Source organism: Enterobacter sp. CRENT-193 (assembly GCF_002787395.1).
GTDB lineage: Bacteria > Pseudomonadota > Gammaproteobacteria > Enterobacterales > Enterobacteriaceae > Enterobacter > Enterobacter hormaechei_C.
In genome coordinates this window covers 515,111-629,688 of the sequence record NZ_CP024812.1, presented here as the reverse complement: position 1 = coordinate 629,688, position 114,578 = coordinate 515,111, and the positions used below count along the sequence as shown (strand labels likewise).

Genomic DNA, 114,578 nt, shown 5'->3' with positions numbered 1-114,578 from the left:
ATCAGTGATGGAAACTGGCTTATTCAACCGGGCCTGAACGTGACGTATCCGGTTCAGGTGTTCGACGTGGAGCAGCAGGGCAATGACCTGGTGGTGTATGTGGCGCCGCGTGACGTGCGCGAACGCACCTGGCAGCTCGACACGTTGATGTTCACGGTGCGCCTGTTTGCCCCGCAGGAAGGGATTGTCGGGGTGCGCATTGAGCACTTCCAGGGCGCGCTGAATAAAGGCCCGCACTATCCGCTGAACGTTCTGAAAGACGTGAAGGTAGAGATTGAAAACAACGCCGAGTTTGCCGAGCTGAAAAGCGGCAGCGTAAGCGTGCGCGTCACCAAAGGCGAGTTCTGGGCGCTGGATTTCCTGCGCAACGGCCAGCGCATTACCGGCAGCCAGCTGAAAAACAACGGCTACGTACAGGACAGCAATACCGATCGCAACTATGTGTTTGAACGTCTGGATCTGGGCGTGGGGGAAACGGTCTACGGCCTGGGCGAGCGCTTCACCGCCCTGGTGCGCAACGGTCAGACGGTCGAAACCTGGAACCGCGACGGGGGCACCAGCACCGAGCAGTCCTACAAAAACATCCCGTTCTACCTGACCAACCGCGGCTACGGCGTGCTGGTGAATCACCCGGAAAACGTCTCGTTTGAAGTCGGCTCCGAGAAAGTGTCCAAAGTGCAGTTCAGCGTGGAAGGGGAATATCTCGAGTACTTTGTGATCGACGGCCCGACGCCGAAAGAAGTGCTGAACCGCTATACCCGCTTCACTGGCCGTCCGGCGCTGCCGCCTGCGTGGTCGTTCGGCCTGTGGCTCACCACCTCGTTCACCACCAACTACGACGAAGCCACGGTGAACAGCTTTATCGACGGCATGGCCGAGCGCGACCTGCCGCTGCACGTCTTCCACTTCGACTGCTTCTGGATGAAGGCCTTCCAGTGGTGCGACTTCGAGTGGGACCCGGTGACCTTCCCGGATCCGGAAGGGATGATCCGCCGCCTGAAAGAGAAAGGGCTGAAGGTCTGCGTGTGGATCAACCCGTACATCGGCCAGAAATCGCCGATCTTCCGCGAGTTGAAAGAGAAGGGCTACCTGCTGAAGCGCCCGGACGGCTCCCTGTGGCAGTGGGACAAATGGCAGCCGGGGCTGGCGATCTACGACTTCACCAACCCGGACGCGTGCAGGTGGTATGCGGACAAACTGAAAGGCCTGGTGGAGATCGGCGTCGACTGCTTCAAGACCGATTTCGGCGAGCGTATCCCGACGGACGTGCAGTGGTTCGACGGATCCGATCCGCAGAAGATGCACAACCATTACGCCTACATCTATAACGAGCTGGTGTGGAACGTGCTGAAAGAGACGGTGGGAGAAGAAGAGGCGGTGCTGTTTGCCCGCTCCGCGTCCGTGGGTGCGCAACAGTTCCCGGTACACTGGGGCGGCGACTGCTACGCCAACTATGAATCGATGGCCGAAAGCCTGCGCGGCGGGCTGTCGATTGGCCTGTCCGGCTTCGGGTTCTGGAGCCACGATATCGGCGGGTTCGAAAACACCGCTCCGGCGCACGTCTACAAACGCTGGTGCGCGTTCGGGCTGTTCTCCAGCCACAGCCGCCTGCACGGCAGCAAATCCTACCGCGTGCCGTGGGCGTACGATGACGAGTCCTGCGACGTGGTGCGCCACTTCACGCAGCTGAAATGCCAGCTGATGCCGTACCTGTATCGTCAGGCGGCTCTGGCGCGTGAGTTCGGCACGCCGATGCTGCGGGCGATGATGCTGGAGTTCCCGGACGATCCGGCGTGTGACTATCTTGACCGTCAGTACATGCTGGGGGATTCAATGATGGTGGCCCCGGTGTTCTCCGAGGCGGGCGACGTGCAGTTCTGGCTGCCGGAAGGGCGCTGGACGCACCTGTGGCACAACGATGAAATCGAGGGTAGCCGCTGGCATAAGCAGCAGCACGATTTCATGAGCCTGCCGGTCTATGTGCGCGACAACACGCTGCTGGCGCTCGGCAATAATAACCAGAAGCCGGACTATGCGTGGCACGAGGGGACGGCCTTCCAGCTCTTCAACCTGAGCGATGGCGCAACGGCGGTGAGTGAAGTGCCTGCGGCGGACGGTTCCGTGTTGTTTACGCTGAAGGCGTCACGTCAGGGCGACGTCGTGACCTTTACCGGCACGGGAGATGCGCAAAACTGGTCGGTGTGCTTGCGCAACGTGCAGAAGGTCGGCGGCGTAAAAGGCGGTTCACATGCGGGCAGCGAGTGGGGTGTGGTGGTGAAAGCCGAGGGGGATGAGGTGGTGGTTCACCTCTGAGCTGGAAAAATGCCCGGTGGCGCTTCGCTTACCGGGCCTACATGAGATCGTAGGCCGGGTAAGGCGAAGCCGCCACCCGGCTATTTACTGTGCCGGAGCCACCGCCGACACCATCCCGCGGGTCATGGTCTGTTGCACCTGCTGTTTATCCATATTCACCGCGCTCAGCTTCCCGTTCACCGTCGGCTTCAGCGGCGCATTCGCCTGCACGCTTCCGCTGGCGGTGAGCTGAATATTGCCGTCGCCCGCAATCGGCAGCGCTGGCCAGCCCCACTGCTGCAAGACGTTGAGTGGTACACCGCGCCCGTTCAGGCTCACGGTGGTCTGCCGCTGCGGCAGCTGTGAAACCGTGGCGGTCGCCTCCAGGATCCCTTTCTCGGTAAAGGCGCTCAGGTCGGTAATATTTACCGTTGCGGCGTTGGCATTCAGCGCCAGCGACGGGCGACGCACGTCGACGCGGTTAAAGGTCGCTGCCGCCCCGTTGAGGGTTGCGTTACCGCCCCACACGCCCCACTTGTGATCCTGCGCCAGCCGCAAATTAGCGCCATAACCGTCGAGGGAGGTGATCTGCCACGGGAACGCCGGATCGATGTCGATCACCAGGTTGCGGCTCAGGCCGAATTTTTTCAGCGTCACGCTGTTCAGCCATGCCGGGAGCGGGTCCATCCACAGCGTTTTCCAGTTTTCCGGAAGCGTATATTCCAGCCCGGCAATCGCAACGTCGTCCAGCACCAGCGCCTGACCCTCGCGCAGCCAGTTGCCGGAGGTGCGCACCATGCCCCCTTCCCAGCGGGAGGTGAACTGACGCAGCGCAATGCCCTGCGGGGAGAATTCCGCATTCAGAATAGGGTCAAACAGATGCAGCGAGCCGTAGATAAATTCGCTGGCGTTCATGGATAACCGTCCCTCCTGGCTTTGCCAGTCACCTTTACTCAGGGTGAGGTTACGCAGGCTGAGATCGAGGTCGGTTACCGCCCAGTCTGGCCCCTGTAGACGGGCATCGGTCACTTCCAGCCGCCCAATCTGTAACGAAGGCAGGGTGGAGAGAGGGGCGAAGAAATCCAGCAGCGATTTGTCGCTTTGCAGGCGGATCTCATTCAGACGCAGGGTGTTGATAACCCAGCCACCGTCGGCATTACGCAGAGCCGAGCCCGTAAGCGAGCCGCGCGCCATATCGGCACCGATGGTATTCAGCGCCACCCCTTTGCCGTTGAGTTGTCCCTGAATCAGCACGTTGTTGGCCGGTATGCCGTTGAGGGTGAGCGACCCGGCGCTCATCTGGATTTGCGCATTTTTCCCCAGTACGTTCCCCGCCTCGGGCTGCCACGGGCTGACGCCGCCGGTCACCTTTTGCGCACTGAGATCCCACTCCGTATTCGGGCTGTTAAAGGCCATGTTATTCAGTTGCAGACGGTCGGCCTGGAACGGCAGCGGCGCCGTCTGCGGCGATAAATTCAGCGTGCCATCGAACAGGGTGATGGCATCCATATGCAGCGGGTCGGTGATCTGGCGGCTGCTTAAGCCAATATCCACTTTTTTAGCGACCAGCGTGGCCGGTTTGCCATCTCGTCCGAAGGTAACGTTTTCCAGAAGGATGTGAGAAGGGGATGAAAAGCGGTGATCCATCAGGTCAAAGTTGAGCTCGTAATCGGTATTCACCGTGATCCAGCTGCTGACCTGCGATGCGCCCCAGCGGGTCTGGAGCAGAAAATAAAAGGCGAGCACTACAATGAGCAGGGCTACCAGAAGATAGATAAGCAGCTTTCCAATAAATTTCATGGTCTTCCCTCCCGCGAAACGCACATAAGGGTGTTATGCACGATTTATGCGCAATGCTCAAGGCGGGAATGGTGTAAAGAGATGTCACGGCAGGCATTGACAGCCTGCCGTGTGGGGATCAGTTCTTTTCAGGCGGGAAAATGAGATTCAGCACGATAGCGGTAATACCGCCCGCGGCGATGCCGGAAGAGAGCAGGTTTTTCACCCAGTCCGGGGCAAACTGCAAAATCATCGGCTGCTGGGAGACGCCAAGCCCTACGGCGAGAGACAGCGCAATAATCATGATTGCGCGGCGGTTCAGCGGCTCGCGGGAGACGATACGCACGCCGGAGGCCGCGATGGTACCGAACATGACCAGCGTCGCGCCGCCCAGCACCGGCTCGGGAATGTGCTGTACAAATCCGCTTACCGCCGGGAACAGGCCGAGGACCACCAGCATCAGCGCCACCACGAAGCCCACGTAGCGGCTGGCCACGCCGGTCAGCTGGATCACGCCGTTGTTCTGGCCGAAGCAGGAGTTCGGGAAGGTGTTGAACACCGCCGAGACAAACGAGTTCAGTCCGTTCGCCAGCACGCCGCCTTTAAGACGTTTCATGTACAGCGGGCCGGAGACCGGCTGCTCGGACACGTCGGAGGTGGCGGTGATATCGCCAATGGTTTCCAGCGAGGTAATCATAAAGACCAGCATCAGCGGCAGGAGCAGACTCCAGTCAATGCCCAGGCCATAGTAGAGCGGCGTTGGCACGGTAATCAACGCGCTGTTGGTTGGGGTGGTGTTCTCCGGGAGCATACCCAGCGCCCACGCCAGCAGGTAACCGGCCGCCATGGCGATCACCAGCGATGCCACGCGCAGGTACGGGTTACGCTGACGGTTAAGCAGAATAATGATCGCCAGCACCACGCCTGCCAGCAGCAGTTTTTTCGGCGCGCCGAAGGTATGGTCGCTCATTGCCGCGTAGCCGCCCCCGATGGAGGTCAGACCCACCTGAATCAGCGACAGGCCGATAATCATCACCACCACGCCGGAGACCAGCGGGGTAATCACCCGGCGCGCCAGGTGCAGAACGCGGGAGATGAACATCTCTGTGCAGCTTGCCAGCATCAGGGTGCCGAAAAGCGCCGCCATCATCGTCGGGACATCTGCGCCGCCGGTTTTCAGTGCCGTACCGCCCATGATCAGCGGAGCCACAAAGTTAAAGCTGGTGCCCTGAATCGACAGCAAACCTGAACCCACCGGACCCCAGGCTTTAATTTGAATGATGGAGGCCACGCCGGAAGCGAACAGAGACATACTGATGATGTGTTGCGTATCCTGCGCCGGTAACCCTAGCGCCTGGCAAATCAGCAGAGCCGGCGTGATGACCGCAACGAACATCGCCAGCAGGTGCTGGCAGGCGGCAAACAGGGTTTGAGGCAGCGGGGGACGATCTTCAAGGCGGTAAATCAGTTCGCTGTTTTGCTTCTGCGCAATCGGTTGCGCAGAAGCAGACTCCAGAGTGTTAACAGACATCGGCGGCAATCCCAGGGTGGAAAAGCGGGCATTTTAGCTGACCACCTGGTAAAAGCAAACGATTGCCAGCAAAAAAAAGAGAGAAAATCTGCCGGTGTGAGCAGCTTTTCTACAACGAACAGCAAAAAAAAATTACACTTTTCGCGCCGGCGGCTCATGACGAGCATCACCCGGCCCAGGATAACGCCGCGTGTGTATGGAATACGCGCATAACAGGAGCCTTTTATGATTCATCTCGATACGTTGTCGACCCTTGTTGCCGCAACGCTGGTTCTTCTGCTTGGTCGCAAGCTGGTACACAGTGTTTCCTTTCTGAAAAAGTACACCATTCCTGAACCCGTCGCCGGTGGTTTGCTGGTGGCGCTGGCCCTGCTGGTACTGAAAAAAGGCATGGGCTGGGAAATCGATTTTGATATGTCCCTGAAAGATCCGTTGATGCTGGCCTTCTTTGCCACTATCGGCCTGAACGCTAACCTCGCAAGCCTGCGTTCGGGTGGCAAGGTGCTGGGCGTGTTTCTGATTGTTGTGGTGGGCCTGCTTCTGATGCAAAACGCCATCGGCATCGGTATGGCGTCATTGCTGGGGCTGGATCCGCTGATGGGTCTGCTGGCGGGGTCGATTACCCTGTCAGGTGGCCACGGAACGGGCGCGGCGTGGAGCAAGCTGTTCATCGAACGCTATGGCTTTGAAAACGCAACGGAAGTGGCGATGGCCTGCGCGACCTTTGGCCTGGTGCTTGGCGGGCTGATTGGCGGCCCGGTGGCGCGCTATCTGGTGAAACACTCCACCACGCCGGAAGGCAGGCCAGACGATGAAATGGTGCCGACCGCATTTGAAAAACCGGACGTTGGCCGTAGTATCACCTCGCTGGTGATGATTGAAACCATCGCCATGATTGCTATCTGCCTCACCGTGGGCAAAATCGTTGCGCAATGGCTGGCGGGAACGGCTTTCGAACTGCCAACTTTTGTCTGCGTGCTGTTTATCGGGGTGATCCTGAGCAACGGTCTGGCGCAGATGGGCTTCTACCGCGTCTTTGAGCGCGCAGTGTCCGTGCTGGGGAACGTCAGCCTGTCGCTGTTCCTGGCGATGGCGCTGATGAGCCTCAAGCTGTGGGAACTGGCCTCGCTGGCGCTGCCGATGGTGGCGATCCTGGCGGTACAGGCCGTGTTTATGGCGCTGTATGCCATCTTTGTTACCTGGCGCATGATGGGCAAAAACTATGATGCGGCGGTACTGGCAGCGGGCCACTGTGGGTTTGGACTGGGGGCAACGCCAACGGCCATCGCAAACATGCAGGCGATCACTGAACGGTTCGGTCCGTCGCACATGGCGTTTCTGGTGGTGCCAATGGTGGGGGCATTCTTCATTGATATCGTCAACGCGCTGGTCATTAAGCTCTACCTGATGCTGCCGATGTTTGGCTGATCGTCAGGCGTTGGAATACCGCTCGGTTTCCGGCATCCAGCGTTCAATTAACGCTGCCGCCTGTTCGGGGTAGCGTTCATGAATATGACGCGCAAGGCGTTGTACTTCGGGGATCATGGCCTGATCGCGCAACAAATCCGCCACTTTAAATTCGGCGTTACCCGTCTGACGCGTGCCCAGCAGTTCACCCGGGCCGCGGATCTCCAGATCTTTTTGCGCAATGACGAAGCCGTCATTGCTGTCGCGTAATACCTGCAAACGCATCTGCGCGGTTTTCGACAGCGGGGCTTTGTAGAGCAGCACGCAGTGAGAGGCGATCGCGCCACGGCCCACGCGGCCTCGTAGCTGGTGGAGCTGCGCCAGGCCCAGGCGCTCCGGGTTCTCAATAATCATCAGGCTGGAGTTCGGCACGTCCACGCCCACTTCGATAACCGTGGTCGCAACGAGTAAATGCAGTTCACCCTGTTTGAACGACTGCATCACCGCCTGCTTTTCGGCAGGCTTCATGCGCCCGTGAACCAGACCGACGTTCAGCTCCGGCAGGGCGAGCTTTAACTCTTCCCATGTGGCTTCGGCAGCCTGCGCTTCCAGCAGCTCAGACTCTTCAATCAGGGTACAGACCCAGTAAGCCTGACGTCCTTCGTGGGTGCAGGCGTTGCGCACGCGGTCAATGATGTCGCTGCGGCGCGTGTCCGGAATGGCGACCGTTGTCACCGGCGTACGACCCGGGGGGAGTTCGTCGATGGTGGAGGTATCCAGATCGGCATAGGCCGTCATCGCCAGGGTGCGCGGAATCGGCGTGGCGGTCATGATCAGCTGATGCGGGTGGAAGCCCTGTTGCAGACCTTTCTCCCACAACGCCAGACGCTGATGAACACCAAAGCGGTGCTGTTCGTCGATAATCACCAGCGCCAGGCCGTTAAACTGCACCTGTTCCTGGAAAATGGCGTGCGTGCCGACAATCATCTGCACCTGCCCGCTGGCTATCGCCTCCTGCTGCGCAAGGCGCGCTTTGCCCTTCTGCTTCCCGGCCAGCCAGCCCACTTCAATTCCCAGCGGGGCAAACCAGTTACGGAAATTGTTGGCGTGCTGCTCGGCCAGCAGTTCCGTCGGTGCCATCAGCGCCACCTGCTTGCCGTGGGCGATAGCGCGCAAAGCGGCCAGCGCGGCGACCAGCGTTTTACCGGAACCCACATCGCCCTGCACCAGGCGCATCATCGGCACATCCAGCGCCATATCGCGTTCGATCTCGGCGGTCACCCGCGCCTGGGCGCCGGTGGGTTTAAACGGCAGTGAGGCCAGCAGCTTATCTTTGAGCTCATCACGCTGGCTTAATGGCTGCGCGTGGAAACGCTGCGCACCTGCGCGCAGGGCCAGCATGCTCAGGTTGTGAGCCAGTAATTCCTCAAGGATAAGACGCCGTTGGGCGGGGTGTTTACCGCTCTCTAAATCAACAAGCTGAAGCGTTGGCGGTGGGCGGTGCAGGGTGCGCAACGCCTCTGGCAGGCTCATCATGCCCTGCGCCAGCTCCGGCGGCAGCAGCTCGTTAATGGCGCAGGTATCGAGCAGCTCCAGCGCCTGGTCGGTGAGCTTGCGCAGCGTAGCCTGCTTAATGCCTTCAGTGGTTGGATAGACCGGCGTGAGCGTCTCCTGTAGCTCAGGTGAGCTGAGATCGCCCTGCACGCGGTATTCCGGGTGGATCATCTCCGCGCCGTATTTGCCCCGTTTGGCTTCACCGTACGCAAGTACGCGTCGTCCAGTGGCAAGGCTGTTTTTCATTGCCGCATTGAAGTTGAAAAAGCGCAGGGTAAGAATACCGGTGCCGTCGCTGATCTGGCAGGTCATCATCCTGCGTCCGCCAAAGGTGATGTTGCAGTTCAGCACTTCCCCTTCAACGGTGGCGTAAATAGCGGGCAGCAGATCGCCAATTTTATAAAGCTGAGTACGGTCTTCGTAACGCAGGGGGAGGTGGAGCAGGAGATCCTGCACGGTGTGCAGGCCAATCTTCGCCAGTTTACTGCTTTGTGCCGCGCCCACGCCCGTCAGGCTGTTGAGCGGTATAGCGTCCAGCAGGCGGCCTTTCATGATTTATCCCGCGTACTGCATGGTGGACCACCACTCGGCATCGGCTTCAATTTCGCCCTGCGCGTTGACGTGGGGGTAAGGCAATTTCTTCTGCTTCGCAACGCGAGCCAGCACCGGATAGCCACCTTCAAACAGCAGGCGCTGCTGCTCCTCTTCCGGCAGCATGCTGTTGCTGCGCTCGTACATTCCGGCATTCTGACGCTGGCGCTGCGCTTCATACAGGATCAGCGCTGAGGCGACCGACACGTTGAGTGACTGGACCATGCCAATCATCGGAATGATGATGTCCCGATCGGCCAAATCCAGTGCTTCCTGCGTGATCCCCGTTTTCTCCTGGCCCATTAAAATACAGGTCGGACGGGTGTAGTCGATCTCACGGAAATCCACGGCTTTAGCAGAGAGGTTGGTTGCCAGAACCTGCATGCCACGCCCTTTCAGGTGCGAGACCGCTTCACCAATAGTCTGGTGAGTTTTCACGGATACCCAGCTGTTGCTGCCTGCGGCGGTGGAGGCCATGGTACGCATACGTGCTCCTGGCCAGACGGCGTGGACTTCATGCACGCCGACGGCATCTGCGGTGCGGACGATAGCAGAGACGTTATGAGGTTTATGGACCTGCTCCATGCAGACCGTCAGATCAGGCTGACGCCTGGCGAGCATTTCGCAGATTCGCTCGTAACGTTTTGAATTCATAATGCTAGTTTCGGTTACGGGTGACTTTAATGACATCCGGCATCACGCGGATCTTGCGCATAATATTTGCCAGATGCACGCGGTCACGGGCGGTCAGGCGAATAAAGGCGCTGTAAACGCGGCCATCTTTTTCTTCCGTATTCAGGCTTTGAATGTTGGACGAGGCCGTGTTAATCGCTGCCGTCAGGTTCGCCAGTGCACCCTGGTGGTTGAACATATCCACCTTGATTTCAGTGATAAATTCCTGCGCCGTCTCTTTATCCCACTCGACCGCCATGAACTTCTCAGGCTCTTTCTGATAGCCACGGATGTTACGGCAGGATTCGTGGTGGATCACCAGCCCTTTACCCGGGCTGACGTGCGCAATAATCGGGTCGCCCGGGATAGGACGGCAGCATTTGGCGAAGGTGATGAGCACACCGTCAGCGCCTTTGATCGGCAGGTGACCATGATTTTGCGTGGTGGCAGGAACGGCTGTCGTTTCGCCTTGTTGCAGATTCTTCGCCACGACCACGCTCATGGCGTTGCCGAGACCAATCTCTGCCAGCAGGTCATCCAGCGAGGCGAGCTTCATACGCTCCAGCTCATGCTGAATGTTTTCTGGCGGGATCTCTGCCAGTTTGCGGCTGCCACCCAGCGCGTGATTGAGCAGACGACGCCCCAGGCTAACGGAGTCGTCGCGCTTAAGGTTTTTCAGCAGCTGGCGGATTTTTGCGCGCGCTTTTGAGCTCACGACAAAGTTCAGCCAGGCGGCGTTAGGACGTGCCCCCGGCGCGGTAATGATCTCCACCGTCTGTCCGCTGAAAAGCGGCTGCGACAGCGGATAAGGCTGCCTGTCGACGCGGGCACCTACGCAGGCGTGGCCGATATCGGTATGCACGGCGTAAGCGAAGTCGACCGGTGTCGCGCCCGCAGGCAGTTCGACAATGCGCCCTTCCGGCGTGAAAACGTAAATCTCATCCGGGAAGAGATCGGATTTAACGCTCTCGATAAATTCAAACGAGCTACCTGCGCTCTGTTGCAGCTCCAGCAGGCTCTGCATCCAGCGCTGGGCGCGGATTTGCGCGGTGGTGCTGCTTTCGCCGCCGTGCTCTTTGTAAGCCCAGTGCGCCGCGACACCCATCTCCGCCATCTGATCCATATCTTCGGTACGAATCTGCACCTCAACAGGGACACCGTGCGGGCCAATCATGGAGGTGTGCAAAGACTGATATCCGTTCGCTTTTGGAATGGCGATGTAATCTTTGACGCGCCCCGGACGCGGCTTGTACAGGCTGTGCATCTGCCCCAGCACGCGATAACAGGTGTCTGAGTCGTGGACGATCACGCGGAACGCGTAGATATCCATGATCGAGTGAAAACGCTGCTCTTTGAGCACCATTTTGCAGTAGATAGAGTACAAATGCTTTTCGCGACCGCTCACGCGGCACGGAATACCCGCTTCCTGCAAACGCCCTTCGATTTCAGAGAGGATCTTTTGAATCATCTCTTTACGGTTACCGCGAGCGGCTTTCACCACCTCTTTAATCACGCGATAGCGGTTCGGGTACAAAGCCTCAAAACCCAGCTCTTCCAGCTCGGTTTTAATATGATGAATACCTAAACGGTGCGCCAGCGGACTGTAGATTTCGAGGGTTTCACGGGCGATGCGGCGACGTTTATCCGGGCGAAGTGAGCCCAGCGTGCGCATATTGTGGGTGCGGTCAGCCAGTTTGATGAGAATGACGCGGATATCCTGCACCATCGCCATGATCATCTTGCGAAAGTTTTCGGCCTGCGCCTCTTTCTTGTCGCGAAATTTCAGCTTATCAAGCTTAGAGACCCCTTCCACCAGCTCGGCAACGCTTTTGCCAAACAGCTGTTCCATGTCCTGGTAGGTGGCAGGGGTATCTTCGATCACGTCATGCAGCAGGGCGGCCATCAGCGTTTCGTAGTCGAGTTTCATCTCGGCCAGAATACAGGCCACCGCTACCGGGTGCGTGATATAGGGTTCACCGCTTGAACGTGTCTGGCCCTCGTGAGCGTCACGTGCAACGAGATACGCCTGCTGAAGACGCTTAATCTGGTCTTCAGGCAGGTAGGTTTGAATCAGTTGATTCAGGCTTTCAAACAGATACAAGGGCGACCCGCAGGTTTAATTAACGACGACCTTCAGCAATAGCGGTAACAGCTTGTAATTCAGCGGCTTCCTGCTCTTGCTGCTCCTGGCGCTCACGCACGTCGAGGATCTGGTTGTTGATCAGACCTTCTTCGATTTCGCGAAGTGCAATAACGGTGGTTTTATCGTTTTCTTCCGGTACCAGCGGATCTTTACCGCCTACCTGCATCTGACGAGCGCGACGCGCGGCGACCAGCACCAGGTCAAAACGGTTACCAATTTTCTCTACAGCGTCCTGAACAGTTACGCGTGCCATACTTAAAATGCTCCACAGGTGAAGAAATGACTGGGCATGATACTGAAAGTGGGTTCAGTCTGCCAACAGTTTGGTGATTAATGCGTCATGTCGCTGCTTCTGGCGGCTCATACGCAGGCGTTCTGCGCGAAGGATAGTTTTGAGATCGCTCAGCGCGGCATCAAAATCATCATTCACAATAAGGTAATCATATTCCGCGTAATGGCTCATTTCTGCAACAGCCTGCGCCATACGCTTCGCGATAACTTCTTCGCTGTCCTGGCCGCGACCACGCAGGCGGCGATCCAGTTCTTCTTTCGATGGCGGTAAAATAAAGATACTGCGCGAATCAGGCATTTTCTTACGAATTTGCTGCGCGCCCTGCCAGTCGATATCCAGGAACACGTTCACGCCGGTCGCCAGTACCTGCTCAATGGTTTCACGTGAAGTGCCGTAGTAGTTACCGAAAACTTCTGCGTGTTCAAGAAACGCGTCTCTGCCAATCATCGCTCTGAATTCGTCGTGATTCACAAAGAAATAGTGTTCGCCGTGCACTTCACCCGGACGCGGTGCTCGCGTGGTGTGAGAAATAGAAACCTGCGTATCGTACAACGGTTGGGTTTTTAACAGTGCCTGAATAAGGCTGGATTTACCCGCGCCACTAGGGGCAGAAACAATATAAAGCGTGCCTTGAGCCATGAGAGTCTTTTGTATGTGTTAACGAAGAAGTCCTACATACGGGCTTATTATACACGTCGCCGCTGTGTGACGTAGCCTTTGTCACACTTTTTCCCGTGGATGATTAAATTTTGCGTGCCGTTTTCAGCTTTTACCTTCTTTTTGCTGCAATAAAAACAATGCGCTGAAGCGCGCTCGTAAAATGCAATTTTGCAGCTGGTCTGCGGCTCCCGGGCAGGGTATACCCTTCGCAAAACAGGGAGGGGTAATAATGGTGAAATGGATAAGCATACTGATGATCTTCTTAAGCAGCGGGGCGATGGCTATCTGCCCGGTCTGGTCACCGGCTAAAGCCGGGCAGGAGATCGCGGCCCTGAAGGCGCAGCTGACCCGCTGGAATGATGATTACTGGAAGCAGGGCAGCAGCGAGGTGAGCGACGACGTTTACGACAGGCTTAACGCCCGCTTAAAACAGTGGCAGCGCTGTTTTCACGATGAACCGCTGCACGACGATCTTCCAGCCGCCAGTGGGACGGTGAAGCATCCCTTCGCCCATACCGGCGTGCATAAGGTAGAAAGCAAGCAGGCGCTTAGCCGCTGGATGGCGACGCAGCAGGATCTCTGGGTACAGCCAAAGGTGGATGGTGTTGCGGTCACCCTGGTCTACAAAAACGGCAAGCTGGCGCAGGCGATCAGCCGGGGCGACGGCTTACAGGGGGAAGAGTGGACGGCACAGGCGCGAATGATCCCCGCTATTCCGCAAACACTGGCCGGGCCGCTTGCCAACAGCGTGTTGCAGGGGGAACTTTTTCTGCTGCGCGAGGGGCATATCCAGCAGCGGATGGGGGGGATGAACGCGCGTGCGAAGGTAGCGGGGGCGATGATGCGCGCGACCGATCGCGCAGCGCTGAAGCAGACAGGCATTTTTATCTGGGCCTGGCCGAACGGCCCAAAAGTGATGAAAGCACGCCTTTCCGCGCTGGCGGAGGCTGGTTTTACCCTGACGGCGCGCTATACCCTGCCGGTTAAAAACGCGGCTGACGTGGAAGCGCAGCGGACGGCCTGGTTTAAGGCTTCGTTGCCCTTCGCCACGGATGGCATCGTGGTCCGCGCCTCGGCAGAGCCGCCGGGCGAGGAGTGGCTGCCGGGGGAAGGAAGTTGGGTCGTCGCATGGAAATACCTTCCTGTGGCCCAGGTGACGGAAGTCAAAGCGATTCACTTTACCGTTGGCCGTACCGGGCGGATCACCGCGATTGCGCAGCTTGAGCCGCTGATGCTCGACGATAAACGCGTACAGCGCGTCAGCTTAGGGTCAGTTAACCGCTGGCAGAGGCTGGATATTGCCCCCGGCGATCAGGTGCTGGTAAGCCTGGCGGGACAAGGTATTCCCCGGCTGGATAACGTGGTGTGGCGCAATGTGGATCGCCGTAAACCACAGCCGCCCTCATCGCGCTATAACGGCTTAACCTGTTTCTATGCCTCCCCGGAGTGCATGGAGCAATTTTTTGCCCGGCTGACGTGGCTAAGTTCCAGGCAGGCGTTAGATATCGAAGGTATGGGCGAATCAGGATGGCGGACCCTCTATCAGGCGCATCGGTTTGAGCACCTCTTCTCCTGGCTACAGCTCACGCAGGCGCAGCTCACCGCGACGCCGGGGATATCGGCATCGCATGGCGCTGCGCTGTGGCATCAGTTTAACCTGGCGCGGGAGCGTCCTTTTATCCGCTGGATCACCGCGATGGGAATACCGCTGGCCCGGTCGACGCTCAAGGCGGCAGGGGATCGCACCTGGCAGGCGCTGATTCAGCGAAGCGAAGCGGAGTGGCAGATGCTACCGGGTGTCGGGCAGGAGAAAGCCCGCCAGATCGTAAACTGGCTGCATCAGCCTCAGATTGATGCCCTGGCAAAGTGGCTGGCCGCAGAGCACATCGGTGGATTTTAATCTGCGTGCGCTCCTGAACAGACTGGCGAGGGAGGAAAACATTTTCGCTGCCGTGAAATAGCGTATTTATGAGACGCGGTTTATATACGCAGTAATTATGAATATAAATGAATTATTCATGATAAATATATTTTGAGGAAATATTATTCCCGATCCTGATTTCAGGGTTTACTCTGCTTGTGTTTTTATTTTTCTCGAGAGGTTGGTTTAATTGATCTCAATCATTATTAATCGAGAACACTAGCCGGTAATGAAGGCGTCATAGGTGATGTAGTCTGTGTGCTTGACGTGGTTTTGCTTTTAATTTCAGTTGGTTAAATGTTTAATTAATAATATATTGAGTTTTTTCTGGTTAACAATTGGTCATATTTATTCTGCCGGAAATCATTGCGTCAAATTATTATAAGAATTATCTTATCCAAAATTTTTAAGGTAGTTACCGCTGGGGTGCATTTTGCATCACTTCTGCGTTTTCCTTTCTTTTTGCACCCCGTGAGGGAGTTAACTATCTGAACTCCAATTGAAGCAATTAAGGGTACCGAAATATATCCTGGCGGTTTATATGCGCTGGTGTTCAGAGCCCAGGGCTTTTACATGGATGATTTTCCGTCCCTGTCGGGGCGGAATTCAGCCCCGGGCTTTATGCTCGTTAACCGGGACCTGGTTTCCAGGTGCTCATATTTTCCTTCATTTGAATGAGGACCAAAAATGAAAAGGACGCTTTGTACAGTGCTGACGGCACTCACGCTGGCGACTGCCTTGCCTGCTATAGGCGCTACCACCGAAGCAGGTAGCACCAGCGCAGCAACAACCGGAACAACAACCGGAGCAACGGTGGGAACTACCGCTGGCACTACGGGGGGACTGGCGGCAGGGGCGATTGGGACAACCGCTGTTGTCACCACCGCTGCGATTGCCGGCGTAGCGACGTTAGCCGTTGTCGCGGCAAGCGACAGTGGCGATGACTCAAGCAATGGTACTTCCACGACGACAGTTACCCGCTAAGGCTGGTGCGCAAGGCGATATAACCTTGCGCTGAACAGCGCAACGACTTGACCCGGCGTCGATATCAAAGCCGGGTATTTAATTGATTTCAATGTTATTTAATCAAGGATTTCTGGTGAGACTGTTTATTCTGCTCATCATGACTCTGCTGATCCAGGGGTGTACGCCGAGCCAGCAGAGCATTATTGAGACCTTTAACGCCAGTCTGGACGGGCGCCAGGATGTGACGGTAACGGACGGGCAGATTCAGGCGCTCCCATACTCAACCATGTACCTGCGACTGGATAATGGCCCGAGGATCCTGGTGGTTCTCGGATACATCGAACAGGGAAACAGTAAATGGTTATCGCAGGATAATGCGATGATCGTCACGCATAACGGTCGCCTTATCCACACGCTCAAGCTTCCTTATAACCTGCTTGAGGTAACCAATCTTGAGCACGATCCGCTGCGCCACACGCCGCAGCTCCGCGACGGCAGCCAGTGGTCGCGTGATGTGCGCTGGCAGGAAGAGGGGCGGTATCGCTCCGCACACCTGACCTCGCGCTTCTCCCTGAGCGGGACGGAAAACCTGACCCTTGCCGGAAACACGCTACGTTGTCAGGTCTGGCAGGAGGCGGTGCAGGCCGACGGCCTCGATCGTCGCTGGCATAACACCTTCTGGATTGATTCCGCTACCGGCCAGGTACGCCAGAGCGAACAGATGCTCGGCGCGGGCGTATTCCCTGTCGCCATGACGATGTTGAAGCCCGCCCCATGAACAGACTCAGAAAATGGTTACCTGGCGTAGGGCTATCTCTCTTCAGCCTGTCCGCCTTATGCGCAAGCGTCGTTACCGTGCATCAGCCGGGCAAAACGTGGTCTGCTGAACCGGCTGATACGCTCTCCCGGCTGGTCACCCAGCCGCAGCTGAACAACGTCTGGTGGCAGGGGGCTGTCATCGCAACCCCTTCCGCCACGCTGCGCGCGCAACAGACGCAACAGCAGGTGCTGGCGTCGCTTTCAGCGTGGCAGAATCGCGCCGATGACGAGCGGATCGCGACCATTCGCGCTGTCGCTGCACAGATCCGCTCCCTGCGGATCGTCGGGCGGCAGTTTGTCAGCCTCGACCCAGATGCCGTGCGTACCGACGCCCGCGGCGATCGCTTCCTTGAGGGCCGTTACGATCTGTGGCTCTCTCCTGCGCCCCGTACCGTCACGCTGATGGGGGCGGTCGTCACGCCGGGGAAACGGGCCTGGCGACCGGGCGCAAGCATCCGGGACTACTTACAGGGGCAGTTGCGGCTGGCCGGCGCCGACAGGAATAACGTAACCGTTATCGATCCTGACGGCAGTACGGTTGTTGCGCCGGTGGCGTACTGGAACGCACGCCATATTGAAGCAGAGCCGGGCGCTGTTCTGTGGGTGGGGTTTGATCCCCGGGCGGTACCGGACGATTTTACCGGTCTGAATGAGCAAATCGTTGCGCTCCTGACGCGGCGGATACCTGACTGATGAACAAACTTTTTTTACTGAGCGGCCTTGCTCTGGCGATCTCTTCTGCCTGCCACGCGGAGCTGCGTACCTGGCCCGATCCGACCGGACCTTCACAGTCCGACTTTGGCGGCACCGGCCTGATGCAAATGCCCGACGCGCGCTTTGGCCGGGAAGGGGAATTCAGCGTCAACTACCGCGATAACAACCAGTACCGTTTTTACTCCTCTTCGGTCGTGCTCTTCCCGTGGCTGGAAGGGACAATTCGCTATACCGACGTCCGCACCCGTAAATACAGCAGCGACGAGGATTTCAGCGGCGATCAAAGCTACAAGGATAAGTCGTTCGACTTTAAGGTTCGTCTGTGGGAAGAGGACTATAGCCTGCCGCAGGTGGCGCTCGGCAAGCGTGATATTGCAGGCACCGGCCTGTTCGATGGTGAATATCTGGTTGCCAGTAAAATGGCCGGACCGGTCGATTTTACCTTTGGAATAGCCTGGGGATATCCCGGTAATAGCGACAACGTGGGTAACCCGCTTTGCCATGACAACAATAAGTATTGCACCCGCGGCGAGTCGCATGATGCCGGAGATATCAGCTTTAGCGATATGTTTCGTGGTCCGGCGTCTCTGTTTGGCGGCCTCCAGTATCAGACGCCCTGGCAGCCCCTGCGCCTGAAGCTTGAGTATGACGGCAACAATTATGCCGATGATTTTGCCGGCTCCATTAAGCAGTCGAGCCATATTAACGTGGGGGCGGTCTATCGCGTTGCCGACTGGGCCGATCTCGACCTCAGCTACGAGCGCGGCAATACGCTGATGTTTGGCTTCACCCTGCGGACCAACTTTAACGACCTGCGCCCCGCGCTGCGTGATAACCCGAAACCGGCCTGGCAACCGGCACCGGCAGGCGAGACGCTGGACTATACCTCTGCGGCGAACCAGCTCACCGCGCTTAAGTACAACGCAGGCTTCGATGCGCCGGAGATCCTTCAGCACGGCAATACCTTATACATGACCGGCGAACAGTATCGCTATCGCGATCCGCGCGAAGCGGTGGATCGTGCCAACCGTATTCTGATCAATAACCTGCCCGACGGGGTCGACACGATCGCTATCACCCAGCAGCGTGATCATCTGCCGCTGGTCACGACGCAAACCGATGTCGCCAGCCTGCGCAAACAGTTGGCGGGGCAGCCGCTCGGCCAGGAGGAGGCGCTCAGGCAGCAGCGCGTCGAGCCTGTGGATACCACAGCATTCGGGCGTGGCTACCGTATTCGCGCCGATCGCTTCAGCTACAGCGTTAAACCGACGCTGGCGCAGTCGCTGGGCGGTCCGGAAGATTTCTATATGTTCCAGGTGGGGGTGATGGCCAGTGCCAGCTACTGGCTGACCGATCGTCTGCTGCTCGACGGCGGCGTGTTCGCCAACCTCTATAACAACTACGACAAGTTCAAATCCTCGCTACTTCCCGCTGACTCCAGCCTGCCGCGCGTCAGAACCCATATTCGCGATTATGTCAGCAATGACGCCTACATCAACAACTTACAGGCCAACTATGTCGATGCGCTGGGGAACGGCTTCTATGCCCAGATTTATGGCGGCTACCTCGAAACCATGTACGGCGGCGTGGGAGCAGAGGCGCTCTGGCGCCCGCTGGATAGCGACTGGGCGCTGGGCGTGGATGCGAATTACGTCAAGCAGCGCGACTGGGACGACATGATGCGCTTCACCGACTACAGCGTGCCAACCGGATTTATCACCACCTACTGGAACCCGGCGAAGCTCAACAGTGTGCTAATGAAGCTGAGCGTCGGGCAGTACCTGGCGAAGGATAAAGGCGCCACCCTCGACGTCGCGAAGCGATTCGACAGCGGCGTGACGGTAGGCGTCTGGGCGGCGCTGACCAACGTCTCGAAAGAGGATTATGGCGAAGGTGGCTTTAGCAAAGGCTTCTACATCTCGATCCCGCTTGATCTGATGACGATCGGCCCAAATCGCAACCGGGCGGTGGTCTCGTGGACGCCTCTCACGCGTGATGGCGGCCAGATGTTAGGCCGTAAATATCAGCTCTATGACATGACGTCAGAACGCGAAACCCCGGTAGGGCAGTAGTACCGGATGAAACAGGCATTACTTAACCAGATGATTTTCCTGAATGAAAAACGTTAAATTTTCCGTGCTGGCGTTGGCTATGATGGCGTTAAGCGGTTGTACTATCGTACCGGGCCAGGGACTTAGCACCCAGGGCAAAGATATTATCGATCTGCCTGACAGCAATTACGATCTGAATAAGATGGTCAACGTCTATCCCCTCACGCCGGGGCTGGTGGAGCAGTTGCTGCCTGGCAAAGTCGACTCCCGCGCGAATCCTGAACTGGATCGCCAGCTTCAGAACTACCAATATTGCATCGGCGTCGGCGACGTGCTGATGGTTACCGTCTGGGACCACCCGGAGCTGACCACCCCCGCAGGTCAGTACCGCAGCGCCAGCGATACGGGCAACTGGGTGAATGCCGATGGCACGATCTTCTACCCCTATATCGGCAAAATCCGCGTCGTCGGCAAAAAGCTGGCCCAGGTGCGCGATGAGATCGCCGCCCGGCTGGACTCGGTGATTGAGAGCCCGCAGGTGGATGTCAGCGTCGCGGCATTCCGCTCGCAAAAAGCTTACGTGACGGGCGAAGTGGCTAAGTCGGGCCAGCAGCCCATCACCAACATTCCGCTGACGATAATGGATGCGATCAATGCGGCTGGCGGCCTGACATCTGAGGCGGACTGGCGCCATGTGGTGCTGACCCACAACGGCCAGGACACGCACATTTCGCTCTACGCGCTGATGCAGCGCGGCGATCTCACCCAGAACAAACTCCTCTATCCGGGCGATATCCTCTTCATTCCCCGTAATGACGACCTGAAAGTGTTTGTCATGGGCGAGGTGGGTAAACAGAGCACCCTGAAGATGGACCGTAGCGGCATGACGCTGGCGGAAGCGCTGGGTAATGCACAGGGCGTGAATCAGGATATGGCCGACGCCACCGGAATCTTTGTGATTCGTCCGTTGCAGGGCAAGCAGAACGGCAAAATCGCCAACGTCTACCAGCTTAACGCCCGGGATGCCACCGCGATGGTGTTGAGCACCGAATTTCAGCTTGAGCCTTACGACATCGTCTATGTCACCACCGCGCCGCTGGTGCGCTGGAACCGCGTGATCTCTCAGCTTGTGCCGACCATTACCGGCGTACATGACCTGACTGAAACAGGGAGATATATCAGAACATGGCCAAACTAACGTTTAACGCCATCCTGGTGATCTGTACCGGCAATATCTGCCGCTCCCCCATTGGGGAACGGCTGCTGCGCCGGCTGCTTCCCGCTGCCCGGGTCGATTCAGCGGGAACGTGTGGCCTGGAAGGGCGCACCGCCGATTTACAGGCGACAGAGATCGCCGCCGAACGCGGCACCCTGCTTGAGGGCCACGTGGCGCGCAGGCTCACCCCCGCCATGGTGCGCGACTACGATCTGATTCTGGCGATGGAGCTGGAACATATCGAGCAGGTCACGGCTATCGCACCGGAGGCGCGCGGCAAAATGATGCTCTTTGGTCACTGGACGGGCAGAAAAGAGATCCCGGACCCCTACCGTAAAAACCGGGACGCATTTGAATATGTTTATGGGCTGCTGGAGCAGGCCAGTCTGGAATGGGCGAAACGGCTCAGTTAATCACACGGGATAGTTACGTTTTATGTCAATAAATAACCTTCACGCCCATGATGCGTCTGCCGCGAATAACGAGATCGATCTTGTGCGCCTGTTGGGTGAGCTGCTCGACCACCGAAAATTTATTCTCATCCTTACCGCGCTGTTCACGCTGGTGGCCCTGCTTTATGCGCTCTTTGCCACACCGGTTTATCAGGCCGATGCGCTGATACAGGTGGAACAGAAGCAGGGCAACGCGCTACTCAGTAACCTTAGCGAGTTCATCCCTGACTCCTCGCCGGAGTCGGCACCGGAGCTTCAGCTTCTCCAGTCGCGCATGATCCTCGGTAAAACGATTGATGACCTGAACCTGCGCACGCAGGTAAGTGAAAACTATTTTCCCCTTGTCGGACGCGGCTGGGCGCGGCTCACCGGGCAACAGCCTGGCATCGTCGATATCCGTATGCTCAATCTTCCCCCTGTTGCGGGCCGGGCGCAAAAGCTGACGCTGACCGTCGGCGAGAAGGGCCACTATCAGCTGGAAGGCGATAATGTGACGTTACAGGGCGTTGTGGGACAACCCCTGAGCGCGGCGAATATCGCCATTACCATTGCCGATATCCAGGCGAAGCCGGGTACGCAATTTACGATTACACAGCAGAGTGAGCTGGAGGCCATTGACGCGCTACAGCTGCGTTTTTCCGTGAGCGAGCGCAGCAAGGACAGCGGGATGCTTGGCCTGACCATCACGGGAGAAGATCCCGATGAGATGGCTCGCGTGCTTAACTGCATCGCCGACAACTATTTACAACAGAACGTGGCTCGCCAGGCGGCGCAGGATGCGAAAAGCCTGCAATTTTTGAAGCAGCAGCTTCCGCAGGTGCGCAGCGAGCTGGACCAGGCCGAGGAGAAGCTCAACCGCTATCGCCAGCAAAACGACTCCGTTGACCTGAACCTGGAGGCAAAAGCGGTGCTGGAGCAGATTGTGAATGCGGACAATCAGCTCAATGAACTGACCTTCCGGGAAGCGGAAATTTCGCAGCTCTACAAAAAAGATCACCCCACCTACCGGGCGCTGATTGAGAAACGGCAGACGCTGGAGCAGGAAAAAAACCGCCTGAATAAACGGGTATCGTCCATGCCGTCAACCCAGCAGGAGGTGTTGCGCCTGAGCCGTGATGTGGAGTCGGGACGCGTTATCTACCAGCAGCTGCTTAACCGCGAACAGGAGCTGAGCATCGCCCGGTCGAGCGCAATTGGTAACGTCCGCATTATCGATCCGGCCGTGACCCGGCCGCAGCCAGTCAAGCCGAAAAAAGCGCTGGTCATCGTTCTGGGGGTTCTCCTGGGTCTGTTCGTCTCTGCGGGCTGGATCCTGGCGCGCAGTATGCTGCGTATGGGCATTGAAACGCCGGAGCAGCTGGAGGAGCACGGGATTAACGTCTATGCCACCGTACCGCTGTCAGAATGGCTGGCTAAAAAGATGCGTTTGCATAAAAAAGACTTTATGTCCCCAGGGCTGCGCCATAAGACCAAACATATCCCCTTCCTGGCGGCGGATAATCCGGTCGATCTCTCCGTGGAGGCGATTCGCGGCCTGCGCACCAGCCTGCATTTCGCGATGATGGAGTCAGCGAACAATATACTGATGATCTCTGGCGCCACGCCTGACAGCGGTAAAACCTTTGTCAGCAGTACCCTGGCGGCCGTCGTGGCGCAGGCGGGCCAGAAAGTGCTCTATATTGATGCGGATATGCGTCGCGGGTATGCCCATGATCTGTTTAAGCTCGACAATACCTGCGGCTTGTCGGAGATGTTGTCCGGTAAGGCGGAGTATACCCAGGGCGTTCAGACCTTCGATAAAGGCGGGTTCGATACCATCGTGCGCGGGCAGATCCCTCCTAATCCGGCGGAGCTTCTGATGCATACGCATTTCCAGCAGCTGCTGGACTGGGCGAATGAACGCTACGATCTGGTGATTATCGATACGCCACCGATCCTGGCGGTCACCGACGCGGCGGTTGTCGGCCGTCGCGCAGGCACCACGCTGCTGGTCGCCCGCTTCGGGATGAACAGCGTGAAGGAGATGCTGGTCTGTGTACAGCGTCTGGAGCAGAGTGGCGTCAATACCAAAGGGGTGATTCTCAACGGCGTCGTTAAGCGGGCAAGCAACGCTTACGGCTACGGCTATCATCACTACGGTTACAACTACTCGAGTAACTGATTATCCGGCGCCTGCCCGTTCTGACATTAATGCGCATTGTGTTTGTAATGAAAAACGGGCAGGCCCAGCTTCAGGCGCAATGCCAGCATACGCGCGGTGAAGCCAAACAGCAGGGTGGAGATAACCACCACATCGTGGCTGGTGACATAGTGCTGCAAGGCGACGTAAAGCACTGCCGCAGCAAAGGAGATGCCGGCATACAGTTCCTTCTGGAAAACCAGCGGGATACGTTTGCAGAACATATCCCGCAGCACCCCGCCAAACACGCCCGTGATCACGGCAGCAATGGTGGCGATAACCGGGCCTTCACTCATATCGAGAGCGATTTGTGCGCCAATGATGGAAAAAACAATCAGCCCAAGCGCATCCAGCACCAGGAACACGCGGCGCAGATGAGGCATCACCGGGGCCACAATCGTGGTTAGCACGGCTGCCGTTGCCACGATAATGACGTACTCAGGGTTTTTTACCCAGCCGAGCGGATAATGGCCAAGCAGGATATCGCGTACGGACCCGCCGCCGAGCGCGGTGGCTGTGGCAATGATAATCACGCCGAAGGTGTCCATACGGCGACGTCCGGCAGCGAGCGCGCCGGTCATGGCTTCTGCGGTAATGCCAATAAGATAAAGAATGTGAAGCAGCATAAACCCTCCGGAATGAAGAGAAGGAGATTAGCGATTTGTGCGGAAGATCACGATTGAGATTTTCTAAGGTGAGGGGGTTTGCCCTACAGAAAATTATCAACGCATGCCAGGCAGGCTTGATATAAGGCGGGATAGAAAGGAAGTAGGGCTAAGAAAGGATTAGAAAAAGTAATGGGTGGTATGCGAGGCAATACCACCCTGAAAGGAATTACTCGATATTCTGGATCTGCTCGCGCATCTGCTCAATCAGGACCTTCAGTTCAATCGCTGAATTGGTTACCTCTGCATTGATAGACTTAGACGCCAGCGTGTTCGACTCGCGATTGAACTCCTGCATCATAAAGTCGAGACGGCGGCCTACCGCTTCTTTCTTCTTCAGAATGTTGTAGGTCTCTTTAACGTGCGCTTCCAGACGATCCAGCTCTTCAGCCACGTCCACACGCTGCGCCATCAGCACCAGCTCTTGTTCCAGACGGTTGTTTTCCAGCTGGACTTCCGCCTCTTCCAGTTTGGCGACAAGACGCTCACGCTGCCATTGCAGCACTTCTGGCATATGAGCGCGCACTTTAGCGACTTCGGCGCTCACGCCCTCAAGGCGTTGCTCAATCATCGCTTTCAGCGCCTGGCCTTCGGTTTCGCGGGCAACGATAAAGTCGTCCAGCGTGCCGTCGAGTGCAGCCAGGATCTCAGCGGTAATCGCGTCCAGATCCTGCTCTCCGGCGGCCATCACGCCAGGCCAGCGCAGAATATCAACCGGGTTGATCTCGCCTTCATCGCTTTGCATTTTGACCCAGTTCGCCGCATTAACCAGCTGTTTTGCCAACTTTTCGTTCAGGATCAGTTCGCCCTGTGCACTGGCATCGGGCTCAAAACGTAGGTTACATTCCACTTTCCCGCGGGTCAGACGCGTACGGATACGCTCACGCACCACAGGCTCCAGGCTGCGGAACTGTTCCGGCATACGGAAATACGTTTCCAGATAGCGCTGGTTTACCGAGCGCATTTCCCAGGTAGCGCTACCCCAGCTACCCTTGATTTCACGCCGGGCGTAGGCGGTCATACTGCGGATCATAGACATTCCCGTTTTTAAAGGAGAGATGGGGGGATTATAGCTTTCAGGGGCTTCTCAGGATAGGAATAAGCGTCCTTTATCCGTATAATGCGCAGCCACATTCGTTTCAAGCCGGAGAATCCATCATGCGTCCAGCAGGTCGTAGCGCCAACCAGGTGCGTCCCGTCACCCTGACCCGTAACTATACAAAACACGCTGAAGGCTCCGTGCTGGTTGAGTTTGGTGACACCAAGGTGCTTTGCACCGCGTCCATTGAAGAGGGCGTGCCTCGCTTCCTGAAAGGTCAGGGCCAGGGGTGGATCACCGCCGAATACGGTATGTTGCCGCGCGCAACCCATACCCGTAATGCCCGTGAAGCGGCAAAAGGTAAGCAGGGCGGCCGTACTATGGAGATTCAGCGCCTGATCGCGCGTGCGCTCCGCGCCGCGGTTGACCTGAAAACGTTGGGTGAGTTCACCATCACGCTGGACTGCGACGTGATCCAGGCCGATGGTGGCACGCGTACGGCCTCTATTACCGGTGCCTGTGTGGCGCTGGCAGACGCCCTGAACAAGCTGGTTGCCGCCGGTAAGCTGAAAACCAACCCAATGAAAGGGATGGTTGCTGCTGTCTCCGTTGGTATCGTTAACGGCGAAGCGCTTTGCGATCTGGAATACGTTGAAGATTCTGCCGCAGAAACCGACATGAACGTGGTGATGACCGAAGATGGTCGCATCATTGAAGTGCAGGGTACGGCAGAAGGCGAGCCATTCACCCACGAAGAACTGCTCACCTTGCTGGCGTTGGCCCGAGGGGGAATCGAATCTATTGTAGCGATGCAGAAAGCGGCGTTAGAAAATTGATTTTAAGGCGACCAATGAGTCGCCTTTTTTTTGCCTGTAAGACTGAAAAGACAAAGGAGCAAATCCATGAAATCGTATCAGCGCCAGTTTATTGAGTTTGCGCTTAACAAGCAGGTACTTAAGTTTGGCGAGTTCACGCTGAAATCCGGGCGTAAAAGCCCGTATTTCTTCAACGCCGGGCTGTTTAATACCGGGCGCGACCTGGCACTGTTAGGCCGCTTCTATGCCGAAGCGCTGGTGGATTCCGGGATTGATTTCGACCTGCTGTTTGGCCCCGCGTACAAAGGCATTCCAATCGCAACCACCACGGCGGTGGCGCTGGCGGAGCACCATGACCGCGACGTACCGTACTGCTTTAACCGTAAAGAGGCCAAAACCCACGGTGAAGGCGGCAATCTGGTAGGCAGCGCGTTGCAGGGCCGCGTGATGCTGGTGGATGACGTGATCACCGCAGGTACCGCGATCCGTGAATCGATGGAGATAATCCAGGCTAACGGTGCAACGCTTGCGGGCGTGCTGATTTCGCTCGATCGTCAGGAGCGTGGGCGCGGCGACATCTCTGCTATTCAGGAAGTGGAGCGCGACTACAACTGCAAAGTGACGTCGATTATCACCCTGAAAGATCTGATTGCGTATCTGGAAGAGAAGCCTGAGATGGCTGATCATCTGGCGGCGGTGCGTCAATACCGCGAAGAGTTTGGCGTTTAATTCAATTGCCCGGTGGCGCTGCGCTTACCGGGCCTACCCGTTCGTAGGCCGGATAAGGCGAAGCCGCCATCCGGCGATGGCGTTACTGTAACTGAGCAGCCACTAACGGCCAGCGGGCGTCAAAATCGTCCGTTGGTCGATATTTAAACTCGCTGCGCACAAACCGGGAGAGCATCCCTTCGCAAAATGCCAGGATCTGGCTTGCCAGCAGGGTTTCATCCGTATTATATCCCTCGCCTTCCCGCATTTTCTTCTCGCGCAGAACCTGACGCAGCTGGGCTTCGATACGCTCAAAAAGCTGGTTTATACGGCCTTGCAGACGATCCTGTTCAAACATCAGCGCGTGGCCGGTCAGAATACGGGTCAGACCCGGGTTACGTTCACCAAAGCCCAGAATCAGCAGCACAATCAGACGCAGACGCGTGCTGGTGTCTTTTTCATCCTTCAGAATCAGGTTGATGCGCGTGATCAGGCTGTCTTCGATAAACTCGATCAGGCTGTCAAACATCCGGGTTTTGCTCGGGAAATGACGATACAGCGCCGCCTCTGACACGCCCACAGAGGCCGCCAGTTTTGCGGTGGTGATGCGTTGACTGCCGTCGCTGGATTCAAGCATCAGAGCCAGAGATTGAAGTATTTCTTCGCGACGATTCCTTTTCGCGGTTTGTTTTTCTGCCATGTTACAAAATACCCCTGAAAATAAGCACTTGTCAGGCTGGCAACCACACAGCGACCCGCAAACTGACGTTTGCGGTTTGTTATTGCATTATGGCGCTGTGAGATGCGTGTTTGTCGGGCGGTTATTTGCGCCCGGAATGGCCGAAGCCGCCTTCGCCACGGTCGGTAGCGTCGAAGTCTGCCACCAGGTTAAATTCTGCCTGCACCACCGGTACAAACACCATCTGCGCGATACGCTCGCCCGGCTCAATGGTGAAGCTGTCCTGGCCACGGTTCCATACGGATACCATCAGCTGACCCTGATAGTCAGAGTCGATCAGGCCGACCAGGTTACCCAGCACGACGCCATGCTTATGGCCCAGGCCAGAGCGCGGCAGGATCACCGCTGCCAGTGACGGGTCAGCAATGTGAATCGCCAGCCCGGTCGGGATCAGGGTCGTTGCACCCGGCGCCAGTTCTACGGCGTCATCGAGACAGGCGCGCAGGTCAAGACCGGCAGAGCCGGAGGTGGCATACGTTGGCAGCGGAAATTGCTCGCCAACGCGCGGGTCCAGAATCTTAACGTCGATTTTTTTCATCATAACGGGTAACGATCTCGTCCAGTAAGTGTTGGCCCAGGAGTTCTTTGCGCTCAAGCGGTAAGACTTTATCTCCATCCTGCCAGAAAAGGTGCAATGCGTTGCTGTCGCTGTTAAATCCTTGCGTGGACAGCGATACGTCGTTCGCGCAAATTAAATCGAGGTTTTTGCGGGTACGTTTTTGCCGGGCATATTCTTCCACATTATTCGTTTCTGCGGCAAACCCAACAACGTAAGGACGATGAGTTTTCAGTGCGGCGACACCGGCAACGATATCCGGGTTCTTCACCATTTTTATTGTTAATTCATCGCCTTGCTTTTTAATTTTGGCGTCAGCAATAGTTTCGGCGCGGTAATCAGCGACGGCCGCACAGCCGATAAAAATATGCTGCTGTTGAGCATGTGCCTGTACGGCGGCGTTCATTTCCAGCGCGGTCGTCACATCAATACGCTGCACAAACGCAGGGGTGGTAAGCGACACCGGGCCGCTCACCAGCGTGACGTTCGCGCCGCGTTTGGCTGCCGCGGCAGCAATCGCAAAGCCCATTTTGCCGGAGCTGTGGTTGGTGATGTAACGCACCGGATCCAGCGGCTCGCGCGTGGGGCCCGCGGTAATCATGATGTTGAGATGTTGCATATCGTTGACAGGCGAGAAATGGGCGGCGGCCATATCAACAATCGTTAATGGGTCGAGCATACGCCCTGGCCCCACGTCGCCGCAGGCCTGGCTGCCGCTGTCCGGTCCCCAAATCAGCAGGCCGCGCGAGGCCAGCGTGTCCAGATTGTGCTGGGTAGCGGCGTTGCGGTACATCTGCTGGTTCATTGCGGGCACAACCGCGACGGGCGCAGGCGTGGCGAGGCAAATGGTCGTTACCAGATCGTTCGCCATACCGGCTGCCAGGCGGGCAATTAAATCTGCCGTGGCGGGGGCAAGGATAACCAGATCGGCCCATTTCCCCAGCTCAATGTGGCCCATTGCGGCTTCGGCCGCCGGATCGAGAAGGCTGTCGGATACCGGGTATCCCGAGACGGCTTGCAGGCTCAGTGGGGTGATAAAGGCTTTGCCGCCTTCGGTGATCGCGACCCGTACGTCGGCCCCGCGCTCGCGCAAACGGCGCACCAGGTCTGGCGTTTTATAGGCAGCAATACCGCCGCTGACGCCAAGAACGATTTTTTTACCGGCCAGGCTCATCATGATTCTTTCCTGTTGGGTTTCACCAGAGAGCGGGCATTTTATCACAATCCCTAAAACGGGGTGATGATGTCCTTAATTCACTTTGCGAGGCGTTACGCAAGAACGAAATGCCAGCATCGAACCCCGAATTTGCCTGTGGCAGCATAATGGCAAACAGAAGGAGGCCAGGCATGGAAGAGACTGAACTGCTGCTACCGCGTGAAAAAATGCTGCGTCATGGCGTCACGTTGTTAAAGGACGACGAGCTGCTGGCGCTCTTTTTACGCACAGGCACGCCGGGGAAAACGGTATTTACGCTGGCGAAAGAACTGATAGACCATTTCGGTTCACTGTATGGATTGCTGACCGCTGAGCTGGAGGCGTTTACGCACGTTGAGGGCATTGGCGTGGCGAAATATGCCCAGTTGCGGGGCATTGCCGAGCTGGCCCGGCGATTTTACAACGTGCGTATGGAGGAAGAAGACCCGATCCTCACCCCCGACATGACCCGCGAATTTCTGCAAAGCCAGCTCTCCGATCTGGAGCGGGAGATCTTTATGGTGATCTTTCTCGACAACAAAAACCGGGTACTGAAACATACCCGCCTTTTTTCGGGAACATTGAGCCATGTTGAGGTGCATCCGCGTGAAATTGTGCGGGAAGCGATAAAAGTGAATGCAGCCGGCGTGATCCTCGCGCATAATCACCCCTCTGGCTGTGCAGAACCAAGCAGAGCTGACAAAGCAATTACCGAACGTATTATCAAATGCTGTCAATTCATGGACATTCGTGTGCTGGACCATCTGATAATTGGCCGCGGAGAGTACATTTCTTTTGCCGAACGTGGCTGGATTTAGGCCTTTTCTCGCGATCCATCGGGATCTTTGTCTGTTCGGGACTTGAGCACACCGCCGAGTCAGCGTATACTACGCCACCTTTGAGAATCTCGGGTTTGGCATTTGGGCCTGGCAATCGAGAGTTCAATAGAACTATGCGATGACCGGGCTGTAAAGCCTGACGAGGCGCCGATACCCCATACGAAGCTCGAGCTAATTTGATTTTTGGAGAATAGACATGTCCCGAGTCTGCCAAGTTACTGGCAAGCGTCCGGTGACCGGTAACAACCGTTCCCACGCACTGAACGCGACTAAACGCCGTTTCCTGCCGAACCTGCACTCTCACCGTTTCTGGGTTGAGAGCGAGAAGCGTTTTGTCACCCTGCGCGTATCTGCTAAAGGTATGCGTGTAATCGATAAGAAAGGCATCGATACAGTTCTGTCCGAACTGCGTGCCCGTGGCGAAAAGTACTAAGTACTTAAAGAGGAAATAAATCATGGCTAAAGGTATTCGCGAGAAAATCAAGCTGGTTTCTTCTGCTGGTACAGGTCACTTCTACACCACCACGAAGAACAAACGTACTAAGCCGGAAAAACTGGAACTGAAAAAATTCGATCCAGTTGTACGCCAGCACGTACTGTACAAAGAAGCTAAAATCAAATAATTTTAGTCTCCTTGTATTGAAAAACCCCGCAACTGCGGGGTTTTTTGCATTCTGCATCTCAACGGAGGAACCATGCCTGAATTACCTGAGGTAGAGACCAGCCGCCGCGGCATTGAGCCCCATCTGGTTGGCGCGACTATTCTTCATGCTGTCGTTCGCAACGGGCGTCTGCGCTGGCCGGTGTCCGATGAGATCCACGCGTTAAGTGACAAACCCGTCCTGAGCGTGCAGCGCCGCGCGAAATACCTGCTGCTGGAGCTGCCTGACGGCTGGATCATTATCCATCTGGGCATGTCGGGAAGCCTGCGTATTCTTACCGAAGAGTTGCCTGCGGAAAAGCACGACCACGTTGATCTGGTGATGAGTAACGGCAAAGTGCTGCGTTACACCGACCCGCGTCGCTTTGGCGCATGGCTGTGGACCAAAGAGCTGGAAGGACACAACGTGCTGGCGCATCTCGGACCTGAGCCGCTCTCAGAGGCGTTTAACGCAGATTATCTCAAAGAGAAGTGCGCGAAAAAGAAAACCCCGATTAAACCCTGGCTGATGGATAACAAGCTGGTGGTGGGCGTGGGGAATATCTACGCCAGCGAATCGTTGTTTGCCGCCGGGATCCATCCCGATCGGCTGGCCTCCTCGCTGTCGGCGCAGGAGTGCGAGCTGCTGGTCAGAGTTATTAAAGCGGTACTGCTGCGCTCAATTGAGCAGGGCGGGACGACGCTGAAGGATTTCCTGCAAAGCGACGGGAAGCCGGGTTATTTTGCGCAGGAGTTGCAGGTTTATGGCCGTAAGGGTGAGCCGTGCAGAGCCTGCGGGACGCCGATTATTGCCACGAAGCACGCTCAGCGCGCCACGTTTTACTGCCGTCAGTGTCAGAAGTAGGGTTACTTTAGCTTTTCCATCAACGCCTGGTGGACGTTAACCGGCAGGAAGTGGGTAACGTCCCCATGATGGCGCGCCACCTCTTTCACCAGCGAAGAAGAGATGAAGGACCACTCTTTGGAGGGCATCAGGAATACGCTCTCCAGCTCCGGCATCAGATGGCGGTTCATGTGTGCCAGCTGCATCTCATATTCGAAGTCTGCTACCGCGCGAAGACCGCGGATCAGGATATTGGCCTGCCGGTCACGGGCAAAGTTTGCCATCAAGTCGCTGAATCCGACGACCTCAACATTCGACAGATGCGAAATCGCATCGGTGGCAAGCTGCACGCGTTCGTTCAGGTCGAACATCGGCTTTTTGCTCGGGCTGGCAGCAATGGCCAGAATCACCTTGTCGAACATACACGCCGCTCGGGTGATGATATCAAGATGACCGTTAGTGATCGGATCGAAGGTACCCGGATAAATCGCTTTTGTGCTCATGGCTCACGTTTTCTCTGAGTAGCCGCGGTTCAGCGCCCACAGCTCGGTGTATTTGTTAAAAGTATACTGGGCATTCACTACGGCCAGTAACCAGCCCTGTTTGCCGTCCAGCACGCCGCCACGCAGCAGCAGCGTTTTCAGAAACGCGCCCAGCGTGTGGGTGAAGATGCCGGTCAGCGTGGCCTTCTTGCCGCGCGCATGCCGCTCCTGTGCCCAGGCGGTGGCATAGTTCAGCTGTTTACGCTGGAAGCTGGCGAAATCGCGGCAGGTCAGATGAAGCAGATCGCCCGTCAGGGGGATGACCTGAGCGTTATCGCAGGCCAGAGACTCATGGACCAGGTTATCGTTGTACTGATAACGCTCGCGGGCATAGAGGCGCATCACGCGGTCGGGGTACCAGCCGCTGTGGCGCATAAAGCGGCCCAGGAAATAGTTACGACGCGCGATACTGTAGACCGCGCCAGGCTGTGGCGCGGCAAGCACCGTTTGAATGGCCTGTCGGAGTTCTGGGGTGACGCGCTCATCGGTATCGATCATCAACACGTAATCGCCCGTGGCGTAACCCTGCGCACGCTGACGCTGAATACCGTAGCCCTGCCAGTCGGTGTCGGTAAAGACTTTTGCCCCGGCTGCACGGGCAACGTCCGCCGTATTGTCCGTACTTCCGGAGTCGAGAATGACGATTTCGTCAGCCCAGGCAACAGAGGCCAGGCAATCCGGAAGCAGGTCGGCGGCGTTTTTGGCGATCATCACGACCGACAGACGCGTTGACATTAGTGGCTCCGCTGCGGCAGATAAGGTTGCAGAAGTTGCAGCAGACGGGTCAGTGCGCCCTGGTTCTGATGCAGGACTTCAACGGCGTGACGACCGTACCACAGGCGGTAATCTTCGTCAGTCAGAAGGGTTGAGACCTCTTTGACCACCGAGTCCGCATCGGTCACGGTGATTAAGCCATCGGCTTGCTGCAATTTCGCGCAGATATCTTTGAAGTTAAACGTGTGTGGACCCATCAGCACGGGAATGGCGTGGGCTGCCGGCTCCAGCGGGTTATGACCACCTCGCTCCACCAGGCTACCTCCAACAAAGGCGAGGTCTGCAATGCCGTACAGCAGCATCAGTTCGCCCATCGTATCGCCAATCACCACCTGCGTGCTGCCAGAGGGGATTTCGCCGCTGCTGCGCAGGGTAAAGCTGAAACCGCCTTTTTGCACCATCTCGCGGGCATCTTTAAAACGCTCCGGATGGCGAGGAACCAGAATCAGCAGTAAATCAGGGAATTTTTCCAGCAGCTGGCGGTGAGCCTGAAGGATAATGGCTTCTTCGCCGTCATGGGTGCTGGTGGCAATCCAGACCTGGCGACGCGGCGCCCACTGACGACGCAGCGTTACCGCACGGGCGGCGAGTTCAGGGGTGACGGAAATATCGAACTTCAGGCTACCCGTGACCGCAAGCTGGTTGCGCTTCAGACCTAGGGCGATAAAGCGCGCGGCATCTTCTTCGTTCTGCGCGGCGATCAGCGTGATTTTGCTGAGCAGGCGACGCATAAATTTACCCAGCTTGCCGTACCCTTTAGCCGAGCGTTCCGACAGACGCGCGTTGGCGATAACCAAAGGAATTTTACGGGCATGCAGGGCGGAAATCATATTCGGCCACAGTTCGGTTTCCATGACGATCACCAGTTTAGGGCGCACGGTATTCAGGAAACGGTTCATGGCGCAGGGGAGATCGTACGGCAGGTAGACGTGATGCACGTCTTTACCGAAGGCAGACATCACGCGCTCTGAGCCGGTTGGCGTCATCGTGGTGACGGTGATGGGCAGTGACGGATAACGGTGGCGCAGGGCACGCACCAGTGGAATGGCGGCCAGCGTTTCCCCGACTGACACGGAATGCAGCAGAATACCGTCCGGCGCCACTTTATTGCGGCAGTAGCCATAGCGTTCGGCCCAGCGTTTACGGTACGCAGGCGCTTTACGGCTACGAAGCAACAGTCGCAGCCAAACCAGTGGCTGAATGATGTAGAGCAGGGCGGTATACAACAATTCCAAGCGATTATCCGTTTTTTTAGTTTCGGCCGGGAAATTCTAAGCATTTAAGCGTGCTAAAGCTATCTCTTATGCCAGATACCGTTTTAAACGGAAGTAGCGTCGGCCCAGGCGCCAGCGCAAACGCGGGCTTTTGGCACTTTTCCAGATGAGCTTCCAGATCCCGGTGTCGAAGAACTCTTTGATTATCATTGCTTTCTTCGCCTCATCCTTCATGTTGTCGAAGGTATGAATAATTCCCAGACCCTCTTTGGCGATTTGCCAGTGGCAGGCCGGGATATTTTTCACTTTATCCGGGTAGCGCTGGTTAATGGCATCAAGCATCTTCAGTATCTTCATGTAATGGCGCGCAGAGCGAATCAGCGTGTCGTCATTATCCGGGGTGTGCGATACCGAGGCGGAGTGAATGTAGTAGTCGTAAAAGCGTTCGCTGGTGTACTGAACGCGTTCCGCAGCAAGCAGCACCTCAGTCGTCCACGGAATATCCTGATGGCGCAGGCCAGGCTCGAAACGGAAGCCGTGCTGACGAATAAAATCGTGACGATAGATATTCAGCCAGGTCACATGCAGGAACTTACGTGAATCCAGCGCCTTTTTTAACCATGCCGCACCATTCATGACGCCCGTTGAGGCGAGCTTATCTTCAGGGAAGATAGGGCGAGACGGTTTTTTGTTATTTTCCCAGACGTAGTTGCCATTGCAGGTGGCGACATCCAGGTTCTGCGTGACGGCCATATCCAGCAGACGCTGGTACATGCCGGGTTTGAAGACATCATCAATATCCGGGAAAGAGAGATACTGCCCGGTCGCAACCGCCAGGCCGGTATTACGCGCGATAGACACGCCCTGATTAGGTTGTTCAATAACCCGCATCTGTGGCAGCTTTTCGCGCCATTTTTCGACAATCTGCATCGAGCGGTCAGTGGAGCCGTCATTCACGATGATGACTTCCATACTGTCGATGTGTTGATTTACAAGGCAGGTAAAGAACTGATCGAGAAAAGCTTCACCGTTATAAACGGCAACCACCACGCTTAATAAAGGCGCTGAATTTTGCATATGAAACCTGATTATTTTTGGTTGTCGACCAAAGCAATGTATTGCTGGCAAATGGCGTTAATACCGAACGATGCGATCGTTTCGCGATCAACAACTGGCGGAGAGGCATACAATTCTGCCAGTGTTTTCGCCAGTGATTCGTCGGTTAACGCTGTCAGACCTCGCGCCAGGGGGCCAGTAAGGATCTCAGCAGGACCGCCAGGGCAGTTTGTACTCACCGGTGGGGTCTGACAGATAATGGACTCTACCAGTACATTACCAAAACCTTCGCAGTCGGAACTTAACACTAAAAGGCGTGCCCCTTTGATCCACGGGTAGGGGTTGGTTTCGAACGGGCGGAAGACGATCTTGTTTTCAATTCCCAGCTTAGCGGCAAGCTGTTTGAGCTGGTTTATTTTCGCGTCAGAACCTTTGCCCATCAACACCAGCGATGCGTCGATCTTGCTCAGCGCAAACGCCCGCAGCAGCCGGTCGTGACGTTTGTGTTCATGAAAACGGCCAACGTGGATAATGTAATCCTGCCCCTGCATCTCAAAGGGCGCTTCCGCCAGACGCTGAATTTCAGGGATATCAAAGGGGTTATGGATAACCGCTTTGCGCCGCAGGGGGATCGCGAGTACTTCAGAGAGGTCGTGCAGCACGGCGCCGGAAACCGCCACCACGTTGCGGTTTTCATAGGTATGCCGAATTTTATAATGCTTAAACCAGCGAGAAAGCCCGCTGCGATGGCGCAAATAGGAGAAGGAGAACATCCCGTGAACGCAGAACCAGACCTTATCCCGATCCAGCACGCGGCTGTGCGCCACGATACGGTCGGTTTTATGCAGATGCGAGAACACGACGTCAAATTTACCGCTGCGTTCTGCCTTCTCGATGGCGCGATCCAGCAAACGGGCGCGACGCGGGATCTCGGTCAGCTTCCGCCAGGGTTTTTTACAGGTATCCTGCACAATCTGAAAATCGATGCCTTCCGGAATGGCGTAGTCGCACACCTTCCGTAAGGAGAAAAGGGTGACCTGATGCCCCAGTTCTGTCAGTCCGCTGGAGAGGGTGAGAACCGTTTTTTCGGCTCCTCCACCGGGTAAACCATCAATAATCATTAGGATGCGCATTATTAATCCAGTAATTTTTGATAAAGCGAAATAAGCTGACTTGATAGTTTTTCAGGGGTTGCTTCTCTGACGCGTTCACGCGCCGCAAGCCCCATATTATTATTTTTTTCCAGTGAAGGGATGGACATGACGGCCTCCTTCAATGTGTGGATATCAAGTGCATCACAGTAAAACCCGTTCTGGCCTTGCTCAATAAATTCTGAACCACCGCAACTCTCTGACGTAATGACGGGCAATCCACAGGCCATTGCTTCAAGTATGACGTTAGGGAAAGGATCATACAGCGTCGGCAGCAGTAAACCATCAGAAAGCTGATAAAATGGCAGCGTCTCTTTTTGCATCCCCAGGAAACGGATTTTCCCCTCACAGCCTAATGAACGGGCGAGGTCGCGATAACGGCTTTCCGCTTTATCCTGACCGACCACAACCAGCCATGCCGATGTTCCTGCTATAGCCCGAATAGCGCTTGCCAGCCCCTTGCGTTCAAACCCTGAACCCACGAAGCAGAAAATGACGGCATCAGCGGGTAAGCCAAATTGCTGACGCAGTACAGCGCGTTGTCTCTCTTCTGCCGGAACGAAGCGGCTGGAATCTATTGAATTATAAATCACATGTATCTTTTTTGCGTCAATATCAAAGTCTTCGACGATTTCGCGTTTGATCATCTCCGCATTACAGATAACGGCTTTCAACTCGGGAGCCTGGTACATTTCACGTTCTGCGTTCATCACGTAGCGGTGATAACGATCGTGCATAAGCAGCTTCGCACGCCAGGCGGGAAGAATACGCGTACGCTGTAGCAGCCAGCGTCGATGTACACCATCCCCGGCGCGGTAAATATCGCAGCCCGGAATACGTTCGTGGCTCTGGACAATATCAAACTGCTGTTGCTGCCACAGCGCGCGTGCGGCGTGTGCAAAGCCGCGCTCACGGCTGATGCGGCCCCACTTTCGTGGATCGCAAATATGAATATGCCAGTCGTCCTGCTTTTCGCCCTGCCACTCGCGGGTGATGACGTTGAGCTCAAGATTTTGATTGCTCAGCGCGGTAAGTGCCCTGGAGACAAAACGTTCTGCTCCTCCATCCGGACGATATTTTTGGCGCACAATGGCCAGACGATGAAGCTTCATTGCAGGTATCTCCTTGCGGCGGAGACGACAGCATCAACGGGGATGGCGTCGAGATAACGTTCCGTCGTTTTTGTATCAATGGCGTCAGGGTTGGGAAGCGGGCCGTAGTTACCTGCCCAGATGACCTCGCCGTTAACCTGCCATGGCGACCAGAACGTCAATTTTGACGGGCCAAACAGCGCCACGCAGGGCGTCTGAAGGGCGGCGGCCATGTGCATGGGTACGGAGTCAACGCCAATGAACAGGATCGCGTGATCGATTAGCGAGGCCAGCTGGCGCAGGGTTAACTGCCCTGCCAGCGATACAACACCCGTCTGCGGGGAGGCGGCAAGAATGCGGTCAATCATCGCCAGCTCTTTCTTATCCGGTCCCGCCGTAAGGACGATAGTGTGGCCGTCCTGCTGCAACGCGGCGATAGTTTGCGCCATTTTGCCTTCGTCCCAGCACTTAAAGAACCAGCGTGACGTGGGTTGAATAACGATGTAGCGGTCTCCCACGCCCTTTTGTGTCAGCTTTTGGTGAGCATGGCGCCAGTCATCCGCGCTGTAAGCCATGGTGACGGTAGGGTTGGCCATTACCGGCAGCGCTGACAGTATGGAGAGATTTTGTTCAACGGTGTGCAGCGACTGATGGCTGGCGACCGAGACCAGTTCACTGTGACAAAAACGCCAGAAGGCATTCTTGCGCTTGTTAAAAGCGAACCCGAGCCGAACCGGTGCGCCGGTGAAGCGGGTGACAATCGCGCTGCGCCACTGATCGGCAAGATTGATCACCAGATGATAATGCTGAGCGCGTAAAGCACGAAGCAACTGCCACTCTTTTTGCAGGTGCTTCAGCGTCCCCAGCTGCTTCCATTTACGATCGATACCATAGATCGTCCCGATTGCCGGATGCGCGGCGAGCATGTCTCGCGTCTCTTCATAGAGAAGCACGTCGATTTGGGCTTCAGGCCATTTCTGGCGTAATGAATTGATGACGGGGGTGGTGAGTAACATGTCGCCATGATGGCGAAGTTTGATCAGTAAAATGCGCAAATCAGGCGTGTCAGGTAAGTTATTCATCATCATCTTATCGGCGTTGTACTATTGGCAATTCTAATAGACCTGGTAACGACTTGCACTCTTTCTCCATAATGTCAGGAATTTCCCTGGAAAGGTTTACTCCTGCTTTCGGGCGTGCGTAACATAGCGCTAACTATTTTGTCTTGCGGACTTATTATGAAAAAACCAGCGTTTATCATCACGATCGATACCGAAGGGGATAATCTCTGGCAGAACCACCGGGTGATCAAAACGGAAAACGCGCGCTACCTGGCGCGGTTTCAGGCGCTTTGTGAACGCTTCGGCTTTAAGCCCGTCTGGCTGACCAACTACGAGATGGCCGTCGAACCGGTATTCATTGAGTTCGCGAAAGAGGTCATAGCCCGCGGCCAGGGTGAGGTGGGAATGCATCTCCATGCCTGGAACAGCCCTCCGGAGCACGATCTGACCGGTGATGACTGGCGCTGGCAGCCTTATCTGATTGAGTTTTCAGACGAGGTCATGCGTGAGAAAGTGCTGTTCATGACCCGCTTACTGGAAGAGACTTTCCAGACAAAAATGCTCAGCCATCGCGCCGGGCGCTGGGCATTCGACAGCCGTTACGCCCGGTTGCTGATTGAGCTGGGGTATCAGGTAGATTGTTCCGTTACGCCGCGCGTGAACTGGCGCAACGCGAAAGGTGCCCCGCAGGGTAATGGCGGAACGAATTACCAGCATTTTCCCGATCGCGCCTATTTTTTGGACGTAGACGACATTTCCCGGCCGGGAAACAGCCCTCTCCTCGAAGTGCCGATGAGTATCCAGTATAAACACCCGGCATGGCTGAATTCCCTGAAGCAGGGTTACGATCGTCTGCGCGGTAAATACCGTTCTCCGTCAGTTAACTGGTTACGCCCGTCCGGCGGTAACGCGCAGGAGATGATTAAGGTTGCGCAGCAGTGCCTGGCTCAGGGGAATGACTACGTAGAGTTCATGCTGCATTCGTCGGAATTTATGCCTGGCGGCAGCCCTACTTTTAAAGACCAGGCCGCGATTGAGGGACTGTATCAGGATCTGGAGCAGCTCTTTACCTGGTTATCAGATAAGACCGTGGGGATGACGCTTGCGGAGTTTTACCAGTACAAAAAATAGTTATGCCCGCCAGGCGGGCATATTTGTTATTGCTGCTTTGTTTGTGAGAAAGGTGTACTTAACGCAAACAAAATCATAAAGAAGATTAAGGCTTCTGAACTGAGCAGTATGACATCCGTCAGTCCATACAAAAGCAAAAGAAGCATTGACGTTAGCAGCAGCGCGTTTCTGTTTCGTAGGGCATACGCAATCATCGAAACGAAGAAAAAGAGCATTACCGCTACGCCGGGGATCCCCTGCAAAGAGTATTTCTCAATAAATTCATTATGCAGATGGACTTTGATGTATTCGAGTGCACTGCCAAGGTGTGGATGTCCGTCTTTAATATACTGCCGCGTCCACGCTTCACGCTGTTCCAGCGATTGCCCTAACGGATGCGCAAGACCATTCTCGATCCCGACAGTCCACATCGAAAAACGTGCGCCCAATGACGTGCGGTCAAAACCTTGTTGATAACGTTCAACCTCATGTTGGGTTTGTTTAATTTTCGGCGAAATCAATGGCTTGTAGCTAACGATTACAACGCCTGCAACAATGCATAGAAAGATGAGGGCGGATTTAAGATGAATCTTTCTGAAATGATAAAGCGTGAGCACAATTGCCAGAAGCAGATATAAACCCATCGCAGCACGGGTCCCCGTCAACAGTATGACGAAGTAAGAGATTAATATAGTGAAGCCCGCAACAACATACAGCTTCACGTTCTGTTGAAGGTAAAGACTGTATACGAAAGCCAGTGACAGGACAGAATAAACATAGGCTGAAACGGTGGCACGGTTAATTGCCATCTCAACGCGAGTCATACCTTGTGAGGCCTGCCACAAGCCATACCCTGTGGCGAGCACAAACCCTAAGGCCGTTGCGAAGAAGAAAAATTTCCTGAAGGTGTCCTTATCGATATAAAACTTAAAGCGGTCAATATAGAAAATCAGGACACTCGCTAAAATTAATTTTTTGCTGGCACCGAGATAGTCGCTGTAAAGGTTGAGTCCCTCGTTATGATACTCATAGAGTAAATACCAGCCGAGGTTAAGTAATCCAATCAGCAGAATGGGCAGCGCTATAGTAAAAGGTCGCAGAGTGATTTTTTTATATTCGAAAGCCAGGCCAATAATACTGACGTAAATAGCAATATAGAAAAACTCTCTTTGCTTCCCTGAACTGACTAAAGCCAGTATCAAAGAGATGAGGCTCAAAGCGATCGTCAGTTGATAGAGCCGTGGTTTTATTTTTTCCATAATGCCTCAATAACCCTTTTTTTATAGCTAAAACGAACATCGGTGGAGAGGAAAAAAGACAATGTATACATGGCCTTTACGCGTTGTTTCACGAGCTGCAATTGTTGGTCTGTAAGACAGGACCGATGGTTGCTGTAAATATCAAACCAGTGGCAATTGACGAGATGCTTGTAGCTTGACGGAAATGTTCTTTCCATCTGTAACGTGCATTCGACAAGCGTTGAAATTTTGCTGGCGTCCAGAGTGCTCGACAAACTGTCGCGACGCTTGATGTAATAATAATGCCCCTGGCGTTGATAGACTATTTTGTTCGATTGCATCAGCATTCCAGGGAAGACAGCGAAATCCTCATAACATAACATCGGAGGAATAGGGTTACTCTCGTACAGGCTACGATGAATAAACTGGCCAATGAGATGTGCCTGAAAGTCTTTATGGCGTAAGAAACGAGCGACTGCTTCATTTCGTGGCAATGGCACAGGATTAAATCCCTGCCAGTCTGAAGTCATTTTCCGGGGATCGCGAATCTCAAGCAAACGTGTCAGTAACATATCCGGACGTTGCGCTTTCAGGAAGGCTATTGCGTCCCCGAGGCTGCCCGGCTTTAAGCAATCGTCACTGTCGAGCATCGTAATATACTCTCCCGATGCCAGCGCGACAGCGCTGTTTCGTACCCGGCCTACGTTACGAAAGTTCACGGTGCGCGTGATGATCTGAGGAAATTTCGGCGACCACTCTTCAATTATTGCCTGCGTGGCATCCTCAGAACTGTCATTGAAAATAATGACTTCAGTGTCCTGACCGATTGCTGCCAGCAGGCTTGAAAGCGTGGCGTGCAGCGTAGCTTCAGCGTTATGCGCAGCAATAATGACGCTTAAAAAAGCCATAAAAATTAGTTTCCTTGAGCGTCGGTAGCGCTAGCCAGTGAGCGGGCTTTGGGTAATGTACGGACAAACTGCTGAAGATCGTGTAACGCGGAGTCAGTGACAGAGAATAGCGCTTCCCGTTCTTGCGGGAAGTAATAGCGCGTTTCAAACACATAAGAACAAATGTTGTCGTCATTCCCGATCAGCATCACATTGCCAAGCGGACGCTGTTCGTAATGACAACACGGTCCAAACAGCAGGACCACCGGCACGCCGACGGCGTCTGCGATATAGACATTCCCCGAGTCAGACGCGATATAGCAGTCCATCTTTGAAATGGCCCAGGGAAGCTCTTCTAGCGAAATTTTGCCAATAAGATTAATAAAATTAGGGATTTCACCGTAAAGGCGGGTGATATCATCCATCCACGACTGTTCGTTTGGCGCGCCGAAGACATAAAACTCGCAGGGTAAATCAGCGAGTTGATCAACAATCCGCTTCCAGATAACCGGAGGGACGGTTTTGGCTTTATTGCCTGCCGCAATACTGATGCCGATGCGGATAACGTCAGGTTTATCAAGAATAGCCGGCCAGGTCGTCGGCTTGAAGAGCGGCTTTGTGGCGTGCTTGGGAGAGTCTTGCCATGTGAGCGAGCGGTCGGCCAGTTTCAGGTAGTTCGTCACCGAAAGCGTTTTTTTGCCATGCTCAACGGTACCGTCGGCCGCGAGATAGAAAATCCCGTGATACCACCTGCGCGTGTAAATGCTTAAAAATTGTTTGTTTTTGGCATTGCAGACGGCGGCAAAAAAGAGGTTCACGCTGTTGGGCTGTAGCAGGTAGACGTTGTCGTAGCGGTTCATGATCCTGCACGCGAAGCACAGTTTACGCCACAGGTTGCGCTTATGCTGCTCAATAAAATAGATCTGCTCGATAGTCTCATCATGCTTCGCCAGCGCGCCAACGCTGCGACTGATCAACACATCGCTTTTTTGCAGCCAGGCCAGAAGAGGCGTCGCATTAATAAAGTCACCGATTTTGGCTGTTTGAATGACAAGGTTCTTGCCCGTGTCCTTTCGAAACAGCTTCCGGATGAGTTTCACCGGAAAGAGTAAAATCAGCAGAAATACATAACTCATGGGTTAAATATCCCTGTTGGAAAGCCGATGGCTGCCCTGTAAAAATGAAAAAATAGCATCTGCGCTAATATCCTTCGTTTGTTGCGTAGGGCTGACCATCTGATGCTGGTTTTTACCGTAACCCCCGATCAACCCCGGATCGGTCGGGCCGAAAATCGTGATATTAGGTCGATCCAGTGCGGCGGTTAAATGGCTTAACCCTGTATCCACAGAAACGACGGCGTTTGCGCCCGCCAGCTGTGCGGCAACTTGCGCCAGCGTGAGTTTGGGTAGCACCTCGACATGGGAAAAACCGGCTGCCAGACGCTCCGCACGCTGACGCTCATGTTCAGCGCCCCACGGGAGTTTAATATGGATACCGCAAGGTTGCATTAGTTCAATAAGCCTTCGCCAGTGCGTTTCCGGCCAGTGCTTATCGTCGCGCGTTGTGGCATGCAGGAACACCAGATACGGCTCGGCATGCTCCTCCGTCTCGCGCAAAAAATGCTGTGCAATAGCGTAGTCACCCTGGGCTTCAGGTTTTGCATAGCCCAGGCTTTTCGCGAACAGCTCGCGGGTGCGCTCCACGGCGTGCTGTTGTTTCGCAATATGGTGTCGACGGTTATAGAACAGGCTCGCCAGCGGTTCGCGGGCGGTTTGCCAGTCCATGCCGTGCTTTACGCCGTGCGCCAGACGCGTGACCAGCGCGGCGCTTTTCACCAGCCCCTGGGCGTCGACGATCGCGTCGTAACGCCGGGCCTGCACCGCTTCGCGGAAGGCTTTGCGTTCGGCTTTAATCGGTGCGGAGAACCACGCTTTGCGCCAGCGGCGAATGGCCACCGGGATCACGCGATCAACCGCTTCATGCCAGGTGGGGATCTGCGCGAAGCCTTCTTCCACCACCCAGTCAAAACGGATGCCGGGAATGGCCCGCATGGCGTCCGTCAGCGACGGCAGCGTATGCAGAACATCACCCATTGAGGAGGTTTTAACGATCAATACCCGCATCCGTTATCCTTCTTCGCTCAACAGCAATGCGTTGAGTTCTTCAAGGACGCGCTGCGGCGTGATGTCGATCAGGCTCTGATGATAGCCTTCTGCGGCATCGCCTTTACGCACCTTGTGGTAGCCGGTGATTAAACGGATCACGCGCGCCTTGTGCGACAGCGGCGGCGTGAAGTCCGGGCTGCTTGGGCCATACAGCGCAACCAGGGGACGATCCAGCGCGGCGGCGACGTGCATTAAACCGGAGTCGTTCGTCACCACGGCTTTACAGGCGGCAATCAAAATAACCGCCTGCTCGAGCTGCGTTTCCCCAGCCAGGTTTCGGCACCAGGCCTGTTGCTCGGTACTGAGCGTGGCGAGAATTTCATTGCCCGCCTCATGATCTTTCGCCGAGCCAAACAGCACAATCTGATAGCCTTCATCGATAAGCTGTTTCGCCAGCTCTGCATAGTGATAGTGCGGCCAGCGTTTTGCCGGACCAAACTCCGCGCCAGGGCAGAACCCAATCATCGGGCGTTCGGACGAAATGCCAAATGCGTTGCAGGTGTGGGATTTCTCCCCATCGCTTACCTGGAGCTGCGGCCACAGCAGCGGCTGCGGCAGATCTTTCGCGCTGCGCATCACGCCTTTATCGTAGGCCAGCGCCACGTAGCGCTCGACCATCAGCGGCCAGGCCTCTTTATCCAGCACACGAGCATCGTTCAGCAGGCCGTAGCGCATTTCACCGCGCCAGCCGGTACGATGCGGGATGCCCGCAAAGAAGGGCACAAGGGCAGATTTGAAGGAGTTAGGTAGCACGTAGGCGCGGTCATAGCGTTTCTCGCGCAGGCTGTGGCCGAGTTTGCGGCGTTCACCGATTTCCAGCGCCCCGTGGCCGAGCGGCATCGGGATCGCCTCGTTCACTTCCGGCATACGCGATAACAGCGGACGGCACCATGCGGGTGCCATCACGTCGATTATCGCCTGGGGATAACGCGCCTTGAGCGTGCGATAGAGACTTTGCGACATCATCATGTCGCCCACCCATGACGGGCCGATCACCAGAATTTTCATACTTATGCGTCGCGGTTCAGCCAGGCCATATATTCCGTTACGCCTTCGGCAACGGTCTTGAACGGCTTGTCGTAGCCTGCGGCGCGCAGGTTAGTCAGATCCGCCTGAGTGAATGCCTGGTAGCGGCCTTTCAGCTTATCCGGGAATGGAATGTACTCGATGCTGCCTTTCTTATGGTACGCCAGCGTCGCGTCTGCCACCGCCTGGAAGGATTCCGCGCGGCCGGTGCCCAGGTTGAAAATGCCGGACACGCCATTTTCCAGGAACCACAGGTTCACTGCCGCCACGTCGCCCACGTAGACGAAGTCACGCTTGAAGCCGTCGCTGCCTTCGAACAGTTTCGGGCTTTCGCCGTTATTTAACTGGGTGTTCAGGTGGAACGCCACGCTCGCCATGCTGCCTTTGTGGCCTTCGCGCGGCCCGTAGACGTTGAAGTAGCGGAAGCCGACAATTTGCGAGTTCGCTTCAGGCAGGATCTGACGCACGTACTCATCAAACAGGAATTTGGAGTAACCGTAGACGTTCAGCGGCTGCTCATATTCGCGGGATTCGATGAAATCTGAAGTGCGCCCACCGTAGGTTGCCGCGGAAGAGGCGTACAGGAACGGAATTTCACGCTCCAGGCAGTAGTGCAGGAGCTCTTTGGAGTACTGATAGTTGTTATCCATCATGTACTTGCCGTCCCACTCGGTGGTGGAGGAGCATGCACCTTCGTGGAAGATGGCTTCGATCTCGCCGAACTCTTCACCCGCCATAATCTGGATAAGGAAGTCTTCTTTATCCATGTAGTCAGCGATGTTCAGATCCACCAGGTTCACGAACTTGGTGCCGTCTTTCAGGTTGTCCACCACCAGAATGTCGGTGATGCCTTTGTCATTGAGGGCCTTAACAATATTGCTGCCGATAAAGCCCGCGCCGCCAGTAACGATGATCATAACTGTAACCTTTGAAGTATGAGTCGGGGAGTATCCCGAACGCTAATCTCTTTATCATATCATCACAATGCTCAGGCTTCAGCCATTCACCGATATGCAGCAGGGGTACGCGTGATTTATGCTGCAAAAACGAGAAGAGATACTGCGTCATCTCGTCATGAACTATTGGTTTGGGTAATATGTGCCAAAATTTGCCGAGTCTGGAGAATTGCAATGCGTGGTGATTTTTACAAACAGTTAAACAGCGACCTCGAGACCGCACGTGCGGAAGGGTTGTTCAAAGAAGAGCGTATTATCACGTCTGCCCAGCAGGCGGACATCACCGTTGCCGACGGCAGCCATGTGATCAACTTTTGCGCGAACAACTACTTAGGTCTTGCGAATCACCCTGAGCTGATTGCCGCGGCGAAAAACGGCATGGACACCCACGGTTTCGGTATGGCCTCCGTTCGCTTTATCTGCGGTACCCAGGACAGCCACAAGCAGCTTGAGCAAAAGCTGGCGAACTTCCTCGGAATGGAAGACGCGATTCTGTACTCATCCTGCTTCGACGCCAACGGCGGTCTGTTTGAAACCCTGCTCGGCGCAGAAGATGCGATTATCTCCGACGCCCTGAACCACGCCTCCATCATCGACGGTGTTCGCCTGTGTAAAGCGAAGCGTTTCCGCTACGCCAACAACGACATGGTTGAGCTGGAAGCCCGCCTGAAAGAGGCCCGTGAAGCCGGTGCCCGCCACGTGCTGATCGCCACCGACGGCGTGTTCTCCATGGATGGCGTGATCGCCAACCTGAAGGGCGTGTGCGATCTGGCGGATAAATACGACGCGCTGGTGATGGTGGATGACTCTCACGCGGTTGGCTTTGTCGGCGAAAACGGTCGCGGCTCCCACGAATACTGTGACGTAATGGGCCGCGTGGACATCATCACCGGTACGCTGGGCAAAGCGCTCGGCGGCGCGTCTGGCGGTTATACCGCTGCGCGTAAAGAGGTGGTTGAGTGGCTGCGTCAGCGCTCCCGCCCGTACCTGTTCTCCAACTCCCTGGCGCCGGCGATTGTGGCTGCCTCTATTAAAGTGCTGGAGATGGTGGAATCCGGCGCTGAGCTGCGCGACCGCCTGTGGGCTAACGCCCGCCTGTTCCGTGAAAAAATGAGTGCCGCAGGATTCACCCTGGCCGGTGCTGACCACGCGATCATTCCGGTGATGCTGGGCGACGCGGTTGTCGCGCAGCAATTTGCTCGTGAGCTTCAGAAAGAAGGGATTTACGTGACCGGGTTCTTCTTCCCGGTGGTACCAAAAGGTCAGGCGCGTATCCGCACCCAGATGTCTGCGGCGCACTCGCCTGAACAAATTGAACGTGCGGTGGAAGCCTTTACCCGCATCGGCAAACAGCTGGGCGTAATTGCCTGAGGACGTGTGATGAAAGCGTTATCCAAACTGAAAGCGGAAGAAGGGATTTGGATGACCGACGTACCGGAGCCGGAAGTCGGTCATAACGATCTGCTGATCAAAATTCGTAAAACCGCCATCTGCGGTACTGACGTTCACATCTACAACTGGGACCAGTGGTCGCAAAAAACTATTCCCGTGCCAATGGTAGTCGGCCACGAATATGTCGGCGAAGTAGTCGGCATCGGCCAGGAAGTGAAAGGCTTCAACATTGGCGACCGCGTCTCCGGTGAAGGCCACATTACCTGTGGTCACTGCCGCAACTGTCGCGGTGGGCGTACCCACCTGTGCCGCAACACCGTCGGCGTGGGCGTGAACCGTCCGGGCTGCTTCGCGGAATACCTGGTGATCCCGGCGTTTAACGCGTTCAAAATCCCGGACAATATCTCTGACGATCTGGCCTCCATCTTCGACCCGTTCGGCAACGCGGTACATACGGCGCTCTCCTTCGACCTGGTGGGGGAAGACGTGCTGGTCTCCGGCGCAGGCCCCATCGGTATTATGGCGGCAGCCGTGGCGAAGCATGTGGGTGCGCGCAACGTGGTGATCACCGACGTGAACGAATACCGCCTGTCGCTGGCGCGCAAAATGGGCGTCACCCGCGCGGTGGATGTCTCGAAAGAGAGCCTGACCGACGTGATGGAAGAGCTGGGCATGACCGAAGGCTTTGACGTGGGTCTGGAGATGTCCGGCGCGCCACCCGCGTTCCGCACCATGCTCGACACCATGAACCACGGTGGTCGTATCGCGATGCTGGGTATTCCGGCGTCAGATATGTCCATCGACTGGAACAAAGTCATCTTCAAGGGGCTATTCATTAAGGGCATCTATGGCCGCGAGATGTTTGAGACCTGGTACAAGATGGCCGCGCTGATCCAGTCTGGTCTGGATCTGTCCCCGATTATCACTCACCGTTTCTCCATCGATGAGTTCCAGCAGGGCTTTGACGCGATGCGTTCCGGCCAGTCAGGGAAAGTGATCCTGAGCTGGGATAAATAATGAAAAAGGGGCCAGCGGCCCCTTTTTTACTGATTCTTTTTCTCTTCGTCCGTCAGGTAACGCACCTTGCGGGTGTAGTCCTGACCTTTGAACAGCAGTTTGTTATCCGGCGATTCCAGATACTTCTGCCACTCGGAAAGCGGGAAACCACCGTGCGCGCCAATCACTTCTTTCGGCACAACGGCTTCCTGACCGCCGATCTTCTTGGAGACCGGCCAGTTCATCCAGTCGCCCAGGTTAACCGTTTTTACATCCAGCATGTCCAGCAGCGCAGCGAGCGGCAGCTGATCGGTCGGCGGCTGCGTATCGTCCATCAGCTCCCAGGTATCCTGGAACAGCGTCAGCCACAGCGGGCAGATACGGCGCCAGGTCTTTTTGGTGGCCGCAAGAAACGCGCCGTTAACGTGATCGACCAGATACGGGCGCACCGTTTCTTTGTAATAGGCCGGCACTTTTTCTGCGGGGGCGCCGTCCAGCTTGGCAATCATTTTGCCCTGACGGAAGCTGGAGTAGATGTGCATATCGGTCATGTTGATCTGGGGCATCTTCAGCAGGTTGAGATCGGAGTCGATCATCAGCACCCCTTCACCGCGCGCCTGAAGCGGAGCATTAAGCTTCACCAGACGACTGAGGTAGATCTGCTTATAGCGGTACCCCTCTTCACGTTTTGGCGGCGTGAGGGTCACAACGTGGGTTTTTGGCGGCAGTTCGCCAAAAGCGGATTCAGGCTGATCGCTGACGATAACAATCTCGCTGACGTCGGTGGCGTAACGCTCTGCAAAGGTCGCTGATAATAACGCCTCTTCGACGAAATCCGCGCCCGTACACGGGATCACAATGGAATCAACCGCAACGAGATCGCGCGTGACCGGAAGGGAAGCGTACGGAATGTTATGACGCCCGGTAATGTGGCGGTAGCGAGCATTCAGGAATTTAAACATGTTCTTCTCGTTTGGTTATTGCGCGCCAAGAACGGCCTCGACACCGTTAACATAGCTTTCAATGGCATACACGTTGCAGACATTCTGGTGCGCGGCTGCGGCGAGCCGGGCGCGCAGAGCAGGATCCTGCCAGATATTATCCAGATGTTGAGCAAGTTGCGACACGTCGCTCCACGGAAACAGCAGCCCGGTCGACTCGTGGTCGATCAATTCTGCCGTGCCGGTCACTTTTGAACCAATCACTGGGATGTTCAGCAGCATTGCCTCCAGCACGACGCGCGGCAGACCTTCGCTCTTCGAGGCCAGAATAAACGCGTCAAAGGTAGCAAGGTAGTCAAAAGGCGTGTTCTGGAAACCGGTAAAAATCACGTGTTCAGCAATCCCCAGCGCGTCAGCCTGTGCCGTCAGCGCGCCGCGCTCAGCCCCTTCACCGACCAGCACCATCTTCCATTTTGCCTGCGGGTGCCTCTGGTTGAACTGGGCCAGCGCCTCCAGCGTGTGATGGTTGGCCTTGCGAGGGATTAACGAGCCAACGCTGCCGAACACAAACGTGTCGTCATCAATGTTCAGGCGCTGGCGCATCGCGCGTCGGTCGGGCAAAGGCTGGTGGATGTCGATGGCATTGTTGACCGTGGTACACAGCGCTGGCCGGACGCCATGCTGAAGTAGCACACGTTCAACGCCGTGCGAGACGGCGATGATTTTTGTGGCATGGGCATTCACCAGCTTCACCAGCGGCGGGGTCAGCACCGGTTCAATCCGGCAGTGCTGGATTATCCGCGCATGCAGGTTTGCGCCCGCCAGATACCCTTCTTCGTTAGAGCCTGGCTGGTTGTTCATATACAGCGTATCGAAACCACCTTCTCTGAAAATGGTCTCGATCTTGCTGACGTTGGGGCGAATGCGCCACAGGGTATCGATATGCCGCGTAAATGCTTTGCGCGCTGAACGCGAGAAAAACAGCAGACCACGTCCCGCTTCTTTCAGTAGTTTTGCCCATGCCGGTTGCTTACGTTGAGGGATAACGAGTAGAGGTATCCCAATGCTATTGAGCACCTGGCCTATCGTTTCACCTTCAGCACGACTATAATCACTGTAAAAACAACAAGTAATGTCGAATTTTTCGCGGTTGATTCGCTTCAGAAGCTCAAGCATACTGTTGGTACCTCCCCCCCATTCTTTGCCCGTGTCCAGGAGGAGGATTTTACGTTTTTGCGGCATGTCTGAATCCGTATGCTACCCTTCATCTGACCGCATTATAAAGAATTTGTTGAAATAAAATAGATTTTTTGTATTTCTTTGTCTTTTTATAAGAAAACGTTTTAAACACGCTTATTTTAAAAGTGTGATTTAAGACTTTAATCGCCTCTTCTCAATTAGATACTATTAGCGAAAATATTTATGTTGTTATTGAGAGAGTGAGAAAATGTTTAAAATAACGGTCTGCTTATTAACGTTTAACTCCGAAAGAACGTTGCACGATGTTATTCCTCCTCTTTTAAAAATAGCGGATGAATTCGTTGTAGTTGATTCCGGAAGTACAGACGCAACGATATATATTTGCCAGAGTTATGGGTTGTCGGCCATATTCAAAAAATATAGCTGGCACGGCGAGCAGATGAACCATGCCGTATCCCATGCGCACAACGACTGGGTGCTGTGCATGGACAGCGACGAAATACTCGATCAAGAAACCGTTGATGCTATTTTAAAATTAAAAATGGGCGATGAACCCGAACCGGATATGGCGTGGCGGATATGTCGTCACTGGTTTGTTCTGGGAGAAAATGTCCGAACGATTTATCCCGTCTCATCACCGGATTATCCGGTGCGTCTTTTTAACCGTACGCAGTCGCGATTTAATAACCGGCCAGTAGACGATCAGGTCGAAGGTTTTCTCCGTTCTGAACGTATTCCTGGCTATGTCAGACATGATACGTTTTATTCACTGCATGAACTTTTCAATAAATTAAACGGATATACCACTCGCCTGGTTCAATATCAGACGATACGTCCCTCTCTTGGTCGCGGCGCGATCAGCGCTATCGGCGCATTTTTCAAATGGTATCTGTTTAGCGGTGCGTGGCGTAAGGGCAAAGTGGGTGTGGTGACAGGGTTTTATGCCACGGCGTACAGTTTTTTGAAGTATTTCAAGGCCTGGTATCAGGATCGAGAAAAGAAAGAGTCCGTTGCAAAAGAGCAGTCGGACTCTTATCTGGCAGAATAGGCGTTAGCCGATCAGGCTTTTTTTCCCCAACCCTGCCACTGTTGCTGGACGTATTTAACCAGCGTACTGCTGCTGATGCTTTCGCCAATCACCGTGAAGAAGCGGGTTGCATAGACCGGTTCAGGCGGCTGTTTCAGCGTGCAGTTCTTCACGCCGCGGAATGGATTACGTGGCCGCGTTGCGGGTGGTTGCGCGCTACCCGGACGAGAAGTATCCACCTGAGGTTCATTGAGCAGATCGCTCGGACGCACCAGCGTGATATCGGCGGGTAAGCCCGGCAACATTTGCTGCAAAACGCGAACGGTAGATGGATGCGGATGCCCAATGGCAATCGCCGAACCGTTACGGCGCGCCAGCTGTACCGCGCGGTTGAACTGGACGCGGATATCCGCTTCGTTCTGGGAGTCATCCAGGAATACTTTGCGCTTGATGACTTTCACGCCCGTTCCCTGAGCGGCACGCATCGCCTGGCTGTTGCCGATGGTCATGCTGTCGAGGAAATAGAGGTTGTAACGCTCCAGCGCCTGCATCACTTTCAGCATACCGTACAGGCTGGAGGTCATCGCGCTGCCCATATGGTTATTCAGACCCACGGCATACGGCACTTTATTGTATGCATCGCGGATGATGCGATCGATCTCGTCGCTGCTCATGTCCGGGCGCAGGGTATCTTTTTCCAGCGGCTGCTTGCTGAGGGGGGCCATTGGCAGATGGATGAGGACCTGATGGCCGCCATTGTGCGCTTTGGTCGCCATTTCATGCGCGTGAGGCGCATTAGGCAGGACGGCGACAGAGATGGCTGACGGCATCGCCAGCACCTGATTTTCATAGTGTGGTCGATAACCGAAGTCATCAATCACAATCGCGAGTTTGCCTGCATAAACCGGTGCAGCCAGCGCCAGTGCGCTGACTACGGAAACAACAATTCGACGAAATTGAAGCAAAACCTATCTTCCCAACCACGGCTGTGGATTGACCGCCTGACCCTGACGACGAATTTCGAAATAGAGTGACGGGCGGCCCTGACCGCCACTGCTGCCCACAAGGGCAATGGGTTGACCCGCGCGCACCTGGGTGCCAACGCTGACCAGCGCGCTCTGGTTGTAGCCGTAAAGACTCATATCGCCTTTACCGTGTTCAACCACCACCACGAGCCCATAACCCTGTAGCCAGTCGGCCAGGATCACGCGGCCATCGGCGATGGCTTTCACTTCGCTACCTTCAGACGCACCGATAACGATCCCCTTCCAACGTAGCTCACCCTGCAACTGTTCGCCATAGCGATGCAGGATCGTACCGCGAACGGGCCAGTAAGCCTGACCACGCGGGGAGCCGAGGCCGCCGGTACGGGACATCAGGGAACGTTCATTTTCAGTCGGTTTGTAGGTGGTGCCTTTGCGGGAGGCTTCCTGCTGCTTGTTACGCACCGCCTGCGCTTCGCGCGCTTCTTTTTCGGCGCGCGCTTTGGCCGCGGCTTCTGCCCGGGCAATGCTGTTACGCAGTCTGGATTCGTTGGCGCGCATTTCGCTCAGCTGGCTTTGTCCTGCCTGGATAGAGGACTCCAGCCCGGCGAGCGTCTTCTTACGCTCATTGCGCGCCTGCTCAAGCTTCTCCTGCTGCGCCTGCTGATCGTAGAGCAGCGTTTGCTGCTGGCTCTGCTTCTCTTCCAGCTCGGCTTTTTGCGTGGTGACTTCTTCGCGCGTCTGTTTCAGCTGCGCAATGGTCTCCTGACGCGCCTGGTTAAGATAGCCGAAATAGGCCTGTAAACGCTGACCTCGCTGGCTCTCTTCACCGCTGAGGATCAGCTGAAGGCCTGTGTGTTCACCCTGACGGAAAGCAGCATCAAGTTGTGCAGCAAGGTTCCGCTCCTGGGCATCGCGCTGACGCTCCAGTTTCGCAATCGACGCGTTCATTTCATCGATTTGCTTATTGAGCTGGGCAAGGGTGTTTTGTGTTTCACGCAGCTTACGCGCGGCGGCGGAAATGGCCTCTTCCTGCTTTTTAAGCTGGGCGAGCAGGGTGGCGCGCTGCTGTTGCTGCTGACGTACCGCACGCTCTTTGGCGGCGATATCGGCCTGAATGGATTTAAGCTGATCGCGGTCATCCGCATGGGCGGATGCGGCGCACAGCAATACGCCAGCGCTGAGTGCGCTGGCGCAAAGCAGAGGTCTGACTGATAACCGAAGCGGCTTCACGACCCATGTGATTGAAAAAATCGCCTTTCCCCTCATGGGGAGCGATTATTCCACGATGAACAGCGGCTTGCCAGTCATCTCTTCAGGGATTTCCATACCCATCAGCGACAACATGGTTGGCGCGATGTCGGAAAGCTTGCCGCCTTCCACTGCTTTCACTGATTTATCACCCACATAAATCAGTGGAACAGGCAGGTTGGTATGGGCGGTATGTGCCTGACCGGTTGCCGGGTCACGCATCTGTTCTGCGTTACCGTGGTCAGCGGTAATCAGCAGTTGGCCGCCTACGGATTCAACCGCTTTCGCAACCTGCTCAACGCAGTGGTCCAGCGCTTCAACCGCTTTAACGGCTGCTTCCATCACGCCGGTGTGGCCCACCATATCGCCATTCGGATAGTTACAGATGATGGTGTCGTATTTACCGCTTTGGATCGCGGCCACCAGTTTTTCGGTCAGCTCCGCAGAGCTCATTTCTGGCTGGAGATCGTAAGTGGCGACTTTCGGTGAGTTAATCAGGATGCGGTCTTCGCCTTTAAACGGCTCTTCTACGCCGCCGTTAAAGAAGAATGTCACGTGCGCATACTTCTCAGTTTCGGAGATGCGCAGCTGCGTTTTGTCATTTTTCGCCATCCACTCGCCGAAGGTGTTTGCCAGCGAGGCGGGTGGATACGCGCATGGGGCTTTGATATCCGCTGCATATTCGGTCAACTGGATGAAATCAATCTTCGCCACTTTCTTACGGGCGAAACCGTCGAAATCGCTGTTGACGAAGGCGCGGGTGATTTCGCGCGCGCGATCGGCACGGAAGTTCATGAAGATCAGCGCATCGCCATCTTCCATGGCGGCATCGGCCTGGCCTTCAGCGCGGATCACGGTTGCCTTCACAAATTCGTCGTTTTCATCACGCGCGTAAGCCGCTTCCAGGCCTTCAACGGCGGTCGGGAACTGGAACTCGCCTTTTGCCAGGGTCAGCAGATCATAGGCTTGCTCAACGCGGTCCCAGCGGTTGTCGCGGTCCATGGCATAGTAACGACCAATGATGGACGCCACGCGGCCTTTGCCCAGTGCGGCAAATTTGTCTTCAAACGCTTCAAGAGAACCTTTTGCGCTGCGTGGCGGCGTATCGCGACCATCCAGGAAGGCGTGCAGATAGATTTTTTCCGCACCGCGCTCAGCGGCCAGTTCTACCATCGCCATGATGTGATCTTCGTGGCTGTGAACACCGCCCGCAGAGAGCAGACCCATAATGTGAACGGCCTTGCCTGCGGCAACGGCTTTATCAACCGCTCCGGTGAGCGTTGGGTTGGCAAAGAATGTACGTTCTTTGATTTCAACGTCCAGGCGCGTCAGGTCCTGATAAACGATACGGCCCGCACCCAGGTTAACGTGACCCACTTCTGAGTTGCCCATCTGACGATCCGGCAGACCCACTTCCAGGCCAGACGCATCAATCAGGGTGTGGGGACGTTTTGCCCATAGCGCATCCATAACCGGGGTTTTGGCGTTGAAAATGGCGTTATCCTGTTGATCTTCACGGTAGCCATAGCCATCCAGAATCACCAGTACCATAGGTTTTTTAGAAACCGACATTGCGACAACCTCATGCTCAAGAGACAAAAATTTTGCGTAATTTTACTACAGCTGAATCGATAAAATAGCCGCAGAAGATCAAAGAAAGCGCGGGGGCAAGGCTGTTCTCAGGCCATTTTGAGGCTTTTTTTACGTGGCATGCCGCAGAAAATAGATTAGCTTTATGTCGCTGGCTGTATTTGCCACAGCGCACAGGTATACTCCTGTCCTGGTTTTTTTAATCACTTAGTCGGGAGTTGTTACCCCCCATGCAAGAAATTATGCAATTCGTTAGCCGCCACCCGGTTCTGAGCATCGCGTGGATTGGCCTGCTGGTCGCTGTACTGTTCACCACATTTAAAGGACTGACGTCTAAAATTAAGGTGATCACCCGCGGTGAAGCGACACGTCTGATCAACAAAGAGGACGCCGTGGTTGTCGATCTGCGTCAGCGCGACGATTTCCGCAAGGGCCATATTGCAGGTGCTATCAACCTGCTGCCAGCGGAAATTAAAGCGAACAACATTGGTGAGCTGGAGAAGCATAAAGCTCAGCCGATTATTGTTGTTGACGGCACTGGCATGCAGGCGCAGGAATCTGCCAACGCACTGCATAAAGCAGGCTTTGAAAACGTAACGGTGCTGAAAGAAGGCATCTCCGGCTGGAGCGGGGAGAATCTTCCTTTAGTGCGCGGTAAATAAGGAGTTAAGTGATGGCCAATATTGAGATCTACACCAAAGCAACGTGCCCGTTCTGCCACCGAGCGAAAGCGCTGCTGTCCAGCAAAGGCGTAACGTTCAAGGAACTGCCGATCGATGGTGACGCGATTAAACGCGAAGAGATGATCCAACGCAGTGGTCGCACAACGGTTCCACAGATTTTTATTGATGCGCAGCACATTGGCGGCTGTGATGACTTGTATGCGCTCGACGCCCGTGGTGGACTCGATCCGCTGCTGAGCTAGAGACTTTAGGACAATTAAAAAGGGTTTTTCCATGTCAGAACAAAATAACACCGAGATGACTTTCCAGATCCAGCGCATCTATACCAAGGATGTCTCTTTCGAAGCGCCAAATGCGCCGCACGTTTTCCAGAAAGACTGGCAGCCAGAGGTTAAACTTGATCTGGATACCGCATCCACCCAGCTGGCGGATGATGTGTATGAAGTCGTACTGCGTGTCACCGTGACCGCCTCTCTGGGCGAAGAAACTGCGTTCCTGTGCGAAGTTCAGCAGGGCGGTATCTTCTCCATCGGCGGCATCGAAGGTAACCAGATGGCGCATTGCCTGGGTGCATACTGCCCGAACATCCTGTTCCCGTATGCGCGTGAATGCATCACCAGCCTGGTTTCTCGCGGTACTTTCCCGCAACTGAACCTCGCGCCAGTAAACTTTGATGCGCTGTTCATGAACTATCTACAGCAGCAGGCTGGCGAAGGTGCCGAACAACATCAGGATGCCTGATGAGCACTGTTAATGCGTCAATGACTGTGATCGGTGCCGGCTCTTACGGCACCGCTCTTGCCATCACGCTGGCAAGAAATGGTCACGACGTGGTCCTGTGGGGCCACGATCCAAAACATATCGCGACGTTGCAACACGACCGCTGCAACGTGGCGTTTCTCCCGGACGTTCCGTTCCCTGACTCTCTCTATCTGGAAAGCGACCTCGCGACCGCGCTGGCGGCCAGCCGCAATATTCTGATTGTGGTGCCAAGCCACGTGTTTGGCGAAGTCCTGCGTCAGATTAAGCCGCTGATGCGTGCGGATGCGCGTATTGTGTGGGCGACGAAGGGGCTGGAAGCGGAAACCGGACGTCTGTTGCAGGACGTTGCCCGCGAAGCGCTGGGAACAGCGATCCCGCTGGCGGTGATCTCGGGGCCGACCTTTGCCAAAGAGCTGGCTGCGGGCTTGCCGACGGCGATCTCGCTGGCGTCCACCGACCAGGCATTTTCAGACGATCTTCAGCAACTGCTGCACTGCGGCAAAAGCTTCCGCGTGTACAGCAACCCTGATTTTATCGGCGTACAGCTGGGCGGTGCGGTGAAGAACGTCATTGCCATCGGGGCCGGGATGTCTGACGGCATCGGTTTCGGCGCGAATGCGCGTACGGCGCTGATCACCCGTGGTCTGACCGAAATGTCCCGCCTGGGCGAAGCGCTGGGTGCCGATCCGGCCACTTTTATGGGAATGGCTGGGCTGGGCGACCTGGTGCTGACCTGCACCGATAACCAGTCGCGTAACCGCCGCTTTGGCATGATGCTCGGACAGGGCAGCGATGTAAAAAGCGCGCAGGAGAAGATTGGTCAGGTGGTTGAAGGCTATCGCAATACCAAAGAAGTTCGCGAATTGGCGCACCGTTTCGGTGTCGAAATGCCAATAACCGAGGAAATTTATCAGGTATTGTATTGCGGAAAAAATGCGCGCGAGGCAGCATTGACCTTATTAGGTCGTGCGCGCAAGGACGAGCGCAGCAGCAATTAGCCGGGAAGTATCGTCACCTGAATGACCCAGCCAGCGCAGAACTGGCTGGTCATTAACTATCGTCTGGAGCAAGCAATGCCGTGTGAAGAACTGGATATCGTCTGGAATAATATTAAAGCCGAAGCCCGAGCTTTGGCCGACTGTGAGCCCATGCTGGCCAGTTTCTATCACGCGACGCTACTTAAGCACGAAAATCTCGGCAGCGCCCTGAGCTATATGCTCGCCAATAAACTGGCTTCCCCTATCATGCCTGCTATTGCCATTCGCGAGGTGGTGGAAGAGGCCTACGCCGCAGATCCGGAGATGATTGCTTCTGCCGCCTGCGACATTCAGGCCGTGCGCACGCGTGACCCGGCGGTGGATAAATACTCCACGCCGCTACTGTATCTCAAAGGATTCCACGCCTTACAGGCGTACCGCATCGGCCACTGGTTATGGAATGAGGGACGCCGCGCGCTGGCCATCTTTCTTCAAAACCAGGTTTCCGTGACCTTCCAGGTCGATATTCATCCGGCGGCGAAAATTGGCCGTGGGATCATGCTCGACCACGCCACCGGCATTGTTGTCGGTGAAACGGCGGTGATCGAAGATGACGTGTCGATCCTGCAATCCGTTACGCTGGGCGGTACCGGTAAAACCAGCGGCGATCGCCATCCGAAAATTCGTGAAGGGGTGATGATTGGCGCGGGTGCTAAAATCCTCGGCAATATTGAAGTCGGACGCGGCGCGAAGATTGGCGCGGGGTCGGTTGTGCTCCAGCCTGTACCGCCGCACACCACCGCCGCTGGCGTCCCGGCGCGCATCGTCGGTAAGCCAGACAGCGATAAGCCGTCGATGGATATGGATCAGCACTTCAACGGTATTCACCACACCTTCGAATACGGCGACGGCATCTGAACGCCGGAACAGCCAAATAAAAAAGCCCGGTGAGTCAATGCACCGGGCTTTTGATTAGTTGCGGTATAACACTTTGATAATGTGATAGCCGAACTGCGTATGCAGTGGGCCGGTTGGCTCCAGCACCGGGCAGGAGAAAACCACTTTATCAAACGCCGGGACCATCTGGCCCTGGCGGAACTCGCCTAAGTCACCACCGCGTTTGCCTGACGGGCAAATCGAGTGTTTCTTCGCCAGTTTGCCGAAGTCGGCGCCGTTTTTAATCTGTTCGAGCAGATCCTGTGCCAGTTTCTCTTCTTTAACAAGGATATGCAGTGCTGCTGCTGTTTTTGCCATGATCGTGCCTTGAGTCGACTAGTTTACGGTCGGTATACTACCACGCGTTTTTCCTCCTCTCCCGACTTTCATTGAGTGATCATTTATGCGTTTAAACCCCGGACAACAACAAGCTGTCGAATTCGTCACCGGACCCTGCCTGGTGCTGGCGGGAGCGGGATCCGGTAAAACACGCGTGATCACCAACAAAATCGCCCATTTAATTCGGGGTTGTGGATACCAGGCGCGCCATATCGCGGCGGTCACCTTTACCAACAAAGCGGCGCGTGAGATGAAAGAGCGCGTCGGCCAGACGCTGGGCCGTAAAGAGGCGCGCGGGCTGATGATCTCCACCTTCCACACGCTGGGTCTGGATATTATCAAGCGCGAATACGCGGCGCTGGGCATGAAGTCCAACTTTTCTCTCTTTGATGACACCGACCAGGTGGCGCTGCTTAAAGAGCTAACGGAAGGGCTGATCGAAGATGACAAAGTGCTGTTGCAACAGCTGATCTCGACGATCTCGAACTGGAAAAACGATCTGATGACGCCGGCCCAGGCAGCGGCAAGTGCCAAAGGCGAGCGCGACCGCATCTTTGCCCACTGCTACGGTCTTTACGACGCGCATATGAAAGCCTGTAACGTCCTGGATTTCGACGATCTGATCCTGCTGCCGACGCTGCTGCTTCAGCGGAATGAAGAGGTGCGCGAGCGCTGGCAGAACAAAATTCGTTACCTGCTGGTGGATGAATACCAGGATACCAACACCAGCCAGTACGAGCTGGTAAAGCTGCTGGTAGGACAGCGCGCGCGTTTTACCGTTGTAGGCGATGACGATCAGTCGATTTACTCCTGGCGTGGCGCACGTCCGCAAAACCTGGTGCTGCTGAGCAAAGACTTCCCGGCGTTGCAGGTGATTAAACTGGAGCAGAACTACCGTTCCTCCGGGCGTATCCTGAAGGCGGCGAACATCCTGATTGCCAATAACCCGCACGTCTTTGAGAAGCGCCTGTTCTCCGAACTGGGTTACGGCACCGAGCTGAAAGTCCTTAGCGCCAATAACGAAGAGCACGAAGCGGAGCGCGTAACCGGCGAGCTGATTGCCCATCACTTCGTCAACAAAACTGAATACAAGGATTACGCGATCCTCTATCGCGGTAACCACCAGTCGCGCGTCTTTGAAAAGATGCTGATGCAGAACCGCATCCCCTACAAAATCTCCGGCGGTACGTCGTTCTTTTCGCGTCCGGAAATCAAGGATCTGCTGGCCTATCTGCGCGTGCTGACCAACCCGGATGACGACAGCGCTTTCCTGCGCATTGTAAATACGCCGAAGCGCGAGATTGGCTCTGCGACGCTGCAAAAGCTGGGTGAATGGGCGATGACCCGCAACAAAAGCCTGTTCACCGCCAGCTTCGATATGGGGCTGAGCCAGACCCTGACCGGGCGCGGCTATGAGGCCTTAACCCGCTTTACCCACTGGCTGGGTGAGGTGCAGCGTCTGGCTGAGCGCGAGCCTGTGGCGGCAGTACGCGATCTGATCCACGGCATTGATTACGAATCCTGGTTGTATGAAACCTCCGCCAGCCCGAAAGCGGCAGAGATGCGCATGAAAAACGTTAACCAGCTCTTCAGCTGGATGACCGAAATGCTTGAAGGATCTGAGATTGACGAGCCCATGACCCTGACGCAGGTGGTCACCCGCTTCACGCTGCGCGATATGATGGAGCGCGGGGAAAGCGAAGAAGAAGCCGATCAGGTTCAGCTGATGACGTTACATGCCTCGAAAGGGCTGGAGTTCCCTTATGTCTATCTGGTGGGGATGGAAGAGGGCCTATTGCCGCACCAGAGCAGCATTGATGAAGATAACGTCGACGAAGAGCGCCGTCTGGCCTACGTTGGGATCACCCGTGCGCAGAAAGAGCTGACGTTTACGCTGTGCAAAGAGCGCCGTCAGTATGGTGAGCTGGTGCGCCCGGAGCCGAGCCGTTTTCTGCTGGAGTTGCCTCAGGACGATCTTATCTGGGAGCAGGAGCGTAAAGTCATTACCGCTGAAGAGCGTATGCATAAAGGGCAGGCAAACGTGGCAAACATTCGCGCGATGCTGGCAAAAGCCAAAGAGAAGGGATAACTATTTGTAGGCCGGGTAAGGCGAAGCCGCCACCCGGCACGCTTCAAGGGTCACTTCACATCAAGCGCCCAGTGCACATAGCTCTGCCACTGGTACTCCTGCTCAATCAGTTCCGCCCCAAGGGGATGATCCTCAAGCCAGTTTTCCGGTAGCGTCAGCGTCAGTTTCTCATCGTCTGCCGCCAGCGTAATCGCTGGCAGCAAATCATCTCGACGCCGACTGGCAAACAGGATCGCCAGCCGAAGCAGACGACACAGATGCTCCGCCACGCGCGGCGGCACAGCGTTCTGCTGGTGAAGGGAAGAGAGATCGACGGCGTTAGTCTGATTCAGCAGCAGGGTGGCCAGCAGCTTCTTCTGGGCGGGCGTATAACCCGGCAAATCGAGATTACGCACCAGCCAGGCCGCGTGCAGCGGTGCCTGCTTGTACTCCACGCTGAGACCAATTTCATGTAGCGCACAGGCGCTTAGCAACAGATCGCGGCTTAACGGTTCAATATCCCAGCTTTTTTTCACCTGATCGGCAAACTGTGACGCCAGTTGACTCACTCTCTGCGCCTGGTCGGTATCCACAATAAAGCGGCGTTGAACGTTACGCAGCGTACGGCTACGGATGTCCTGATCGACCGACTGGTGCAGCATTCCGTAGACCAGACCTTCACGCAGCGCACCGCCTGCCAGGGTCATACACTGGATATTAAGCTCGGTGAAAATGGCAATCAGTATGGCGAGCCCACTGGGGAAAACCAGCGCGCGTTCAAGCGTCAGCCCTTCTATTTCAAGCTCTTCCAGACGACCACACTGGATGGCGCGCTGTTTAAGCTGCTGGAGTTTGGCAAGCGTGATCCGCTCGTCCATCCCCTGTGCCATCATGATTTCCTGCAACGCCTGCACGGTTCCGGACGCGCCGACACACACTTTCCAGCCGTGATAGCGCAGTTCGTCCATGACCGGGCGCAGGACCGCACGCGCCGCGTTTTCCGCCTCGTCAAAATTCTCTTTGGCAAGGTTTCGATCGGTAAAGTAGCGTTCCAGCCAGGTCACACAGCCCATTGACAGGCTGAAGAGCGACGTCGCCTGCGCGCCTGTGCCCGTGACCAGTTCGGTACTGGCGCCACCGATATCGACCACCAGACGACGATCGTCGCCGCCGGTCGTATGCGCCACACCCTGATAAATCAGACGCGCTTCTTCTTCACCGCTGATGACCTGCACCGGACAGCCCAGAATTTCCTGTGCTCTGGCAATGAAATCGCCAGCGTTAACCGCCAGACGAAGGGTCGCCGTGGCAACAACGCGAATTTGACTGAGCGGGATATCCTGTAAACGTTCTGCAAACAGACGCAGACACTGCCAGCCACGTTCCATGGCTTCCGGGGAGAGATGATTATCGCTGCTCAGGCCCGCCGCGAGGCGGACCTTGCGCTTAATGCGCGTCAGCGTTTGTATGCTTCCCGCCACCTCGCGCACAACCAGCATATGAAAACTATTCGAACCGAGATCAATTGCCGCATAAAGCGAGGTGGAGCTGAGCATATTTTCTTAACCTGAACGACGACGATTACGCGGTGCACCGCCGGAACGACGCGGGCCATTGCCGGAGCGTGGACGTGTAAGGCGCTTAGGTGGCGGCAACTCGCTTAACAGCGCTTCCGGATTGTATTTGCTCTGTGGAATAGAGTGACCGATGTAGGTCTCAATGGCCGGAAGGTTCAGCGCATACTCTTCACACGCAAGGCTGATGGAGTGACCGCTTGCGCCTGCACGACCAGTACGACCGATACGGTGTACATAGTCTTCACAGTCATCTGGCAGGTCATAGTTAAAGACGTGCGTCACGGCTGGAATGTGCAGGCCACGGGCCGCCACGTCGGTCGCGACCAGAATATCAAGGTCGCCACGAGTAAATTCGTCGAGAATGCGCAGGCGTTTTTTCTGCGCCACGTCGCCGGTCAGCAGGCCGACACGGTGACCATCTGCCGCCAGGTGACCCCAGATATCTTCACAGCGGTGTTTGGTGTTCGCGAAGATAATCGCGCGATCCGGCCACTCTTCTTCGATCAGGGTTTGCAACAGGCGCATTTTCTCTTCATTAGAAGGATAAAAAAGCTCTTCTTTAATGCGGTGCCCGGTTTTCTGCTCCGGTTCTACTTCCACATATTCCGCATTGTTCATCTGCTCGAATGCGAGTTCACGTACGCGGTATGACAGGGTTGCGGAGAACAGCATGTTCAGACGCTGGTTTGCCGCAGGCATACGGCGGAACAGCCAGCGGATGTCTTTAATGAAGCCCAGATCGTACATGCGGTCTGCTTCATCCAGCACCACGACCTGGATTGCGCCGAGGTTGATATGGTTCTGTTTGGCGTAGTCGATAAGACGGCCGGTGGTCCCAATCAGGATATCGACGCCGCTTTCCAGCACTTTCAGCTGTTTATCGTAGCCGTCGCCGCCGTAGGCCAGGCCAAGTTTCAGGCCGGTGGCTTGCGCCAGGGGCTCAGCGTCTGCGTGGATCTGTACCGCCAGTTCTCGCGTCGGGGCCATAATTAGCGCGCGCGGCTGGTTAACTTTGCGGTCTGCAATCGCTGGGTGAGAAAGTAAATAATGAAACGTTGACGTTAAAAACGCCATCGTTTTGCCAGTACCGGTTTGCGCCTGCCCTGCAACATCGCGACCGGCCAGCGTCAGCGGCAGGGCGAGAGCCTGAATGGGCGTGCAGTTATGAAACCCTTTAGTTTCAAGGGCTTCGATCACCTTTGGGTGCAGGGCGAAGTCGGAAAACTTCTGTTCTGTTAAATGTGTTTTGCTCATAGTGTGGTAGAATATCAGCTTACTATTGCTTTACGAAAGCGTATCCGGTGAAATAAAGTCAACCTTTAGTTGGTTAATGCGACATCAACACGTCGTTGGTGGAGACAAAACCAACGTACCAGGCTTATTCCTGTGGAGTTATATATGAGCGATAAAATTATTCACCTGACTGACGACAGTTTTGACACGGACGTACTTAAAGCTGACGGGCTGATCCTCGTTGATTTCTGGGCTGAATGGTGTGGTCCTTGCAAAATGATCGCTCCGATTCTGGATGAAATCGCTGACGAATATCAGGGCAAACTGACCGTTGCCAAGCTGAACATCGACCAGAACCCGGGCACCGCGCCAAAATACGGTATCCGTGGCATCCCGACCCTGCTGCTGTTCAAGAACGGTGACGTGGCAGCGACCAAAGTGGGCGCACTGTCCAAAGGTCAACTGAAAGAGTTCCTGGACGCTAACCTGGCGTAAGGTTTCTCAGCTGAGCGTCCAGAGCGCCTAATTAACGGCGAGATCTGGACGCCCGGCTTTAGTCGTGCTAAGTTAGCTATGACTACGTTTTAAACATATCTTGTTGTTTGAATCTTGTTTTACCCGATACTTCCCGTTGTTAACATAAACAGTGCGTGAAGTTGCTAGATTCCGGGCTTGTCACTCAATCCGTCTTGTCGTTTCAGTTCTGCGTTCTTTCCCTGTGACCAGACAGCGAACAGACATGAGGTGATGGCCGCTAAACAGGCATGGATGACCCTGCCATACCATTCACAACATTAAGTTCGAGAATCACCCCGAGTTTAAGAACCCACACCATTATGAATCTTACCGAATTAAAGAATACGCCGGTTTCTGAGCTGATCACTCTCGGCGAAAATATGGGACTGGAAAACCAGGCTCGTATGCGCAAGCAGGACATCATTTTCGCCATCCTGAAGCAGCACGCTAAGAGTGGCGAAGATATCTTTGGCGACGGTGTGCTGGAGATACTGCAAGACGGATTTGGTTTCCTCCGCTCCGCAGACAGCTCCTACCTCGCCGGCCCTGACGACATCTACGTATCCCCTAGCCAAATCCGCCGTTTCAACCTCCGCACTGGTGACACCATTTCAGGTAAGATTCGTCCTCCAAAAGAGGGTGAACGCTACTTTGCGCTGTTGAAGGTTAACGAAGTCAACTACGACAAACCGGAAAACTCCCGCAATAAGATCCTGTTCGAGAACTTAACGCCGCTGCACGCGAACTCTCGCCTGCGCATGGAGCGTGGTAACGGGTCTACTGAAGACTTAACCGCGCGTGTGCTGGATCTGGCATCGCCAATTGGTCGTGGCCAGCGTGGTCTGATTGTAGCGCCGCCAAAAGCCGGTAAAACCATGCTGCTGCAAAACATCGCGCAGAGCATTGCTTACAATCACCCAGACTGTGTGCTGATGGTGCTGCTGATTGACGAACGTCCGGAAGAAGTGACCGAGATGCAGCGTCTGGTGAAAGGGGAAGTGGTTGCGTCTACCTTCGACGAGCCTGCTTCCCGCCACGTTCAGGTTGCGGAAATGGTTATCGAGAAGGCGAAACGCCTGGTTGAGCACAAGAAAGATGTGATCATCCTGCTCGACTCCATCACCCGTCTGGCGCGTGCCTACAACACCGTGGTGCCGGCTTCCGGTAAAGTACTGACCGGTGGTGTGGATGCCAACGCCCTGCATCGTCCGAAGCGTTTCTTCGGTGCGGCGCGTAACGTGGAAGAGGGCGGTAGCCTGACCATTATCGCGACGGCGCTGATCGATACCGGCTCCAAAATGGACGAAGTTATCTACGAAGAGTTCAAAGGTACAGGCAACATGGAACTGCACCTTTCTCGTAAAATCGCAGAAAAACGCGTCTTCCCGGCGATCGACTACAACCGTTCCGGTACCCGTAAAGAAGAGCTGCTTACCACTCAGGAAGAGCTTCAGAAAATGTGGATCCTGCGCAAAATCATCCATCCAATGGGCGAAATCGACGCAATGGAATTCCTCATCAACAAACTGGCGATGACCAAAACGAACGACGATTTCTTCGACATGATGAAACGCTCGTAACGCAAATAATCCCAGTAAACGCCACGTTTTTACGTGGCGTTTTTTATTTATGGACTATACGCTATTACCACACACTCCCAATTTTGACCTGTCGGTGCGACAATAAGAATGTTTGCACAGTCAAAGAAATAATTGATTGAAAAACATACAAAGGGAGTTGTGAGAAGCCATCTTTAATCCTTCTGAGGCAGAGGCTTCATGGTTATACTTCCGGGACTAACATTTGTTGAGAGCAATCCATTGTGAATCTACTCACTGCAGTAACTGAGCTGATCAGTATTTTTTTATTCACAACCTGTTTTTTGTTCATTGCGCGCAAGGTAGCAAAAAGAATTGGGTTAGTGGACAAACCGAACTTCCGTAAACGTCATCAGGGGCTTATTCCGCTGGTGGGCGGCATTTCGGTATACGCAGGCATCTGTTTCACATTCGGGATCGCGGATTATTATATCCCCCATGCCGCACTCTATCTGGCATGTGCCGGTGTGCTGGTACTGGTCGGCGCCCTTGATGATCGTTTTGATATCAGCGTGAAGTTCCGCGCGACGGTACAGGCGGCCATTGGCATCATTATGATGGTGGTAGGCGGCCTTTATCTCAGAAGCCTGGGCTACGTGTTTGGTCCCTGGGAGCTGGTGCTTGGGCCATTCGGCTTCTTCCTGACGCTGTTTGCCGTGTGGGCGGCTATCAACGCCTTTAACATGGTTGACGGTATAGACGGTCTGCTTGGTGGGCTGTCCTCTGTTTCGTTTGGCGCGATCGGCATCATCTTATGGTTTGACGGCCAGTACAGCCTGTCAATGTGGTGCTTTGCTATGATTGCCGCCATCCTGCCATACATCTGCCTGAACCTGGGTGTGTTAGGGCGTCGCTATAAAGTCTTTATGGGCGATGCGGGCAGTACCCTGATTGGCTTTACGGTTATCTGGGTCCTGCTGGAAACCACGCAGGGTAAAACGCACCCTATCAGCCCGGTAACGGCCCTCTGGATTATCGCCATCCCGCTGATGGACATGGTCGCTATTATGTACCGCCGTCTGCGTAAAGGGATGAGCCCGTTTTCTCCCGATCGGCAGCATATTCACCACCTGATTATGCGCGCCGGCTTCACGTCTCGTCAGGCATTTGTGTTGATTACGCTTGCGGCTGCTATTCTGGCTGCGATTGGCGTTGCCGCAGAATACGCACATTTTATTCCTGAATGGGTAATGTTGGTATTATTCTTGCTAGCATTTTTCATGTACGGTTACTGCATCAAGCGAGCATGGAAAGTCGCGCGTTTTATTAAACGTTTAAAACGCAGGATGCGTCGGAACAGTGGCAAAAAACACAACATTAACTAAGTAAAACCGGGACTATGATGACTCAACCGTTGGCGGGAGCGAAATCAGTGGGCACTGAGAACGAGCTGGATATTCGTGGTTTGTTTCGCGTGTTATGGCAGGGCAAACTGTGGATTGTAGGGATTGCCCTGGGGTTCGCGCTGTTAGCGCTTGCTTACACCTTCTTTGCAAAACAAGAGTGGAGCGCCACGGCGATCACAGACCGACCAACGGTGAATATGCTTGGAGGCTACTACTCCCAGCAGCAATTCCTGCGTAATCTTGATATCAAGGCCAATCTGGCGACCCCGGATCAGGCCTCGGTGATGGATGAATCCTACAAAGAGTTTGTGATGCAGCTGGCGTCGTGGGATACACGTCGCGATTTCTGGTCCCAGACGGACTACTACAAGCAGCGCATGGTCGGTAACAGCAAAGCGGATGCCGCGCTGCTGGATGATCTGATTAATAACATTCAGTTTATGCCTGGCGATGTGCTTCGTAACGTTAGCGACAGCGTGAAGCTGATTGCGGAAACGGCGCCGGACGCCAATAACCTGTTGCGTCAGTACGTTGCTTTTGCCAGCCAGCGCGCGGCCAGTCATTTGAATGACGAGCTGAAAGGTGCCTGGGCTGCGCGCACTATCCAGATGAAAGCGCAGGTCAAACGCCAGGAAGAGGTCGCTAAGGCCATCTTCGCCCGTCGCGTGCATAATCTTGAGCAGGCGCTGAAGATTGCGGAACAGCACAATATTTCCCGTAGCGAAACGGATGTTCCGGCGGACGAACTCCCGGATTCAGAAATGTTCCTTCTTGGTCGCCCAATGCTTCAGGCTCGTCTGGAAAATATCCAGGCCGTAGGCCCTGACTTTGACCTTGATTACCACCAAAACCGCGCCATGCTCAATACGCTCAACGTCGGTCCAACGCTGGACCCGCGTTTTCAGACCTATCGTTATTTAAGAACGCCTGAAGAGCCTGTAAAACGCGATAGTCCGCGTCGCGCATTCCTGATGATCATGTGGGGGATTGTGGGCGCACTGACTGGCGCTGGCGTAGCGTTATTGCGTCGCCGCACAAACTAAGAACGCCGTCTACGATGAAGGCTGTGGCCTTCATCGTCTAATCGAAGAGAATCGATGTGAAAGTACTAACCGTATTTGGCACCAGGCCGGAGGCCATCAAGATGGCGCCTCTGGTTCATGCGCTGGCCAGAGATCCTGATATTGAAGCGAAAGTGTGCGTGACTGCCCAGCACCGTGAGATGCTCGATCAGGTCTTAACCCTCTTTTCTATCGTCCCGGATTACGATCTCAATATAATGAAACCGGGACAGGGACTGACGGAAATAACCTGCCGTATTCTGCAAGAATTAAAGCCTATTCTGGAGTCGTTCAGGCCGGATGTAGTGCTGGTGCACGGCGACACCACCACTACCGTGGCAACCAGCCTGGCCGCGTTCTATCAGCGTATCCCCGTTGGTCATATTGAAGCGGGTCTGCGTACCGGCAATCTCTATTCCCCGTGGCCGGAAGAGGCCAACCGTACGCTCACCGGTCACCTGGCGATGTACCATTTTGCGCCAACCGAGAACTCACGCCAAAACCTGCTGCGCGAAAATATCAGCGACAGCAAGATCTTCGTCACCGGCAATACGGTCATTGATGCGCTGATTTGGGTGCGTGACCGCGTGCTGGCTAACAGCGAGCTTCAGGCAGAACTTGCTGCGCGCTATCCGTTCCTGAACAACGGCAAGAAAACGATTCTGGTGACGGGCCACCGCCGCGAAAGCTTTGGCCGTGGCTTTGAGCAAATCTGCCACGCGCTGGCTGAAATCGCCGCGCAGAACGAGGATGTGCAGATTGTCTATCCGGTGCACCTCAACCCGAACGTCAGCGAACCGGTCAACCGTATCCTGGGTCACGTGGAAAACGTGCTCCTGATCGAGCCGCAGGACTATCTGCCATTTGTCTGGCTGATGAACCACGCCTGGCTGATCCTGACCGATTCTGGCGGCATTCAGGAAGAGGCGCCTTCACTCGGTAAGCCGGTACTGGTGATGCGTGAAACCACCGAACGCCCGGAAGCGGTCACTGCTGGTACCGTACGTCTGGTGGGAACGGATCCGCGTCGTATTGTCGAAGAGGTCACGCGCTTACTGCATGACGATGAAGAGTATCAGGCGATGAGCCGGGCCCACAATCCGTACGGTGACGGGCAGGCTTGTGGTCGTATTTTGCACGCACTTAAACACAATCGGGTAACGCTATGAGTTTTACTACCATCTCTGTTGTTGGTCTTGGCTATATCGGGCTGCCTACTGCGGCGGCCTTTGCCTCTCGTCAAAAGCAGGTCGTTGGCGTAGATATCAACGCGCACGCGGTGGAAACCATCAACCGTGGCGAAATTCATATCGTGGAGCCCGATCTCGATCGCGTGGTGAAAAAGGCGGTGGACGGTGGCTTCCTGCGCGCCAGCACCACGCCGGTAGAAGCCGATGCGTACCTGATTGCGGTTCCAACGCCCTTTAAAGGCGATCATGAGCCTGACATGGTTTACGTCGAGGCGGCGGCAAAATCCATTGCGCCTGTGCTGAAGAAAGGGGCGCTGGTTATCCTTGAGTCCACTTCACCTGTTGGGGCAACCGAGCAGATGGCACAGTGGCTGGCCGAGGCGCGTCCCGATCTTAGCTTCCCCCAGCAGGTGGGCGACCAGGCCGATATCAATATCGCCTACTGCCCTGAGCGCGTACTGCCAGGCCAGGTGATGGTGGAACTGATTAAAAATGACCGCGTGATTGGCGGCATGACGCCAGTCTGCTCCGCGCGCGCCAGCGAGCTGTATAAAATTTTCCTTGAAGGCGAATGTGTGGTGACCAACTCCCGCACCGCCGAGATGTGCAAACTGACCGAAAACAGCTTCCGCGACGTTAACATCGCGTTTGCGAATGAACTGTCGTTGATTTGCGCCGATCAGGGGATTAACGTCTGGGAACTTATTCGCCTTGCCAACCGTCACCCCCGCGTGAACATCCTTCAGCCGGGGCCGGGCGTGGGTGGGCACTGCATCGCGGTCGATCCGTGGTTTATCGTGGCGCAGAACCCGGAACAGGCACGCCTGATTCGCACCGCGCGCGAAGTAAACGACCATAAACCGCACTGGGTTATCAACCAGGTCAAAGCCACGGTCGCGGATTGCCTGGCCGACAGCGGCAAACGCGCCAGTGAGCTGAAAATTGCCTGCTTTGGTCTGGCATTCAAACCGAATATTGACGATCTGCGCGAAAGCCCGGCGATGGAAATTGCCGAAATGATCGCTGCCTGGCACAGCGGTGAAACGCTGGTGGTTGAGCCGAATATTCATGCGTTGCCGGCAAAACTTGCCGGTCACTGCACCCTTACCGCCCTGGATGACGCGCTGGCGACGGCGGATGTGCTGGTGCTGCTGGTGGATCACAATGCGTTTAAAGCGGTCTCCGGTGATGCCGTACGTCAGCAGTATGTTGTTGATACCAAAGGCGTGTGGCGTTGAGTATCCTCAACGGCGTGCTGGAGTCCCTTGAGTGGGAAAGCGCATTTTTTGTGCGTCCCTCAGCGATAGTGCGTCTGCGCGACAATGCCCCTGCGTTGCAGGACGCAGACTTCAGCGCCTGGCAGCGCGTACAGGCTAAGATCCCGGCGGACCGCGCCGATCTGCTGGACGCCCTCCAGCAGCACGGATTCCGGCTGGTCGAGGGCGAGGTTGATCTCTCTGTTACCGTGGCTCGCTACGCCTCACCGGGCGCGGAAATTGCAACGGAGCAGGATATCCCCACGCTGCGCAAGATGGCGGCGCTGGCCTTCGCTCAGAGCCGTTTCCGGGCGCCCTGGTATGCGCCCGATGACAGCGGTCGCTTTTATGCTCAGTGGATAGAGAATGCGGTCAAAGGCACGTTTGACCACGTCTGTCTGGTGTTCCGTACTGACGGGGGACAGATTCAGGGTTTTGTTTCGCTTCGCAGGCTCACCGAGCACGAGGCGCGCATCGGATTGTTAGCCGGGCGCGGCATGGGCGAGAAACTCATGCAGGCGGCGCTGCACTGGGCGGAGCAACAACAGGTATCGACGCTGCGGGTCGCAACCCAGATGGGCAACACCGCTGCGCTTAAACGTTATATTGCGAGTGGTGCCAGCATCGACGCCACCGCCTACTGGTTATACAGGTGACAAGATGATTCCATTTAACGCGCCTCCCGTTGTGGGCACTGAACTTGATTACATGCAGTCGGCTATGGGCAGCGGCAAGCTCTGTGGCGACGGCGGTTTTACCCGCCGCTGCCAGCAGTGGATGGAGCAACGTTTTCACAGTGCCAAGGTGCTGCTGACGCCGTCCTGTACCGCATCGCTCGAGATGGCGGCGCTGCTGCTGGATATCCAGCCTGGCGATGAAGTGATCATGCCGAGCTACACCTTCGTCTCCACGGCGAACGCGTTTGTCCTGCGCGGGGCGAAAATCGTGTTTGTGGATATCCGTCCGGATACCATGAACATCGACGAAACGCTGATTGAAGCGGCGATCACTGACAAAACGCGGGCGATTGTGCCGGTGCATTACGCGGGCGTGGCCTGTGAGATGGACACCATCATGGCCATCGCCAAAAAGCACAACCTGTTTGTGGTGGAAGACGCCGCGCAGGGCGTGATGTCCACCTACAAAGGTCGCGCGCTGGGCACCATCGGTCATATCGGCTGCTTTAGCTTCCACGAAACCAAAAACTACACCGCAGGCGGCGAAGGCGGCGCGACGCTGATTAACGATCGTGCCCTGGTGGAGCGTGCGGAGGTGATCCGTGAAAAAGGGACCAACCGCAGCCAGTTCTTCCGCGGTCAGGTGGATAAGTATACCTGGCGCGATATCGGCTCAAGCTACCTGATGGCGGATTTGCAGGCCGCGTATCTCTGGGCGCAGCTGGAAGCGGCAGAGCGCATCAATCTGCAACGCCTCTCCCTGTGGCAAACCTACTACGACGCGCTGGAGCCGCTGGCAAAAGCCGGACGTATTGAACTGCCGACTGTTCCGGCAGACTGCATCCACAACGCTCACATGTTCTACATCAAGCTGCGCGATAACGACGATCGCAGCAAGCTGATTGCCTGGCTGAAAGAGGCGGAAATTATGGCGGTATTCCACTATATTCCGCTGCACTCCAGCCCGGCTGGCGAAGCCTTCGGGATGTTTGCCGGTGAAGACCGCTACACCACCAAAGAGAGCGAACGTCTGCTCCGCCTGCCCCTGTTCTACAACCTCGCGCCGGTGAACCAGCGTACGGTGATCAATTCGCTTCTGAGTTATTTCGCCTGATATGTCTCTGGCAAAAGCGTCGGTGTGGACGGCAGCGTCCACGCTAGTAAAAATTGGCGCCGGGTTACTGGTCGTCAAGCTGCTGGCCGTCTCATTTGGTCCGTCAGGCGTTGGGCTGGCAGGGAACTTCCGCCAGCTGGTCACGGTGCTTGGCGTGCTGGCGGGAGCCGGGATATTCAATGGCGTCACCAAATACGTCGCGCAGCATCATGACGATGCCGAAAAGCTCCGCACGGTGGTGGGCACCTCCTCGGCTATGGTGCTGGGCTTCTCTACGTTGCTGGCCGTCGTCTTTTTGCTGGCGGCGGCACCCATCAGCCAGGGGCTGTTCGGACACACGCATTATCAGGGGCTGGTGCGCCTGGTGGCGCTGGTTCAGATGGGGATCGCCTGGGCGAACCTGCTGCTGGCGCTGATGAAAGGCTTCCGTGATGCCGCCGGGAATGCGCTGGCGCTGATCCTCGGCAGCATCATCGGCGTTATCGCCTACTACTTTTGTTATCGGCTGGGCGGCTATGAAGGCGCGCTGCTGGGGCTGGCGCTGGTGCCTGCGCTCGTTGTCATTCCGGCTGCGTTTATGCTGATGCGCAGAGGCAATGTCCCGCTGAGTTACCTGAAACCGCAGTGGGACAAGATACTGGCGGGGCAGCTCGGTAAGTTTACCCTGATGGCGCTCATCACTTCGGTAACGCTTCCCGTTGCCTACGTGATGATGCGAAACCTGCTGGCAGCGCATTACAGCTGGGATGAAGTGGGGATCTGGCAGGGCGTGAGCAGCATTTCAGATGCTTACCTCCAATTTATTACGGCTTCCTTTAGCGTCTATTTACTGCCAACCTTATCGCGCCTGACTTCCAGGCAGGATATTACCCGCGAGATTTTTCGCTCCCTGCGTTTTGTATTGCCGGCGGTTGCGATCGCCAGCTTTACCGTCTGGTTACTGCGTGATTTCGCCATCTGGCTGCTGTTTTCGGCGAAGTTTACCGCCATGCGCGATCTGTTTGCCTGGCAACTGGTCGGCGATGTGCTGAAAGTGGGGGCATACGTTTTCGGCTATCTGGTGATTGCGAAGGCTTCGCTGCGGTTGTATATCCTGGCAGAGATCGGCCAGTTTGCGCTGCTGACGGCATTTTCTCACTGGCTGATCCCCACCCACGGTGCGCTGGGGGCGGCTCAGGCCTATATGGCAACTTATATCGTTTATTTCGCTGCCTGTTGCGGCGTATTTTTACTTTGGCGTAAACGCGCATGACTGCACTGATACACATACTGGGATCGGATATCCCGCATCACAACCAGACCGTTCTACGTTTCTTCAATGATGAACTGGCATCCGGCACGCCCGATGCGCGCGAGTTTATGGTCGTTGGACGCGATAACGGTCTGAGCGCGGCGTGTCCGGCATTGCACATCACCTTCTGGCCAGACAAAGCGGCGCTGACCAAAGCCGTTGTCGCGAAAGCCAAAGCGGACCGAAGCCAGCGTTTCTTCTTCCACGGACAGTTCAACACCGGCCTGTGGCTGGCGCTGTTAAGCGGCGGGATCAAACCTTCCCAGTTCAGCTGGCATATCTGGGGAGCGGATCTCTACGAAGTCTCCCGTGGCTGGAAGTTCCGTCTTTTCTATCCGCTGCGTCGTCTGGCCCAGGCGCGCGTGGGCTGCGTTTTTGCTACCCGTGGCGATCTCAACTATTTTGCTAAACAGCACCCGAAGGTTCGCGGGGAGCTGCTCTATTTTCCGACCCGTATGGATCCGGCGCTGAACACCCTGGCGAATGACGCGATTCGTGAGGGCAAACTGACCATCCTGGTGGGAAATTCCGGCGATCGCAGTAACGAGCATGTCGCGGCGCTGCGGGCGGTACATCAGCAGTTTGGCGATACGGTGAACGTAGTGGTGCCGATGGGCTATCCCGCCAATAACGACGCCTACATCAATGACGTTCGCCAGCAGGGGCTTGCGCTGTTTAGCGCGGAAAATCTGCACATTCTCAACGATAAGCTGGAATTTGATGACTATCTCGCGCTCCTGCGAAAATGCGATCTGGGCTATTTCATTTTTGCCCGTCAGCAGGGGATTGGTACGCTGTGTCTGCTGATTCAGGCGGGCGTACCGTGCGTGCTCAACCGCGAAAACCCGTTCTGGCAGGACATGGCCGAACAGCATATTCCTGTGCTGTTTACCTCTGACACGCTTAATGTCGAGGTAGTACGGGAAGCGCAGCGTCAGCTCACGCTGGTGGATAAAAATAGCATCGACTTTTTCAGCCCGAACTACCTCACGCCGTGGCACCACGCGCTGCGTATTGCTTCAGGAGACAACGCATGAGCCAGTTGCAATTTAGCGGCTTGCTGGTGGTCTGGCTGCTGAGCACGCTGTTTATCGCCACGCTCACCTGGTTTGAGTTCCGGCGCGTACGTTTTAACTTCAACGTTTTCTTCTCGCTGCTGTTTTTGCTGACCTTTTTCTTTGGCTTCCCGCTGACCAGCATCCTCGTGTTCCGCTTTGATGTTGGCGTCGCTCCGCCGGAAATCTTGTTGCAGGCACTGCTCTCTGCGACCTGCTTCTACGCGGTGTATTACGTCACCTATAAAACGCGCCTGCGCGCGGCGAAAGACACCGCACCCCGTCGTGCGCTGTTTACCATGAACCGGGTAGAAACCCATCTGACGTGGGTTATGCTGATGACCATCGCCCTCGTCAGCGTGGCGATTTTCTTCATGCATAACGGCTTTTTACTGTTTAAGTTACAGTCCTATAGCCAGATTTTCTCCGCCGAAGTCTCCGGCGTCGCGCTCAAGCGTTTCTTCTATTTCTTCATTCCGGCGATGCTGGTGGTCTTTTTCCTGCGTCAGGACAGCAAAGCCTGGCTGTTCTTCCTGGTCAGCACCGTCGCATTTGGCATTCTGACCTACATGATCGTCGGCGGCACCCGCGCCAACATCATTATCGCCTTCGCGATCTTCCTGTTTATCGGCATTATTCGCGGCTGGATCTCGCTGTGGATGCTGGCGGCGGCAGGCGTCTTTGGCATTGTGGGGATGTTCTGGCTGGCGCTGAAGCGCTACGGACTGAACGTGGCGGGCGACGAAGCGTTTTATACCTTCCTGTATCTGACGCGCGACACCTTCTCGCCGTGGGAAAACCTGGCATTGCTGCTGCAAAACTACGACAAAATCGAATTCCAGGGGCTGGCGCCGATTGTTCGCGATTTCTATGTCTTTATACCGACGTGGCTGTGGCCTGACCGTCCCGGTATTGTCCTGAACACGGCGAACTACTTTACCTGGGAAGTGCTGAACAACCATTCGGGCCTGGCGATTTCCCCAACCCTGATTGGCTCGCTGGTAGTGATGGGCGGAACGTGGTTTATCCTGCCGGGCGCGATCGCGGTCGGGTTGATAATAAAATGGTTCGACTGGCTATATACGCTGGGTAACGAAGAGACCAACCGCTACAAAGCCGCTGTTTTGCACAGTTTCTGTTTCGGTGCCATTTTCAATATGATCGTTCTGGCGCGCGAGGGGCTGGATTCATTCGTCTCACGCGTGGTGTTCTTTATGGTCGTTTTCGGACTCTGTCTGCTGCTGGCAAAACTGCTGTACTGGTTGTTTGACAGTGCAGGGCTTGTGCACAGACGTGAGCCACAGGGCAGCACAACGCTGTCGCAAGTCTGAGTAGGGATTATCATGACGGATACAACTTCAGCCCCGCGTTATGCGCTGCGCGGGCTACAGCTGATTGGCTGGCGAGACATGCAGCACGCGCTGGATTTTCTGTTCGCGGACGGGCAGATGAAATCGGGCACGCTGGTGGCCATCAACGCAGAAAAAATGCTGGCGGTTGAAGATAATGCGGAAGTGAAAAGCCTGATTGAAGCCGCGGAGTTTAAATACGCAGACGGTATTAGCGTGGTGCGTTCAATTCGTAAAAAGTTTCCAGACGCTAATGTGTCTCGCGTGGCGGGAGCTGACCTTTGGGAGCGGCTTATGGAACGCGCAGGCGCTGAAGGCACACCGGTATTTTTGATCGGCGGCAAGCCAGAGGTGCTGGCGCAGACCGAACAAAAGCTGCGTAACCAGTGGAATGTTAACATCGTGGGCAGTCAGGATGGCTATTTCAGGCCGGAAGATCGCCAGGCGTTATATGAGCGCGTACGCGACAGCGGGGCGAAAATTGTCACTGTCGCCATGGGGTCGCCGCGCCAGGAAATTCTAATGCGCGATTGCCGTCTGGTCAGCCCGGATGCGCTCTATATGGGCGTCGGCGGCACCTACGACGTCTTTACCGGCCACGTTAAGCGTGCGCCCAAAGTCTGGCAAAACCTGGGGCTGGAGTGGCTCTACCGCCTGCTTTCTCAACCGACACGAATCAAACGACAGATTCGTCTTCTGCGCTACCTCGCCTGGCACTACACCGGTAAAATGTAATCAATATGCAGCGCGATCTGCTGTTCGCGCTGCAACGCCCCCTGCAAAGCTGCTGAATTTCTGTGCAATGCATTCATTTTTTTAATGCATTGTTTGCCATTTGCCAGAATTTAAGAAACCATTCGCTCCGTATTTCAGTACCCCTCAAAAACAATACCCGGCAATAAGTCGGGAAACAGCAAACACAACCGAGGAATTATGGCAGAGAAAAAACCGGAGCTTCAGCGTGGGCTGGAAGCTCGACATATTGAATTGATCGCGCTGGGCGGGACTATCGGCGTTGGCCTGTTTATGGGCTCGGCAAGCACGCTGAAATGGGCGGGGCCTTCCGTCCTGCTGGCGTATATTATTGCCGGACTGTTCGTCTTCTTCATCATGCGCTCAATGGGCGAAATGCTGTTCCTGGAGCCGGTAACGGGCTCTTTCGCCGTTTACGCCCACCGGTATATGAGCCCGTTCTTTGGTTATCTCACGGCCTGGTCGTACTGGTTTATGTGGATGGCCGTCGGGATTTCGGAGATCACCGCCATCGGGGTCTACGTGCAGTTCTGGTTCCCGGAGATGGCCCAGTGGATACCTGCGCTTATTGCCGTAGGGCTAGTGGCGCTGGCGAACCTTGCCGCCGTTCGTCTTTACGGTGAAATCGAGTTCTGGTTTGCGATGATCAAAGTTACCACCATCATCGTGATGATTGTTGTGGGTCTGGGTGTCATCTTCTTTGGCTTCGGTAACGGCGGGCACGCTATCGGTTTCGGTAACCTGACCGGGCACGGCGGCTTTTTTGCGGGTGGCTGGAAGGGCTTTCTGACGGCGCTCTGTATCGTTGTCGCCTCCTATCAGGGCGTTGAGCTGATCGGCATTACCGCCGGTGAGGCGAAAAACCCGCAGGTGACACTGCGTAGCGCGGTAGGCAAGGTGCTGTGGCGTATCCTGATTTTCTATGTGGGCGCGATCTTCGTTATCGTGACCATTTTCCCATGGAACGAGATCGGCACCACCGGCAGCCCGTTTGTCTTAACTTTCGCTAAGATTGGCATCACGGCGGCAGCCGCCATTATCAACTTTGTGGTACTGACGGCGGCGCTTTCCGGCTGTAACAGCGGAATGTACAGCTGTGGGCGTATGCTTTACGCGCTCTCGCAAAACAAACAGCTGCCGGCTGTGATGGGCAAAGTCTCCCGCGTAGGTGTACCGGTGGCGGGCGTAGCCGTGTCGATTGTGATTTTGCTGATTGGCTCTTGCCTGAACTACATCATCCCAAATCCGCAGCGCGTGTTTGTTTACGTCTATAGCGCCAGCGTGCTGCCGGGGATGGTACCGTGGTTTGTCATTTTGATTAGCCAGTTGCGTTTCCGGCAGGCGCACAAAAAAGCGATCGCCAGCCATCCGTTCCGCTCCATTCTGTTCCCGTATGCGAACTATTTGACGATGGCGTTCCTGATTTGCGTATTAATTGGAATGTACTTTAATGAAGATACCCGCATGTCGCTGTTTGTCGGGATGATCTTCCTGGCTGCCGTCACAGCTGCATATAAACTTTTTGGCCTGGGTCGCCGTGGCTCCGCCCATAAAGTGGAGGAATAAGCGGCAAAATGTGCAAACCATAACCAAACGCGCATTTTTTTCAAAAAAGCACTAGACAGCGGGGACGGAGGTACGTAATATCCAGCCCCGCAACGGCGCTAAGCGCCCGTAGCTCAGCTGGATAGAGCGCTGCCCTCCGGAGGCAGAGGTCTCAGGTTCGAATCCTGTCGGGCGCGCCATTTTAGTCCCGGCGCTAGAGCTGCGGTGGTCTGAGAAGTAGTCAGAACCGCGTGAAAGAATACAGTGGTGGCTATAGCTCAGTTGGTAGAGCCCTGGATTGTGATTCCAGTTGTCGTGGGTTCGAATCCCATTAGCCACCCCATTATTGAAAGAGTTGTGAATTGCGAAGGTGGCGGAATTGGTAGACGCGCTAGCTTCAGGTGTTAGTGTTCTTACGGACGTGGGGGTTCAAGTCCCCCCCCTCGCACCACGACTTTTAATGAGTTGAACTAAAAATTCAAAAAAGCAGTACATCGGCGAGTAGCGCAGCTTGGTAGCGCAACTGGTTTGGGACCAGTGGGTCGGAGGTTCGAATCCTCTCTCGCCGACCAATTTTGAACCCCGCTTCGGCGGGGTTTTTTGTTTTCTGCGTTTTTTTATCCTGTAGTCATTTCCCGACAACACCCCACATCCTTGTCGCGATTCAGCGACATATAAACCATTAATATTTAAGTATTTATTATTTTATCTCTTAACCTGTCTCCTTGTGGCGACAGATCACCGACTTTAGCGCGATGTTGTATGGCTTCAGGCGGTTCTTAACAGCATAATTTCCTTTTATCTTAAAATGTTGCGCGATGTAAAAGTTCTGCGTGTAAACCTGGCACATTACATGCAATAATATGCGTGTAGATGCTCATTCCATCTCTTATGTTCGCCTTAAGGCCTCATAAACTCAGGAATGACGCAGAGCCGTTTACGGTGCTTATCGTCCACTGACAGATGTCGCTTCGGCCTCATCAGACACCATGGACACAACGTTGAGTGAAGCACCAAATATGTTGTCTTACAGACCTGTTTTAACGCCTGCTTTTATAGCAGGCGTTTTTTTATGCATTATTCACGATAATGGGCCAGGACCAGCGCCACCAACAGCAGTGCGATAGCAGAGACAGCATATAGCGTCTGAGCCGCTCCCAATATCGTCGCCGTCATTGCGGCGAGGCCCGTAAAAAGGGAAGCGCTCAACGTTTGCCAGCGCCAGGCCTTACCGCTGGCAGCGGATATCTGTATAGCCTGAAAATTACTCAGTACCCCAAACGTACCCGCCGCAAAAACGATATTCGACGCCAGATGCGCGATAAAGATCATCCCCAGCGCAAGCACGACCCATGCGGATAAAAACGGAAGCAACCCATAGGCTGCCAGAAAAAGAGCAAGACAGCTAAGTAGCAAAGGCGATCTTGCTGCAAAGCGCGTCAGACTCTCTTTTCTGAGCAGCAAGGGGCCACAAAGCTGTCCCAGACTTCTGGCAAAAAGCAAGGGCAGCGCAAGCCCAGCGGCATTCTCGGGGTTGATCTGCTGCGCCAGTGCTGGCAGCAACGCCATTGCAGGCGAGCCTACGGCAGCAAGGGCAGGCAAAATCAGCAAACTGCGTTTTTGTCGAAGGGTCAGAGTTTGCCAGCGCAATGCCACAGGTTGAGGGTCCCCGACAGGCAACGGTGCTGGACGCGCTACATACTGGCGTTCTGCGAGAAACAGCATGACCAGCGATCCCATAAAACTGGCGGCGTCGATGACCAGTAAGGCGAAGACCGGGATGCGCTGGAACAACACTACACCCAGCCCGGTTCCTAACAAAACCTGGGAGGCAAAAATCACATTTTCCAGACACGTTGCCGCAGGCAGTTCTGCCTCATGCAGTCCGCGTTTAAACAGAAGCGTTAACGCAGGCCAGCTCATCCCGCTCAGCAACGCTTCTGTGGATTGCACCGCAAGCAGCGCCGGTATGCTGTGGTAATGTGCGCCTGAAAGGGGAAAGAGCAGGGCGAGCAAGCCCAGCCATTCGGTCAGCATCAACAGGTAGAGAGGTGAAAACCGCTGGCACAGCTTTTCACCAATCAGGCTGCCGATATAACCGGGCACCGTAGCAAAAAGGAAGGCGAGGGTTAACAGCGCTGACGGGGCTGACCACTGTAACAATAATCCGAAAACAACAACCTGAGTTAAGCCATTACCCAGGGAGCTAAAGATAAAGGCGCAGGCCAGCAGGCGGAGCCAGCGATGGCACCGCAGCGCTTCGAAAAGCGCATATAAAAGCGAGTTCATGACGATATCCTTTCAGAAACGGTTTATTCCACGCGGGTAAGCGCGTGTGCAAAAAAAAGTTAAGGAAAAGACATCGTTACATTGGCGGGTTCGTTTGCAGGTAAGTGTTAAAAGAATGTAGCAGGAGAAATGAGATAAAAAAAGGAGGCCATCTGGCCTCCTGTTAATTACTGCTGCGTTCCGTTATTTTGCAACGTCAATAACAGCCCATCACGGCGCATAGCTGCGGCCTCTTCCGGCTTGTGTTGCTTGTCCAGCGAATCAGCAAGCCAGGCGTAATCAAATGCGTCCGGGCGTTGCTTCAGCGCGGCGCGGAAGGCGAGACTCGCCTCCTGCCACTCGCCGTGTTTCATCAGAGACTGGCCCAGCGTACTCCACAGCAGCGGACGATCGCCCACGGTTTTGATCTGCTGGCGCAGTGCTTTTTCAATTTGTTCCGGATTGTTGGTTTTCAGACGCGGGATGACCATCACCAGGCGGTCATCATACTGTCGCTTGAGACCGTCGAGGAGGATCTCCTGCGCGGTGTCATGGTCGTCACACTCAATCAGATGTTCTGCCATCGCAACCTGAAGAGGAACCTGCTGGCGCGTTTTGCGGCTCTGGTTTTTCCACCAGGTTTTCAGGCCGTCGCTGCCGAGATCGGCGCGCGCCTGATCCATCAGGCCAATCCAGGCCAGACGCTGAAGTTCATCACGATGTTCATCATCACCCACGTCGGCTTTCGCCATGGAAGGGATAATGTCCAGCAGCGAGCCCCATGCACCGGTCCGAATATATGCCTGCTCAGCAAGACGCAGCACTTCCGGATGACGAGGGGTAACTTCCAGCAGACGGTCAACGCCGTGACGTGCGGCATGGTTTTCATTGCGCGCCAGTTGCAGACGAACGCGGGTGATCTCAACCGGAATCGGATCCTTAGTAGAGAGCTCAGACGCGCGTTCAAGATGCTGATTGGCGCGGGCCTCATCGCCTCGCTGTTGCGCCGCCTCAGCGGCCAGCAGATAGTTAACAACCGGCTGTTCTGCATGGTCGGCATTTTTCGACATTAGCTTTTCAACCTGCTGATAGTCGCCTTCGGCCAGCTTCAGCAATGCCTGCTCGGTCTGCTTACGGGCGCGACGGCGCTTACGGCCAACGAACCAGCCGCGCGTATGTACGCCGGTACGGAAAATACGACGCAGGAGCCACTCCACTGCCAGCAGAACGACCACACCCAGGATCAGGATAATCACCAGCCCTGTTACGCTGGTTTCGATGTTGTAGTTATCGGTCTGGATCAATACGTAACCCTGGTGACCCGCAAGCATCGGCCCCAGTACAATCCCGGCGATCAGCAGGATGAAGAGTAAGAAGACTTTTAGCATCATTACTCTCCTTGCGGCGCGCTTTCAGGCGCTGGCGCGGCGGCAGGTGCTTCAGCCGGACGCTCTGCCGGAACGCCCGGCTGGGCCAGCAAGTTACGCACGCGCGTCTGCATGATCTTCTCCAGAATCGGCTGGCTTTCCAGCTTGTCCGGTACGTTCATGGTGATGTTTTGCTGGCTCAGCTTGTCGATATCCTCAAGGAACGCGGTCGTGGTTGCATCATTGGTATCGTAGTAAGCACGTACCCAGGTTGAAACGTTATCCAGCGCCTGTTTGTAGGTCTCTTCCTGGTGACGCGGCACGGCCTGCGCCGCGACCAGCAGGCGGGAACGAATGTTTTCGCGTAGATAGACGTCCTGGTTCGGTGCCAGCAGCGGCACGGCAGTTTCATCGCGGCGGCGAATGGTAATAAAGCTGTCCATAAAGTTCTGCCAGCTCTTTTGCAGGTTGATACGCCATTCGCTCAGGGAACTGGACAGCTCGGTACCGTCGGAATCCATCGGAGAGTCATCGTCGTTGTTATCGGCCAGCTGAAGGTTATCAATCTGGTTCGAGAGCTGATTCACCTTAAGGATGATACCGTCGTAGTCGACCTGAGAAACCGCGGACAGGCTGGCGATATCTTCCGTAATAGCGCGGCGTGCGTTGATGAGGCTCGGATCGTTCATATCAGCCAGGCTTGCGTCGGCGCTTTTCAGCAGCGCGGCGGCGGTGGTGACATCCTGATCGCTCCAGAGCTTGCGCCCGGCCAGTTTCACCAGAAAATCGGCCTGTGAAAGTAGCCAGGTTTTGGCATCGGTTCCCGAAATTGTGGCGACTTTTTCCTGCACTTCGCTCAGCTGTTTGGTCAACTCTTCACGTTTGCTGTTCGCGTCGGCGAGGGCGGCAGCCTGCTGTTTGATCACACTTTCCAGCTCAGCTTTTTGCGTCTCCTGCGCTTTCTGTAGGGCAGTGATTTGGTTAACCAGCGCGTCGCTGGTGGCCGTCTGGTTGGTGCCTTGTTTCTTCACCAGTCCGTAGAGACCCACGCCTGCGGCCAGCGCAATCGCGATGGCAATCACGCTCAGCGTGAGGCTGGTTTTATTGCTGCCGTTTTTCTTCTCAACGGTTGTGTCTGTCGTCTCTGGCTGTGACGTAGTGTCCACAGTCTCCCTGGTCTCTTCAACCACGGCGGAGGATTTTTCGTGTTCCGTCATTATGGCTTCCCATTTGAGAGTTATTGTAATGCGCGCAGCAGCGCATCGTTGTCGGCGTTTTCAGCGATCCGAATATCCTGCCAGCCCAGTTCCCGGGCGTGGTTCGCCAGACGCTCACTGACGACCAGAAGCCGACAGCGGAGTAACCAGTTTTCGCGATACCAAAGCGGAATCAGCGACCAAAGCTGTTGTAACATTTCACCGCTGGTGACCACCAGCGTATTAATACCGCGGGCGTGCCAGCGCATTGCTTCTTCCGCGCCATCATAGTGTTTTGCACAGCGCTGATAGCACTCCACAAACGTCACGTCTGCGCCGCGTTCGCGCAGCGTCTCGCCCAGCAGTTCGCGGCCACCGTTGCCGCGCAAAATAAGCGCGCGCTTTCCGGCAATGTTTTGTAATTCAGGTAATTGTAGCAAGACTTCGCTGATTTCCCGATCTAACGGGTAACGAACATCGATTCCGCTCGCGGTATGTAAGGCCAGCGCCGTAGTGCGCCCGATGGCGAAATAGCGGGGGGCGTGAGGCCAGCGAACGCCCTGTTGTTGCAGTTGCGCATGGGCAAACTCCACGGCATGCTGCGACAGCGCAAAGAGCAGATCGCCTTCCTGCAAGAGACGCATCTGGTCAGCGAGCTCAGGCAGCTCGCGACCGGGGGAGAATTCAATCAGCGGAAAACTCCAGGCCACCTGCCCCAGTGCGCGCAGACGGCTCACTAACTGCTCTCCTGCGGGAGAAGGGCGGGTGACAAGTATGCTCATGCAGGGGGCTCTCCGTTATAGACCTCGGCCAGAATTTCACGTGCGCCGTTATTTAGCAGCTCTTCCGCCAGCGATACGCCAAGCGCCTCGGCATCTTGCGGTTTGCCGCGACGTTCACCGCGAACCATATGCGAGCCGTCCGGCGCGCCAACCAGCGCACGCAGCCACAGTTCACCGTCAGTTAATTCAGCATAGCTGCCAATTGGCACCTGACAGCCTCCTTCGAGGCGTGTATTCATCGCGCGCTCGGCTTTTACGCGAACGGCGGTATCGTCATGATTCAGCGGCGCCAGCAGTGCCTGAGTGCGCACATCATCCAGACGACACTCAATGCCGACGGCGCCCTGGCCGACGGCGGGCAGCGACAGCTCCGGCGGCAACGCCACGCGAATGCGTTCTTCCAGCTCCAGGCGTTTCAGGCCCGCAACCGCAAGAATAATGGCATCGTAGTCGCCGTTATCCAGCTTGCCAAGGCGTGTGCCGACGTTCCCGCGCAGCGAACGGATCACCAGATCCGGGCGACGTTCAGCCAGCTGACACTGGCGGCGTAAACTTGACGTGCCGACCACGCTGCCTGCCGGCAACGCATCGAGCGAGTCATATCGATTAGAGACAAACGCATCGCGCGGATCCTCGCGCTCGCAGATGGTCACCAGCCCCAGCCCTTCCGGGAACTCAACGGGCACATCCTTCATCGAATGCACGGCGATATCGGCGCGGTTCTCAAGCAATGCCAGCTCCAGCTCTTTGACAAACAGACCTTTTCCGCCCACTTTGGCCAGCGGCGTATCCAGTATGACATCGCCACGCGTAACCATTGGCACCAGCTCAACGCGTAATCCGGTGTGGCAGGCTTCCAGGCGCTGCTTAACATAATGTGCCTGCCAGAGTGCAAGAGGACTTTGGCGTGTGGCAATTCTCAAAACATTGTCTAACATGCTTGTTACCGTCATTATCAATCGCTAACCATCCTAACATTGTTGACACTCGGATGGCAGTTTTACGGTTGATGAAGAGTGAGAGGGACAGGGCGGCGTATTCGTCAGCCATCGCCGTATTCAGGAATTTACACGTACAGAACGGTGCTACACTTGTATGTAGCGCATCTTTCTTTACGGTCAACCGGCAAGGTGTTAAATTGATCACGTTTTAGACCATTTTTTCGTCTGTACCACCAGAAAAGCAAAAGGCGAAAAAAGGGTAACGGTTATTTTTTGAAATACTGCGGGTCCGCTGCTTTTTCTGTTCTGACTGGCATGCGACACCCGGAAACATCAGGCGATACGTCTTGTACCTCTATATTGAGACTCTGAAACAGAGACTGGATGCCATCAATCAATTGCGCGTGGATCGCGCGCTTGCTGCCATGGGCCCTGCTTTCCAGCAGGTATACAGTCTTCTGCCGACATTGTTGCACTATCACCATCCGCTAATGCCGGGTTACCTCGATGGTAACGTTCCCCAGGGCATTTGCCTCTTCACGCCTGATGAAACCCAACAGCATTACCTGACTGAACTTGAACTCTACCGTGGTATGCCGCCGCAGGATTCGCCGAAAGGCGAGCTGCCGATTACCGGGGTTTACTCCATGGGCAGCACATCATCGGTTGGGCAAAGCTGCTCTTCTGACCTGGATATCTGGGTCTGCCATCAGTCCTGGCTCGACAATGAAGAGCGCCAGCTGTTGCAGCGTAAATGCAGCCTGCTGGAGAGCTGGGCGGCGTCGCTCGGCGTGGAAGTGAGCTTCTTCCTGATTGATGAAAACCGTTTCCGCCATAACGAAAGCGGCAGTCTGGGTGGTGAAGACTGCGGCTCGACTCAGCACATCCTGTTGCTGGATGAGTTTTACCGTACTGCCGTTCGCCTGGCCGGGAAACGTATTCTGTGGAATATGGTGCCGTGCGATGAAGAAGAGAATTATGACGACTACGTCATGTCGCTTTACTCGCAGGGCGTTCTGACGCCAAACGAGTGGCTGGATCTGGGCGGCCTGAGCTCCCTGTCCGCCGAAGAGTACTTTGGCGCAAGCCTCTGGCAGCTTTATAAGAGCATTGATTCACCGTACAAAGCGGTGCTGAAAACCCTGCTGCTGGAAGCTTACTCCTGGGAATACCCCACGCCGCGCCTGCTGGCGAAAGATATTAAACAGCGTCTGCACGACGGGGAGATCGTCTCCTACGGGCTTGATGCCTACTGCATGATGCTGGAACGCGTCACCGAATACCTGACAGCCATTGAGGACGCCACGCGTCTTGACCTGGTGCGTCGATGTTTCTATCTCAAAGTTTGTGAAAAACTGAGCCGCGAACGCGCCTGCGTGGGCTGGCGTCGTGAAGTCGTCAGCCAGTTAGTCAAAGAGTGGGGATGGGACGAAGCGCGTCTCGCCATGCTGGACAACCGCGCCAACTGGAAAATCGATCAGGTGCGCGAGGCGCACAACGAACTGCTTGATGCGATGATGCAGAGCTACCGCAACCTGATCCGCTTTGCCCGCCGTAACAACCTTAGCGTTTCTGCCAGCCCACAGGATATCGGGGTGCTGACCCGTAAACTGTACGCCGCGTTTGAAGCGTTGCCGGGCAAGGTTACGCTGGTTAACCCACAGATTTCGCCTGACCTGTCTGAACCGAATCTGACCTTTATCTACGTACCGCCGGGCCGCGCGAACCGCACCGGGTGGTATCTGTACAACCGTGCGCCAAGCATGGATTCGATCATCAGCCATCAGCCGCTGGAATATAACCGCTATCTGAACAAGCTGGTGGCCTGGGCCTGGTTTAACGGCCTTCTCACCTCACGCACCCGGTTGTTTATCAAGGGTAACGAGGTGGTCGATTTAGCCAAGTTGCAGGAGATGGTGGCGGATGTCTCGCACCACTTCCCGCTGCGTCTGCCTGCGCCGACGCCAAAAGCGCTCTACAGCCCGTGTGAGATTCGCCATCTGGCGATCATCGTCAACCTGGAATACGACCCGACGGCGGCCTTCCGCAATCAGGTGGTTCACTTTGACTTCCGCAAGCTGGACGTCTTTAGCTTCGGCGAGCAGCAAAACTGCCTGGTGGGTAGCGTGGATCTGCTGTACCGCAACTCGTGGAACGAAGTGCGTACCTTACACTTTAACGGCGAGCAGGCGATGATCGAGGCGCTGAAAACGATCCTCGGCAAGATGCACCAGGATGCCGCACCCCCGGACAGCGTGGAGGTGTTCTGCTACAGCCAGCACCTGCGCGGCCTGATTCGTACCCGCGTGCAGCAGCTGGTGTCTGAGTGCATCGAACTGCGTCTCTCCAGCACCCGTCAGGAAACCGGGCGCTTTAAAGCGCTGCGCGTCTCCGGCCAGACCTGGGGCCTGTTCTTTGAGCGCCTGAACGTGTCGGTGCAGAAGCTGGAGAACGCCATTGAATTCTACGGCGCGATTTCACACAACAAACTGCATGGCCTGTCGGTTCAGGTGGAAACCAACCACGTTAAGCTGCCGCAAGTGGTGGATGGCTTTGCGAGTGAAGGGATTATTCAGTTCTTCTTCGAAGAGTCGGGCGATAATGCCGGGTTTAACATCTACATTCTGGATGAAACCAACCGTGCCGAGGTGTATCACCACTGTGAAGGCAGCAAAGAGGAGCTGGTGCGCGACGTCAGCCGCTTCTATTCGTCTTCGCACGATCGCTTTACCTACGGCTCAAGCTTTATCAACTTCAACTTGCCGCAGTTCTACCAGATTGTGAATGTGGATGGGCGAGCGCAGGTGATCCCGTTCCGTACGCAGGCGATTACCCCTGCGGCGCCCGCTAACCAGGAAACTGCGCCGCTGTTGCAGCAGTATTTTTCCTGAGGCTTTTCGCCGGGTGGCGCTATCGCTTACCCGGCCTACGGTCCGAGCCGTTGTAGGCCCGGTAAGGCGTAGCCGCCACCGGGCAACAAAACTACCTGAAACTCACGTCCTCACCCGCCTGCGCGGTCGCCGCCTGCTCCAGCAGATCCCAGAACGTTTCGCCGCTGCGGTCGCAGACCCACTCGTCACCTTTCAGATCAAAGTGATATCCGCCCTGCTTCGCCGCCAGCCACACCTGGTGAAGCGGCTCCTGACGGTTAATAATAATCTTGCTGCCGTTTTCGAAGCTTAAGGTCAGGATCCCGCCGTTGATTTCACAATCGATATCGCTGTCGCCGTCCCAGTCGTCGATACGCTCTTCGATGGTCATCCACAGGGTATCGGCAAGGCGATGAAATTCACTGTCGTTCATGGTTTTATTCCTGTTTTTCGTGATGGCGGCAGTATAACGCTAAATAATTCCCGTTGCAGGAAAGCGGCAAACTCTTGCTTTTGTGTCTTCTCCTGCGATGATAGAAACAGATTTGAACTTACGGGCAACCTCTACATGAAAAACGTCTTCCGAACGCTTGTCGTTCTTGTCACTCTGTTTAGCCTGACCGGCTGTGGACTGAAGGGACCACTGTACTTCCCGCCAGAGGATAAAAACGCACCACCGCCGACAAAACCGGTGCAAAGTGGTATCGAGTCATCTACGCCGGATACCAACGATCGCGGCAATAACGGCGGCCCGACTCAGGTCAATCTCTGACAATTACGTTCTGTACCCGCGCAATGGAGCAAATGATGCAGTTCTCTAAAATGCATGGCCTTGGCAACGACTTTATGGTCGTCGACGCGGTAACGCAGAATGTCTTTTTCTCCCCGGAACTGATCCGTCGTCTGGCGGATCGACACGTGGGCGTGGGGTTTGACCAGCTGCTGGTGGTGGAGCCGCCTTACGATCCTGACCTGGACTTTCACTATCGCATTTTTAACGCCGACGGCAGCGAAGTTTCCCAGTGCGGCAACGGCGCGCGCTGTTTTGCCCGCTTTGTTCGGCTGAAAGGGCTGACCAACAAGCGCGATATCCGCGTCAGCACCGCCAATGGCCGGATGGTGCTCAGCGTCACCGACGACGAACTGGTGCGCGTGAACATGGGAGAGCCGAACTTCGAACCCTCTGCCGTGCCGTTTCGCGCCAACAAAGCGGAAAAGACCTATATCATGCGTGCCGCCGAGCAGACAGTATTGTGCGGCGTCGTCTCAATGGGTAACCCGCACTGCGTGATTCAGGTGGATGATGTGCAAACCGCGGCGGTTGAAACGCTCGGCCCGGTGCTGGAAAGCCACGAGCGCTTCCCGGAGCGGGCGAACATCGGTTTCATGCAAGTGGTGAAGCGTGAACATATTCGCCTGCGGGTTTACGAGCGCGGCGCGGGCGAAACCCAGGCCTGCGGAAGCGGTGCCTGTGCGGCGGTGGCCGTCGGTATCTCACAGGGGTTACTGGCAGAAGAGGTTCGCGTGGAATTACCAGGCGGTCGGCTTGATATCGCCTGGAAAGGAGCGGGTCATCCACTGTACATGACTGGCCCGGCGACACATGTTTATGACGGGTTTATCCATCTATGAAGCAACCAGGGGAAGAACTGCGGGAACCTGTAACAGAGCTGGACGACAGCACTGTTGTGGATTATCTGCTGCACAATCCTGAGTTTTTTATCCGCAATGCACGCGTCGTCGAACGGATGCGCGTGCCGCATCCGGTTCGCGAGACCGTGTCGCTGGTTGAATGGCACATGGCGCGCTCGCGCAACCACATCAATCAGCTCGAAGAGAACATGACGCTGCTGATGGAGCAGGCCAGCAATAACGAAAGCCTGTTCTACCGTCTTCTGCACCTTCAGGCGCGTCTGGCTTCCGCACACAGTCTCGAAGAGTTCCTCAACCGCTTCCACCGCTGGGCGCGCGAGCTGGGGCTGGCAGGCGCGACGATCCGTCTCTTCCCTGACCGCTGGCGCATTGGCGCGCCGTCCGGATTTACCCATCTGGCGCTGAGCCGTCAGGCGTTTGAGCCGCTGCGCATTCAGCGTCTGGGCCATGAGCACCATTATCTGGGGCCGCTCAACGGGCCAGAACTGCTGGTGGTGCTGCCGGAAGCCAAAGCTATCGGCTCGGTGGCGATGTCGCTGATGGGGCGCGATGGTGACCTGGGCGTGATGTTATTTACCAGCCGCGACGCGCATCACTATGAACAGGGGCAGGGTACGCAACTGTTGCAGGAGATCGCCCTGATGTTGCCTGAGTTGCTGGAGCGCTGGATTGAGCGCGTATGACGGACGGACTGCTCGCCACTGACGTCACCCGCTTTCTGCGCTATCTGGGCGTAGAACGCCAGCTCAGCCCTATTACGCTGCTCAACTATCAGCGTCAGCTTGATGCCATCATGCAGATTGCCGATGAAATCGGCCTGAAAAGCTGGCAACAATGTGACGCCGCCACGGTACGCGGGTTCGTCGTGCGTAGCCGTAAAAAAAACTTAAGCCCGGCGAGCCTGGCGCTCCGACTCTCTGCCCTGCGCAGTTTCTTCGACTGGCTGGTCAGTCAGGGCGGTCTGAAAGCCAACCCGGCGAAAGGGATCGCCACGCCGAAAGCCCCGCGTCATCTGCCGAAAAATATCGACGTCGACGACGTAAACCGCCTGCTAGATATCGATCTTAACGATCCGCTGGCCGTTCGCGACCGCGCAATGCTGGAGGTGATGTACGGCGCGGGCCTGCGTCTCTCTGAGCTGGTGAACCTCGACTTGAAGCACCTCGATCTGGAATCCGGCGAGGTGTGGGTGATGGGCAAGGGCAGCAAAGAGCGCCGCCTGCCGATCGGCCGCAATGCGGTCTCCTGGATTGAGCACTGGCTGGACCTTCGTGGGCTGTTTGGCGCCGACGAAGATGCGCTGTTCCTGTCGAAACTCGGCAAGCGGATCTCGGCGCGTAACGTGCAGAAGCGCTTTGCGGAGTGGGGCATTAAGCAGGGGCTGAACAGCCACGTTCACCCCCACAAGCTGCGCCACTCCTTTGCGACGCACATGCTGGAATCAAGCGGCGACCTGCGTGGGGTACAGGAGCTGCTTGGTCACGCGAATCTGTCGACCACCCAAATCTATACCCACTTAGACTTCCAACACCTTGCCTCGGTGTATGACGCGGCGCATCCACGCGCCAAACGGGGGAAATAATGCGTTTTTACCGCCCACTTGGTCAGATCTCAGCCCTGACGTTTGATCTTGATGACACCCTTTACGACAATCGTCCGGTGATCCTGCGTACCGAGCAGGAGTCGCTGGCGTTTGTGCAGAACTACCATCCTGCGCTGAAAACAATGCAGAACAAAGATTTCCAGAAGCTGCGTCAGTCCCTGCGGGAAACCGAGCCGGAAATTTATCATGACGTGACCGAATGGCGCCGCCGTGCGGTTGAGCAGGCGATGCTCAATGCCGGCCTGAGCGCGCAGGACGCGGCCACGGGTGCCGAAGCGGCCATGGAAAACTTCGCCAAATGGCGCAGTCGCATCGACGTGCCGCAGGAGACCCACGACACGCTGGCGAAGCTCGCCGAAAAGTGGCCGCTGGTGGCCATCACCAACGGCAACGCTCAGCCTGAACTGTTTGGTCTGGGGAACTATTTTCAGTTCGTGCTGCGCGCGGGCCCGCACGGACGCTCGAAGCCGTTCAACGATATGTATCATCTGGCAGCGGAAAAACTGGATTTGCCGCTCGGTGAGATCCTGCACGTGGGCGACGACCTGACCACGGACGTCGCCGGGGCGATCCGCTACGGCATGCAGGCCTGCTGGATCAAGCCGGAAAATGCCGATCTGATGACTACCCCGGATAGCCGTCTTCTGCCGCACGTGGAAATTTCACGGTTGGCATCCCTCACGACGCTGATATAATCATCAATTGTTCTGTATAAATTAACAGGGTTTTGGCGAATGGAAACATTTGCCTGCCCGCCATGACGTGACGGTGCCAATGGACGTTTCTTACCTGCTCGACAGCCTTAATGATAAACAGCGTGACGCGGTTGCCGCCTCGCGTACAAACCTGCTGGTACTGGCTGGAGCGGGCAGTGGTAAGACGCGCGTGCTGGTTCACCGTATCGCCTGGCTACAGAGCGTGGAGAACTGTTCGCCGTACTCGATTATGGCCGTGACGTTCACCAACAAGGCGGCGGCGGAGATGCGCCACCGTATCGCACAGCTGATGGGCACCAGCCAGGGCGGCATGTGGGTTGGCACCTTCCACGGCCTGGCGCACCGTCTGCTGCGCGCGCACCATATGGACGCTAACCTGCCGCAGGATTTCCAGATCCTCGACAGCGAAGATCAGCTGCGCCTGCTGAAACGCCTGATCAAGGCGATGAATCTCGACGAGAAGCAGTGGCCGCCGCGTCAGGCGATGTGGTACATCAACGGTCAAAAAGACGAAGGGCTGCGTCCGCATCATATTCAGAGCTTCGGTAACCCGGTCGAGCAGACCTGGCAGAACGTCTACAAGGCCTATCAGGAAGCGTGCGATCGCGCCGGTCTGGTGGATTTCGCCGAACTGCTGCTGCGTGCCCACGAGCTGTGGCTGAACAAACCGCATATCCTGCAACACTACCGTGAACGCTTTACCAACATCCTCGTGGACGAATTCCAGGATACCAACAACATCCAGTACGCCTGGATCCGCCTGCTGGCCGGGGATACCGGCAAGGTGATGATCGTAGGCGATGACGACCAGTCTATCTACGGCTGGCGCGGCGCGCAGGTGGAGAACATCCAGCGCTTCCTCAACGATTTCCCCGGCGCGCAAACCATCCGTCTGGAACAGAACTACCGTTCTACCAGCAACATTCTGAGCGCGGCCAACGCCCTGATTGAGAACAACAACGGGCGCCTGGGTAAAAAGCTGTGGACCGATGGCGTCGACGGCGAACCGATTTCGATTTACTGCGCCTTCAACGAGCTCGACGAAGCCCGCTTCGTGGTGAACCGCATTAAAACCTGGCAGGAGAACGGCGGCGCGCTGGAGCAGTGTGCCATTCTCTATCGCAGCAACGCCCAGTCGCGCGTGCTGGAAGAGGCGCTATTGCAGGTGAGCATGCCGTACCGCATTTATGGCGGTATGCGCTTCTTCGAACGTCAGGAGATCAAAGATGCGCTCTCGTACTTGCGTCTGATTGCCAACCGTAACGACGATGCGGCATTTGAGCGCGTGGTGAACACGCCGACGCGCGGCATCGGCGATCGTACGCTGGACGTGGTGCGTCAGGCCTCGCGCGATCGTCAGCTCACGTTGTGGCAGGCATGCCGCGAGCTGTTACAGGAAAAAGCCCTCGCCGGGCGCGCCGCCAGCGCATTGCAACGCTTTCTGGAGTTAATCGACGCACTGGCGCAGGAAACGGCCGACATGCCGCTGCACGTCCAGACCGACCGGGTGATCAAAGATTCCGGCTTGCGCACCATGTACGAGCAGGAAAAAGGCGAGAAGGGCCAGACCCGTATTGAGAACTTAGAGGAACTGGTGACGGCCACGCGCCAGTTCAGCTACAACGAAGAAGACGAAGACCTGATGCCGTTGCAGGCATTCCTCTCTCACGCCGCGCTGGAGGCGGGTGAAGGGCAGGCCGATACCTGGCAGGATGCGGTTCAGCTGATGACCCTGCACTCCGCGAAAGGTCTGGAGTTCCCGCAGGTGTTCATCGTCGGGATGGAAGAGGGGATGTTCCCGAGCCAGATGTCGCTGGATGAAGGCGGGCGTCTGGAAGAGGAGCGTCGTCTGGCCTACGTGGGCGTGACCCGTGCGATGCAGAAACTGACTCTGACCTACGCGGAAACCCGCCGCCTGTACGGAAAAGAGGTGTATCACCGTCCGTCGCGCTTTATCGGCGAGCTGCCGGAAGAGTGCGTGGAAGAGGTGCGCCTGCGCGCCAGCATCAGCCGTCCGGTCAGCCATCAGCGTATGGGCTCGCCGATCTCTGAAACCGACACCGGTTACAAGCTGGGCCAGCGCGTGCGTCACTCGAAGTTTGGCGAAGGCACCATCGTCAACCTGGAAGGCAGCGGCGAGCACAGCCGTTTGCAGGTAGCGTTCCAGGGGCAGGGGATCAAATGGCTGGTGGCAGCCTATGCCAAGCTGGAAAGTGTGTAACTTTCAGAAAAATATCACTATTTTGTAATAATCTGCTAGCCTTATACGTTGAAGGTCAATTAATGCCCTTCAGCGTTCCGTTGCGTGTTGACGCCACAGTTATTGCTGGCGTAACATGCGCGCACGATTACGCTAAGAGGACATTCGCCTTGGACACACCCAGTAGATGCTGGCTCAATTCCCTGTCATCCAGGAACAACTCCTAAGGCTATCTCCTCTTGCTGATGGCCTTAGTGGTTGTCAGCGACTGCATCACTCCCGTCGCGCTGAGTCAGGCTGTTTAATGGTCTGAAACCCAATTTGTTTCTGTGTGCCCACCGAACTGTCCGATATTTTTTGCATTGGGAGTCCCGGTCATGTTGAGCGCATTTCAACTCGAAAATAACCGACTGACTCGGCTTGAAGCCGAAGAGTCACAGCCCCTCATTGATGCCGTATGGGTGGATCTGGTCGAGCCGGACGACGATGAGCGCCTTCGCGTACAATCTGAACTGGGGCAAAGCCTGGCGACACGCCCGGAACTGGAAGACATCGAAGCCTCCGCTCGTTTTTTTGAAGACGAAGACGGCCTGCACATTCACTCCTTCTTCTTCTTCGAAGATGCCGAAGACCACGCGGGGAACTCCACTGTGGCGTTCACCATTCGCGATGGCCGCCTGTTCACCCTGCGCGAGCGCGAACTGCCTGCGTTTCGTCTCTACCGTATGCGCGCCCGCAGCCAGGCGATGATGGACGGTAACGCCTATGAGCTGCTGCTGGATCTGTTCGAAACCAAAATCGAACAGCTGGCGGATGAAATCGAAAACATCTACAGCGACCTGGAAAAGCTGAGCCGCGTGATCATGGAAGGCCATCAGGGTGATGAGTACGACGAAGCGTTGTCCACGCTGGCAGAGCTGGAAGATATCGGCTGGAAGGTGCGTTTGTGTCTGATGGATACCCAGCGCGCGCTGAACTTCCTGGTGCGCAAGGCGCGTCTGCCGGGCGGTCAGTTGGAGCAGGCGCGTGAGATCTTACGCGATATCGAATCCCTGCTGCCGCACAACGAATCCCTGTTCCAGAAGGTCAACTTCCTGATGCAGGCGGCGATGGGCTTTATCAACATCGAGCAGAACCGCATCATCAAGATCTTCTCGGTGGTGTCCGTGGTGTTCCTGCCGCCGACGCTGGTGGCGTCCAGCTACGGGATGAACTTCGAGTTTATGCCGGAGCTGAAGTGGAGCTTTGGCTACCCGGGGGCGATTATCTTTATGATCCTCGCCGGGCTGGCGCCGTATCTGTACTTTAAGCGGAAGAACTGGCTGTAAAAATCTGGCGGGTGGCGCTGCGCTTACCCGCCCTACGATCGAATTCCCTCTCCCTGTGGGAGAGGGTTAGGGTGAGGGCAACATCACAGCCCTTTGCGCACCCTGCGCTGGGTATAAATCGCATCCGCAACAAAGATGGCCAGCGCCACCCAGATAAAGGCGAACGTCACCATCTTATCCGCACCCGGCACCTCGCCGTAAAACACCACCGCCAGCAGGAACATCAGCGTCGGGCCAATGTACTGGAAGAAGCCCAACGTGGAGAGGCGCAGACGCGTTGCCGCGCCGGTGAAGCACAGCAGGGGTATCGTCGTGACCACGCCCGCGGCCATCAGCATCAGGTTCAGCGACCATGGGTTGCTGCCCATGTGGCTGGTGGCGCTGTCGGCAATACCGAACAGGTAGATCGCGGCGACAGGCAGCAGCCACAGGGTTTCAAATAGCATTCCCGTCTGCGCTTCCACGGCAATTTTTTTACGCACCAGGCCGTAGAAGGCAAAGCTGAACGCCAGCCCCAGGGCGATAACCGGCAGTGAGCCGAAGGTCCACAGCTGTACCAGCACGCCGCAGAAGGCCAGAATCACCGCCACCCACTGCATCCGGCGAAAGCGCTCACCAAGGAAAATCATCCCCAGCAAAATATTGACCAGCGGGTTAATAAAGTAGCCCAGGCTGGCTTCGAGCATGTGATGGTTATTCACCGCCCAGATAAACAGCAGCCAGTTTCCGCCAATCAGCACCGCAGAGAGAGCGAGCAGGAAGACCTTCTTCGGGGTTTTCAGCAGCGTTTTGACGCCTGACCACTGACGGCTGATACTCATCAGCGCAATCATGAAGAAAAAGGACCAGATGACGCGGTGAGTGAGGATCTCGTCCGCCGGGACATAGGCGATAAGTTTGAAGTACGCCGGTGCGATACCCCAAATAAAATAAGCGGCAAGGGCGAGTAAAACGCCCTGCCGCGTCTGTTTAGCATCCATCGGGAAAATCCGTTACAAAAAAGTGAAGTAATTTTACCCGAATTTGCCGTCTCAACCCACCATATAAGTGGCGGTTGCGCTGGCGATATAAACCTGCTCCTCGTTATGCAGCTCAACGCGGGCGACGGCAACTTTATTCCCGGCGCGCAGCAGGCTGCTGGTGCAGGTGAAGCGGTTTCCGCGTCCCGGACGCAGGTAGTCGACGCGTAAATCGATGGTGCCCATGCGCGACAGGCGCTGGCGTAATTCATCTTCGTTGATGGTGTCGTGGCGCGTCAGCGTGCTGCCCACGCACACCAGACCGGCCGCCACGTCCAGCGCGGAGGCAATTACCCCGCCGTGCAAAATGCTTTGCGCCCAGTTACCGACCATCATTGGCTGATTATTGAAACTCAGCTGAGCGAAGTCTTTTTCGTATCGCTCCAGCTCAAGACCCAGTGCACGGTTGAACGGCATGTGGTACACAAAAATCTCGCCCACGAGCTTTAAGGTTTCTTCGGCGGTGAGTGTGGCTGACATCTGACGTGGCATCCTTGTTGTTAACAAAATGTTGATTTTATGCTTCAGGATAAAGGAATGCCACTTTAAGAAACGAGGAAGCGGAAGTTATCGCAGAAGTCTGTAGAATGCCCGGACAAAACTATTCATTAAATGTCACCATTTCAGGAGAACACCACCGATGCGGACGTATCTGGGTTGGTTACTGGCGGCGGTTGCGCTGCCCCTCACAGCATATGCGCAGGAAGCGACAATCAAAGAGGTGCATGATAAACCTGCCGTTAAGGGCAGCATCATCGCCAATATGCTTCAGGAGCATGACAATCCGTTCACGCTGTACCCGTATGACACAAACTACGTGATCTACACCCAGACCAGCGATCTCAACAAAGAGGCGATAAGCTCCTATAACTGGTCTGATAATGCGCGTAAAGATGAGGTGAAGTTCCAGCTCAGCCTCGCCTTCCCGTTCTGGCGCGGCATCCTGGGGCCGAACTCGGTACTTGGCGCGTCCTACACGCAGAAGTCATGGTGGCAGCTCTCCAACAGCGGGGAATCATCACCGTTCCGCGAAACCAACTATGAACCGCAGCTGTTCCTCGGTTTCGCCACCGATTATGAGTTTGCAGGCTGGACGCTGCGAGACGTGGAGGTGGGCTATAACCACGATTCCAACGGTCGTTCCGACCCAACCTCACGCAGCTGGAACCGCATCTATACGCGTCTGATGGCGCAGAACGGCAATTTCATGGTGGAAGTGAAGCCGTGGTACGTAGTAGGCAGCACCGATGACAACCCGGATATCACCAAATATATGGGCTACTATCAGCTTAAGGTGGGCTATCAGCTGGGTGACGCGGTGCTGAGCGCCAAAGGTCAGTACAACTGGAACACCGGCTACGGCGGCGCTGAGCTGGGCCTGAGCTACCCGGTAACGAAACACGTTCGTCTCTATACTCAGGTGTATAGCGGGTACGGCGAATCGCTGATCGACTACAACTTCAACCAGACCCGCGTCGGTGTGGGCGTCATGCTGAACGATATTTTCTAAGCTGCTCGAATGTTTTTGCGTTAAACGTTGAAGTTTCTCTCTCAGGCGCTGAAAATAGCGCCTGTTTCATTTCTGGCATATGGGGTTAACGTGGCGCAGGCGGAAGTATTGAATCAGGAATCGCTGGCTAAACAGGTTTTGCATGAAACCTTTGGCTACCAGCAGTTCCGTCCTGGCCAGGAAACCATCATTGAAACCGTTCTGGAAGGCCGCGATTGCCTGGTGGTCATGCCGACCGGCGGCGGTAAATCGCTCTGCTATCAGGTGCCCGCGCTGGTGCTTAATGGCCTGACGGTTGTGGTATCACCCCTTATTTCCCTGATGAAAGACCAGGTCGACCAGCTACTCGCCAACGGCGTGGCGGCGGCCTGTCTTAACTCAACGCAAACTCGCGAGCAGCAGCAAGAGGTGATGGCCGGGTGCCGCACCGGACAGGTTCGCCTGCTGTATATCGCGCCAGAGCGCCTGATGCTGGACAACTTCCTCGACCACCTGGCGCACTGGAACCCGGTGCTGCTGGCGGTGGATGAAGCGCACTGTATCTCCCAGTGGGGGCACGATTTCCGCCCGGAATACGCCGCCCTCGGCCAGCTTCGTCAGCGCTTCCCCGAGCTGCCGTTTATGGCGCTTACCGCCACGGCGGACGACACCACACGTCAGGACATCGTTCGCCTGCTGGGACTGAACGACCCGTATATTCAGGTCAGCAGCTTCGACCGCCCGAACATCCGCTATATGCTGATGGAAAAGTTCAAGCCGCTGGATCAGCTCCTGCGCTACGTGCAGGAGCAGCGCGGCAAGTCCGGCATCATCTACTGCAACAGCCGCGCAAAGGTGGAAGACACCGCTGCGCGTCTGCAAAATCGCGGCTTTAGCGCGGCGGCATACCATGCCGGGTTAGAGAACCACATCCGCGCCGATGTGCAGGAAAAATTCCAGCGCGACGACCTGCAAATCGTGGTCGCAACGGTGGCGTTCGGGATGGGGATCAACAAGCCCAACGTGCGCTTTGTGGTGCATTTCGACATTCCGCGCAATATCGAATCCTACTATCAGGAAACCGGCCGCGCCGGGCGTGATGGTCTGCCTGCGGAAGCGATGCTGTTTTACGACCCGGCGGATATGGCGTGGCTGCGCCGCTGTCTGGAAGAGAAACCGCAGGGGCAGTTGCAGGATATCGAACGCCACAAGCTTAACGCGATGGGGGCCTTCGCCGAAGCGCAAACCTGCCGCCGTCTGGTGCTGCTCAACTACTTTGGTGAAGGGCGTCAGGCACCGTGCGGCAACTGCGATATCTGCCTCGACCCGCCGAAGCAGTACGATGGCCTGATGGACGCGCGCAAAGCGCTCTCGACTATCGGACGCGTGAACCAGCGCTTCGGGATGGGCTACGTCGTTGAAGTGCTGCGCGGGGCTAACAACCAGCGTATCCGCGATATGGGTCACGACAAGCTGCCGGTTTATGGCATCGGGAAAGACCAGAGCCACGAGCACTGGGTGAGTATCATCCGCCAGCTGATTCATCTCGGCTTTGCCACGCAGAACATTGCCCAGCACTCTGCGCTTCAACTGACCGAAGCGGCGCGACCGGTCCTGCGTGGCGAGGTTGAACTGAAGCTCGCCGTTCCGCGCGTCGTCGCCCTGAAGCCGCGCGTGATGCAAAAATCCTACGGCGGTAACTACGACCGCAAGCTGTTCGCCAAGCTGCGTAAGCTGCGTAAAGCTATTGCCGATGAAGAGAACATCCCGCCATACGTGGTGTTCAACGACGCGACGCTGATCGAGATGGCCGAGCAAATGCCGCTCAGCGCCAGCGAGATGCTCAGCGTCAACGGCGTCGGCACGCGCAAGCTGGAGCGCTTCGGTAAAGAGTTTATGGCGCTCATCCGTTCCCACGCTGATGGTGATGATGAGGAGTAGTCAGCCGGGCGAAAAAGTGCCAGGATGGTGACTCACTGTATTATTTCCCCGCGAGCTAATTATGTTAATGCTATTTCTCACCGTGGCGTTAGTGCACATCGTTGCGCTGATGAGCCCAGGCCCTGATTTTTTCTTCGTGTCGCAAACGGCCGTCAGCCGCTCCCGCAAAGAGGCGATGATGGGTGTGCTCGGTATTACCATGGGCGTCATGGTCTGGGCGGCGGTTGCGCTGCTCGGTCTGAACCTGATCCTGGCGAAAATGGCGTGGCTGCATAACATCATTATGGTTGGCGGCGGTCTGTACCTGTGCTGGATGGGCTACCAGATGCTGCGCGGAGCGCTGAAGAAAGAAGAGAGCAAGCCGGAAGAGCCAAAGGTTGAGCTGGCAACGGGCGGCCGTAGCTTTGTGAAAGGGCTACTGACCAACCTGGCGAACCCGAAAGCAATTATTTACTTCGGCTCGGTATTCTCGCTGTTTGTGGGGGATAACGTCGGCGCGGGCGCGCGCTGGGGGATCTTCCTGCTGATCGTTGTGGAAACGTTCGCCTGGTTTACCGTTGTGGCAAGCCTGTTTGCCTTACCGGCGATGCGTCGCGGCTACCAGCGCATCGCGAAGTGGATCGACGGCTTCGCCGGCGCGTTGTTCGCCGGCTTCGGCATTCATCTCATCATTTCTCGCTAAGCATGACGCGCTGACGCAAGCAGCGCGCCAACCAGCATAAACAGCGAACCAAAAACTTTGTTCAGGGCCTTCATCTGCTTAGGCCCTTTGATCCACGCCGCAATTCGCTGCGCCAGCGTCGCGTAACCAATCATCACAATGATATCGACAATAATGGTGGTTGCGCCCAGCACCACGTACTGCATCACCTGTGGCTGATGCGGCACGATAAACTGCGGGAACAGGGCGGCGAGGAACACGATGCTTTTCGGGTTGGTCAGGTTAACGAACACCGCGCGTTTAAACAGGTGGCCGCGTGTTTGCGTCCGGGAGAGCGTATGCAGATCAATCGAGCCTGCGGCGCGCCACTGCTGAATACCCAGCCAGATAAGATACGCTGCGCCAGCCCATTTCAGCACCTCGAAGGCCAGCACCGAACGGGAGAACAGCGTGCCCAGACCAATCCCCACCAGCACAATATGAATGCCAAGCCCGGTCTGTAAACCGGCGATTGACGCCACCGCGCCGCGATAGCCGTGATTAATGGAGGTGGTCATGGTGTTGATTGCGCCCGAGCCAGGTGAAAGGCTGAGGATGATGGATGTCAGCAGGTAGGCGAACCACCACTCGAAGGTCATTTGAAACTCCCGGATCGTCTGTTTTTATGCCACAATACGCTATTGTTGAGTCATTTTGTGACCGGTGACGAAAAAAACGATATTCCCTGAATTACGGGGGGTGGAAACCCAATGTTTCAGCAGAAAAAGGACTGGGAAACACGAGAAAACGCATTTGCTGCTTTCTCCATGGGGCCGCTGACCGATTTCTGGCGCCAGCGTGAGGAAGATGAGTTTATGGGCGTCGGGGAAATCCCGGTACGCTTCGTTCGTTTCCGTGATGAAAAAAATGACCGGGTGATTGTGGTCTGCCCCGGGCGCATCGAAAGCTATATCAAATATGCCGAGCTGGCGTATGACCTGTTCCATCTGGGCTTTGATGTGTTAATTATCGACCATCGCGGGCAGGGGCTTTCCGGCCGGATGTTACCGGATACCCATCGCGGCCACGTGGATAACTTCAGCGATTACGTCGACGATCTGGCCGCGTTCTGGCAGCAGGAAGTGCAGCCCGGACCGTGGCGCAAGCGTTATATTCTTGCCCACTCCATGGGGGGCGCGATCTCGACGTTGTTTTTGCAGCGCCATAAGCACCAGTGCGACGCCATTGCGCTGACCGCGCCGATGTACGGCATTGTGATACGTTTTCCTGACTGGATGGTGCGCCATCTTCTCGACTGGGCTGAGGGCCATCAGCGCATTCGAGAAGGCTATGCCATCGGAACAGGACGCTGGCGGGCGTTACCGTTTGCCATCAACGTGTTAACCCACAGTCGGCAGCGTTATCGGCGCAACCTGCGTTTTTATGCCGATGAACCGCGTCTGCGGGTCGGCGGCCCCACCTGGCACTGGGTGCGGGAAGGTATTCATGCCGGTGAACAGGTGCTGGCAGGCGTAGGCGATGATGACACGCCGACGCTCCTGATCCAGGCGGAAGAAGAGCGTGTGGTGGATAACCGCATGCATGACCGCTATTGTGAACTTCGCGCCGCTGCGGGCCATCCCTGTGAAGGGGGTAAACCGCTGGTCATCAACGGTGCGTACCATGAGATCCTTTTTGAAAAGGACGCTATGCGCTCAGTCGCGCTCAACGCCATTGTTGAATTTTTCAACAGGCATAACTGATTATTGTTTTCCACCAGAGGTTGAAATCCCTATGTACCAGGTTGTTGCATCTGATTTAGATGGCACGCTGCTTTCCCCCGACCACACCCTGTCGCCTTATGCGAAAGAGACCCTAAAACTCCTGACTGCCCGTGGCGTGAACTTCGTGTTCGCCACTGGCCGCCACCACGTGGACGTGGGGCAGATCCGCGATAACCTGGAGATCAAGTCGTACATGATCACCTCTAACGGTGCGCGCGTACATGACACGGACGGCAACCTGATTTTTACCCATAATCTCGATCGTGACATCGCCACCGATTTGTTCGGCATTGTGCATAACAACCCGGATATCGTGACTAACGTTTACCGCGACGACGAGTGGTTTATGAACCGCCATCGCCCGGAAGAGATGCGCTTCTTCAAGGAAGCCGTATTCCAGTACTCACTGTACGAGCCGGGTCTGCTGGAGCCGGAAGGGATCAGTAAGGTGTTCTTCACCTGTGTAAATCATGAGGAGTTACTGCCGCTGGAGCAGGCGATCAACGCCCGCTGGGGCGACCGCGTGAACGTGAGCTTCTCCACGCTGACCTGTCTGGAAGTGATGGCGGGCGGGGTGTCCAAAGGTCACGCGCTGGAAGCGGTCGCGAAGCGTCTGGGCTTTGATCTGAAAGACTGTATCGCCTTTGGCGATGGCATGAACGATGCCGAGATGCTCTCCATGGCGGGTAAAGGCTGCATCATGCAGAACGCGCATCAGCGCCTGAAAGATCTGCACCCGGAGCTGGAAGTGATTGGCACGAACGCAGACAACGCGGTACCTAAGTATTTGCGCAAACTGTTCCTTGAATAATCTTCATTTGATTGTTTATTGTTCAGATGTCAACTAAAGAGTTCGCTACAATGCCTCTCCTTCTTTCTGAGAGACAAGCATTGTGGCGCTACTCATTATCACGACTATCCTGTGGGCCTTCTCCTTTAGTCTGATTGGCGAATACCTTGCCGGATCGGTCGACAGCTACTTTTCGGTGCTGATGCGCGTGGGGCTGGCGGCACTGGTGTTCCTGCCGTTCCTGCGTACCCGCGGGCAATCGCTAAAAACCATTCTGCTGTACATGCTGGTAGGCGCGATGCAGCTCGGCATCATGTACCTGTTCAGCTTCCGGGCCTACGTTTACCTGTCCGTCTCGGAATTTCTGCTCTTCACCGTGCTGACGCCGCTCTACATCACGCTGATTTATGACTTGCTCAGCAGGCGCCGTCTGCGCTGGGGATATCTGCTGAGCGCTGCGCTGGCAGTCATTGGCGCGGCGATTATTCGCTATGACAAGGTAAGCGATCACTTCTGGACCGGGCTGATGTTCGTCCAGCTCGCTAATATCAGCTTTGCCATCGGGATGGTGGGTTACAAACGCCTGATGGAGACCCGCCCGATGCCGCAGCATAACGCGTTTGCGTGGTTCTATATGGGCGCGGCGATTGTCGCGATTGCGGCATGGTTTATGCTCGGCAACCCGCAAAAGCTGCCGACCACCCCCGTGCAGTGGAGCGTTCTGGTCTGGCTGGGCGTGGTGGCCTCGGGGCTGGGCTATTTTATGTGGAACTACGGCGCGACGCAGGTAGACGCCGGAACGCTGGGGATCATGAACAACGTGCACGTGCCGGCAGGGCTACTGGTGAACCTCGCCATCTGGCAGGAGCAGCCGCACTGGCCGAGTTTCCTTATTGGGGGAACGGTGATCCTGGCTTCGCTGTGGGTACATCGCCGCTGGGTCGCTCCGCGCTCCGCACAAACGGAAGATGGTCGCACGCGTGGTTCCGCGCTGAGCGAATAAACGCTTCCGTAATTGGCTGACGTTGCTCGCCATCGCGCACGGCGGCGTACAGCCGGCTCCACAGTCCTTCACCCAGGGTTTTGGTAACCACCAGCCCCTGGCGTTCAACCGTCTCGACCACCCAGTGCGGCAGCGCCGCAATCCCCATTCTGGCCGCCACCATCTGAATTAACAGCAACGTGTTATCCACGCTTTTCAGCTGTGGGCTGATGCCCGCGGGTTGCAGGAAATGGCGCCAGATATCCAGACGACTGCGCTGTACCGGGTAAATCAGCAGCGTCTCCGTTGCCAGATCCTCCGGCGTGATGCGCGTTTTGGCGGCCAGCGGATGGTCCGGGGCCAGCACCAGACGCACCTCAAAATCAAACATTGGCGAATAGTGCAGACCGCTGCGTGGCAGAATATCTGAGGTCATCACCAGATCCAGCTCACCCTGCTGAAGCGACGGCTGCGGATCAAACGTGACGCCGGATTTGAAGTCCATCTCCACCTGCGGCCACTTCTGGCGGAAGTTCTCAAGCGCGGGGGTCAGCCACTGAATACAGCTGTGACACTCAATGGCGATGCGCAGGGTGGTCTGCTGCGGCTCGTTGCAGGACTGCAACGCGCTGGCAATCTGCGGCAGCACCTGGTTCGCCAGCTGAAGCAAAATTTCGCCCTGCGGCGTAAAGCGCAAAGGCTGGCTCTTACGCACAAAAAGACGAAAGCCGAGGCGTTGTTCCAGATCGCTGAACTGGTGAGAAAGGGCAGACTGAGTCTGGTGCAGCGTGGCCGCTGCCGCCGCAAGAGAACCGCAGTTCCGCAACGCTTGTAGCGTTTTCAGGTGTTTAATCTCGATCATGAAAGTCCTTCACTTCGGCATGAACATTTTGCGCTTGAGGAATATACAGTACCTGCCAATTATAGAAGTGTAAACATCTGGACGTCTAAATAACGAATTTCTACAAGGGGTATGCCATGACAATCCGCACTCACACTCTCGGTTTCCCTCGCGTTGGTCTGCGTCGCGAGCTGAAAAAAGCGCAAGAAAGCTACTGGGCGGGTAACGCCACCCGCAAAGAACTGCTGGCGGTGGGACGCGAGCTGCGCGCGCGTCACTGGGATCAGCAAAAACAGGCGGGCGTAGACCTGCTGCCGGTGGGCGATTTCGCCTGGTACGACCATGTTCTGACCACCAGCCTGCTGCTTGGCAACGTGCCGGCTCGTCATCAGAACAGCGATGGATCGGTGGATATCGATACCCTGTTCCGCATCGGCCGTGGCCGCGCGCCAACGGGTGAGCCAGCGGCAGCGGCGGAAATGACCAAGTGGTTTAACACTAACTATCACTATATGGTGCCGGAGTTCGTTAAGGGCCAGCAGTTCAAACTGACCTGGACCCAGCTTCTGGATGAAGTGGACGAAGCGCTGGCGCTGGGTCACCAGGTGAAACCCGTGCTGCTGGGGCCGGTCACCTACCTGTGGCTGGGCAAAGTGAAAGGTGAGCAGTTCGACCGCCTCAGCCTGCTGAACGATATTCTGCCGGTTTATAAGCAGGTGCTGATTGAGCTGGGTAAGCGCGGTATTCAGTGGGTGCAAATCGATGAACCGGCGCTGGTGCTTGAGCTGCCGCAGGCGTGGCTGGATGCCTTCAAACCGGCGTATGACGCGCTCACGGGCCAGGTGAAGCTGCTGCTGACTACCTATTTCGAGGGCGTAACGCCTAACCTCGACACCATTACTGCGCTGCCGGTTCAGGGTCTGCATGTTGATCTCGTTCACGGCAAAGACGATGTGGCAGAGTTGCACAAGCGTCTGCCTGCGGAGTGGCTGCTCTCTGCCGGTCTGGTGAATGGTCGTAACGTCTGGCGTGCCGATCTCACCGAGAAATATGCACAAATTAAGGACATTGTCGGTAAACGTGAATTGTGGATAGCCTCTTCCTGTTCCCTGCTGCACAGCCCGATCGACCTGAGCGTAGAGACCCGACTCGACCCTGAGGTGAAAAGCTGGTTTGCCTTTGCCCTGCAAAAGTGTGAGGAGCTGGCTCTGCTGCGCGACGCGTTGAACAGCGGCGACACGGCTGCGATTACCCACTGGAGCGCTCCGATCCAGGCGCGCCGTCACTCGACGCGCGTGCATAACCCGGCGGTGGAAAAACGTCTGGCGGCCATCACTGCCCGGGACAGCCAGCGCCAGAGCCCGTATGAAGTGCGCGCCGAAGCCCAGCGTGCGCGCTTTAACCTGCCCGCGTGGCCGACCACAACCATCGGCTCCTTCCCGCAGACTACCGAGATCCGCGGCCTGCGCCTGGACTTCAAAAAGGGCAATCTGGATGCGAATCACTACCGCACCGGCATTGCGGAACACATCAAACAGGCGATCGTCGAGCAGGAACGTCTGGGTCTGGACGTGCTGGTGCACGGCGAGGCCGAGCGTAACGATATGGTGGAATACTTCGGTGAACACCTGGACGGCTTTGTCTTTACCCAGAACGGCTGGGTGCAAAGCTACGGCTCCCGCTGCGTGAAGCCGCCGGTGGTGATCGGCGACGTCAGCCGCCCGGAAGCGATCACCGTGGAGTGGGCGAAGTATGCCCAGTCTCTGACCGACAAACCGGTAAAAGGCATGCTGACGGGGCCGGTGACCATTCTCTGCTGGTCGTTCCCGCGTGAAGATGTATCCCGGGAAACCATCGCCAAACAGATCGCCCTGGCGCTGCGTGATGAAGTGGCGGATCTGGAAGCGGCGGGGATTGGCATCATTCAGATCGACGAACCGGCGCTGCGTGAAGGGTTGCCGCTGCGTCGCAGCGACTGGGATGCTTACTTACAGTGGGGCGTGGAGGCTTTCCGCCTCAACGCGGCCGTCGCGAAGGACGACACGCAGATCCACACCCACATGTGTTACTGCGAATTTAACGACATCATGGACTCCATTGCCGCGCTCGACGCCGATGTGATCACCATCGAGACCTCGCGTTCAGACATGGAGCTGCTGGAGTCGTTCGAAGAGTTCGACTACCCGAACGAAATCGGGCCGGGCGTGTATGACATTCACTCCCCTAACGTGCCAAGCGTGGAGTGGATTGAATCGCTGCTGCAAAAAGCGGCCCAGCGCATCCCGGCGGAACGTCTGTGGGTAAACCCGGACTGCGGCCTGAAAACTCGCGGCTGGCCTGAAACCCGCGCGGCGCTGGCGAACATGGTGCAGGCGGCGCAGAATTTGCGTCAGGCGTAGTGGTGCTGGATTGCCCGGTTGGCGTAGCCGCCACCGGGCTTTTGGTATTACGCTTTCTTCCCGCCGTACTGGCTGAACCACGCCAGCATTCTCTGCCAGCCATCTTTCGCGGATTCCGCGTGATAGCTCGGACGATAATCGGCATTAAACGCGTGTCCCGCATCCGGGTACACCACGATTTCGGCCTTCGCGTTTGCCGCCCGCAGCGCGTGGCGCATGGTCTCGACGGTATCAAGCGGAATGCCGGTATCCTGACCGCCATACAGCCCTAGCACCGGGGCATTTAAATCGGTGGCGATATCAACCGGATGTTTCGGCGAGTTCAGCGTCTTTTCGCCCACCAGTTTGCCGTACCAGGCCACGGCCGCTTTCAATTGCGGATTGTGCGCGGCATACAGCCAGCTAATGCGTCCACCCCAGCAGAAGCCGGTCACCATCAGACGGTGCGGGTCGCCACCGTTGCGCGCCGCCCAGCTGGCAACGTGGTCGAGATCGGCCAGTACCTGCGCGTCCGGCACTTTGCTGACCAGGTTGCTGAACAGCGTCGGGATGTCGCTGTAATCATTCGGATCGCCCTGACGGAAATAGAGTTCCGGCGCAACGGCCAGGTAACCTTCCAGCGCCAGACGGCGGCAGAGGTCGCGAATATGTTCATGAACGCCAAATATTTCCTGCACCACGATCACGATGGGCAGCGGGCCATCGGCAGATTTTGGCCGCGCGTGGTACGCTGGCATGTTCTCTCCCTGGGAGGGAATGGAGGTCTCGCCTGCGGTAATGGCTTCTTCAGGGGTTGAGACGATGGTTGAAGCGTGCGGGGCCGCAGCAGGTGCAAAACCGGTTTTTTCAGTCATGGCATTCTCCGTACCAATGAATGGATTAGCGCAAAGATAAATATAGACACCAGGTTAACAACCCACAGTGCCTTATAGCGTCTATCTTTTGTGCAGCACCCGACGATATAACTTGTTAATGTGATGTGAATCACTATTTTATGGAAATTAACTGCAATCATTTTCATTCATGGTGAGGTGTGTCACGAAATAATGCACATTGCTTCTGTAAAGTACCGTTTTACTTCTTCTGACAAACCGACCCACAGAGGAGTCACCTATGTCTAAGTCTGATGTTTTTCATCTCGGCCTCACTAAAAACGATTTACAAGGGGCTACGCTTGCTATCGTCCCTGGCGATCCAGAGCGTGTGGAAAAGATCGCCGCGCTGATGGATAAGCCGGTTAAGCTGGCAGCGCATCGCGAATTCACCACCTGGCGCGCAGAGCTGGACGGTAAAGCGGTGATCGTGTGCTCTACCGGTATTGGTGGCCCGTCTACCTCTATCGCCGTTGAAGAGCTGGCGCAGCTGGGCATTCGTACTTTCCTGCGCATCGGCACCACAGGCGCCATTCAGCCGCACATCAACGTGGGCGACGTGCTGGTTACCACCGCATCCGTGCGTCTGGACGGGGCAAGCCTGCACTTTGCACCGATGGAATTCCCGGCAGTGGCTGATTTCGAATGCACCACCGCGCTGGTTGAAGCCGCGAAATCCGTGGGCGCCACCACCCACGTGGGCGTAACTGCCTCTTCCGATACCTTCTACCCGGGCCAGGAGCGTTACGACACCTTCTCTGGTCGCGTGGTGAGCCGTTTCAAAGGCTCCATGGAAGAGTGGCAGTCGATGGGCGTCATGAACTACGAAATGGAATCTGCGACGCTGCTGACCATGTGCGCGAGCCAGGGTCTGCGTGCCGGTATGGTGGCGGGCGTTATCGTCAACCGTACCCAACAGGAGATCCCGAACGCTGAAACCATGAAGCAGACTGAAAGCCATGCGGTGAAAATCGTGGTTGAAGCGGCGCGCCGCCTGATCTAATTCTCTCTTCAGTGCTAAAAGGCCGACATGCTCGGCCTTTTCTTTTTGCGTAACGCCTCGCAGGAAAACCCTTTCAAACTGGACGTTCATACAGCACAATTCTATTTTGTGCGGGTTAGACGTGGATGCAGGGGGCATTGTGGATATCTCAATCCTGGTTTATGCGGTAGTTGCGCTGGTGAGCGTGGGGATTGGCTGGCTCATTTCCGGCTACCAGCATGCGCAGCAGAAAGCCGAACAGCTGGCAGAGCGCGAAGAGATCGTCGCCGAACTCAGCGCAACGAAACAACAGCTTGCGCTGAGTGACCACTGGCGCGACGAGTGCGAACTGCTCAATAACGAACTGCGCAATCTGCGTGATATCAATACCTCGCTGGAGGCCGATCTCCGTGAAGTGACCACCCGTCTTGAGTCCACCCAACTGCACGCCGAAGACAAAATCCGTCAGATGATCAACAGCGAGCAGCGTCTTAGCGAGCAGTTTGAGAACCTCGCGAACCGCATTTTTGAGCACAGCAATCGCCGCGTGGATGAGCAGAACCGTCAGAGCCTGAACAGCCTGCTGACGCCCCTGCGTGAGCAGTTGGACGGCTTTCGACGTCAGGTACAGGACAGCTTTGGTCAGGAGGCCCGCGAGCGCCACACGCTGGCGCATGAAATTCGTAATCTCCAGCAGCTGAATGCGCAGATGGCGCAGGAGGCGGTTAACCTGACGCGCGCACTGAAAGGTGATAACAAAGCGCAGGGAAACTGGGGCGAAGTGGTCATGACGCGCGTGCTGGAGGCCTCTGGCCTGCGCGAAGGATACGAATACGAAACGCAGGTCAGCATTGAAAACGATGCGCGCTCGCGGATGCAGCCGGATGTCATTGTTCGTCTGCCACAGGGCAAAGATGTGGTTATCGACGCCAAAATGACGCTGGTGGCCTATGAGCGCTACTTCAACGCGGAAGATGACCACACCCGCGAAACAGCGTTGCAGGAGCACATCGCCTCCGTGCGTAACCATATCCGTCTGCTGGGCAGAAAAGATTATCAGCAGTTGCCGGGGCTGCGATCGCTGGATTATGTGCTGATGTTCATTCCGGTTGAGCCAGCCTTCCTGCTGGCGCTCGACAGACAGCCCGAACTGATCACCGAAGCGCTGAAAAATAACATTATGCTGGTCAGCCCCACCACGCTACTGGTGGCGTTACGTACCATTGCCAACCTGTGGCGCTATGAGCACCAAAGCCGTAACGCGCAGCAGATTGCCGATCGCGCCAGCAAGCTGTACGACAAAATGCGGCTGTTTGTGGACGATATGTCCTCGGTGGGGCAAAGCCTGGATCGCGCGCAGGATAACTACCGCCAGGCGATGAAAAAACTCTCCTCCGGGCGTGGCAATTTGCTGGCGCAGGCGGAGGCGTTTCGCAGCCTGGGGGTGGAAGTTAAACGCGAGATTAATCCGGAACTGGTGGAGCAGGCTACCGCTCAGGACGAAGAGTTTCGTCTGCGTGAAGGCGACGGTGAGCAAAATAGCCGCAATGAAGACAACGGTTTAGCGGCGAGTTTATCCCCCGAAGCGCAGCCGGCACGTTTCTTTCACGGTGGTTGAAACGTAGGGCAAATGCGCCCAATCTGTTACACTTCACGAACATTTGACTGATTAGCAGGCTCTGAGATGGTTGACGATTCACAAGACACAACGCACTTTGGCTTTCAGACTGTCGCCAAAGCGCAGAAAGCTGACATGGTGGCCCACGTATTTCATTCCGTGGCGGCGAAGTACGATGTGATGAATGATTTGATGTCATTCGGCATTCATCGCTTGTGGAAGCGCTTCACTATTGATTGCAGCGGCGTGCGCCGTGGACAAACGGTGCTGGATTTAGCCGGAGGCACAGGGGATCTGACCGCTAAATTCTCCCGTCTGGTTGGCGAAACCGGCCGCGTGGTGCTGGCGGATATCAACGACTCCATGCTGAAAATGGGACGCGAAAAGCTGCGTAACATCGGCGTGGTAGGCAACGTTGAATATGTTCAGGCCAACGCCGAAGCGCTGCCGTTCCCGGATAATACGTTCGACTGCATCACCATCTCTTTCGGTCTGCGTAACGTGACCGATAAAGATAAAGCGCTGCGCTCCATGTACCGCGTGCTGAAGCCGGGCGGCCGACTGCTGGTTCTCGAGTTTTCTAAACCGATTATCGACCCGCTGAGCAAAGCTTACGATGCCTATTCCTTCCACGTTTTGCCGCGCATCGGCGAGCTGGTGGCAAACGATGCAGAAAGTTACCGTTATCTGGCCGAATCCATCCGAATGCACCCGGATCAGGACACGCTGAAAGCGATGATGCAGGATGCCGAGTTTGAAAACGTGGAATACTTCAATATGACGGCGGGTGTCGTCGCGCTGCATCGTGGTTACAAGTTCTGAGTGGAGGTTTCCCGTGCCCATTAAACCCTTAGTCACCGCAGGCATCGAGAATGTACTGAATGCCTTTCTGTATCGCGCTCCGGCGCTGAAAACCGCACGTCAGCGGCTTAACGGAAAGGTGCTGCGCATCGTGTTAAAGGAGTTCTCGACGCCGCTTGTGCTGGTCTTCAGCGAACGTCAGCTTGACGTTCTGGGGGAGTGGGAAGGCGAAGCTGATTGCTCGGTAATTACGCACATGAGCGTCTTACCAAAACTGCGTGACCGTCAGCAGATGACGGCGCTTATTCGCAGCGGTGAGCTGGAGGTCGAAGGCGATATTCAGGTGGTACAGAACTTCGTTGCACTCAGCGATCAGGCTGAATTCGACCCGGCGGAACTGCTGGCGCCCTATATCGGCGACATCGCGGCTGAAGGGATAAGCAAAACGCTGCGCACGGGTTCCGCTTTCCTGCGTAAAGGTCTGCTCCGTCAACAGCGCTATGCTGCCGAGGTGCTGACCGAAGAGTGGCGTATGGCGCCGGGGCCTTTAGAAGTCGCCTGGTTTGCAGAAGAGACCGCGGCAGTTGAGCGCACAGTTGATGCGTTAACCAAACGGCTGGAAAAACTGGAGGGCAAATGACGCCTGGTGAAATTCGGCGCCTCTATTTTATCGTTCGCACCTTTTTGAGCTACGGGCTCGACGAGCTTATCCCCAGAATGCGTATCACTCTGCCGCTTCGGCTTTGGCGTCGCACGCTGTTCTGGATGCCGAATCGCCATAAGGATCAGGAGCTGGGCGCACGCCTGCGTCTTGCGTTGCAGGAGCTGGGACCGGTCTGGATCAAGTTTGGGCAGATGCTCTCAACACGTCGCGACCTTTTTCCACCGCAGATTGCCGATCAGCTCGCACTATTGCAGGATCGCGTCGCTCCGTTTGACGGAGAGAGAGCGAAGAAACAAATCGAAGAAGCGATGGGCAATATCCCCATCGAGACCTGGTTTGATGATTTCGATATTCAGCCTCTGGCCTCTGCCTCTATTGCGCAGGTTCATACTGCGCGCCTGAAGGAAAATGGCAAAGAGGTGGTCATTAAAGTGATTCGTCCGGATATCCTGCCGGTTATCAAAGCAGACATGAAGCTGATTTATCGCCTGGCTCGCTGGGTGCCGCGTCTGTTGCCGGATGGCCGCCGTCTGCGTCCGCTGGAAGTGGTACGGGAATACGAAAAAACGCTGATTGATGAGCTTAACCTGCTGCGTGAATCGGCGAACGCCATTCAGCTGCGTCGAAACTTTGAAGACAGCCCGATGCTGTATGTTCCTGAAGTCTATTCTGACTATTGCAGTCAGAACATGATGGTGATGGAACGTATCTACGGTATTCCGGTCTCGGACGTGACGGCGCTGGAAAAACAGGGCACCAACATGAAGTTGCTGGCCGAACGTGGCGTGCAGGTCTTCTTTACTCAGGTTTTCCGCGACAGCTTCTTCCATGCTGACATGCATCCGGGCAACATTTTTGTCAGCTATGAGCACCCGGAAGATCCTAAATACATCGGCATCGACTGCGGTATTGTCGGCTCGCTGAATAAAGAGGATAAGCGTTATCTCGCCGAGAACTTTATCGCTTTCTTCAATCGCGACTACCGTAAGGTGGCCGAGCTGCACGTGGATTCAGGCTGGGTTCCGCCAGATACCAACGTGGAAGAGTTTGAATTTGCGATCCGCACCGTCTGTGAGCCGATTTTTGAAAAGCCGCTCTCGGAGATCTCTTTCGGACACGTCCTGCTCAACCTGTTCAACACCGCACGCCGTTTCAATATGGAAGTGCAGCCACAATTAGTTTTACTTCAGAAAACATTACTTTACGTTGAGGGCGTAGGCCGCCAGCTCTATCCTCAGTTAGACTTGTGGAAAACCGCGAAACCGTTCCTCGAATCCTGGATTAAGGATCAGGTCGGTATTCCAGCCCTGGTTCGCTCGCTTAAAGAGAAAGGCCCGTTCTGGATTGAAAAAATGCCTGAAATTCCTGAACTGGTTTACGACAGTTTGCGTCAGAGCAAGAACCTTCAGCACAGCATGGATAAAATCGCGCACGAGCTTCAATCCAGTCGCGTGCGTCAGGGGCAGTCCCGCTATCTCTTCGGAATTGGCGCGACGCTGCTGATAAGCGGCACGTTGCTGTTGATCAATCGTCCGGACTGGGAAATGATGCCAGCCTGGATTATGGCTGCCGGTGTGGTTGTCTGGCTTGCTGGCTGGCGAAAAACGCGCTGAATTAGCGTCGCTATCGAGAGATTGCATACGTATAATGCGATCTGACTAATTAATCATCTATCACTGGGGAACACGCATGGGTGGTATCAGTATCTGGCAGTTAGTGATCATTGCCGTCATCGTTGTGCTGCTGTTTGGCACGAAAAAACTCGGATCGATTGGTTCCGACCTGGGCGCGTCAATCAAAGGCTTCAAGAAAGCCATGAGCGATGATGAGAATAAGCAGGAAAAAACCAGTCAGGATGCTGATTTTACCGCTAAATCCATCGCCGATAAGCAGGACGAAGCCAAAAAGGAAGAGGCTAAACGTCACGATAAAGAGCAGGTGTAATTCGTGTTCGACATTGGTTTTGGTGAGTTACTGCTGGTCTTTGTGATTGGTCTGATTGTGTTGGGGCCGCAGCGTTTACCCGTTGCGGTGAAAACCGTCGTGGGCTGGGTGCGGGCACTTCGCTCGCTGGCAACTACCGTGCAGAACGAGCTGGCGCAGGAGCTGAAGCTTCAGGAATTTCAGGACAGCCTGAAAAAGGTTGAAAAGGCGAGCATGGATAACCTGACGCCGGAGCTGAAAGCATCAATGGATGAGTTACGCGAAGCGGCTGAATCCATGAAGCGCTCTTACAGCATTAACGATCCTGAGAAGGCGAGCGATGAAGCAAACACCATCCACAATCCGGTGGTGAAGGGTAGCGAAGAGCAGCGCGAGGGTGTAACGCCTTCCAGCGCGGAGCATCAGGCTGCTTCGCCAGAGCAATCGCCGCAGGAGCCCGAAGTGAAAAAGCAGGTGCCGCCGGAAGAGCCCGTGGTCAAAACGGCTGAGGTAAAACCCGCCGCGCCCGTTTCCGAATCATCCCCCTCGTCGAGTGATAAAGCGTAAACATGGCAGTAGATGATACTCAACCGCTGATTGCGCACCTCATTGAGCTGCGTAAGCGCCTGTTAAACTGCATTATTGCGGTTTTC

General features: G+C 55.8%; 107 protein-coding genes and 4 tRNA genes (2 of these 111 running past the window's edge). 67 read left to right on the top strand and 44 right to left on the bottom strand.

The window, feature by feature from the left end:
- Nucleotides 1-2,313 carry the 3' portion of an alpha-xylosidase gene (yicI, locus tag CU081_RS03105; RefSeq protein WP_003860927.1) on the top strand. 6 nt of this gene lie to the left of the window's left edge, so only the last 2,313 of its 2,319 coding nucleotides appear in the window; its start codon lies beyond the left edge, outside the window; it ends in the stop codon at nt 2,311-2,313.
- Nucleotides 2,314-2,397: 84 nt separating this feature from the next.
- Here yicI and CU081_RS03100 read toward each other — a convergent pair whose 3' ends face one another.
- A complete protein-coding gene (locus tag CU081_RS03100; RefSeq protein WP_003860926.1) occupies nt 2,398-4,092 on the bottom strand; it encodes an AsmA family protein in 1,695 nt (564 codons plus the stop codon).
- Nucleotides 4,093-4,210: 118 nt separating this feature from the next.
- Nucleotides 4,211-5,602, bottom strand: a complete 1,392-nt coding sequence (xanP, locus tag CU081_RS03095; RefSeq protein ID WP_058647438.1) for a xanthine/proton symporter XanP — start codon at nt 5,600-5,602, stop codon at nt 4,211-4,213.
- A gap of 225 nt (nt 5,603-5,827) precedes the next feature.
- Here xanP and gltS point away from each other — a divergent pair, with 225 nt between their 5' ends.
- Nucleotides 5,828-7,030, top strand: a complete 1,203-nt coding sequence (gene gltS / locus CU081_RS03090) for a sodium/glutamate symporter (protein ID WP_003860924.1) — start codon at nt 5,828-5,830, stop codon at nt 7,028-7,030.
- Nucleotides 7,031-7,033: 3 nt separating this feature from the next.
- Here the strand turns inward: gltS and recG are convergent, their stop codons facing one another.
- The 5 genes from recG to gmk are packed head-to-tail and all read right to left on the bottom strand — an operon-like array spanning nt 7,034 to nt 12,900.
- The gene (recG, locus tag CU081_RS03085; protein WP_003860923.1) at nt 7,034-9,115 is read right to left on the bottom strand and encodes an ATP-dependent DNA helicase RecG; all 2,082 of its coding nucleotides are present in this window, start codon (nt 9,113-9,115) and stop codon (nt 7,034-7,036) included.
- A gap of 3 nt (nt 9,116-9,118) precedes the next feature.
- Nucleotides 9,119-9,808 (bottom strand): tRNA (guanosine(18)-2'-O)-methyltransferase TrmH, encoded by a 690-nt coding sequence (gene trmH / locus CU081_RS03080; protein WP_003860922.1) that lies wholly within the window; start codon nt 9,806-9,808, stop codon nt 9,119-9,121.
- Nucleotides 9,809-9,812: 4 nt separating this feature from the next.
- A complete protein-coding gene (spoT, locus tag CU081_RS03075; protein ID WP_003860921.1) occupies nt 9,813-11,927 on the bottom strand; it encodes a bifunctional GTP diphosphokinase/guanosine-3',5'-bis pyrophosphate 3'-pyrophosphohydrolase in 2,115 nt (704 codons plus the stop codon).
- A gap of 19 nt (nt 11,928-11,946) precedes the next feature.
- Nucleotides 11,947-12,222: a DNA-directed RNA polymerase subunit omega gene (rpoZ, locus tag CU081_RS03070; RefSeq protein ID WP_000135058.1), complete on the bottom strand. Its 276-nt coding sequence runs from the start codon at nt 12,220-12,222 to the stop codon at nt 11,947-11,949.
- A 54-nt stretch (nt 12,223-12,276) separates the two neighbouring features.
- Nucleotides 12,277-12,900, bottom strand: coding sequence for a guanylate kinase (gene gmk / locus CU081_RS03065; protein WP_003860920.1), 624 nt, complete (start codon nt 12,898-12,900; stop codon nt 12,277-12,279).
- Between the two features lie 250 nt (nt 12,901-13,150).
- Between gmk and ligB the strand changes: the two genes are divergently transcribed.
- From ligB to etk, 8 genes are all read left to right on the top strand, one after another.
- Complete coding sequence (gene ligB, locus CU081_RS03055) at nt 13,151-14,821, top strand: NAD-dependent DNA ligase LigB (RefSeq protein ID WP_003860919.1); 1,671 nt, start codon at nt 13,151-13,153, stop codon at nt 14,819-14,821.
- Between the two features lie 708 nt (nt 14,822-15,529).
- Nucleotides 15,530-15,826, top strand: coding sequence for a hypothetical protein (locus tag CU081_RS03050; RefSeq protein ID WP_022650140.1), 297 nt, complete (start codon nt 15,530-15,532; stop codon nt 15,824-15,826).
- Nucleotides 15,827-15,941: 115 nt separating this feature from the next.
- Nucleotides 15,942-16,586, top strand: coding sequence for a YjbF family lipoprotein (locus CU081_RS03045; protein WP_022650141.1), 645 nt, complete (start codon nt 15,942-15,944; stop codon nt 16,584-16,586).
- The gene (locus tag CU081_RS03040) at nt 16,583-17,320 is read left to right on the top strand and encodes a capsule biosynthesis GfcC family protein (protein WP_039268676.1); all 738 of its coding nucleotides are present in this window, start codon (nt 16,583-16,585) and stop codon (nt 17,318-17,320) included. The genes CU081_RS03045 and CU081_RS03040 overlap by 4 nt, the downstream gene beginning before the upstream one ends.
- Nucleotides 17,320-19,413, top strand: coding sequence for a YjbH domain-containing protein (locus tag CU081_RS03035; RefSeq protein ID WP_003860916.1), 2,094 nt, complete (start codon nt 17,320-17,322; stop codon nt 19,411-19,413). Before CU081_RS03040 ends, CU081_RS03035 begins: the two co-directional genes overlap by 1 nt.
- A 43-nt stretch (nt 19,414-19,456) precedes the next feature.
- Nucleotides 19,457-20,590 (top strand): polysaccharide export protein, encoded by a 1,134-nt coding sequence (locus tag CU081_RS03030; protein WP_022650143.1) that lies wholly within the window; start codon nt 19,457-19,459, stop codon nt 20,588-20,590.
- Complete coding sequence (locus CU081_RS03025) at nt 20,578-21,021, top strand: arsenate reductase/protein-tyrosine-phosphatase family protein (RefSeq protein ID WP_003860912.1); 444 nt, start codon at nt 20,578-20,580, stop codon at nt 21,019-21,021. The genes CU081_RS03030 and CU081_RS03025 overlap by 13 nt, the downstream gene beginning before the upstream one ends.
- Before the next feature lie 22 nt (nt 21,022-21,043).
- Nucleotides 21,044-23,221, top strand: coding sequence for a tyrosine-protein kinase (gene etk / locus CU081_RS03020; RefSeq protein WP_022650144.1), 2,178 nt, complete (start codon nt 21,044-21,046; stop codon nt 23,219-23,221).
- A gap of 26 nt (nt 23,222-23,247) precedes the next feature.
- On the opposite strand, the gene CU081_RS03015 is transcribed toward etk, so the two are convergent.
- Nucleotides 23,248-23,865 (bottom strand): trimeric intracellular cation channel family protein, encoded by a 618-nt coding sequence (locus CU081_RS03015; RefSeq protein WP_003860909.1) that lies wholly within the window; start codon nt 23,863-23,865, stop codon nt 23,248-23,250.
- A 208-nt stretch (nt 23,866-24,073) separates the two neighbouring features.
- A complete protein-coding gene (locus tag CU081_RS03010) occupies nt 24,074-24,937 on the bottom strand; it encodes a YicC/YloC family endoribonuclease (RefSeq protein WP_003860907.1) in 864 nt (287 codons plus the stop codon).
- Nucleotides 24,938-25,062: 125 nt separating this feature from the next.
- On the opposite strand from CU081_RS03010, the gene rph reads away from it, so the two are divergent.
- Nucleotides 25,063-25,779: a ribonuclease PH gene (gene rph / locus CU081_RS03000; RefSeq protein ID WP_003860905.1), complete on the top strand. Its 717-nt coding sequence runs from the start codon at nt 25,063-25,065 to the stop codon at nt 25,777-25,779.
- Between the two features lie 66 nt (nt 25,780-25,845).
- Nucleotides 25,846-26,487, top strand: a complete 642-nt coding sequence (gene pyrE / locus CU081_RS02995) for an orotate phosphoribosyltransferase (RefSeq protein WP_003860903.1) — start codon at nt 25,846-25,848, stop codon at nt 26,485-26,487.
- 82 nt (nt 26,488-26,569) lie between these two features.
- On the opposite strand, the gene slmA is transcribed toward pyrE, so the two are convergent.
- The 3 genes from slmA to coaBC form a co-directional block, all read right to left on the bottom strand.
- Nucleotides 26,570-27,166, bottom strand: a complete 597-nt coding sequence (gene slmA, locus CU081_RS02990) for a nucleoid occlusion factor SlmA (protein WP_003860901.1) — start codon at nt 27,164-27,166, stop codon at nt 26,570-26,572.
- 121 nt (nt 27,167-27,287) lie between these two features.
- Complete coding sequence (dut, locus tag CU081_RS02985; protein WP_015570042.1) at nt 27,288-27,746, bottom strand: dUTP diphosphatase; 459 nt, start codon at nt 27,744-27,746, stop codon at nt 27,288-27,290.
- A complete protein-coding gene (gene coaBC, locus CU081_RS02980; RefSeq protein WP_168707755.1) occupies nt 27,724-28,935 on the bottom strand; it encodes a bifunctional phosphopantothenoylcysteine decarboxylase/phosphopantothenate--cysteine ligase CoaBC in 1,212 nt (403 codons plus the stop codon). The genes dut and coaBC overlap by 23 nt, the downstream gene beginning before the upstream one ends.
- A 173-nt stretch (nt 28,936-29,108) precedes the next feature.
- Between coaBC and radC the strand changes: the two genes are divergently transcribed.
- The 4 genes from radC to mutM all read left to right on the top strand — a co-directional run bounded on the left by radC (nt 29,109) and on the right by mutM (nt 31,300).
- Nucleotides 29,109-29,774 (top strand): RadC family protein, encoded by a 666-nt coding sequence (gene radC / locus CU081_RS02975; RefSeq protein ID WP_006812419.1) that lies wholly within the window; start codon nt 29,109-29,111, stop codon nt 29,772-29,774.
- 217 nt (nt 29,775-29,991) lie between these two features.
- Entirely contained in the window at nt 29,992-30,228 is a 237-nt protein-coding gene (gene rpmB / locus CU081_RS02970; RefSeq protein WP_002436699.1) for a 50S ribosomal protein L28, read from the top strand.
- A gap of 22 nt (nt 30,229-30,250) precedes the next feature.
- Nucleotides 30,251-30,418 carry a 50S ribosomal protein L33 gene (rpmG, locus tag CU081_RS02965; RefSeq protein ID WP_003024094.1) on the top strand — a complete coding sequence of 56 codons (168 nt, stop codon included), beginning with the start codon at nt 30,251-30,253 and terminating at the stop codon, nt 30,416-30,418.
- 72 nt (nt 30,419-30,490) lie between these two features.
- Nucleotides 30,491-31,300 carry a bifunctional DNA-formamidopyrimidine glycosylase/DNA-(apurinic or apyrimidinic site) lyase gene (mutM, locus tag CU081_RS02960; protein ID WP_003860879.1) on the top strand — a complete coding sequence of 270 codons (810 nt, stop codon included), beginning with the start codon at nt 30,491-30,493 and terminating at the stop codon, nt 31,298-31,300.
- Between the two features lie 2 nt (nt 31,301-31,302).
- Here the strand turns inward: mutM and coaD are convergent, their stop codons facing one another.
- The 7 genes from coaD to rfaQ form a co-directional block, all read right to left on the bottom strand.
- A complete protein-coding gene (gene coaD, locus CU081_RS02955; RefSeq protein WP_015570040.1) occupies nt 31,303-31,782 on the bottom strand; it encodes a pantetheine-phosphate adenylyltransferase in 480 nt (159 codons plus the stop codon).
- A 3-nt stretch (nt 31,783-31,785) separates the two neighbouring features.
- On the bottom strand, nt 31,786-32,556 hold the full coding sequence (locus CU081_RS02950) for a glycosyltransferase family 2 protein (RefSeq protein WP_003860875.1): 771 nt from the start codon (nt 32,554-32,556) through the stop codon (nt 31,786-31,788).
- Nucleotides 32,556-33,830 carry a lipid IV(A) 3-deoxy-D-manno-octulosonic acid transferase gene (gene waaA / locus CU081_RS02945; RefSeq protein ID WP_003860874.1) on the bottom strand — a complete coding sequence of 425 codons (1,275 nt, stop codon included), beginning with the start codon at nt 33,828-33,830 and terminating at the stop codon, nt 32,556-32,558. The genes CU081_RS02950 and waaA overlap by 1 nt, the downstream gene beginning before the upstream one ends.
- A 66-nt stretch (nt 33,831-33,896) precedes the next feature.
- On the bottom strand, nt 33,897-34,886 hold the full coding sequence (locus CU081_RS02940; RefSeq protein ID WP_022650147.1) for a glycosyltransferase: 990 nt from the start codon (nt 34,884-34,886) through the stop codon (nt 33,897-33,899).
- Between the two features lie 11 nt (nt 34,887-34,897).
- Entirely contained in the window at nt 34,898-35,998 is a 1,101-nt protein-coding gene (locus CU081_RS02935; protein ID WP_022650148.1) for a glycosyltransferase, read from the bottom strand.
- 2 nt (nt 35,999-36,000) lie between these two features.
- Nucleotides 36,001-37,128 (bottom strand): glycosyltransferase family 4 protein, encoded by a 1,128-nt coding sequence (locus CU081_RS02930; protein WP_022650149.1) that lies wholly within the window; start codon nt 37,126-37,128, stop codon nt 36,001-36,003.
- Nucleotides 37,125-38,195: a putative lipopolysaccharide heptosyltransferase III gene (rfaQ, locus tag CU081_RS02925; RefSeq protein ID WP_003860870.1), complete on the bottom strand. Its 1,071-nt coding sequence runs from the start codon at nt 38,193-38,195 to the stop codon at nt 37,125-37,127. The genes CU081_RS02930 and rfaQ overlap by 4 nt, the downstream gene beginning before the upstream one ends.
- 150 nt (nt 38,196-38,345) lie before the next feature.
- Between rfaQ and CU081_RS02920 the strand changes: the two genes are divergently transcribed.
- On the top strand, nt 38,346-39,299 hold the full coding sequence (locus CU081_RS02920; protein ID WP_022650150.1) for a polysaccharide deacetylase family protein: 954 nt from the start codon (nt 38,346-38,348) through the stop codon (nt 39,297-39,299).
- Between the two features lie 26 nt (nt 39,300-39,325).
- On the opposite strand, the gene CU081_RS02915 is transcribed toward CU081_RS02920, so the two are convergent.
- From CU081_RS02915 to rfaD, 6 genes are read right to left on the bottom strand one after another with little or no spacing between them, the layout of a single operon-like run.
- Entirely contained in the window at nt 39,326-40,537 is a 1,212-nt protein-coding gene (locus CU081_RS02915; protein WP_022650151.1) for an O-antigen ligase family protein, read from the bottom strand.
- Complete coding sequence (locus CU081_RS02910; protein WP_022650152.1) at nt 40,525-41,424, bottom strand: glycosyltransferase family 2 protein; 900 nt, start codon at nt 41,422-41,424, stop codon at nt 40,525-40,527. The genes CU081_RS02915 and CU081_RS02910 overlap by 13 nt, the downstream gene beginning before the upstream one ends.
- A 5-nt stretch (nt 41,425-41,429) precedes the next feature.
- On the bottom strand, nt 41,430-42,539 hold the full coding sequence (locus tag CU081_RS02905) for a glycosyltransferase family 9 protein (protein ID WP_022650153.1): 1,110 nt from the start codon (nt 42,537-42,539) through the stop codon (nt 41,430-41,432).
- Between the two features lie 3 nt (nt 42,540-42,542).
- On the bottom strand, nt 42,543-43,526 hold the full coding sequence (rfaC, locus tag CU081_RS02900) for a lipopolysaccharide heptosyltransferase RfaC (protein WP_022646632.1): 984 nt from the start codon (nt 43,524-43,526) through the stop codon (nt 42,543-42,545).
- 3 nt (nt 43,527-43,529) lie between these two features.
- A complete protein-coding gene (rfaF, locus tag CU081_RS02895; RefSeq protein ID WP_003860863.1) occupies nt 43,530-44,576 on the bottom strand; it encodes an ADP-heptose--LPS heptosyltransferase RfaF in 1,047 nt (348 codons plus the stop codon).
- 2 nt (nt 44,577-44,578) lie between these two features.
- Entirely contained in the window at nt 44,579-45,511 is a 933-nt protein-coding gene (rfaD, locus tag CU081_RS02890) for an ADP-glyceromanno-heptose 6-epimerase (RefSeq protein WP_003860858.1), read from the bottom strand.
- A 213-nt stretch (nt 45,512-45,724) separates the two neighbouring features.
- Between rfaD and kbl the strand changes: the two genes are divergently transcribed.
- Entirely contained in the window at nt 45,725-46,921 is a 1,197-nt protein-coding gene (gene kbl / locus CU081_RS02885; RefSeq protein ID WP_022650154.1) for a glycine C-acetyltransferase, read from the top strand.
- Between the two features lie 9 nt (nt 46,922-46,930).
- Nucleotides 46,931-47,959, top strand: coding sequence for an L-threonine 3-dehydrogenase (tdh, locus tag CU081_RS02880; RefSeq protein WP_022650155.1), 1,029 nt, complete (start codon nt 46,931-46,933; stop codon nt 47,957-47,959).
- A 26-nt stretch (nt 47,960-47,985) separates the two neighbouring features.
- On the opposite strand, the gene CU081_RS02875 is transcribed toward tdh, so the two are convergent.
- Complete coding sequence (locus tag CU081_RS02875; RefSeq protein ID WP_003860856.1) at nt 47,986-48,900, bottom strand: hypothetical protein; 915 nt, start codon at nt 48,898-48,900, stop codon at nt 47,986-47,988.
- Between the two features lie 15 nt (nt 48,901-48,915).
- The gene (locus tag CU081_RS02870; protein WP_022650156.1) at nt 48,916-50,121 is read right to left on the bottom strand and encodes a glycosyltransferase; all 1,206 of its coding nucleotides are present in this window, start codon (nt 50,119-50,121) and stop codon (nt 48,916-48,918) included.
- A gap of 205 nt (nt 50,122-50,326) precedes the next feature.
- On the opposite strand from CU081_RS02870, the gene CU081_RS02865 reads away from it, so the two are divergent.
- Complete coding sequence (locus tag CU081_RS02865; RefSeq protein ID WP_022650157.1) at nt 50,327-51,127, top strand: glycosyltransferase family 2 protein; 801 nt, start codon at nt 50,327-50,329, stop codon at nt 51,125-51,127.
- A gap of 11 nt (nt 51,128-51,138) precedes the next feature.
- Here the strand turns inward: CU081_RS02865 and CU081_RS02860 are convergent, their stop codons facing one another.
- Genes CU081_RS02860 through gpmM form a run of 3 tightly spaced genes read right to left on the bottom strand, consistent with a single transcriptional unit; the run spans nt 51,139 to nt 54,912 of the window.
- Entirely contained in the window at nt 51,139-52,071 is a 933-nt protein-coding gene (locus tag CU081_RS02860; protein ID WP_003860850.1) for a divergent polysaccharide deacetylase family protein, read from the bottom strand.
- A gap of 3 nt (nt 52,072-52,074) precedes the next feature.
- Nucleotides 52,075-53,334, bottom strand: coding sequence for a murein hydrolase activator EnvC (gene envC, locus CU081_RS02855; RefSeq protein ID WP_026094345.1), 1,260 nt, complete (start codon nt 53,332-53,334; stop codon nt 52,075-52,077).
- 33 nt (nt 53,335-53,367) lie between these two features.
- On the bottom strand, nt 53,368-54,912 hold the full coding sequence (gpmM, locus tag CU081_RS02850) for a 2,3-bisphosphoglycerate-independent phosphoglycerate mutase (RefSeq protein ID WP_022650159.1): 1,545 nt from the start codon (nt 54,910-54,912) through the stop codon (nt 53,368-53,370).
- 248 nt (nt 54,913-55,160) lie between these two features.
- On the opposite strand from gpmM, the gene CU081_RS02845 reads away from it, so the two are divergent.
- From CU081_RS02845 to cysE, 5 genes are all read left to right on the top strand, one after another.
- Nucleotides 55,161-55,592, top strand: coding sequence for a rhodanese-like domain-containing protein (locus tag CU081_RS02845; RefSeq protein WP_003860840.1), 432 nt, complete (start codon nt 55,161-55,163; stop codon nt 55,590-55,592).
- A gap of 11 nt (nt 55,593-55,603) precedes the next feature.
- On the top strand, nt 55,604-55,855 hold the full coding sequence (gene grxC, locus CU081_RS02840) for a glutaredoxin 3 (protein WP_003860837.1): 252 nt from the start codon (nt 55,604-55,606) through the stop codon (nt 55,853-55,855).
- Between the two features lie 31 nt (nt 55,856-55,886).
- Entirely contained in the window at nt 55,887-56,354 is a 468-nt protein-coding gene (gene secB, locus CU081_RS02835; protein ID WP_003860835.1) for a protein-export chaperone SecB, read from the top strand.
- Nucleotides 56,354-57,373 carry an NAD(P)H-dependent glycerol-3-phosphate dehydrogenase gene (gpsA, locus tag CU081_RS02830; RefSeq protein ID WP_006812398.1) on the top strand — a complete coding sequence of 340 codons (1,020 nt, stop codon included), beginning with the start codon at nt 56,354-56,356 and terminating at the stop codon, nt 57,371-57,373. Before secB ends, gpsA begins: the two co-directional genes overlap by 1 nt.
- 75 nt (nt 57,374-57,448) lie before the next feature.
- The gene (gene cysE, locus CU081_RS02825; protein ID WP_022646641.1) at nt 57,449-58,270 is read left to right on the top strand and encodes a serine O-acetyltransferase; all 822 of its coding nucleotides are present in this window, start codon (nt 57,449-57,451) and stop codon (nt 58,268-58,270) included.
- A gap of 54 nt (nt 58,271-58,324) precedes the next feature.
- Here cysE and ppiC read toward each other — a convergent pair whose 3' ends face one another.
- Nucleotides 58,325-58,606, bottom strand: coding sequence for a peptidylprolyl isomerase PpiC (ppiC, locus tag CU081_RS02820; RefSeq protein ID WP_006812396.1), 282 nt, complete (start codon nt 58,604-58,606; stop codon nt 58,325-58,327).
- 85 nt (nt 58,607-58,691) lie between these two features.
- Between ppiC and rep the strand changes: the two genes are divergently transcribed.
- A complete protein-coding gene (rep, locus tag CU081_RS02815; RefSeq protein WP_003860830.1) occupies nt 58,692-60,716 on the top strand; it encodes a DNA helicase Rep in 2,025 nt (674 codons plus the stop codon).
- A gap of 50 nt (nt 60,717-60,766) precedes the next feature.
- Here the strand turns inward: rep and gppA are convergent, their stop codons facing one another.
- Nucleotides 60,767-62,251 (bottom strand): guanosine-5'-triphosphate,3'-diphosphate diphosphatase, encoded by a 1,485-nt coding sequence (gppA, locus tag CU081_RS02810; protein WP_003860828.1) that lies wholly within the window; start codon nt 62,249-62,251, stop codon nt 60,767-60,769.
- Between the two features lie 6 nt (nt 62,252-62,257).
- Complete coding sequence (gene rhlB, locus CU081_RS02805) at nt 62,258-63,526, bottom strand: ATP-dependent RNA helicase RhlB (RefSeq protein WP_003860827.1); 1,269 nt, start codon at nt 63,524-63,526, stop codon at nt 62,258-62,260.
- Between the two features lie 144 nt (nt 63,527-63,670).
- Between rhlB and trxA the strand changes: the two genes are divergently transcribed.
- The 17 genes from trxA to CU081_RS02720 all read left to right on the top strand — a co-directional run bounded on the left by trxA (nt 63,671) and on the right by CU081_RS02720 (nt 78,828).
- Entirely contained in the window at nt 63,671-64,000 is a 330-nt protein-coding gene (trxA, locus tag CU081_RS02800; protein WP_006812392.1) for a thioredoxin TrxA, read from the top strand.
- A 341-nt stretch (nt 64,001-64,341) separates the two neighbouring features.
- On the top strand, nt 64,342-65,601 hold the full coding sequence (gene rho, locus CU081_RS02795) for a transcription termination factor Rho (RefSeq protein WP_001054528.1): 1,260 nt from the start codon (nt 64,342-64,344) through the stop codon (nt 65,599-65,601).
- Nucleotides 65,602-65,843: 242 nt separating this feature from the next.
- Entirely contained in the window at nt 65,844-66,944 is a 1,101-nt protein-coding gene (wecA, locus tag CU081_RS02790; RefSeq protein ID WP_022650161.1) for a UDP-N-acetylglucosamine--undecaprenyl-phosphate N-acetylglucosaminephosphotransferase, read from the top strand.
- Nucleotides 66,945-66,961: 17 nt separating this feature from the next.
- Nucleotides 66,962-68,008 carry an ECA polysaccharide chain length modulation protein gene (gene wzzE, locus CU081_RS02785; RefSeq protein WP_022650162.1) on the top strand — a complete coding sequence of 349 codons (1,047 nt, stop codon included), beginning with the start codon at nt 66,962-66,964 and terminating at the stop codon, nt 68,006-68,008.
- A gap of 56 nt (nt 68,009-68,064) precedes the next feature.
- Nucleotides 68,065-69,195, top strand: a complete 1,131-nt coding sequence (gene wecB / locus CU081_RS02780; protein ID WP_032608211.1) for a non-hydrolyzing UDP-N-acetylglucosamine 2-epimerase — start codon at nt 68,065-68,067, stop codon at nt 69,193-69,195.
- Nucleotides 69,192-70,454 carry a UDP-N-acetyl-D-mannosamine dehydrogenase gene (gene wecC, locus CU081_RS02775; RefSeq protein ID WP_022650164.1) on the top strand — a complete coding sequence of 421 codons (1,263 nt, stop codon included), beginning with the start codon at nt 69,192-69,194 and terminating at the stop codon, nt 70,452-70,454. The genes wecB and wecC overlap by 4 nt, the downstream gene beginning before the upstream one ends.
- Nucleotides 70,451-71,128 (top strand): dTDP-4-amino-4,6-dideoxy-D-galactose acyltransferase, encoded by a 678-nt coding sequence (gene rffC, locus CU081_RS02770; RefSeq protein ID WP_100185455.1) that lies wholly within the window; start codon nt 70,451-70,453, stop codon nt 71,126-71,128. The genes wecC and rffC overlap by 4 nt, the downstream gene beginning before the upstream one ends.
- A 4-nt stretch (nt 71,129-71,132) precedes the next feature.
- A complete protein-coding gene (rffA, locus tag CU081_RS02765; protein WP_022650166.1) occupies nt 71,133-72,263 on the top strand; it encodes a dTDP-4-amino-4,6-dideoxygalactose transaminase in 1,131 nt (376 codons plus the stop codon).
- A gap of 1 nt (nt 72,264) precedes the next feature.
- Nucleotides 72,265-73,515 carry a lipid III flippase WzxE gene (wzxE, locus tag CU081_RS02760; protein WP_003860821.1) on the top strand — a complete coding sequence of 417 codons (1,251 nt, stop codon included), beginning with the start codon at nt 72,265-72,267 and terminating at the stop codon, nt 73,513-73,515.
- Nucleotides 73,512-74,591, top strand: a complete 1,080-nt coding sequence (locus CU081_RS02755; protein ID WP_022650167.1) for a TDP-N-acetylfucosamine:lipid II N-acetylfucosaminyltransferase — start codon at nt 73,512-73,514, stop codon at nt 74,589-74,591. The genes wzxE and CU081_RS02755 overlap by 4 nt, the downstream gene beginning before the upstream one ends.
- Complete coding sequence (wzyE, locus tag CU081_RS02750) at nt 74,588-75,940, top strand: ECA oligosaccharide polymerase (protein WP_003860820.1); 1,353 nt, start codon at nt 74,588-74,590, stop codon at nt 75,938-75,940. The genes CU081_RS02755 and wzyE overlap by 4 nt, the downstream gene beginning before the upstream one ends.
- A 12-nt stretch (nt 75,941-75,952) precedes the next feature.
- Nucleotides 75,953-76,693, top strand: coding sequence for a lipopolysaccharide N-acetylmannosaminouronosyltransferase (wecG, locus tag CU081_RS02745; RefSeq protein ID WP_022646653.1), 741 nt, complete (start codon nt 75,953-75,955; stop codon nt 76,691-76,693).
- Nucleotides 76,694-76,891: 198 nt separating this feature from the next.
- Nucleotides 76,892-78,277 carry a bifunctional threonine/serine APC transporter ThrP gene (gene thrP, locus CU081_RS02740; RefSeq protein WP_017693946.1) on the top strand — a complete coding sequence of 462 codons (1,386 nt, stop codon included), beginning with the start codon at nt 76,892-76,894 and terminating at the stop codon, nt 78,275-78,277.
- Between the two features lie 102 nt (nt 78,278-78,379).
- Nucleotides 78,380-78,456 (top strand) — tRNA-Arg (locus CU081_RS02735).
- A gap of 67 nt (nt 78,457-78,523) precedes the next feature.
- A tRNA-His gene (locus CU081_RS02730) sits at nt 78,524-78,599 on the top strand.
- A 21-nt stretch (nt 78,600-78,620) separates the two neighbouring features.
- Nucleotides 78,621-78,707 (top strand) — tRNA-Leu (locus tag CU081_RS02725).
- 44 nt (nt 78,708-78,751) lie between these two features.
- A tRNA-Pro gene (locus CU081_RS02720) sits at nt 78,752-78,828 on the top strand.
- A 505-nt stretch (nt 78,829-79,333) separates the two neighbouring features.
- Here CU081_RS02720 and CU081_RS02715 read toward each other — a convergent pair.
- The 5 genes from CU081_RS02715 to hemC form a co-directional block, all read right to left on the bottom strand.
- The gene (locus tag CU081_RS02715) at nt 79,334-80,545 is read right to left on the bottom strand and encodes a hypothetical protein (RefSeq protein ID WP_022650168.1); all 1,212 of its coding nucleotides are present in this window, start codon (nt 80,543-80,545) and stop codon (nt 79,334-79,336) included.
- A 167-nt stretch (nt 80,546-80,712) separates the two neighbouring features.
- Entirely contained in the window at nt 80,713-81,912 is a 1,200-nt protein-coding gene (gene hemY, locus CU081_RS02710) for a protoheme IX biogenesis protein HemY (protein WP_032645958.1), read from the bottom strand.
- 2 nt (nt 81,913-81,914) lie between these two features.
- Complete coding sequence (gene hemX / locus CU081_RS02705) at nt 81,915-83,108, bottom strand: uroporphyrinogen-III C-methyltransferase (RefSeq protein WP_022650170.1); 1,194 nt, start codon at nt 83,106-83,108, stop codon at nt 81,915-81,917.
- 20 nt (nt 83,109-83,128) lie between these two features.
- Nucleotides 83,129-83,869, bottom strand: coding sequence for a uroporphyrinogen-III synthase (hemD, locus tag CU081_RS02700; RefSeq protein WP_003860818.1), 741 nt, complete (start codon nt 83,867-83,869; stop codon nt 83,129-83,131).
- Nucleotides 83,866-84,807: a hydroxymethylbilane synthase gene (gene hemC, locus CU081_RS02695; RefSeq protein ID WP_003860817.1), complete on the bottom strand. Its 942-nt coding sequence runs from the start codon at nt 84,805-84,807 to the stop codon at nt 83,866-83,868. The genes hemD and hemC overlap by 4 nt, the downstream gene beginning before the upstream one ends.
- Nucleotides 84,808-85,157: 350 nt before the next feature.
- On the opposite strand from hemC, the gene cyaA reads away from it, so the two are divergent.
- Nucleotides 85,158-87,701, top strand: coding sequence for a class I adenylate cyclase (cyaA, locus tag CU081_RS02685; protein WP_022650172.1), 2,544 nt, complete (start codon nt 85,158-85,160; stop codon nt 87,699-87,701).
- A gap of 91 nt (nt 87,702-87,792) precedes the next feature.
- Here the strand turns inward: cyaA and cyaY are convergent, their stop codons facing one another.
- Nucleotides 87,793-88,113 carry an iron donor protein CyaY gene (gene cyaY, locus CU081_RS02680; protein WP_003860816.1) on the bottom strand — a complete coding sequence of 107 codons (321 nt, stop codon included), beginning with the start codon at nt 88,111-88,113 and terminating at the stop codon, nt 87,793-87,795.
- 135 nt (nt 88,114-88,248) lie between these two features.
- On the opposite strand from cyaY, the gene lptM reads away from it, so the two are divergent.
- The 8 genes from lptM to corA all read left to right on the top strand — a co-directional run bounded on the left by lptM (nt 88,249) and on the right by corA (nt 95,180).
- A complete protein-coding gene (lptM, locus tag CU081_RS02675) occupies nt 88,249-88,452 on the top strand; it encodes an LPS translocon maturation chaperone LptM (RefSeq protein ID WP_003860815.1) in 204 nt (67 codons plus the stop codon).
- A 35-nt stretch (nt 88,453-88,487) separates the two neighbouring features.
- Nucleotides 88,488-89,312 (top strand): diaminopimelate epimerase, encoded by an 825-nt coding sequence (gene dapF / locus CU081_RS02670; RefSeq protein WP_022646661.1) that lies wholly within the window; start codon nt 88,488-88,490, stop codon nt 89,310-89,312.
- The gene (locus CU081_RS02665; protein WP_003860814.1) at nt 89,309-90,016 is read left to right on the top strand and encodes a DUF484 domain-containing protein; all 708 of its coding nucleotides are present in this window, start codon (nt 89,309-89,311) and stop codon (nt 90,014-90,016) included. The genes dapF and CU081_RS02665 overlap by 4 nt, the downstream gene beginning before the upstream one ends.
- Nucleotides 90,013-90,915: a tyrosine recombinase XerC gene (gene xerC / locus CU081_RS02660; RefSeq protein ID WP_022650173.1), complete on the top strand. Its 903-nt coding sequence runs from the start codon at nt 90,013-90,015 to the stop codon at nt 90,913-90,915. The genes CU081_RS02665 and xerC overlap by 4 nt, the downstream gene beginning before the upstream one ends.
- Nucleotides 90,915-91,631, top strand: a complete 717-nt coding sequence (gene yigB / locus CU081_RS02655) for a 5-amino-6-(5-phospho-D-ribitylamino)uracil phosphatase YigB (protein WP_022650174.1) — start codon at nt 90,915-90,917, stop codon at nt 91,629-91,631. Before xerC ends, yigB begins: the two co-directional genes overlap by 1 nt.
- Nucleotides 91,632-91,710: 79 nt before the next feature.
- On the top strand, nt 91,711-93,873 hold the full coding sequence (gene uvrD, locus CU081_RS02650) for a DNA helicase II (RefSeq protein WP_017383586.1): 2,163 nt from the start codon (nt 91,711-91,713) through the stop codon (nt 93,871-93,873).
- Entirely contained in the window at nt 93,834-94,079 is a 246-nt protein-coding gene (gene ysgD / locus CU081_RS26810) for a YsgD/CorL family protein (protein WP_080332498.1), read from the top strand. The genes uvrD and ysgD overlap by 40 nt, the downstream gene beginning before the upstream one ends.
- 150 nt (nt 94,080-94,229) lie before the next feature.
- A complete protein-coding gene (corA, locus tag CU081_RS02640; protein WP_003860807.1) occupies nt 94,230-95,180 on the top strand; it encodes a magnesium/cobalt transporter CorA in 951 nt (316 codons plus the stop codon).
- A gap of 83 nt (nt 95,181-95,263) precedes the next feature.
- Here corA and rarD read toward each other — a convergent pair whose 3' ends face one another.
- Together rarD and yigI are read right to left on the bottom strand one after the other, a co-directional pair.
- Complete coding sequence (rarD, locus tag CU081_RS02635) at nt 95,264-96,160, bottom strand: EamA family transporter RarD (protein ID WP_017694744.1); 897 nt, start codon at nt 96,158-96,160, stop codon at nt 95,264-95,266.
- 51 nt (nt 96,161-96,211) lie between these two features.
- Entirely contained in the window at nt 96,212-96,679 is a 468-nt protein-coding gene (gene yigI / locus CU081_RS02630; protein WP_006812366.1) for an acyl-CoA thioesterase YigI, read from the bottom strand.
- A 160-nt stretch (nt 96,680-96,839) separates the two neighbouring features.
- Here yigI and pldA point away from each other — a divergent pair, with 160 nt between their 5' ends.
- The 3 genes from pldA to rhtC all read left to right on the top strand — a co-directional run bounded on the left by pldA (nt 96,840) and on the right by rhtC (nt 100,311).
- Nucleotides 96,840-97,709, top strand: coding sequence for a phospholipase A (pldA, locus tag CU081_RS02625; protein WP_003860803.1), 870 nt, complete (start codon nt 96,840-96,842; stop codon nt 97,707-97,709).
- 90 nt (nt 97,710-97,799) lie between these two features.
- A complete protein-coding gene (gene recQ / locus CU081_RS02620; protein WP_003860800.1) occupies nt 97,800-99,629 on the top strand; it encodes an ATP-dependent DNA helicase RecQ in 1,830 nt (609 codons plus the stop codon).
- 61 nt (nt 99,630-99,690) lie between these two features.
- Nucleotides 99,691-100,311, top strand: coding sequence for a threonine export protein RhtC (gene rhtC, locus CU081_RS02615; RefSeq protein ID WP_022650176.1), 621 nt, complete (start codon nt 99,691-99,693; stop codon nt 100,309-100,311).
- Here the strand turns inward: rhtC and rhtB are convergent.
- Entirely contained in the window at nt 100,308-100,928 is a 621-nt protein-coding gene (gene rhtB / locus CU081_RS02610; RefSeq protein WP_003860798.1) for a homoserine/homoserine lactone efflux protein, read from the bottom strand. The genes rhtC and rhtB overlap by 4 nt on opposite strands.
- A 111-nt stretch (nt 100,929-101,039) precedes the next feature.
- Between rhtB and pldB the strand changes: the two genes are divergently transcribed.
- The 3 genes from pldB (at nt 101,040) to CU081_RS02595 (ending at nt 103,846) form a co-directional block, all read left to right on the top strand.
- Nucleotides 101,040-102,032 carry a lysophospholipase L2 gene (gene pldB, locus CU081_RS02605; protein ID WP_015570002.1) on the top strand — a complete coding sequence of 331 codons (993 nt, stop codon included), beginning with the start codon at nt 101,040-101,042 and terminating at the stop codon, nt 102,030-102,032.
- Between the two features lie 31 nt (nt 102,033-102,063).
- On the top strand, nt 102,064-102,864 hold the full coding sequence (yigL, locus tag CU081_RS02600; RefSeq protein ID WP_003860797.1) for a sugar/pyridoxal phosphate phosphatase YigL: 801 nt from the start codon (nt 102,064-102,066) through the stop codon (nt 102,862-102,864).
- 82 nt (nt 102,865-102,946) lie between these two features.
- Nucleotides 102,947-103,846 carry a carboxylate/amino acid/amine transporter gene (locus CU081_RS02595; protein WP_003860795.1) on the top strand — a complete coding sequence of 300 codons (900 nt, stop codon included), beginning with the start codon at nt 102,947-102,949 and terminating at the stop codon, nt 103,844-103,846.
- On the opposite strand, the gene metR is transcribed toward CU081_RS02595, so the two are convergent.
- The gene (metR, locus tag CU081_RS02590; protein WP_015570000.1) at nt 103,734-104,687 is read right to left on the bottom strand and encodes an HTH-type transcriptional regulator MetR; all 954 of its coding nucleotides are present in this window, start codon (nt 104,685-104,687) and stop codon (nt 103,734-103,736) included. The genes CU081_RS02595 and metR overlap by 113 nt on opposite strands.
- Nucleotides 104,688-104,803: 116 nt before the next feature.
- On the opposite strand from metR, the gene metE reads away from it, so the two are divergent.
- Nucleotides 104,804-107,065 carry a 5-methyltetrahydropteroyltriglutamate--homocysteine S-methyltransferase gene (gene metE / locus CU081_RS02585; protein ID WP_022650177.1) on the top strand — a complete coding sequence of 754 codons (2,262 nt, stop codon included), beginning with the start codon at nt 104,804-104,806 and terminating at the stop codon, nt 107,063-107,065.
- 47 nt (nt 107,066-107,112) lie between these two features.
- Here metE and CU081_RS02580 read toward each other — a convergent pair whose 3' ends face one another.
- On the bottom strand, nt 107,113-107,919 hold the full coding sequence (locus CU081_RS02580; protein WP_003860793.1) for a dienelactone hydrolase family protein: 807 nt from the start codon (nt 107,917-107,919) through the stop codon (nt 107,113-107,115).
- A gap of 259 nt (nt 107,920-108,178) precedes the next feature.
- On the opposite strand from CU081_RS02580, the gene udp reads away from it, so the two are divergent.
- The 8 genes from udp to tatC form a co-directional block, all read left to right on the top strand.
- Entirely contained in the window at nt 108,179-108,940 is a 762-nt protein-coding gene (gene udp / locus CU081_RS02575; protein ID WP_003860792.1) for a uridine phosphorylase, read from the top strand.
- A 139-nt stretch (nt 108,941-109,079) separates the two neighbouring features.
- Complete coding sequence (gene rmuC / locus CU081_RS02570) at nt 109,080-110,537, top strand: DNA recombination protein RmuC (protein ID WP_022650178.1); 1,458 nt, start codon at nt 109,080-109,082, stop codon at nt 110,535-110,537.
- Between the two features lie 66 nt (nt 110,538-110,603).
- Nucleotides 110,604-111,359, top strand: coding sequence for a bifunctional demethylmenaquinone methyltransferase/2-methoxy-6-polyprenyl-1,4-benzoquinol methylase UbiE (gene ubiE / locus CU081_RS02565; RefSeq protein WP_003860790.1), 756 nt, complete (start codon nt 110,604-110,606; stop codon nt 111,357-111,359).
- Between the two features lie 13 nt (nt 111,360-111,372).
- Nucleotides 111,373-111,978, top strand: a complete 606-nt coding sequence (ubiJ, locus tag CU081_RS02560; RefSeq protein ID WP_022650179.1) for a ubiquinone biosynthesis protein UbiJ — start codon at nt 111,373-111,375, stop codon at nt 111,976-111,978.
- Nucleotides 111,975-113,615 (top strand): ubiquinone biosynthesis regulatory protein kinase UbiB, encoded by a 1,641-nt coding sequence (ubiB, locus tag CU081_RS02555; protein ID WP_022650180.1) that lies wholly within the window; start codon nt 111,975-111,977, stop codon nt 113,613-113,615. Before ubiJ ends, ubiB begins: the two co-directional genes overlap by 4 nt.
- A gap of 76 nt (nt 113,616-113,691) precedes the next feature.
- Entirely contained in the window at nt 113,692-113,946 is a 255-nt protein-coding gene (gene tatA, locus CU081_RS02550; RefSeq protein ID WP_003860787.1) for a Sec-independent protein translocase subunit TatA, read from the top strand.
- Between the two features lie 3 nt (nt 113,947-113,949).
- Nucleotides 113,950-114,492: a Sec-independent protein translocase protein TatB gene (gene tatB, locus CU081_RS02545; protein ID WP_003860783.1), complete on the top strand. Its 543-nt coding sequence runs from the start codon at nt 113,950-113,952 to the stop codon at nt 114,490-114,492.
- A gap of 2 nt (nt 114,493-114,494) precedes the next feature.
- Nucleotides 114,495-114,578 carry the beginning of a Sec-independent protein translocase subunit TatC gene (tatC, locus tag CU081_RS02540; protein ID WP_022650181.1) on the top strand. 687 nt of this gene lie beyond the right edge of the window, so the window shows 84 of its 771 coding nt (coding positions 1-84); the start codon lies at nt 114,495-114,497; its stop codon lies beyond the right edge, outside the window.

Excerpts from the sequence above, each read along its gene's own strand:
- hemY (WP_032645958.1), bottom strand. The coding sequence starts at position 81,912 with ATGCTAAAAGTCTTCTTACTCTTCATCCTGCTGATCGCCGGGATTGTA.
- CU081_RS02580 (WP_003860793.1), bottom strand. The coding sequence starts at position 107,919 with ATGACTGAAAAAACCGGTTTTGCACCTGCTGCGGCCCCGCACGCTTCA.
- xerC (WP_022650173.1), top strand. The coding sequence starts at position 90,013 with ATGACGGACGGACTGCTCGCCACTGACGTCACCCGCTTTCTGCGCTAT.
- CU081_RS02715 (WP_022650168.1), bottom strand. The coding sequence starts at position 80,545 with ATGAACTCGCTTTTATATGCGCTTTTCGAAGCGCTGCGGTGCCATCGC.
- rpmB (WP_002436699.1), top strand. The coding sequence starts at position 29,992 with ATGTCCCGAGTCTGCCAAGTTACTGGCAAGCGTCCGGTGACCGGTAAC.
- CU081_RS02845 (WP_003860840.1), top strand. The coding sequence starts at position 55,161 with ATGCAAGAAATTATGCAATTCGTTAGCCGCCACCCGGTTCTGAGCATC.
- CU081_RS03015 (WP_003860909.1), bottom strand. The coding sequence starts at position 23,865 with ATGCTGCTTCACATTCTTTATCTTATTGGCATTACCGCAGAAGCCATG.
- ppiC (WP_006812396.1), bottom strand. The coding sequence starts at position 58,606 with ATGGCAAAAACAGCAGCAGCACTGCATATCCTTGTTAAAGAAGAGAAA.
- gppA (WP_003860828.1), bottom strand. The coding sequence starts at position 62,251 with ATGCTCAGCTCCACCTCGCTTTATGCGGCAATTGATCTCGGTTCGAAT.
- thrP (WP_017693946.1), top strand. The coding sequence starts at position 76,892 with ATGGCAGAGAAAAAACCGGAGCTTCAGCGTGGGCTGGAAGCTCGACAT.
- ubiE (WP_003860790.1), top strand. The coding sequence starts at position 110,604 with ATGGTTGACGATTCACAAGACACAACGCACTTTGGCTTTCAGACTGTC.
- pldA (WP_003860803.1), top strand. The coding sequence starts at position 96,840 with ATGCGGACGTATCTGGGTTGGTTACTGGCGGCGGTTGCGCTGCCCCTC.
- CU081_RS02905 (WP_022650153.1), bottom strand. The coding sequence starts at position 42,539 with ATGAGTTATGTATTTCTGCTGATTTTACTCTTTCCGGTGAAACTCATC.
- rhtB (WP_003860798.1), bottom strand. The coding sequence starts at position 100,928 with ATGACCTTCGAGTGGTGGTTCGCCTACCTGCTGACATCCATCATCCTC.
- rfaD (WP_003860858.1), bottom strand. The coding sequence starts at position 45,511 with ATGATCATCGTTACTGGCGGCGCGGGCTTTATCGGCAGCAATATTGTT.
- gpsA (WP_006812398.1), top strand. The coding sequence starts at position 56,354 with ATGAGCACTGTTAATGCGTCAATGACTGTGATCGGTGCCGGCTCTTAC.
- ysgD (WP_080332498.1), top strand. The coding sequence starts at position 93,834 with ATGGCTGGTGGCAGCCTATGCCAAGCTGGAAAGTGTGTAACTTTCAGA.
- metE (WP_022650177.1), top strand. The coding sequence starts at position 104,804 with ATGACAATCCGCACTCACACTCTCGGTTTCCCTCGCGTTGGTCTGCGT.
- radC (WP_006812419.1), top strand. The coding sequence starts at position 29,109 with ATGGAAGAGACTGAACTGCTGCTACCGCGTGAAAAAATGCTGCGTCAT.
- slmA (WP_003860901.1), bottom strand. The coding sequence starts at position 27,166 with ATGGCAGAAAAACAAACCGCGAAAAGGAATCGTCGCGAAGAAATACTT.
- grxC (WP_003860837.1), top strand. The coding sequence starts at position 55,604 with ATGGCCAATATTGAGATCTACACCAAAGCAACGTGCCCGTTCTGCCAC.
- rpmG (WP_003024094.1), top strand. The coding sequence starts at position 30,251 with ATGGCTAAAGGTATTCGCGAGAAAATCAAGCTGGTTTCTTCTGCTGGT.
- lptM (WP_003860815.1), top strand. The coding sequence starts at position 88,249 with ATGAAAAACGTCTTCCGAACGCTTGTCGTTCTTGTCACTCTGTTTAGC.
- CU081_RS02920 (WP_022650150.1), top strand. The coding sequence starts at position 38,346 with ATGAAAAAACCAGCGTTTATCATCACGATCGATACCGAAGGGGATAAT.
- gpmM (WP_022650159.1), bottom strand. The coding sequence starts at position 54,912 with ATGTCGGTTTCTAAAAAACCTATGGTACTGGTGATTCTGGATGGCTAT.
- wzyE (WP_003860820.1), top strand. The coding sequence starts at position 74,588 with ATGAGCCAGTTGCAATTTAGCGGCTTGCTGGTGGTCTGGCTGCTGAGC.
- CU081_RS02875 (WP_003860856.1), bottom strand. The coding sequence starts at position 48,900 with ATGTTTAAATTCCTGAATGCTCGCTACCGCCACATTACCGGGCGTCAT.
- tdh (WP_022650155.1), top strand. The coding sequence starts at position 46,931 with ATGAAAGCGTTATCCAAACTGAAAGCGGAAGAAGGGATTTGGATGACC.
- CU081_RS02935 (WP_022650148.1), bottom strand. The coding sequence starts at position 35,998 with ATGCGCATCCTAATGATTATTGATGGTTTACCCGGTGGAGGAGCCGAA.
- rarD (WP_017694744.1), bottom strand. The coding sequence starts at position 96,160 with ATGGATGCTAAACAGACGCGGCAGGGCGTTTTACTCGCCCTTGCCGCT.
- yigI (WP_006812366.1), bottom strand. The coding sequence starts at position 96,679 with ATGTCAGCCACACTCACCGCCGAAGAAACCTTAAAGCTCGTGGGCGAG.
- CU081_RS02950 (WP_003860875.1), bottom strand. The coding sequence starts at position 32,556 with ATGTCAACGCGTCTGTCGGTCGTGATGATCGCCAAAAACGCCGCCGAC.
- pyrE (WP_003860903.1), top strand. The coding sequence starts at position 25,846 with ATGAAATCGTATCAGCGCCAGTTTATTGAGTTTGCGCTTAACAAGCAG.
- dapF (WP_022646661.1), top strand. The coding sequence starts at position 88,488 with ATGCAGTTCTCTAAAATGCATGGCCTTGGCAACGACTTTATGGTCGTC.
- recG (WP_003860923.1), bottom strand. The coding sequence starts at position 9,115 with ATGAAAGGCCGCCTGCTGGACGCTATACCGCTCAACAGCCTGACGGGC.
- cysE (WP_022646641.1), top strand. The coding sequence starts at position 57,449 with ATGCCGTGTGAAGAACTGGATATCGTCTGGAATAATATTAAAGCCGAA.
- CU081_RS03025 (WP_003860912.1), top strand. The coding sequence starts at position 20,578 with ATGGCCAAACTAACGTTTAACGCCATCCTGGTGATCTGTACCGGCAAT.
- cyaY (WP_003860816.1), bottom strand. The coding sequence starts at position 88,113 with ATGAACGACAGTGAATTTCATCGCCTTGCCGATACCCTGTGGATGACC.
- trxA (WP_006812392.1), top strand. The coding sequence starts at position 63,671 with ATGAGCGATAAAATTATTCACCTGACTGACGACAGTTTTGACACGGAC.
- tatA (WP_003860787.1), top strand. The coding sequence starts at position 113,692 with ATGGGTGGTATCAGTATCTGGCAGTTAGTGATCATTGCCGTCATCGTT.
- hemC (WP_003860817.1), bottom strand. The coding sequence starts at position 84,807 with ATGTTAGACAATGTTTTGAGAATTGCCACACGCCAAAGTCCTCTTGCA.
- CU081_RS03010 (WP_003860907.1), bottom strand. The coding sequence starts at position 24,937 with ATGATCCGCAGTATGACCGCCTACGCCCGGCGTGAAATCAAGGGTAGC.
- wecG (WP_022646653.1), top strand. The coding sequence starts at position 75,953 with ATGACGGATACAACTTCAGCCCCGCGTTATGCGCTGCGCGGGCTACAG.
- pldB (WP_015570002.1), top strand. The coding sequence starts at position 101,040 with ATGTTTCAGCAGAAAAAGGACTGGGAAACACGAGAAAACGCATTTGCT.
- CU081_RS03035 (WP_003860916.1), top strand. The coding sequence starts at position 17,320 with ATGAACAAACTTTTTTTACTGAGCGGCCTTGCTCTGGCGATCTCTTCT.
- CU081_RS02910 (WP_022650152.1), bottom strand. The coding sequence starts at position 41,424 with ATGGCTTTTTTAAGCGTCATTATTGCTGCGCATAACGCTGAAGCTACG.
- rpoZ (WP_000135058.1), bottom strand. The coding sequence starts at position 12,222 with ATGGCACGCGTAACTGTTCAGGACGCTGTAGAGAAAATTGGTAACCGT.
- CU081_RS02665 (WP_003860814.1), top strand. The coding sequence starts at position 89,309 with ATGAAGCAACCAGGGGAAGAACTGCGGGAACCTGTAACAGAGCTGGAC.
- udp (WP_003860792.1), top strand. The coding sequence starts at position 108,179 with ATGTCTAAGTCTGATGTTTTTCATCTCGGCCTCACTAAAAACGATTTA.
- gltS (WP_003860924.1), top strand. The coding sequence starts at position 5,828 with ATGATTCATCTCGATACGTTGTCGACCCTTGTTGCCGCAACGCTGGTT.
- mutM (WP_003860879.1), top strand. The coding sequence starts at position 30,491 with ATGCCTGAATTACCTGAGGTAGAGACCAGCCGCCGCGGCATTGAGCCC.
- CU081_RS02865 (WP_022650157.1), top strand. The coding sequence starts at position 50,327 with ATGTTTAAAATAACGGTCTGCTTATTAACGTTTAACTCCGAAAGAACG.
- CU081_RS02870 (WP_022650156.1), bottom strand. The coding sequence starts at position 50,121 with ATGCCGCAAAAACGTAAAATCCTCCTCCTGGACACGGGCAAAGAATGG.
- yigB (WP_022650174.1), top strand. The coding sequence starts at position 90,915 with ATGCGTTTTTACCGCCCACTTGGTCAGATCTCAGCCCTGACGTTTGAT.
- rph (WP_003860905.1), top strand. The coding sequence starts at position 25,063 with ATGCGTCCAGCAGGTCGTAGCGCCAACCAGGTGCGTCCCGTCACCCTG.
- ligB (WP_003860919.1), top strand. The coding sequence starts at position 13,151 with ATGGTGAAATGGATAAGCATACTGATGATCTTCTTAAGCAGCGGGGCG.
- yigL (WP_003860797.1), top strand. The coding sequence starts at position 102,064 with ATGTACCAGGTTGTTGCATCTGATTTAGATGGCACGCTGCTTTCCCCC.
- CU081_RS02940 (WP_022650147.1), bottom strand. The coding sequence starts at position 34,886 with ATGCAAAATTCAGCGCCTTTATTAAGCGTGGTGGTTGCCGTTTATAAC.
- wecC (WP_022650164.1), top strand. The coding sequence starts at position 69,192 with ATGAGTTTTACTACCATCTCTGTTGTTGGTCTTGGCTATATCGGGCTG.
- CU081_RS02930 (WP_022650149.1), bottom strand. The coding sequence starts at position 37,128 with ATGAAGCTTCATCGTCTGGCCATTGTGCGCCAAAAATATCGTCCGGAT.
- ubiB (WP_022650180.1), top strand. The coding sequence starts at position 111,975 with ATGACGCCTGGTGAAATTCGGCGCCTCTATTTTATCGTTCGCACCTTT.
- trmH (WP_003860922.1), bottom strand. The coding sequence starts at position 9,808 with ATGAATTCAAAACGTTACGAGCGAATCTGCGAAATGCTCGCCAGGCGT.
- gmk (WP_003860920.1), bottom strand. The coding sequence starts at position 12,900 with ATGGCTCAAGGCACGCTTTATATTGTTTCTGCCCCTAGTGGCGCGGGT.
- CU081_RS02915 (WP_022650151.1), bottom strand. The coding sequence starts at position 40,537 with ATGGAAAAAATAAAACCACGGCTCTATCAACTGACGATCGCTTTGAGC.
- rfaF (WP_003860863.1), bottom strand. The coding sequence starts at position 44,576 with ATGAAAATTCTGGTGATCGGCCCGTCATGGGTGGGCGACATGATGATG.
- wzzE (WP_022650162.1), top strand. The coding sequence starts at position 66,962 with ATGACTCAACCGTTGGCGGGAGCGAAATCAGTGGGCACTGAGAACGAG.
- CU081_RS03030 (WP_022650143.1), top strand. The coding sequence starts at position 19,457 with ATGAAAAACGTTAAATTTTCCGTGCTGGCGTTGGCTATGATGGCGTTA.
- hemD (WP_003860818.1), bottom strand. The coding sequence starts at position 83,869 with ATGAGCATACTTGTCACCCGCCCTTCTCCCGCAGGAGAGCAGTTAGTG.
- rffA (WP_022650166.1), top strand. The coding sequence starts at position 71,133 with ATGATTCCATTTAACGCGCCTCCCGTTGTGGGCACTGAACTTGATTAC.
- hemX (WP_022650170.1), bottom strand. The coding sequence starts at position 83,108 with ATGACGGAACACGAAAAATCCTCCGCCGTGGTTGAAGAGACCAGGGAG.
- kbl (WP_022650154.1), top strand. The coding sequence starts at position 45,725 with ATGCGTGGTGATTTTTACAAACAGTTAAACAGCGACCTCGAGACCGCA.
- dut (WP_015570042.1), bottom strand. The coding sequence starts at position 27,746 with ATGATGAAAAAAATCGACGTTAAGATTCTGGACCCGCGCGTTGGCGAG.
- CU081_RS02755 (WP_022650167.1), top strand. The coding sequence starts at position 73,512 with ATGACTGCACTGATACACATACTGGGATCGGATATCCCGCATCACAAC.
- CU081_RS03050 (WP_022650140.1), top strand. The coding sequence starts at position 15,530 with ATGAAAAGGACGCTTTGTACAGTGCTGACGGCACTCACGCTGGCGACT.
- wzxE (WP_003860821.1), top strand. The coding sequence starts at position 72,265 with ATGTCTCTGGCAAAAGCGTCGGTGTGGACGGCAGCGTCCACGCTAGTA.
- rhlB (WP_003860827.1), bottom strand. The coding sequence starts at position 63,526 with ATGAGCAAAACACATTTAACAGAACAGAAGTTTTCCGACTTCGCCCTG.
- uvrD (WP_017383586.1), top strand. The coding sequence starts at position 91,711 with ATGGACGTTTCTTACCTGCTCGACAGCCTTAATGATAAACAGCGTGAC.
- coaD (WP_015570040.1), bottom strand. The coding sequence starts at position 31,782 with ATGAGCACAAAAGCGATTTATCCGGGTACCTTCGATCCGATCACTAAC.
- corA (WP_003860807.1), top strand. The coding sequence starts at position 94,230 with ATGTTGAGCGCATTTCAACTCGAAAATAACCGACTGACTCGGCTTGAA.
- rfaQ (WP_003860870.1), bottom strand. The coding sequence starts at position 38,195 with ATGATGATGAATAACTTACCTGACACGCCTGATTTGCGCATTTTACTG.
- rfaC (WP_022646632.1), bottom strand. The coding sequence starts at position 43,526 with ATGCGGGTATTGATCGTTAAAACCTCCTCAATGGGTGATGTTCTGCAT.
- metR (WP_015570000.1), bottom strand. The coding sequence starts at position 104,687 with ATGATCGAGATTAAACACCTGAAAACGCTACAAGCGTTGCGGAACTGC.
- CU081_RS03040 (WP_039268676.1), top strand. The coding sequence starts at position 16,583 with ATGAACAGACTCAGAAAATGGTTACCTGGCGTAGGGCTATCTCTCTTC.
- coaBC (WP_168707755.1), bottom strand. The coding sequence starts at position 28,935 with ATGAGCCTGGCCGGTAAAAAAATCGTTCTTGGCGTCAGCGGCGGTATT.
- secB (WP_003860835.1), top strand. The coding sequence starts at position 55,887 with ATGTCAGAACAAAATAACACCGAGATGACTTTCCAGATCCAGCGCATC.
- rep (WP_003860830.1), top strand. The coding sequence starts at position 58,692 with ATGCGTTTAAACCCCGGACAACAACAAGCTGTCGAATTCGTCACCGGA.
- xanP (WP_058647438.1), bottom strand. The coding sequence starts at position 5,602 with ATGTCTGTTAACACTCTGGAGTCTGCTTCTGCGCAACCGATTGCGCAG.
- etk (WP_022650144.1), top strand. The coding sequence starts at position 21,044 with ATGTCAATAAATAACCTTCACGCCCATGATGCGTCTGCCGCGAATAAC.
- CU081_RS03100 (WP_003860926.1), bottom strand. The coding sequence starts at position 4,092 with ATGAAATTTATTGGAAAGCTGCTTATCTATCTTCTGGTAGCCCTGCTC.
- rhtC (WP_022650176.1), top strand. The coding sequence starts at position 99,691 with ATGTTAATGCTATTTCTCACCGTGGCGTTAGTGCACATCGTTGCGCTG.
- rho (WP_001054528.1), top strand. The coding sequence starts at position 64,342 with ATGAATCTTACCGAATTAAAGAATACGCCGGTTTCTGAGCTGATCACT.